The organism is Streptomyces sp. NPDC017520 (assembly GCF_044329855.1).
Classification (GTDB): Bacteria; Actinomycetota; Actinomycetes; order Streptomycetales; family Streptomycetaceae; genus Streptomyces.
The window spans coordinates 1-111,896 of the sequence record NZ_JBIRKB010000014.1 but is presented as its reverse complement, the minus strand read 5'-3'; the positions used below and the strand labels follow the sequence as shown (position 1 = coordinate 111,896).

Here is a 111,896-nt window from a genome sequence, read left to right as displayed (position 1 = left end):
CGACTCGGCGACATCACCACTCGGGAGAGCCGGCTAGCCCACCTTGGTCGGCTGCGCTTCGACTATGCCGCACAACATCACATCACTCCACAGGAGTTCGCTGTGGCCCTGGGTGACGATGCTGACCTCGGTCGATGGCTGCGTCGGGCCCGCATGTCGGTTCGCCTCGGAATCTTTGGCCACTGGTTGCGGAACCGGTGTCTCCGTGCCCTTTCCCCCTTGTCAGTGCCGGTGGCAGGACGTCAGGACTTCGTCAATCTGCTGTCCTTCGTGGAAGCAGAGTTCGCCTGGCGACAGACAAGCGGCGAAGGGGACTCGGCGGTCGACGACGCTGAGCTCCTCGCTGCGCTGCGGGATTCAGATCGCCGGGTCCGCGACTCGGCAGCGGCTATGCTCCGCGCATCAGTTGCCGAGCAGGCGCTGACCGCCCGCGCGGGCATCCACGAGCGTGTCGACGCAGTCAAGTCAAGGTCGCCCCGGGAGTGGTCGACCTTGGACCGGATCCTGCCGCAGGTGTCCGGTTGGGCCGTCACCGCGCGCTCCCCCCGGAGGTTCCGGGACCGCGCAGCCCTCTTCGACCTGGTCATCGTCGATGAGGCGAGTCAGTGCTCCACGCCGGACGTACTGCCTCTGCTCTTCCGAGCACACCGAGCCCTGGTGATCGGTGATCCCATGCAGTTGCAGCACATCACCACCCTTCAGCCCCGGCAGGAGGCCGAGGCGCATCGCAGGGCCGGGCTTCGCGCGAGCTGGCTCGATGAGCACCGACTCGAACACCGCCGTTACTCCTCGTTCCACGCGGCTGCACACGCGGCTGCGGAAACCCTGCTTCTGGACGAGCACTTCCGTTGCCACCCGGACATCGTAGAGATCTCGAACCAGCGGTGCTACGGCGGTCGGTTGACCGTCCTCACCGACCCCCGGTCCCTGCGGCGACTCGGAGGCGTCGACGCGGTTCAGTGGCTCGATGTCACGGGGACGGCGCGTAGGGGCGCGAGCGGGTCGTGGCTGAATCATGAAGAGGCTGATCGCGTTCATATTTCGATCGAGCGGTTGCTCAAACGGCTACCCGAAGGCTCGACGGTAGGGGTGGTCACACCCTTCCGGGCCCAGAAGGACCTGATCGCCGAGCGCTGGAAGCACGAGTCGCGTGTTCGGGTCGGCACGGTCCACACCTTCCAGGGAGGACAGCAGGACGTGATCCTGCTGTCGCTCGTGGCGGGAGCGAGAATGCGCCCGAGCGCAGTCAACTGGCTGAGTCGTGAGATCAATCTGTGGAACGTAGCCATCACCCGTGCCCGCTCGCACCTCATTGTGGTCGGCGACCGTGACTTCTGGTTGGTCCGCGACGGCATGCCACGCGCGCTGTTGGACGCGGCCGAGGCCAAGGCGGGGTTGTCCTCGACCGACGTGAGTTCCGGCTCCCAGGACGAGTTGGTCGGCGATCAGCTTCAGCTCTTGCTGGCGGAGGACATTCCCGGCGTGCAACTGGACCGGAACGTCACCGCCGACGGCCATCCCTATGACTTCGATATTCGCCGGAGCACCGGCGGGACCGCTCAAGTCAGGCTGGATCACGGCGCACCGTCCAATGTAGAGGGCGCGCGTCATTTGAGGCTGGCACTGCTGCGCACGGCCCTGCTGTCCCACGGTGTGAGGCTTCCCGCGTGGCACGTGTGGGCGAGGCGAACAGACCGCGTGACGAACCGGCTCGGTCGCCCATGACCACCGTTCGATGCCGCCGGAGACTTCAGCGAACGGCCGATTGCTCCAAGTTTCATGCCATACACTGCAGTTGGGGAATTTTGATGCTGTGACCTGCACGTGTTGCGACCGTTACCGGTGCGGCGGCAAGCTGCCGTACGAGTCCCACCCGCCACCGTTCATCGCAGTCCGCCAGGAGCCCAACGTGCCGTACACGGCAGAGATCAGCCGCAGCAACCCCACGAGCATCATCTTCCTCGTCGATCAGTCGACCTCCATGGGCGACCCCATCGGCGGTGAAGTGCCACAGCAGAAGGCCGATGTCGTCGCCGACGCCATCAACCGGCTCCTCACTGAACTCTCCATCAAATGTGCCAAGGAGGAAGGCGTACGTGACTACTTCCATGTAGCGGTCATCGGATACGGCGCGAGCGTCGGGTCCGCGTTCGCCGGGGAATTGGCGGGTCGGGACATCGTCCCTCTCAGCGAGGTCGCGGACAATCCGGCCCGGGTCGACGAGCGAAGCAAGAAGGTTTCCGACGGCGCCGGCGGCCTGGTGGAGACCGCCGTGAGTTTCCCGCTGTGGATGGACCCGGTGGCTCACGGCGGAACCCCGATGAACCGCGCTCTCCAGTACGCCGCGAGTCTCGTCGCGGGATGGACCGAGCGCTACCCCGCCAGCTTCCCGCCCATTGTCATCAACCTGACGGACGGCGAGTCCACGGACGGCGACCCCACCGCGGCTGCCGAGGCCGTCACTTCGCACGCCACCGCCGACGGAGCGGCACTGCTGTTCAACCTGCACGTATCCGCCGCAGGCGGAACGCCCACAGCCTTCCCCGACACGGCCGACGGCCTCCCCGACAGCTACGCCCGGACACTGTTCGCGATGTCGAGCCCACTGCCCAGTCACATGCGTTCGTACGCTGCCTCGCAGGGTCAGCGAGTCAGCGAGACCACCCGAGGCTTCGTCTACAACGCGGACATCACCACGGTCGTGCAATTCCTTGACATCGGCACCCGGGCCACTGAACTGCGGTGACGACTCCCACCTCATGCATGTACGTCACGCACCTCGTGGCTCCCAAGAACGGCAGTACGGAGGCGGAATGCGAAGACGCCGTCACCGTGCTGCCCGTTCGTCCGCACGACTACATGCTTCGGGAGCCGCTCACCGCGGGAGTCTGCGACGGGGCGACGGAAAGCGCACTGGCCAAGGACTGGGCCAGTCTGCTCTCCCGTTCCGCGGCCGAACACGCCTTGGCATCGCCGGACCTGTTGGCAGGTGGTACCGCCTTCGAGGAGTTCGCAGCGGAGGCGGTGTCACAGTGGGAACCCTGGCTCGGGCACTACACACAGGCGCGTCATGAGGGAGGACGCCCATTGAAGTGGTACGAGCACACCAAGATCGCAGAAGGTGCCTATGCGACCCTGCTCGCGGTGCGCGTCGACCCGGACGCCGATTCCCCTTCCAGGCCGACTGAACCGAGCTGGCGATGGCGTGCTGCTGCACTCGGTGACAGCTGTCTGTTTCATCTGCGCGACAACCGGCTGGCGCAGGCCTTTCCGGTGGAGTCCGTCGAGGGGTTCGGTACGACCCCCGACCTCTTCGGCAGCCGTAACCACGATGTGGCATTGCTGGCCCGCCGCTCGCGCTTCACCGAAGGCCGGTGCGGGCCCGGCGACCGGCTGTTGCTGATGACGGACGCGCTCGCTGCATGGCTCATGTCCGCTCAAGACCAGGAAGACGCGGTGAAGCAGTTGTTGGAGTTCGCGGGCCCCGAGGACCTGAGGGGGTTCAAGAACTGGCTGAGCGGACTGCGGGAAGGCGGGCAATTGCGCAACGATGATGTGGCGCTCGTACGGATCGATTTCGAGGGGCGATGAACGTAGGCCCGGTCACTGGTCCGCAGCGGCAGTTTCCGAGCGGTGCCCAGTACGCAGAGGCACTGCAACACACACAGCTGTGTTTCCATCATCCCGAACTCGTAGGTGCACGGCCGGAGCTCACCAAACTCGGTCTGCCTCGCGCCATCTCGGGCGCCTTCGCGAGCGTCTTCTCGCTGACTTCTGCGGTCTCCGGCAGACGGTATGCGATCAAGTGCTTCACCCGGAACGTCCCGGACCAGGAACGCCGCTATCAGGCCATCAGCGCGCGGCTCGCTCGACTGGACCAGAGGGAGCTGTCGCAGCCATGGAATCTAGGATTCGAGTATCTTGCCGACGCCATCAGCGTGGGCCGGGATCGCTATCCGGTACTGAAGATGGAATGGGCTGAAGCCGTCACGTTGTCCTCCTGGCTCGACGACAATCATGCTCGCCCCTCCGCCGTCGGCCGTCTGGCCGACCGTTTCGGGGCGCTGACCCGTGATCTCGATGCTCTCGAGATAGCTCACGGTGACCTGCAACACGGCAATCTGCTCGTTGCAAGCGACGAAACGCTGCGCCTGGTCGACTACGACGGCATGTATGTCCCTGAGCTCGCCGGCATGAGTGGCACCGAAAGGGGACACCGCAACTACCAGTCACCTATGCGTGGGAACGATGACTTCGGGGCGGAGCTCGACCGGTTCTCCGCCTGGGTGATCTTCCTGTCGCTCAAAGCGATTGCTTCCGACCCTGCCTTGTGGAATCGCCTTCACGAGCCGAGCGGAGAGTTCCTGCTGCTCACCGAGGACGATTTCAGGAGTCCGGGCGGCTCCATGAGACTGCAGACGCTGCTGGCTCACCCTGATCGGACGGTGAGTGGGCTCGCCGATCAGTTGAGGTCCTTGGCAGCTCAGCCGATGGATGTCCTGCCTCCACTCGCCTTGGCTGTGCCGAAGCAACGCGTCGCCGCGACGATCACGGCCACCGCCAGTACCCCCGTGCCCCCTGCTGCCGGCGGGCTGCCGGATTGGATGATGACCGGGCACGTCTCTCCGGATGCCGCGCCAACGCCTCCCCAGCTCTCGGACGCCGCTCCGGACGGTTTCCGCACCCGGACACTGCTGGATGTTGCCGTGGCCGTGGTCACTCCTCTCATGGTGATCACGACCGTCGTCATGTGCGTCGCGGGTTTCTCGGTGTCGCAGATCGAGGCAGGGATTCCCGGGTTCGTCGCCGTGGCGCTCACCTTGTTCGCCCGGAGCCGCCGTACGGAGAGGACACAACTCCGGGCCACGCTGAGCAAACTGACAGAGGAACTCGCACAGCTCGATGACCCGGTCAAAGCAGCAGACAAGCTGCACAAGGAACGGGCGAAGTTCGACGCGGCGGAAGCCAAGCGGACCTCTGCTCTACCCAGAGCGCAGGACAAACTCACCGCGCGCTACCATGCCGATCTCAAGGACGCCGAAAAGCGCAAGGTCCGCAAGCAGCGCGATATCGACAGGCAGATTGACGGACTCGCGGAAGAGCTCCGCGAAACCCTGGCCCGGGCACTCGCCAACAAGCAGTCCACGTATGTGCGGGACCAGCTCGGCCGACAGCTGATCGCTCAGTCCCCGCCCCCCGGTATCGGGCCGAAGCTCGCCTCGCGTCTGGCGGCCGCGGGCATCCGGACCGCGGCGGACTTCAAGGGTTACCGGCCCGTGCAGAACACGCACTACAACAACACCGGTGCCGTCCTCGTGCTGAGCAGCGGTCGTGTCATCGACGTCAACGGCATTGGCGAGGCCAAGGCCATCGCTCTTGATAGCTGGCGAAAGCGCGTGGTTGCTGCAGTGGAAGCACGGCAACCTACCTCCCTCGCCATGTCGGAGCGTCAACTGATCGAGGAGGACATCACCCGCCGCAGGGTCCAGCTCGTTGATTGGCGCAGGGGCGTGGAGTCGGAGACGGAGGCGCTGCGTGTGAAGGCGCGGAAGCAGAGGGAGGAAGGGCTGGAACGACTCAACCGCGAGAATTCCCTTGCAGGTGATCGGGCCCGGCAGCAGCGTCAGGAGTTCGGACGGCGCGCGACAGCTCTTCAGCAGAACAGCGCGCTCCACGAGGTATTGAGCGACGCGGTCGAGACTGTCAGGCTTCGACAGCGCGGACTGTCGCTCGGATCCTATGTGCGGTTCCTCTACATCGCCCGCTGACATCATGGTCGTGAGCTGCTGCCAGGGATATAGAGGCGCATTCTTGCGGCGCTGCTCCCGGTGATCGCGATGGACCTGAGACGTTGTGTTTGACGCTCGCAGGCGTGAAGCCGCGCTACTTCGAGCAGAGGTGGAGCTCCGACCAGGCAAGTCGCTGGCTACGTTGTGTGTGATGTCATTTCGATGACGCATCACGTGGAGTGGTGGCGATCTTGGAGCCGGGCCGCAAAGGGCTCCTGGCCTGCGATTTTTCCCCTGTGCATTATGTGCGGTGTGGGCGTTACAGGCGATATCTTGACGCTGAGATGACGCTCGTTCTGATGGCGTGTCGGGTGCGCCGGCGGGCTGGCTGGTCAGGCCACTGGAGCAGTGTTGGCGAGCGAGGAGCTCTTCTTTTCGCCACCTCAGCGGCGGTCGTCCGCGCTGATAGAACGTCGTCAGGCTGCGGGCTCGAGGGAAGTCAGTTCCTCAGAGCGTGGACGCCCGAAGTGCTTGCCGAGCTCTACCTTCGAGGCGTGGCCTGGCTGCCCGGAGGAGTCGGACGTTGGCCGTATCGCCAGTGAGGGGCCAGTTTGCCCAGTGCCGTGGGGATATTTCCACGGCACCGTACTTGCCCCTCGCTCGGCTTCCCCGGGCTCCCGTTTCCGGTGGTCGGCCAGATGTGATCAGTCGATGTCCGGATTATCCGACTCTTCGAGGAGTCGGGCCGCGAGGCCGTCGCCCCACTCCACGGCCCAGGCACGAAGAGCGGTGATGGTGGCCTGGTCCAGGCCGTAGGCGGCGAAGGCTTCGTCGTCGGTCCACTCGGATCCGGCGAGGTTTGCCTGCAGGTCTTCGCGCTCGAAGCGGCCGCGGGCGTGGCGACGGCCGAATTCCTCGAGATCGGCAGTGTTCCAACGGCGGGAGGCTGCGAACACGTCGATCAGGCCACGGGGCGCTCCGCGGTCGGCGAGGGCGCGGACCTTGGTCCCGATCACGTCCTCCTCCGCGAGGACGGACCCGTACGGGCTCTGGGCGATCGGCCGCCAGAAGATCTCCTTGAGGATGTCGACCTCGCAGTCCTGCCCGGTGGCCGGGTCGGTCACGGTGAAGCGGGCGGACAGCGGGGCGGTCTCCAGCGCGTGCACCTTCCAGCCGCGGGCTTCCAGGCCGGTGCGGAGCGTGGCCGCGATGTCGGCCATGGGCGCCGGGTTCTCGGTGGCGACATCGAGGTCCTGGCTGGGGCGGTTCACGAGGCGGTGCGCCCGCACGGCATACCCGCCAGTGAGGACCAGAGGATACGGGGAGCCGAGGGCGATCACATCCGCCAGGAGCCGCGCGTGCAGCTCCGGCATGTCTGTCACGCGGCTGCCTGGGTGCGGGAGGCGAGCTGAGCGAAGGCGTCCTCCCATACGGTGCGCACGGTGCGGCCGATGAGAGTGCGCAGCACCGGCCACAGCTGGAGGAGCAGGTCCTGGTTGAGGTAGCGGGGCAGGTCGTCGTGCAGGCCCTCATGCAAGACAGTGCGGTACAGGCCCATGCGCTGGCGCGGCTTGCCCAGGTCGTACGAGGTCATCCCGGACCAGGCCATGTGCAGCGGCAGCTCGACGACCCCCTGGGTCGGGCCGTGCAACTCGTCCAGCGACTCCGGCAGACGGCACCGGAACTTCTCCCGGTACAGCGCGAGGTCCTCGGCGTCCGTGCCCGAGAGGTTCTTCGACGCGGGTGCGGGGTGGTGCGGGCTGGAGGGCATGCCCCCCATTATGGCGGCAGCTTCCCGCTCGCCGAGCAGCTGGACGCGGCCGATCACCGGCCGACATCCACCGGCAGGAAAGTCGGAACGGTCCGCCGCCGCGGCAAACTCGTTGGCGCGGGCGTCTCTGGACATGCGGACGAGGGCAATGCGGACGAGGGCAATGCGGTAGAGGGCTGAGTTGGCTCCGCGATTACCGCTGCGTGGGACGGCAACCAAGGCCCAGATCCGCGCCTTGGTTGCCGGGAAGGAGGCCGGCTGCACCGACGTACTCACCGTGGCCGGGCTCCCTGTCCTGGCCACGGCATGGGACTCGCCGAGGTGGTGGTCGCGCTCGGTCATCGCCTCCCAGACCAGCGGTGTGTGGTCCATGCCCGTCACGCTCCCGACCTCCGAAGACGAACCTGCCACTTGCTCGCACGCGGGTCTCCGGTCTGGCCCGCCTGCGGGCAGCACAGGGCCGCCCGCTCGAAGGCTGACGAGCGACCCAGTCGCTGGGTTGTATGCAGCAGGCGTACAGGCGCATGTGCGCCCTCGTGCATCGCGGGCCTCCGCTTCTGCAGTGGATAACCCAGGCCTTGAGGAGGCTGCTGTGGCAAGGATCGTGGAGGGGAAACACCGGTCGCCGATCGGGGACGACGGGCACCCAGCCGAATCGGCCCGTACCGCCGCCCCCTCCTCCCCCTTTGCTTCCACCGCTCCGCCTGCCTGGTCATCGACGGGAAGGTGGTCGCCTTCGCCGAGGAGGAGCGCTTCTCCCGCCGCAAGCACCACAAGATGGTCGACGGCTCCGGCGAGGCGTCTCCGCCACCCTCGCCCACGGCACCGCCGACGGACTGAAGGTCCTGCGCCAGTTCCCGTTCAGCCAGTCGCTGGGCTGGTTCTACGAGACCGTCGCCGAACACCTCGGACTCGGCAACTGGACCAGCTCCGGCAAGCTCATGGGCCTGGCCGGCTTCGGCAACCCCGACCGCTACACCCTCGACTTCCTCACCGCCCGCGCTGGCGGCTCGTCGAGAAGGGGCTGAGCGATGTCATCGTGACGGCCGCAGTGGCACTTGCCACCATCAACCCGGACCCGGAGAAGGCGCTCGCCGGCCGTGTCCAGGGTCTGCCGGCCCGCCTGAGCCTCGACTGACCCGGGCCGGCCGCCAAGTAGAAGGGCCCGCACAGCTGCTCCTGTGCGGGCCCCCCTTGCGCTCCCGACTTTGCGGGTGCGCACTTCTGACTGCTCGTCTCCCGGTCTCCCGGGTGGGAGACGAGTGGGAGATGATCATGGTGCGGTGCTGCAATCAGGCGCTAGGAAATGCTAGATAGCGCTACCTGTGAGGCCCTGGTTCAGCCGCCGGACTCGCCTGCGTGCGGGCTGAGGACATCGGTCCCGACCAGCACGAACAGCACGATGCCCAGCGCAATCCGATACCACACAAATGGCATGAAGCTCTTGGTCGTGATGAACTTCATGAACCACGCGATGACGGCGTATCCGACGAAGAACGCCACCAGCGTCGCGAAGATCGTCGGGCCCCAGGAGATATGCCCGTCGCCCACGTCCTTGAGCTCGTAGGCGCCCGAGGCGAGCACGGCGGGGATCGCCAGCAGGAACGAGTAGCGGGCGGCCGACTCGCGGGTGTAGCCCATCAGCAGACCACCGCTGATCGTCGCGCCCGACCGGGAGACCCCGGGGACCAGCGCCATCGCCTGGCAGAACCCGAAGATCAGACCGTCTCTGACCCCCAGCTCCTTGAGCGTCTTGCGCTCCTTCACCACACGGTGCTTGCCGCCCGACTCGTCGCGCGCGGCCAGCCGGTCGGCGATGCCCAGCACGATGCCCATGCCGATCAGCGTCGTCGCGATCAGCCGGAGATCGCGGAACGGCCCCTCGATCTGGTCCTTGAGCGTGATGCCCAGTACGCCGATGGGGATCGAGCCGACGATGACCAGCCAGCCCATCTGGGCGTCGTGGTCACCGCGCATCGAACGGTCCGTCAGCGAGCGGAACCACGCCGACAGGATGCGTGCGATGTCCTTGCGGAAGTAGATGAGCACCGCCGCCTCCGTGCCGATCTGACTGATGGCGGTGAAGGCGGCCCCCGGGTCGTGCCAGCCGGCGAACGCGGCGGTCAGCCGCAGATGGGCGCTGGAGGAGATCGGCAGGAACTCGGTCAGTCCCTGAACGAGTCCCAGGACGAATGATTCGAACCAGCTCATGGGGCTTTGGCCATCCCGGAGGTGATCGTGCATCGGCCACGGGCGACTGGGCCCGTCGGCTGCGTGCGGAGTACGGAGCGCGGTCAAGGACAACAAGGACATCGGGGTCGCGGGCAGCGTATCGCCTGAAAGTAAACGTCAGACCTACTGCACCGGTCATCCACGTGCCGCCGTACGTTCAGTCCTCCGGCGTGTCCCGGCCGAGCCGGTGGCGCTTGCGCCAGGCGACCAGCGCCCCGCCGAGGGCGGACAGCACGATGAAGCCCGTGGCGGCCAGGAAGACCGGCGAGGTCGGCGACGCGGCCTCGCTGCCGGCTATCACGTACGCCGCCGTGTTCGGGATCGACCCCAGCCCGGTGGCCAGGAGGAACGGCGGAGCGCTCATCCGGGAGGTCGCCGCGCAGTAGTTGGCGGCGGCGAACGGGATCCCGGGGAAGAGCCGCAGCGCCAGGACGGACCGGAAGCCGTGCCGGCTCAGCACCCCGTCCGCGGCGGTCAGCAGCCTCCCGCGCAACAGGGTCCGCAGCGCGTCCTGGCCCAGCACCCGGCCCAGCATGAACGACACGCCCGCGCCCAGCACCGTCCCCGCAAGCGCCGCCGCGAGGCCCGTCTGCGCGCCGAACAGCGCGCCCGCGGCGATGTTGAGCAGCGGGCGCGGCACGAACGCCACCGTCAGCGCCCCGTACGCCAGCCCGAAGAGCATCGCGGCCGTGCCCCCGGTCAGCTGGGGCGGCCAGCCCGACGCCAGCAGCCGCTGCGGTTCGAACAGCAGCATCGTCGACGCGGCCCCCAGCAGGACCACCACGAGCAGCGAGAACCGGGACCACGGCGACAGCAGCGCCCGGGAGAGGCGCAGGGCGGGACCGGTGGCGGGCCGGGCGGAGGGGACGGGGTCGAACATTCGGGGAGAGTAACCGAAAACGCTGTGTGATCGCCGTAATGTGCCTCGCGTGAACCCCGCCGCCGACGCCCCCGTACCGCCGGACAGCACCCTCGCCGACACCGTCCTGGAGCGGCTCGTCGCCGTCTACGCCCCGGCCGCCGACCCTGTACGGGCCGAGGGAGCCGCCGCGTACATGAAGCACGTCGCCCCCTTCCTCGGGATCCCCACCCCCGAGCGCCGGGCCCTGTCGCGGACCGTGCTGGCGGGCGCCGGGCGGCCGGACGAGGCGGACTGCACGGCGATCGCGCTGCGCTGCTGGCGGCTGCCGGAGCGGGAGTACCAGTACTTCGCCGCCGACTACCTGCGCCGGTACGTGGGCCGCTGCACCTCGGGCTTCCTGCCCGTCCTGCACCACCTCGTGACCACCGTCCCCTGGTGGGACACGGTCGACGTGCTGGCCGCGCATGTCGCGGGACCTCTGGTCGCCGCCGACCCGGCGCTCGCCCGGGAGATGGACCGGTGGATCGACGACCCCAGCCTCTGGGCGGCCAGGACCGCCCTCCTGCACCAGTTGCGCTACCGGGAGGCCACCGACACCGACCGGCTCTTCGGCTACTGCCTGCGCCGCGCGGACCACCCCGACTTCTTCCTCCGCAAGGCGATCGGCTGGGCCCTGCGGGAGTACGCCAAGACCGACCCCACCGCCGTACGCGACTTCGTCCACGGACCCGGGGCCCGCCTGTCGCCGCTCTCCGCGCGCGAGGCGCTCAAGAACCTCTGAGGCGGAGGGAATGCCGCGCGAAGGCCGGGAAATCCATTCGACGGCACCGCCCCGACCGGCCATGATCAGGGGCATGTTCCGGTACGCCTTCCCCGCAGCGCCGTCCGCAGTCGCGGACGCGCCGAAGGCTGCCGCGAACGACGCGGCCCTCGTGGCCGCGCTCTCCGCGGAAGCGGCAGCGGCAGTGTGCACCGCCGCCGCAGCGCCCATCGGCGGCGCCCGAAGCTGACCCTCCCCCGACCGTCCGGCGGACCCCGCAAGGGGAGGGTCGGCGGGGCCCTGGGGTCTTCTCATCTCAGCTTCGAGTTCTCAAAGGAACGAGCCATGTCCAAGACGGCTTACGTGCGCACCAAGCCGCACCTCAACATCGGCACCATGGGCCACGTCGACCACGGCAAGACCACGCTCACCGCCGCCATCACCAAGGTCCTCAGCGAGCGCGGTGGCAGTTCCACCTCCTACGTGGCCTTCGACCGCATCGACCGGGCCCCCGAGGAGGCCCAGCGCGGCATCACCATCAACATCGCGCACGTCGAGTACGAGACCGACACCCGCCACTACGCGCACGTCGACATGCCCGGACACGCCGACTACATCAAGAACATGGTGACCGGAGCGGCGCAGCTCGACGGGGCGATCCTCGTCGTCTCCGCGCTCGACGGGATCATGCCGCAGACCGCCGAGCACGTCCTGCTGGCCCGTCAAGTGGGCGTCGACCACATCGTCGTCGCCCTCAACAAGGCCGACGCGGGCGACCCCGAGCTGACCGACCTGGTCGAGCTGGAGGTCCGCGAGCTGCTCTCCGCGCACGGGTACGGCGGCGACACCGTCCCCGTGGTCCGGGTCTCCGGCCTCAAGGCGCTGGAGGGCGACCCGCGGTGGACGGCGGCGATCGAAGGGCTGCTGGACGCCGTCGACACGTACGTACCGATTCCGGTGCGCTACACCGACGTGCCGTTCCTGCTGTCCGTCGAGAACGTCCTGACCATCACCGGCCGGGGCACTGTCGTCACCGGCGCCGTCGAGCGCGGCACCGTCCGTGTCGGCGACCGGGTCGCGGTGCTCGGCGCGGACGTCGAGACGGTCGTCACCGGCCTGGAGACCTTCGGCAAGCCGATGGAGTCCGCCGAGGCCGGGGACAACGTCGCGCTGCTGCTGCGCGGGGTGGAGCGCGACCGGGTCCGCCGCGGCCATGTCGTGGCCGCGCCCGGCAGCGTGGCGCCGAGCCGCCGGTTCACCGCCCAGGTGTACGTCCTGTCGACGAAGGAGGGCGGCCGGTCGACCCCGGTGACCACCGGCTACCGGCCGCAGTTCTACATCCGTACGGCGGACGTCGTCGGCGACGTCGACCTCGGCGGGACGGCGGTCGCGCGCCCCGGCGACACGGTCACGATGACCGTGGAGCTGGGCCGTGACGTGCCACTGGAGTCCGGTCTCGGCTTCGCGATCCGCGAGGGCGGCCGCACGGTCGGCGCTGGCACGGTCACCGCGCTGCTCTGAGCACACACCCGCTGCCCGTCGCCCCCGGCCCGGGGGTGACGGGCAGCGGGGCGCGGGAGGCGACAATGGAGGCGTGAACGAGCCGATACCCGTCATCCGAGAGGTCGACTGCGGCACCGCCCGGCTGCTGCCCGACGTGGACCGCGACCGGGCCTGGCTGCTCACGGTCGACGACGCGCCCCAGTCCTACGTCGACCTCGACGACCCGTCCTACCTGGAGTTCGAGTACGTACGCAGGCTCGCCCACGTCGTGGACGGCGTGGCCGGACCGGGCGAGCCCCTGGACGTCCTGCACCTGGGTGGCGGGGCGCTGACCCTGCCCCGCTATGTGGCGGCGACCCGCCCCGGATCAGGCCAGGACGTCGTCGACGCGGACCGGGAGCTGCTGCGGATGGTCCAGGAGCACCTGCCGCTGCCCGAGGGCAGTGGCATCTCCCTGCACGCGGCCGACGCCCGGGAGCGGCTGGAGGCGATGGTCCCCGCCTCCGCCGACCTCCTGATCGCGGACGTCTTCGGCGGCTCCCGTGTTCCGGCGCACCTCACGTCCGTCGAGTACGCGCGGGCCGCGGGCCGGGCGCTGCGCGGGGACGGGATCTACGCCGCCAACCTGGCCGACAGCGCGCCGTTCGCCTTCCTCCGCTCCCAGCTGGCGAACTTCGCCGAGGTCTTTCCGGAACTCGCGCTGATCGGGGAACCGGCCGTACTGCGCGGGCGGCGCTTCGGCAACCTCGTCCTGCTCGCCTCGTACGCGCCCCTCGACGTGGCCCCGCTCGTCCGCGCCTGCGCCGCCGACGCCTTCCCCGCACGGGTCACCCACGGTCCCGCGCTGACCCGGTTCATCGGCGGGGCCCGCCCGGTGGCGGACGTGGACGCGGTCGCCTCGCCCGAACCGCCCGACGGAGCCTTCAGCGTCGGCTGAGGCTTCGTCGGGCGGATCGGGGGCGGGAACGGGCGGGGCGCGCGGGTCAGCCGGTGGGCTGACCGGAGAGGCGGACCGTGCTCAGGATCTTCTGGATGGTGGTGTCGGGAAGCTCGTCCTTGACGCCGGCGGCGGCGTAGAGGACCCAGGTCGAGAAGTCGCCCTTGGAGTTCTTGAAGGAGAAGGCGATCGACTTCCCGTCGCTGTCGCACTTCTCCTTGTTGGCCAGGCCCAGCGCGGTGGCCTGCACGACACTGCCGGACAGACCCGACTCGGTGGTGTACGCCTTGGGCTTGCCGACCTTGACCTTGTTCTTGGGGTCCAGCTGGGCGTAGGCGGCCCACACCCAGTTGGCGGCCTCGTTGGTCGCGGCCTCGTCGGTGTTCTTGGCGCCCTGGGCGCCCTTCGTCCCGACGCCGGCCAGCCCGGTGTCCTCCTCGCTGCCGTCCCCGTCGGAGTCGTCGACGCACCACTTGCTCTTGTAGTAGGCGGGTGCGGAGAAACCGGCGACCGGCTTACCGGTGGGCTCCTTGGCGTCCTCGAAGCCGGAGAACATGCCCGAACTGGCGACCTCCCAGTCACCGGGGACGTCGAACTGCGTGCCCCACTTGGGGTTGGTGACGACCTTCCAGCCCGGAACGACCGGCTTGGGGTCGTTCTCGGAGCCCCGCGGGTTCTCCACGGGCGGTGCGGAGCCGGTGGCCGTCTCGCTGGGCTTGGCGCTCGGCGACGCGGACTTCCCGCCGCCGGCGACGGACTTGCCGCCCTCGTCGTCCTTGCCGAGCACGAGGAAACCGGTGACGCCCGCCGCGACCACGACGGCGGTCGCCGCGACGATCGCCACGATCGTCGTCTTCTTCTTGTCGTCGCCGGGCTTCGGCCCGCCGGGCGGACCCGGGACGGCGTACTGCGGCACCGTCGGCTGCTGGTAGGGATTGGGCTGCTGGTACCCCGGCTGCCCGCCGGGCGGGCCCTGCGGGTATCCGTAGCCCGGCTCCGTGGGCTGCCCGGACTGGCCCTGCGGCGGATATCCCGGTTGCTGATAGGGATTCGGCTGCTGGTACCCCGGCTGCTGGTACGGGTTCTGGTTCTGGTCCTGCGGGTTCTGCTCGCCCCCGGGCGGCTGCGTTCCTGGCCACATGGCCAGTAACCATAGATGGGCCGCCCGGCCACTTCTACGGCCGCCCTGTCCCAGAGCCGTCACAAGGGGATGGCCAAACGATACTACTGATGAGTAACCTTCCGGCATGAGCGCTGAACAGATGACCGTGGGCGAGATGCTCGTCGCGACGGTCCCGATGGCCCGGACCCTCAACCTCGACTTCCTGGAGACGACGCCGGAGCGCGCCGTCGTCCGGCTGCCCGACCAGGCGGACTACCACAACCACCTCGGCGGCCCCCACGCCGGAGCGATGTTCACGCTCGCCGAGTCCGCCAGCGGCGCGATCGTCATCGCCGCCTTCGGCGACCAGATGTCGCGCGCCGTGCCGCTCGCTGTGAAGGCCGAGATCGGCTACAAGAAGCTCGCCAAGGGCGAGGTCACCGCGACCGCGACCCTCGGCCGCCCCATAGCCGACGTCGTCGCCGAGCTGGACGCCGGACAGCGGCCGGAATTCCCCGTCGCCATCGAGATCCGGCGCGCCGACGACGCCGTCACCGGCGAGATGACCGTCGTGTGGACCCTGCGCCCCAACAGCTGAGAACCGCCCCGCACACACCCCGGGCCGCCGCCCTGCCCGAACGGGAGGGGCGGCGGCCCGGGGCGCTGTGGCCTACGGTCCGGGCGTCAGCCCCCGTGCGCCTCGCGGTGTGCCTTGGCCAGCTCCACGTACCCCGCCGCGTTGAAGCGGATGCCCTCCAGCTCCTCGGCGGTCAGCGGCCGCTTCACCTTCGCGGGCACCCCCGCGACGAGCGAGCCCGGCGGCACCCGCATCCCCTGCGGCACGAGTGCCTGCGCGGCGACCAGCGAACCCGCCCCGATGTGCGCGCCGTTGAGCACCGTGGCGCCCATTCCCACCAGCACGTCGTCCTCGATCACACAGCCGTGCAGCACCGCGTTGTGGCCGACCGAGACCCGAGCGCCCACGGTGAGCGGGAACCCGGGGTCGGTGTGCACGCTGCAGTTGTCCTGGATGTTGCTGTCGGGGCCGACCGTGATGGGACCGCAGTCGGCCCGCAGCACGGCCTGGTACCAGACGCTGGAGCCCGGGGCGAGCGTCACCTCGCCGATCACCACGGAGGTCGGGGCCACGAACGCGTCCACGTCGATGTCCGGCTCCTTGCCGCCCATGCCCGTGATCAACGCCTGCTCCGCCATCGCCTGCTCCTTCGCGCCGGTGTGGTGCTCCTGGGCCTTCCCGCCGGATCGGTCGGATCCGCCGGGCCCGGCCGCCTCACACGGTAGGGGACGGCCCCCCGCGCACGCCGCCCGGTGGGGTGAACATCACAGGTCGTCGCACGGGTCGTCCCCCGCGCCGCCGACTACCGTGAGCGCGTGCCGAAGAACCGCAACGCGTTCTCCTTCCTCGCCCGCCGGTCCCGCCGTGCCGCCTCCCGCGCGGTCCACCTCGCCTGGGCCTGGGCGCAGCGGGTGGGCGCGGTCACCGCCGAGCACCCCGGGCGGCTGCGGTTCCGCGCGATCGGCACGGGGACCCGGCTCGCCTTCCCGCAGGGGACCGTGTTCGGGGAGCCGTGGATCGAGCTCGGCGCGCACTGCGTCATCGGCGAGCAGGTCACGCTCACGGCCGGGATGATGCCGGGCCTGGACCTCGGCCCCGACACCGTCCTCACGCTGGGCGACGGCGTGGTGCTGGGGCGCGGCAGCCATGTGATCGCGGACACGACGGTGACGATCGGCCCGGACACGTACTGCGGCCCGTACGTCTACATCACCTCGACCAACCACAGCTACGACGACCCGCACGAGCCCGTGGGCAAACAGTGGCCCCGGATGGAGCCGGTGGCGATCGGGCCAGGCTGCTGGATCGGCACCGGCGCGGTGATCCTGCCCGGCGCCCGCCTCGGCCGGAACGTCGTGGTCGCCGCGGGCGCGGTCGTCCGGGGCGAGGTCCCCGACCACGCGGTGGTCGCGGGGGCCCCCGCCCGCGTCGTCCGCAGCTGGGACCCGGAGAAGGGCTGGCAGCCGCCCCTGCGCACCCCGGCGCCCGTGCCGATTCCCGAGGGCATCACGCCCGAACAGCTACTGGCCCTCGCGGAGCTGGACGAGGGCCGCGAAACACCGTAGGGCGTCGGTGGCGGTACAGCCCGCCGGACGCGGGAACGCACCGTAGCGCAGTGCAATATTCTTGACCCCGGCATGCGCCGTACGCGACCCAGCACGCCGCACACCGCACCCACTACGCCGCACTCCGCCACCCGCACTCCGCCATCCACCGCAGGGACGGTACGTGTCCGACCTCGACCAGCTCACCCAGTCGCTGGCCCGCAACCTCAAGCGCTGGCGCGGGGAGCGCGGCTTCACCCTCGACGCCCTCGCGGCCCGCGCCGGGGTCAGCCGCGGGATGATCATCCAGATCGAGCAGGCGCGGACGAACCCGAGCGTCGGCACCACCGTCAAACTGGCCGACGCGCTCGGCGTCAGCATCACCACCCTCCTCGACCACGAGCAGGGCGCCCAGGTCCGGCTGGTCCCGGAGAGCCGGGCCGTCCGCATGTGGTCCACCGAGGCGGGCAGCTCCACCACCCTGCTCGTCGGCGCCGAGGCCCGCGGCCCGCTCGAACTGTGGACCTGCCGGCTGATGGCGGGGGAGGGCACCACCTCCGACCCGCACCCCGAGGGCACCGTCGAACTACTCCATGTGACCGAGGGCGAACTGACGCTCGTCGTCGACGGCCGCACCCATCCCGTCCCCGCCGGCACCTCCGCCACCTTCGAGGCGCACGTGCCGCACGGCTACCGGAACGAGGGCGCCGAACCGGCCGTGTTCACCATGGTCGTCGCCATCCCGCCCGTCCGCTGAGACGCCCGGCCGGTCCCGCCGCCGCCCCTGTTAGCGTGAGCGCCATGCGCGCACCCATCGGCACCTTCGAGGACGCCGCTCCCGCCGCGGAACGGCTCGACCTGCTCCCCGCCCCCGTCGTCACGGCCCTGACCGCCGGCTGGGGCGAGTTCACCGCCGAGCAGATCGTCCACGTCGACAGCGACCCGGCCCTCGCGGACACGGCGGTCTTCGTCGAGCACTACGGCGTGGAACTGCTGGACACCTCGGCCAACTGCGTCGTCGTGGCGGGCAAGCGCGGCCAGGACGTCACCCTCGCCGCCTGCGTGGTGCTCTCCCGCACCCGCGTCGACGTCAACGGGGCGGTCCGCAGACACCTCGGCGCCCGCAAGGCCTCCTTCGCGTCGATGGACACGGCGGTCGGCGAGAGCGGCATGGAGTACGGCGGCATCACCCCGATCGGCCTGCCCGCCGCCTGGCCCCTCCTGCTGGACCCCGCCGTGGTGGACGAGGAGTGGGTCCTGATCGGCAGCGGCAGCCGACGCGGCAAGCTCATCGTCCCCGGCAAGGCGCTCGCCGCCCTCCCGGGCGCCGTCCTCGTCGAGGGCCTCGGCGTCTGACGCCTCCCTCGGGGGCGTCCAACTCCCCTTCGGGCGGCCGGTTCAGCGCCCGGTCGCCCGGTGCTCCGTGAGCCAGTCCGTGGCGAAGTCGACGGCGGGGCGCAGCCGGACGAGCCGGCATCCGGCCGAGCCCACCTGCCCCGCGCGTACGTCACCCTCCGCCGCGACATCCTCGAACGCCGCGCCCAGGGCGGCGAAGTCCCCGTCGTCCAGGGCGACGTCCTCGTACTCCCACCACCGGCGCACCCCCCGCGACGTCACCACACAGCGGTAGCCGCGGCGCGGCGGAGCGGGCATCCGGTACTCGCCCAGGTGGAACGCCGTACACGTGGCGTAGCCGGTGCCGAGCAGCAGAATCCGGGCGTCCGCCTCGTACAGCCGGGCCAGCGGCGAGTCCTCGCCGAGATGGCAGTCGGCCCGGTGCCCGGCGAGCAGGCGTGCCGCTCGCGGACCGAGCGCGGCGAACGAGGTCTGCGGATGCGCGCTGCGCCCGGCCCCCGGAGCCGTCCGTACGGTCTCGGCCAGCGCGCCCATCGACGGCGCGGGGGTCAGCGCCGGGTCGTACGGCTCCATCGAGGCCCGCACGGCGTCGACGGCCCCGGCTTCCAGGCCCCGTACCCGCTCGCGGTAGTGCGGAGAGGTGTCGGAGTTCTCCGGGGTGAAGGAGGGGACCACCAGCGTCCCCTCCGGCCCCACGGCCCGGCGCAGCGCGCCCAGCACACCCCGCGCACCGCCCAAGACCGGTCCGAGCGAGCGCAGCGAGGCGTGCACCAGGAGCACATCGCCTGGCCGTACGCCCAGCCCGGTCAGAGCGGCCGTCGTCCGGGCCCCGTCGAGCACGTCTGCGTCGCGTACGTCGTCCACGGCGGGGATTCTTCCCGTCCCGGGGCGTCCCGCACACCCGGTCCGCTCAGGCGGGCCCGCCCAGCCGCGGGATCTCGATCGCCGGGCACCGGTCCATGACCATGTCCAGCCCCGCCGCGCGCGTCCGCTCGAAGGCGTCCGGGTCCATGACGCCCAGCTGGAACCACACCGCCTTCGCGCCCACCGCCGCCGCCTCGTCCGCGACCCCGCCCGCCAGCTCGCTGTTGACGAACACGTCCACCACGTCGACCGGGAAGGGGATGTCCGCGAGCGAGGCGTACCCCTGCTCCCCGTGCACCGTCTCGGCCTTCGGGTGCACCGGCACCACCCGCTTGCCGAACCGCTGGAGGACCTCCGCCACACCGAAGGCCGCCCGGGAACGGTTGCCGGACAGGCCCACCACCGCCCAGGTGTCGCCCGTGTCCTGGAGAATCCGCCTGATCGTCGCGGGGTCCGCGTACGAGTCCGCCGCGCTGCTGCCGTCTGCGTTCATGCCGGGACAACCGACGGCCCCCACCTTCCCATTCCCGCCGGGGCCCGTCCTCCTGGCGGCGCATAGGGTGGACGGATGCAGGAGCAGTACCGGACCGTCACCCGCGCGGGTGTGCACGAGAGCGAGATCAACCGATCCCGTTTCCTCTGCTCCCTCGCCCCCGCCGCCACCGAACAGGAAGCCCAGGACTTCGTCGCCCGCGTCCGCAAGGAGCACCCGACCGCCTCCCACAACTGCTTCGCGTACGTGATCGGCGCCGACGCCTCCGTACAGAAGGCGAGCGACGACGGCGAACCCGGCGGGACCGCGGGTGTCCCGATGCTCCAGATGCTCATGCGGCGGGAGGTGCGGTACGCCGTGGCGGTCGTCACCCGCTACTACGGCGGGGTCAAACTCGGCGCGGGCGGGCTGATCCGGGCCTACGGGGGAGTGGTCGGCGAAGCCCTCGACGCCCTCGGCACCATCACCCGGCAGCGCTTCCGGCTCGCCACGATCCGGGTCGACCACCAACGGGCGGGAAAGCTGGAGAACGACCTGCGGGCCACCGGGCGGGACGTTCGCGAGGTGCGGTACGCCGAGGCCGTCACCATCGACATCGGGCTGCCGGACGGCGACGTCGAGGCGTTCACCGCCTGGCTCGCCGACGCGACCGCGGGGACCGCCGTGCTGGAGCTGGGCGGCGAGGCGTACGGGGACGCGACCGCGTGAGGTGAGGGCAATCCCACGAGGCCAAAATCATGATCGATGCGGGTTCGGCGGCCCGGCGGCGTTAGCGTGGTCGGTGCCGAGCGGGATCACGGGCCGCCGGTGCGCGGCCCACGGGGTGGAGGACGACGACGATGCAGGCCACAACCGGCGCAATGACGATGCGGCCCGCGACGGGCCGGGCGGCCGGGCAGGTCGGAACCGACGGAGTGACGCTGCGGGCCGCGACCGGCCGAATGGCGGGGCGGGCCGGAACCGGCGGAGTGACGCTGCGGGCCGCGACGGGCCGAGTGGCGGGGCGGGCCGGAACCGGCGGGGCGATGGCGCCGACCGGACCCGCCGGAGTGACGGCGTGAGGATCCTGCACACCTCGGACTGGCACCTGGGCCGGTCCTTCCACCGGGTCTCCCTCCTCGACGCCCAGGCCGCCTACCTCGACCATCTTGTGGCGACCGTCCGGGAACGCGAGGTGGACGTCGTCCTCGTCGCGGGCGACGTCTACGACCGGGCCGTCCCGCCGCTCACCGCCGTCGAACTGTTCGACCGCGCGCTGCACCGGCTCGCCGCCGCCGGCGTCCCCACCGTCATGATCTCCGGCAACCACGACTCGGCCCGCCGGCTCGGCGTCGGCGCCGGCCTCTTCGAGCGGGCCGGGATCCACCTGCGGACCGCCCCGGAGAACTGCGCCACCCCCGTCGTGCTCGCCGACGACCACGGCGAAGTGGCGTTCTACGGGCTGCCCTACCTGGAACCGGCCCTGGTCAAGGACGTCCTCCGGGCGGACAGGGCCGGCCACGAGGCGGTCCTCACCGCCGCCATGGACCGGGTCCGCGCCGACCTCGCCACCCGGCCGAGGGGCACCCGCTCCGTCGTCCTCGCCCACGCCTTCGTGTCGGGCGGGGAGCCCAGCGACAGCGAACGTGACATCACCGTCGGCGGAGTCGCCGCCGTCCCCGCCGGGGTCTTCGACGGCGTCGACTACGCGGCCCTCGGCCACCTCCACGGCTCCCAGCGGGTCACCAGCCGCGTGCGCTACTCCGGCTCCCCGCTCGCCTACTCCTTCTCCGAGGCCGACCACCGCAAGACCATGTGGCTCATCGACCTCGACGCCGACGGGCACATCGCGGCCGGGATACGGATCGACTGCCCCGTGGAGCGGCCCCTCGCCCGGCTCCGCGGCCGGCTCGACACCCTCCTGGAGGACCCCGCCCTGGACCGCCACGAGCAGGCCTGGGTCGAGGCCACCCTCACCGACCCGGTGCGCCCCGCCGAACCCATGGCCCGCCTCGCCCGGCGCTTCCCCCACACTCTCAGCCTGGTCTTCGATCCCGAGCGGCCGCCGGACGACCCGGGGGCGTCCTACGCCCAGCGCCTCCAGGGCCGCGACGACCACCAGATCGCCGAGGACTTCGTCGCCCACGTCCGCGGCGGCAGCGGCCCCAGCGACCTCGAACGCACCGTGCTGCGCGCCGCGTTCGACGACGTACGGGTGGACGAGACCGTGCGCGAGGTGTCCCGGTGAGACTGCACCGCCTGAGCATCACCGCCTTCGGCCCGTTCGGCGCCACCCAGGAAGTCGACTTCGACGCCCTCTCCTCCGCCGGGCTCTTCCTGCTCCACGGACCCACCGGCGCGGGCAAGACCTCCGTCCTGGACGCCGTCTGCTTCGCCCTGTACGGAGCCGTCCCCGGCGCCCGGCAGAGCCCCGGCGCCTCCCTGCGCAGCGACCACGCCCCGGCCGGCCTCCCCACCGAGGTCCAGCTGGAACTGACCGTCGGCGGCCGACGCCTCGAAGTCACCCGCAGCCCCGCCCAGCCCCGCCCGAAGAAGCGCGGCGACGGCTTTACCATGGAGAAGGCCCAGAGCCGGCTGCGCGGCCACGACCCCGAGCGCGGCTGGCAGGCGCTCAGCAAGTCGCACCAGGAGATCGGCGAGGAGCTGACCCAGCTCATCGGCATGAGCCGGGACCAGTTCTGCCAGGTGGTGCTGTTGCCGCAGGGAGATTTCGCCCGCTTTCTGCGCGCGGACGCCGAAGCCCGCGGCAAGCTCCTCGGCCGGCTCTTCGACACCCGCCGCTTCGCCGCCGTCGAGGAACGCCTCGCCGAACTGCGCCGGGGCGCCGAGGCCAGGGTCGCCGCCGCCGACGAGCGGATCCTCGCCCTCGCCCAGCGCATCGCCCAGGCGGCCGGACCCGTCGGAGCCGAGGCCACGCCGATCGCCGCCCGGCCCGGCGAACCCGGTCTCGCCGAAGCCGTCCTGGAGTGGGCCGCCATCGCCCGGTCAACGGCCCGCGAACGGCTCGGCATCGCCCACTGCGTCCTGACCGGGGCCGAGGGCCGGCAGCGCACGGCACGCCACGCCCTGGACACCGAGCGCGAACGCGCCCGCCTCCAGCAGCGGTACGAGGAGACCGTGCGCCGCGCCGCGGCCCTGGAGGAGCGACGGCCCGAACACGACCGCTGCCAGGAGAAGTTGGAGCGCGCCCGCAAGGCCGACCGGGTCGCCCCGGCGCTGGAGCTGCGCGAGGAGGCCGAGCGGGCGTACCTGGCCGCGAGCGAAGGTCGCGACCGGGCCCGGTCGCTGCTGACTCCGGAGCTCTCCGACGCCGGTGCCGACCAACTGGCCGAGCTGGAAAGAAAGTTCCAGCAAGAGCTGTACGCACTCGACGCGGCGCGACAGGCCGAGGAACGCAGTGCACGGATCGACCGGGAGCGCGCCCGGCTGAACCGGGAGGCCCAGGCGGACGACGAGCTGATCCGCGAGGCGGACGCGTGGCTTGCCGACTGGGACACCACCCGCGCGGCCCTCAAGGGACGCATCGACGCCTCGCAGGAGGCCGCCACCCGCGCCGAGCAGCTCGCCGGACTCCTCGCCCCGGCCCGCCGCCGCCTGGACGCGGCGGGCCGCCGTGACGCGCTCGCCACCGACGTGACACAGGCGGAGGAGCGGCTCACCGCCGCACGTGAACAGGAGCTGGACGCCCGCACATCCTGGCTCGACCTGCGCGAACGCCGACTGCGGGGCATCGCGGCCGAGTTGGCCGCAGGTCTCGTCACGGGCGAGCCCTGCACGGTCTGCGGGTCCGCCGAACACCCGGCCCCCGCCAGCCCCGGTGACGGCCATGTCGACCGGGCGACGGAGGAGAGGGCCCTGGCCGCCCAGCGGTCCGCCGAGGAGACCCTCGCCCGTGTGCGACAGCAGCTCGGACTCCTACGCGAACGGCACGCGGCGGCGGAGACGGAGGCTCGGGGGGACGACGCCTCCGCCTCCTCCACCGTGGCCGAACTCAGCGCGCTGGTAGACCGGTTGGCCGACGAACACGCCGAGACCCACCGGCTCGCCGCCGCGACGAACCCGGCGCGTGAGGCCCTCACCACCGCCGAGCGCGAGCACGCCGAGCGGCTGGAACAGCGGCAGGAAGCGCACAGCAGGATCTCCGCTCGCACGGCCGCGCGCGAGGCTCTCGATGCCGAACAGGCCCGCCTGGAGGAGCAGATCGCCGCCGCCCGGGGCGAGTCGCCGTCCGTCGCGGCGCACGCGGAGCGGTTGACCCGCCGCGTGGCACGCCTCGCCGACGCCGCCGAGGCCGTACGCGCCGAGCAGGACGCGGCCCGGCGGCGCAAGGAGGCCGACGACCGGCTCTCCGACGCGGCGTTCCGGGCCGGCTTCGACACCCCGGAGGCCGCCGCCGCGACGCTCCTCGACGCCGCCGCCCAACGCGACCTCCAGCATCGCGTGGACGCCTGGCAGGCCGAGGCCGCCGCGGTCGCCGACCGCCGTGCCGAACGCGACGCCCGCGAGGCCGCCGAGCAGCCGCCCGCTCAACCGTCAGCAGCTCAGGGAGAGTTCGAGACGGCGGAGTGGCTGCTGCGCGAGGCGTCCTCCGCGCTCGCCGCCGCCGACGAGCGCTGCGGCGAGCTGACCCGGCTCTCCCGGCAGGCCGCCGACGAGGTACGCCGGCTGGGGCCCGTGCGCCAGGAGTACGAACGGATCGCCCGGCTCGCGGGTCTCGCCGCGGGCACCTCCGCCGACAACGAACGCAAGATGCGCCTGGAGGCGTACGTCCTGGCCGCCCGCCTGGAGCAGGTGGCCGCCGCCGCCACCGCACGGCTCCAGCGGATGTCCTCGGGCCGCTACACCCTGGTCCATTCCGACGCCCGCACCGGCGGACGCCGCGCCGGACTCGGACTGCACGTGGTCGACGCCTGGACCGGCAGCGAACGCGACACCGCGACGCTCTCCGGCGGGGAGACGTTCTTCGCCTCGCTGGCGCTCGCGCTGGGTCTCGCCGACGTCGTGACCGAGGAGGCCGGCGGCGTACGCCTGGACACCCTCTTCATCGACGAGGGGTTCGGCAGCCTCGACGACCAGACCCTGGACGAGGTGCTCGACGTACTCGACTCCCTGCGGGAGCGGGACCGCAGCGTCGGCATCGTCAGCCATGTGGCCGACCTGCGCCGCCGGATCCCGGTCCGACTGGAGGTGGTGAAGGAGCGTCAGGGCTCCTCCGTCCGCCATCGTCTGTGACGTCCGGTCCGCCCTGGCCCGTGCCCGCCCTGGCCCGTGCCCGCCCTGGCCCGTGCCCGCCCTGGCCCGTGCCCGCCCTGGCCCGTGCCCGCCCTGGCCCGTGCCCGCCCGTGCGCGGGCGCCCCGCCGGGTCAGCGGCCGATCGCCCGGCGGGGGAGCGGCGAGGAGTACACGACGCTGGTGGTGACGGAGCCCAGCGCGCCGATCCGTCCGGTGGTCTCCTCCAGATGCCTCATCGAACGGGCCGTGACCTTGAGGACGAAGCAGTCGTCGCCGGTGACGTGGTGGGCCTCGACGATCTCCGGCGTGGTCTCCAGGAGATCGTGGAAGGGCTTGTAGTTCCCGTTCGGGTACCGCAGGCGCACCAGGGCGAGAAGGGGCAGTCCGAGCCGCTCGGCGTCGACCACCGCCGTGTACCCGCTGATCACCCCCAGCTCCTCCAGTCGGCGCACCCGCTCCGTCACCGCGCTCGGGGACATGGCGACGGCGCGTGCGAGCTCGGCGAAAGTGGCGCGGCCGTCGCGCTGGAGGACGTCGAGGATGCGCCAGTCGGTGGCGTCCGGGGAATAGTCGGTCACTCGACCGAGACAACAGGGAAATCCCCGGCGAATCAAGAGGAGCGCCGGGGAACGCCACTTCCCGGTCCCGATCCGCGGTCATAGATTCATGGTCATGACCTCGCACCCCACGGCCACGGCCGACAACCCCGTCCTGCGCGTCGCGCCCACTTCTCCCGCCGCCGCGGCGGCCTTCTTCGGCGCTTCGCTCGCCTTCCACGCCGACGTCTCCGACGTCGCCTCCACGCTGGCCGCCGACGGCGATCCCGGGTTCGTCGTCCTGGACAGCCGCTCCACCGCTTCCTGGGACCAGGGACACGTGCCCGGCGCGGTGCACCTGCCCACCGCGCTGATCGCCGAGCAGGCGGCGGCCCTGCTGGACCCGGCCGTCCCCGTCATCACGTACTGCTGGGGGCCGGGCTGCGACGGCGCGACCCGCGCGGCCCTGGCCCTCGCCCAACTGGGCTACCAGGTCAAGGAGATGCTCGGCGGATTCGAGTACTGGGTGCGCGAGGGATTCGCCTTCGAGACCCCGGAGGGCGTCGAGCGGCGCGGCGCCGACCCGCTCACCGCGCCGGCCGACGCCGCCGACTGCGGCTGCTGAGACCGGGGCCCGGGCGGAGGTCGGCACGGTTCGACGGTCGCCCGGCCCCGCGGGTATTCGACGGTCGCCCGGCCCCGCGGGTAGGGGTCAGCGCGGTCCGGCGCCCGCCAGCGCTGCGAACAGGGCCCCGGCCTCCGCCCCGGCGGGGAGCCCGCTGACCTGGCCGTCGCCGACCTCCACCACCCGCCATACGCCGTCCTCGCGCAACGCCAGGTCGGTGGTGACCCAGCGCAGCCCGAGGCGGCCCACGGCCTCCCGCGGGAGGGCCGGTCCGGGAACGGACACCGGGCCCGGGGTGTCGGGGTGGGCGGTGACGAGCACCGCCTCTCCGTCCACCCACCACACCCGCGCCTCGCCACCCGCGACGAACGGTTCGAAGGACCGCAGCACCAGACCACCCGAGAGGAAGGAGCCCTGAAGCTCGACGAACCGGGCGACCACGGAGGCCAGTTGCTCCGCGTCCGCCAGCTCCGGTACGTAACACGCCTCATGCCACTCGTGCTTGCGGGACTTGACGAAGTCCTTCACGATGCCGGGCCCCCGCCCCAGGGGCGCCGCGAGCCCGGCCAGCTCGTCGGCGGTGGGCGGCGGCGCTCCCGGAGCCGTGGCGCGCCAGACGCTGCGCGGCGTGAGTCCGGCGAACTCCTCGTACCAGCCGGGGAGTTCGTGTGCCCGCCGGTAGCCGGCGGCGCCCGTGAGCAGGGCGCAGCCCCGGGCGCCGAGCGCGGCCTCCAGCTCCGCGTACCGGGCGGAGGGGATCATCCAGCCCCGGTACCAGTACGGTCCGGAGTCCCGCGCGACCCGGGCCACCGCCCCGGCCGCGTCCCCCGCGAGCAGCGCGTCATGATCGAGCAGCGCGATCCGCCCGCCGGTCGCACGCGTCGCCCCGAGCTCGGCGGCGAACTGCGGATCCGGCCGGGAGAGCCGCAACGGGTCGGCGCAGAAAAGGAATCCGTTCCGCCCGCTCATGCCGTTCATGACGTGCTGCCCTCTTTCCTCGGTCCTCTTTCCTCGGTCGGATCGGCTCGATCAGAGCCGTGACAGCTCGTCCACCAGATCGTCCAGGCCCAGCGACCCCTGGGAGAGCGCCGCCATGTGCCAGGCTTTCAGGTCGAAGCCGTCGCCGTGCGCGGCGCGCGCGTTCTCCCGGCCGAGCAGCCAGGCGCGCTCCCCGAGCTTGTAGCCGATGGCCTGGCCCGGCATCGACAGATAGCGGGTCAGCTCGCTCTCCACGAAGTCGGCGGGACGGCCGCTGTGGTTGCCGAAGAACTCCTGGGCCAGCTCGGGTGTCCAGCGCTCGCCCGGGTGGAAGGGGGAGTCCGCCGGAATCTCCAGCTCCAGGTGCATGCCGATGTCGACGATCACCCGGCAGGCGCGCATCATCTGCGCGTCCAGGTAGCCGAGCCGCCGTTCCGCGTCGGGCAGGAAGCCCAGCTCGTCCATCAGCCGCTCCGCGTACAGGGCCCAGCCCTCGGCGTTGGCGCTGACCATGCCGATCGACGCCTGGTAACGGGAGAGGCTGTCGGCGACGTGCGTCCACTGGGCGATCTGCAGGTGGTGGCCGGGAACGCCCTCGTGGTACCAGGTCGAGACCAGGTCGTACACCGGGAAACGGGTCTCGCCCATGGTGGGCAGCCAGGTGCGCCCCGGGCGGGAGAAGTCCTCGGAGGGACCGGTGTAGTAGGGTGCGGCGGCCCCGCCGGGCGGCGCGATGCGGGACTCCACCTTCCGGACCCGTTCGGCGAGATCGAAGTGCGTGCCGTCCAGCGCCTCGATCGCCTCGTCCATCAGACCCTGGAGCCACTCGCGGACCTCGTCCACGCCCTCGATGTGCTTGCCGTGCACGTCGAGGTGGGCGAGCGCCTCCCAGGGGCCGGCCCCGGGCAGGATCTTCTCGGCCTCGGTCCTCATCTCGGCGAGCAGCCGGTGGTACTCCGACCAGCCGTACGCGTACGCCTCGTCGAGATCCAGGTCGGTGCCGTTGTACAGCCGCGACCAGAGGGCGTAGCGCTCCCGGCCGACCGGGTCCGGGGCCCCCTCGATGCCCGGGGCGTACACGTCGCGCACCCAGTCACGCAGGGAGAGGACCGAGGCGGTCGCCAGCCGTGCGGCCTCGTCCAGCTCCGCCCGCAGCGACGCGGGGCCGGGGGCGACGAACTCCGAGAAGAACGCCGTGCCCTCGCCCTCCCCGCCCCACTCCGTGAGCTGACCGACGAACGTGGCGGTCGCGCGGGGACCGCCGTACAGCTTGCGCTCCAGGCCGAGCGCGAGCGAGGCGCGGTACCCCTCGTGCGCGGCGGGCACCGCGCGCAGCCGGTCCACGACCGCCGCCCAGTCCTCGTCCGTCGCGGTCGGCGTGAGGGTGAAGACCTCGGTGATGCTGTGGGCCGGCGACTGGAGGTTGGAGACCGTCCGCAGTCCCTCCTCGGCCTCGTGCACGGCGAGTTCCGCCGTCAGTCGTTCCCGCAGGAGGCGTCCGCAGCGCCGTTCGGACGCGCTGTCGGCGCCGGGACGCAACTCGGCGGCGTCCAGCTCCCGCAGCGTCGTGCGGACGAGGTCGGCGACCGCGGCCTGACCCGCGGGTGAGAAGTCGGGCAGCCGACGCGAGCTTTCGGACACACCCAGATAGGTGCCCGTGATGGGGTCGAGTTCGATGATGGCGTCGACGTAGGCGTCGGCGACCTGACGGGGCAGCGCGCTGCTCGAAGTGTCTGACATGCGGACATCCTCGTACGACGGTGGCCCCCTCGTCATCATCGGGGCCCCGGGGCGTCCGAAAGACGATCACTTCCAGCGCTTCCGGTGGGCGTCGCGGCGCGTCCCGGGCAGGTCTCCGGTACTCAGCTCCCGGCCGGAGGCAGCAGTGGCCCGCAGTCCCACTGCTGGAAGATCAGCCGGGTGTCCACCCGGGCCACCTCCCGCCGCGAGGTGAACTCGTCCAGCACCAGCCGCTGCAGATCAGCCGCGTCGGCCACCGCGACCTGCACCAGATAGTCGTCGGGGCCGGTGAGGTGGAAGAGCGCACGCGACTCCGGCAGGGACCTGACGCGGTCGACGAACGGCCCGATGAGCTCCCGGCGGTGCGGTCTGACCTGCACCAGGAGCAGCGCCTGGAGACCCCGGCCGAGCTTCGCCGGATCGAGGCGCAGCTGGTCCCCGAGGATCACCCCGGAGCGGCGCAGCCGGGCCACCCGGTCGAGGCAGGTCGAAGCGGCCACGCCGACCTCGGCCGCGAGCTCCCGGTACGTGGTCCGTGCATCGTTCTGCAGCAGCCGCAGAATCTGCAGATCCACCGGATCGAGAGCGACGGAATCGGACATGTGGCGAACGTAGCACGGGGCATGGCCGCTACGAACCGGTAACTGTTCAGAGTGACGGCATGGACAACGAAGTCTCGATGACGCCCCCTGCCCCCACCCCGTCCAGGGCTCTCGCCACCGAAGCCGTGCACGCCGGACGCGACGATCTCGCCTCCCTCGGTCTGCACGCCCCGCCGATCGACCTGTCCACCACCTACCCCTCCTACGACTCGCGCGGCGAGGCGATGCGGATCGACGCCTTCGCCACCACCGGGGCCCGCCCCGACGGCCCGCCCGTCTACGCCCGGCTGGACAACCCCACCACGGGCCGCTTCGAGACGGCGCTCGCCCGGCTGGAGGGCGCCGAGAGCGCGGTCGCCTTCGCCAGCGGGATGGCGGCGCTGACCGCGGTCCTGCTCGCCCGCGCGAGTCAGGGGCTGCGCCATGTCGTCGCGGTTCGCCCGCTCTACGGCTGTAGCGACCATCTGCTCGGCGCCGGGCTGCTGGGCACCGAGGTGACCTGGACCGACCCGGCGGGTGTCGCCGATGCCATCCGCCCGGACACCGGGCTCGTGATGGTCGAGACGCCGGCCAACCCGACGCTGGCCGAGATCGACATCCGGGCCGTCGCCCACGCCTGCGGAACCGTCCCGCTGCTGGTCGACAACACCTTCGCCACCCCCGTCCTGCAACGTCCCGTCGAACACGGCGCGCGGATCGTCCTGCACAGCGCCACCAAGTACCTCGGCGGCCACGGCGACGTCATGGGCGGTGTCGTCGCCTGCGACGAGGAGTTCGCCGCCACGCTGCGCCAGGTGCGGTTCGCCACCGGCGGAGTGCTGCACCCGCTGGCCGGCTACCTCCTGCTGCGCGGCCTGTCCACGCTTCCGGTGCGCGTACGGGCGGCCTCGACGAGCGCGGCCGAACTCGTCCGCAGGCTCACCGCCGACCCGCGCATCGCCCGGGTGCACTACCCGCGGATCGGCGGCGCGATGATCTCCTTCGAGGTGTACGGGGACCCGCATCGGGTGATCTCCGGGGTGCGGCTCATCACGCCCGCCGTCAGCCTCGGCAGTGTGGACTCGCTGATCCAGCACCCGGCCTCCATCAGCCACCGCATCGTGGCGGAGGGAGACCGGCGGGCGTCCGGCGTCGGCGACCGGCTGCTGCGGATGTCGGTCGGTCTGGAGGACGTCGAGGACCTGTGGGCCGACCTGTGCCAGGCGCTCAGCGACGGGCCCCTTCCGTCGGCGCGGCCGGAAGACCGGACCCTTCGGTCGGCAGCCGGTCAGTCGTCAGCCGGTCAGTTGTCAGCCGGTCAGTTGTCAGCCGGGCGGTGATGACGAGCGTGCCCTCCTCGATCTGGTAGTCGAGGGGCAGCTCCAGCGCGCGCATCGCCGCCACCATGCCGGTGTTGTGGGACTGCGTGACGGCGTACACGCTGTCGCAGCCCGCCTCCACGGCGAGGGCCACCAGGCGGCCGAGCAACTCGGAGCCGATGCCCCGGCGCTGCCAGCCGTCCTCGACGAGGAGGGCGACCTCGGTCTCGTCGCCGTCCCAGAGGAGGTGGCCCAGTGCCACCAGCCTGCCCGATGCCGTCTGCACCGCCAGGGTGCGGCCGAAGCGGGGGGACAGCAGGTGGTCGAGATAGCGGTCCGCGTCCGCGACCGGACCGTGGTAGCGCAGGCCCAGGGTGCGCTGTGAGCAGCGGTCGTGCATGGCGCGGGCCGCGGCGAGATCGCCGTGGTCCGCGCGGCGCACGGTGATCTCGTTGCCCTCGGGCAAGGTGAGGACGTCCTCGCCGCGCGGCACCCGCGGGCCGAGCCGGGCGTCGAGCTCGACCAGGGCACGCGCCCGCGCGAACTCGGTGGGGGTGAACGGCAGGTAGGGCCGCTCGACGGAGATCACGCCGCCGGACGGGTCCCGCAGCCGCATCACCGTTTCCTCCAGCACGCCCTCGACCGGGGCGCCCTCCTCGGTCGGGCGGCCGGTGACGGAGACGGCGGGCAGCGAGTGGATGGTGCACCGGCCGAGCAACTGGCGCAGAGCGAGCGGCAGCTCGGCCGCGTCGAGCGCCGTCCGGGTGGCCAGCGACAGCACCCGGGTCGGGATGTCGACCAGGTCGTGGGCGTCCGCCCGCTCGATCCACGTGGACGTGCCGCCGGCGGCCGCGATCTCCCGGGACAGCTCCTGCGCCTGGAGCGAGGACGGGGCCCGCAGCAGGAACTCGTCGACGGTCCCCCGCGCCAGCGGGTGGGTCCCCAGGGTCAGGATGTCCACCCGGAGTCCGGCGAGGGCCACGCACAGTGCGGCCAGACTCCCCGGGGCGTCGCGCACGGTCGTCCGCATCCGCCACAGGGTGGTCTCCTCGGCGCCGGCGATCCTGCCCGCACCGCTGCCCCCGGCCCCGCCCGCCGCCCCGTCCCGTGCCCCGTGCACCGCCGCGTTTACTCCGCCCGGCGCGGAGCCCCCCTCACCGGACGGGGGAGCGTGGCTGTGCCGTCGCGCCCACCAGGTGTGGAACGCCGCCGTGGCCACCAGCGCCACCGCCGACGCGACGAGCAGGTAGGGCCCGTCCGGCTGGTGTCCGATGAGGTTGGCGATGGCGTCCGCCACGGCCACGGCGGTGAACAGGGCGGCCAGTTCGATCAGGTCCCGCCGCCAGTGGTGCGGACGGCGGGCGCTCTTCGCGGAGGTCACATCAGTCATGTCCTCACTGTGAACGAACGGTGTTGCCTGATCACGAACGCCTTGTGACTGATGGGTTACGTGTTGATCTGGTCGCCTATCGTCGTTTTCGGTCAGATTCCGTGGAACCCTCCGCCCCGGCAGGGAACGTCGCGAGCAGTCGGGCGGCCTGACGGGCCGTCTGGGAGGAGCCCTTGCGCTCCGCCGTGGCCGCGAGCTCCGCTATGGACGGGATCCCGCCCGTACCGCAGCGTTCGGCGCACTCGGCCGCCACGCGCAACAGGTCGCCGAGCCCCCGCGGCGTCTTCGCGTACGCCAGGAGACCCGGCAGCATCGAGGCCAGCACGGTCAGCACCGTCCGATACGCGCCGGTGGCGGCCGCCGTGCCGAGCGCGTCGGCCGTGCGGTTCACCTTCACCAGGTCGCGGTCGACCAGGATCGCCAGCTCCCGTCCGAGGGACGCGCCGTCCAGCCGGCCTCCCGCGGCCAGCACGAGCAGGGCGTCCACCGCCGACGTCCGGTCCTCGGGGTGCCGTGCGCCGAGACCGTAGGCCAGCGCGAGACGTGTCGCACCTCCCACCTCGCCCGCACTCTCCGCCAGGGCCGGCAGGAACCCGGCGGCTCCGCGCTGACCCTGGTCGGCGGCGAACAGGAGGTCCGGCATCAACCAGGCGGCGAGCGTCTCGGGATCCTCGGGCAGGGTGGCCGTCCAGTGCGAGGACCGCTCGGGTCCCCAGTGGTAGCACTCCTGAGCCCGGGGGAGCTGCGCCCGGCCCAGCCAGTGGAAGGATTCCGGGAACTCACGTCGGATCACCGGTCGCTCCCGGGTCGCCAACAGCACCTGACGGGCCCCGGTCGTCGTCCGCTGCCACCAATTGCCCGCGGACGGGCGGGAGCCGGAGGTCGCCGGATGCCGGAGCACCGGGGCCACCGGCTCGTCGGCACGGATCCAGGCGGCCAGCCGGTCGCCCTCGCCGGTCCCCAGTGCCTCGGCCGCCGTAGCGACGTCCGCCCCTTCGGGGCCGCAGCCCCGGCGGACCCGCAGCAGGGCCTGGCCGAAGTCGGCGGGGCCGGGACGGGCGCCCAGCTTCCGATACGTTCGCAGCCGTTCCACGAGCTCGGCCGCGTCGATCGCCCCGGTGTGCCAGGTCGGCGTGGCCAGCAGGAACGGAGCCTCCCCGACCGCTATCGCCTCCGCCGCCTCCCACGCCCGGTCGAGCAGCACCCCGTTCAGCGCGGCGTGGGCACAGGCGTCCGGCCCCCTCACGGTCGTCTTCGCCCGCCACGCGGCCCTGTCCCGGTCGGAGACCAGGCCCAGCAGCGAGGCCACCACGACGGAGAGTCCGTGCGAGGTCGAGATGGACCGAGGATCGAGCATGTACGGAGCCAGGCCGTTCTCGACGAAGTGCACACCGGCCAGCGCCTCTCGCAGAGATGCCGTCAGCTCCTCCCGGTCGGTCCGGGCCAGCCGGACGAGGCCGTCGAGTGCCCGCTCGAAGCCGGTGCCCCCGGCCGAGGGATCCATGACGGCCGACGCCGGGATCCAGCGCTCCGAGGCATGCGCCTTCACCCGGGCGGCCACCTCCTCGACGAGTTCCGCCACGGTCCCCGGCGCGGGCTCCTGACGCCGCGGCACCGGCGCGGCCGGCAGGCACTCCTCGTACGCCTCGGGCGCTTCCTCCTCCACCGGACCACCGAACAGGGCACGGACCGTCTCCCGGTGCAAGGGGCCCAACTGTGCGGCGGCGGAAGCCAACTGCTCCCGCACCAGCGGGCCGACGACAGCGGGGAGATACCGCGCGACCAGCTTCAGAGACCGCTCCTGGATGTCGATGCCCTCATGGCCGAACGCCTCGGCGACCGCCGGAAGAAGCTCGTCCGCCGCCGAGGCGTCCCGGCGCAGCGCCTTGCCGAGCAGGGTCAGCTGGGCCCGTACCAGCTTCTTCTCCCGCCGGAAGAGCACGGCGCCCGACACGTCCGCCAGCTCACGGGTGGACAACACGCCCCGCGCGTCGAGCCGTACGAGCACCTGCTGGGCGTACGAGGCGACCGGGGCGATCCCGTCCGTCGCCATCGCCGTCCAGTCCCGCAGATGCCGGTCCTCCTCGTCCTCCGTCGTCCCCAGCCGCAGGAGAACGGCCAGGAAGAACCGCTGATCGACGGATCTGCCACCGCGCATCAGACGGATCACGCACCGCGCCACCAGGTGTGCCCGGTCCAGCGCCCCGTCCTCGACCAGCGCGCACAGAGCTCCGGGCCAGGTGTCCCGTGCATCCGGCGCGTCGTGGAAGTCGACCTGCGGCGGCAGCTCCGGCATCTCGAACAACCGGGCTGCCAGCGCGGGGGAGTACGGATCCTCCCGCAGGATGTCGGTCAGCGGGCGCCGGGTCCGGCCTCGCCAGCGCGCCGCGCTGACCAGCTCGCTCCAGCCCACGACCAGGTTGTCCGTGACGGGGAGGGGGACCTGGGCGATCCGCGCCAGCTCGCCGACGAAGGTGTACTCCGCGTCGGAAAGGGCCGCGCGCTCCGCGAACCGGTGGGCCAGATCGCCCAGCCACACCGGATCGCGGTCCTTCAGCGAAGCGAGGATCAACGGATACGGAGAGCGGGCCCAGCCCCGCAGATCACGGCCCCCGATCCAGGCGGCGCACCCCGCCGCCCCGGTGTGACAGCCCGCGCCGGCCACCAGCAGCGCCTTGCGGATCTTGTCCCGCCGCTGCCACTCCCAGCCCCGTGCCTCCTTGCGCAGCTCCTTCAACCCGGCGAGGGCGGCACGGCGGCCGGGCCGATCCAGACCGAGCACCAGCGGCGGCACTTCGTGGTGGCGTCCCGCCCGTACGGCGGTGAGCAGCTCGTTCATCGCACGCCTCCGGCGACCGTCGCACCCCGGCGGACCATGCGCACCGCGAGCGCGTGTTTGCACGGCCCTCGCCGCCCCCGGTAGTCCGCCCACCACTGACAGGTGCAGCTGACCTCGGAACCGCTCTCGCGCACCTGGTAGCGCCGGTCACCGGAAGCGACCGTCGCCCGCCCGACGTCAAGGGCCACCGCCCCCTCACCGGCCAGCCTGCGGGCGGCCACGAGACGCGGGTTGTGCCGCTCCGCCCGGTCCGCGTCGTACGGCAGTTCCCGGTGGAAGTACGTGGCGTCCGCCAGGTCGTAGCCGACCCGGCCCGCCGTGCCGAGCCGGGTCAGCGCGGCGCGCACCCGCTCCACGCCCACCCCCGCCTGCTCGGCCAGCGCAGCCGGTTCGATCCTGGGTTCCCAGGCGAGCAGCACCGACACCAGCTCGGCATCGGCCGCCGCTTCGTCCGTGGCCAGCGCCTCCAGGACGCCGCCCTCGCCCGAGAACCCCCGGGAGGAGTCGGGGGAGAGCGTCAGCGTGAGCCGCATCCCCGGCAGCACCACCTCCCAGGCACTCGCCGCCGCCGCGCCGTCGGCCACCGGCCCGTACACCCGCAGGGCCGTCGCGTCGCGCAACACCCGCTGCAACGTCACCAGCCGCTCCGGGCCCGGCAGGCACACCGCGCCCGGGACGGGGCGGGTCGTCGGGCGCAGAGACCCTCCCGACGCCACCACCCACCGGCCGCCCCGTGCCGCACGGCCCGAGGACGGGGAGCGGGGCAGCGAACGCAGGAACGCCACCGCCTGCGCCGCCGTCAGCTCGGCCCGCAGGTCGAACGCCGCCGAGGCGACCTGCGCCTCGGCGAAACCGCGCAGCCACCGGTCGGGCAGCGGCACCTTCTTCTCCACGACCGGACCGTCGAGGGTGGTCACGGCCAGCTCCTCCGGGCCCACCCGCAGATGCAGCGGATCGTCCGCCGTGATCCGCGACAGCGCCTCTCGCAGCGGAGGATTCACGTCCACGTTCGTCGTTCCGTGGCCGGTCTCCCGGCCGTCCAGGCCTTCCTGGAGCACGTCGAGGCGTGCGTACACCCCGCAGCAGCCGGAGAACGACTCAAAGCGCAGCCGGTCGCCGTTGCCCGTCACCACCGGGTCCAGGGAGCCGGGCAACGCGCGCTGGTAGTAGCGGGCGGCGGCCACGTCCGCGACCGCCAGCAGCCCGCGTGCCGCTGTCCGCGGGGCGGCGAGGAAGCCCGCGAAGAACCGCGGGTGCGCCTCCGCTCCGCGCGGGGTGAGACCCCCCGCGGTCTCCAGACCGAGGGACGGCCCCACCTGCGATGTCGTCAGGGAGGACGGGCGCGCGTAGGCCAAGGCCTGAACGGATCGGGTCATGGAAAAAAGCGTAGGACCCACCACTGACAACGGGCCTCGCCCCAGCCCTGGTTCACTGCCCGACGCGGCCCGGCCGGAGCACCTTGGTGAACAGCACCGCTCCGCCCTCGGCCCGCAGCCGCACCGTCAGCTCCGCGCTGTCGCCGTCGATCTCCACCTCGCCGAAGTACTGCGGGGACTCCATCGGCGAGACGTTGGCCCGGTCGGGAGCCCGCACGAAGACCCGGTCCGGGCCGAACGTGCCGTCCAGCGCGTTGGCCGGGAAGCCGCCCGCCGCCAGCGGCCCCGACACGAACTCCCAGAACGGCGCGAAGTCCTTGAACGCCGCCCGCTCCGGCGCGTAGTGCTGGGCCGAGGTGTAGTGGACGTCGGCCGTCAGCCACACGGTGCCGGTGATCCTGCGGTGCTTGATGAACCGGAGCAGTTCGGCGATCTGGAGTTCCCGCCCGAGCGGGGCCCCGGGATCGCCCTGCGCCACCGCCTCGAAGTCCGTCGCGCCGTCCGGGACCACGAGGCCGAGCGGCATGTCGGCGGCGATCACCTTCCACTCCGCCCGGGAGGCGGCCAGCGAGCGCTTCAGCCACCGCGCCTGCTCGGCGCCGAGGATGCCCGTCGTGTCGTCGGCCTGCCGGCCCGGGGAGTTGGCGTTGCGGTACGAACGCATGTCGAGCACGAACACGTCGAGCAGCGGCCCGTGGTGCACGACCCGGTACATCCGCGAGCGCCGCCCGGAACTGTACGAGGGCGCGAGGGGAACGTACTCGTGGAAGGCGCGCACGGAGCGTGCCGCGAGGATGTCCACGTTCTTCTCGGTGTAACGCGTGTCGTCGATGATCTGGCCGGGATACCAGTTGTTGCGCACCTCGTGGTCGTCCCACTGCACGACGGAGGGCACCTGGGCGTTGAAGCGGCGGACGTTCCGGTCGAGCAGGTTGTAGCGGAAGTTGCCCCGGTACTCGTCCAGCGTCTCGGCGACCTTCGCCTTCTCCTCGGTCATGACGTTGCGCCAGGTCCGGCCGTCCGGCAGCGTCACGCTCGGCTCCAGCGGACCGTCGGCGTAGATGCTGTCGCCGCTGCACAGGAAGAAGTCCGGGTCCAGCCGGCGCATCTCCTCGTACACGCGGTAGCCGCCGATGTCCGGGTTGATGCCCCAGCCCTGCCCAGCGATGTCGCCCGACCACAGGAACCGCACCCCGGAGCGGCGCCGGGCCGGGGCGGTGCGGAAGGTCCCGTACACCGGTTTGCCGGTACGGCGCGGATCGGCCGGATCGGCGAGGGTCACGGAGAAGTGCACCTGTTCGCCCGGGGGCAGACCGTACAGCGGTGTGGTGCCGGTGAAGTCCGTACCGGGGCCGATCGACGGCCCGTGCCACCTGCGGACCCGCCGGAACGACTCGGTCGCCGAGGTCTCCACCAGCATCCGGGCCGGCCGGTCCGAGCGCACCCACAGGAGCGCCGACGAGGCGGTGACGCTGCCCACCTGCACACCCCACGACGCTTCGGGCCGCCCCGACAGGTGCAGCGCGGGCGCCGCCGAAGCGGTCGCGGGAGAGAGGGCGACCGCCGCCGGGGCGATCAGCGAGCCGCGCAGGACGGCACGCCGGCCGGGCGAGGGAACACGCGGATGGTGCGGACGGAAGGACATCGAAGCGCCTCCAGGGAGGTGGGCGGGCGGTGCGCCGTTCGCGAGAAGACCATGGACCGGCGCAGGTCTCGGCCCATGCCTAATGCCCCGCGGCGGCGGGAGCCCCAACCCCGGGTGAACGGCGCCCGTCAGCCGGGACGGGCCGGCCGGAACGCCACGCGGCCGCCAGCGCGGCGATCCCCCCGGCGATGTCGCCGGGGGCGAGATGGGCGTAGCCCAGGACCAGGGGCAGGGTTCCGTCCGCGGAGCCGGCCGTTCCGCAGTCGCGCAGCGGCCGCAGCGCGACGCCCGCCCCGGCCGCCCGCTCCAGGAAGACGTCCTCGGGGCCGTACCGCGCGGGCAGTCGGGCGATGATGTGAAGGCCCGCCGCGATGCCGCTGACCGTCGCGCCGGGGAAGTGCTCGTCGAGCGCGGCCACCAGGGCGTCCCGGCGTTCCCGGTAGGCCCGCTGGCAGCGCCGCAACTGCCGGTCGTAGCCGCCGCGCGCGATGAAGTCGGCCAGGACGGCCTGGTCGATCACCGGGTTGCCCAGATCCATGGTCCGTTTGCGGGCGACGATCCGTCCGGTGAGCGCGGCGGGGGCGACCAGCCAGCCCAGCCGCAGGCCGGGGGCGAGCGACTTGCTCACGGAACCGGTGTACACGACCCGCTCGGGATCCAGCCCCTGCAAGGCTCCCACCGGCGCCCGGTCGTACCGGAAGTCCCCGTCGTAGTCGTCCTCCATGATCACGGCGTCCGCGTCCCGCGCCCAGTCGAGCAGTTCGCCGCGGCGCTGCGCGGAGTATCCGATTCCGGTGGGGAACTGGTGCGCCGGCGTGGTCACGACGGCGCGCACGCCGGAGCGCTTCAGGGGTGCGAGGGCGAGCCCTTCGTCGTCGAGGGGCAGGGGGACCGTGCCCAGACCGGTCGCCGCGAACAGCGAGGCGTGTTCCGGGCTGCCCGGATCCTCCACCCCGACCGAGGTGACGCCCTCGTCACGGAGGACGAAGCCGAGCAGGGTCGTCGCCTGGGCCACCCCCGAGCAGACCACCAGCCGCTCAGGATCGGCCACCACGCCCCGGCGCCGGACGAGCAGCCCGGCCAGGGCCTCACGCAGTTCCGGCAGCCCGCGCGGATCGGGGTAGCCCAGCGCGCCGTGCGGCAGCCGGCCGAACACCTTCCGCTGGGCGGCGCTCCACGCGCTGCGCGGGAAGAGGGACAGATCGGGGGTGCCCGGCCGGAAGTCCACCAGCGCGCCCTCCGCGCGCGGCGCGCGGTCGCGTACGGGACGCTCCGCCGCGCGTACGCCCTCGCTCACCCACGTACCCGCGCCCTGCCCGCTGCGCAGATAACTCTCCGCGGTGAGCTGCTCGTACGCCTCGGTGACCAGCCCGCGCGACACCCCCAGATCGGCGGCGAGCTCGCGGCTGGAGGGCAGCCTAGTGCCGGCCGCCAGGCGGCCGGAGCGGACGGCTTCCCGCAGCGCGGACCGGAGTGCGCGCCCTCGACCGCGCGCCGGCGCGGAGGCGGCGGGCAGCAGCAACTCCCACGCCGGAGAGCGGGGTTCAGCCGACGGACGATGCGCATTGGTCCCCGAAGACGTCATGGAAGTGGACCTTAAACCGGTCCGCCGCCGACCCTAGCGTCGACCCCATGAACGCAACCTCTCTGCGCGGGGCCCTCCTCGCGGCCCTCGCGTGTGTGCTGGTGGGGGCATCCTTCACGGCCAACAGTGTCCTCGGCGACTACCCGTTCGCGGGTGGCCAGGCGCTCCGTTACGGTCTCGCCGCGCTCCTGCTCGTCCCGTTCCTGCGGCGTGATCCCGATTCCACGACGGCGCGGCTGCGTCGTCTCACCCGCCGCCAATGGGGGCGGATCGGGTTGCTCGCCGCCGTGGGCATGGTCGGGTTCAACCTGGCGGTCCTGGCGGCCGAACAGTCGGCGGAACCAGCTGTTCCGGGTGTCTTCGTGGGCTGTGCGCCGATCGTCGTGGGCGTGCTCGTCCCGCTGCTGGACGGTCGTCGCCCGTCCCGCGTCACGCTGTACGCGGCCGGACTCGTCGCCGTTGGGGCGTTCACCGTTCAGGGCTGGGGGCGCACCGACCTGGCGGGCGTGCTCTTCTCGGTGGGCGCGCTCGCGGGCGAGGTCGGCTTCGCGGTCCTCGCCGTCCCCGTGCTGCGGCCGCTCGGCCCGAAGTTGCTCTCCGCGACGGTCTGCGGTGTCGCGGCCGTCGAGTCGGCGCTGCTCGGCCTGCTGATGGACGGCGGGTCGTTCCTGCGCGTCCCGACGGGCGGCGAGGCGGTGGCCCTGCTGTGGCAGGCCGTCGTCGTCACCGTGATCGGTTTCGTCTGCTGGTACAGCGGGATTCAGCGCATCGGAGCCGAACGCGCCACACTCTTCTCGGGCCTGATCCCGGTCTCCGCCGCCCTGACCGCACCTCTCGTCGGAGCCGGGACGTACGGCATCGCGCAGGGCGTGGGGAGTCTCCTGGTCGGTGCCGGTGTGGCGTACGGCTCCGGCGTCCTCGGGCGGCGAGAGGCGGTCGGTGCGGCGGAAACCCGGCCGGCCGGCTCAGCGGCTGGTGTCCAGGATGACGCGGGCCACGAGCGCGGGGTCGTCGCTCATCGGGACGTGCCCGCAGCCGGGCAGCCGCACGAGGCGGGCGTGGGGGATCACCCTCTTGGCGCGGACCCCCTGCCGGCGCAGCAGTATCCGGTCGCGGGTGCCCCAGGCGACGGAGACGGGGACGCCCTTCACTCCGTCGTCGAAGAACAGGCCCCTACCGGTCTCCAGCGTCTGGTGGAAGCCGGTCGCTCCGCGCAGGGCGAGCGTCTCGGCGACGACGGCCTCCGGTGAACGCCTGCCGGGCCGGGCGTAGATGGTGCTGGTGAGGGCCGCCCGGCCGGCCGAGCTCCGCGACAGGCGCTCGATCAGCCCCACCGGCAGGGACAGCGCGCTCCGGCGCATGGCCCGCAGGGTGCCGAAGGCGTAACGCCGTTCCGCCTCGGTCCAGAAGCCCGCCGGGGACAGCGCGGTCACCGACCGCACCAGCTCGGTGCGCCCCAGTTCCAGCGCGAGCAGGCCGCCCAGTGAGTTCCCGGCCACATGGGGGCGGTGCAGGCCGAGTTCGGCACAGAAGGCTCCGAGCACCCGGCCGACGGTCGCGAGATCGTAGGGGACGCCGACCGGCAGCGCGGGCGAGGTGCCGAAGCCGGGCAGGTCCACGGCTATCACCTCGCGCTCGGCGGCCAGGATCCGTGTCACCGGGTCCCAGGCCCTCAGGTGGTGTCCGATGCCGTGCAGGAGCAGCAACGGTTCGCCCGAGCCGGTCCGTTCGTACGCGACCGAGACCGGGTGGGGGCCGTCGGCCGTCGTGACGGTGAAGGAGACCGTTGTGGTCATGCTGCTGCTCCCTGGAGTGGGTAGACATCGTGTCAACAACAATTACCGTCGGGTAGCTCGTAGTTCAAGGGGCTCGGCGATTCCCGCTGGACAGCGTGTGACCGGTGGGCTGGGATGGGTCGATGACCGTCGACACCGCGACCGAGATCTTCGAAGAACACCGGCCCGTTCTCACCGGTGTCGCCTATCGCATGCTCGGCCGTATCGCCGACGCCGAGGACGTGGTCCAGGAAGCGTGGCTGAGGTGGTCGGCGGCGGCGCGCGAGGACATCCGGGAGCCGCGTGCCTTCCTGGTGCGCATCACCACCCGGCTGGCCATCGACCGGCTCCGGCACCTCCAGTCGCGCCGCGAGTCGTACACGGGGCCCTGGCTGCCGGAGCCGGTGGTCACGGAGTTCGGCCCCGTCCTGCCGGACACCGCCGAGCGCGCCGTCCTCGCCGATTCCGTGTCACTGGCCGTGCTGGTCGTTCTTGAATCGCTTTCGCCGCTGGAGCGCGCGGTGTTCGTGCTCCGGGAGGCCTTCGGGTTCCCGTACGCCGAGATCGCTACCGCCCTGGACCGCACCGAGGAGGCCGTCCGGCAGCTCGCCGGCCGTGCCAGGCGGCATGTGGAGGAGCGCAAGCCGCGTTACGACGTGGACCCGGCCGAGCGCCGCGATCTCACCGAACGCTTCCTGGCCGCCGCCTCCGGAGGCGGCATCGAGCAGCTGCTCGCACTGCTGGCCCCGGACGTCCGGCTGGTCAGCGACAGCGGTGGCAAGGCGAAGGCGCCGCGGCGGATCATCGAGACCGCCGACAAGGTCGGCCGCTTCCTCTTCGCCGTGGCGGGGAGCCTGGGCCCGGGCGGGGAGGTCCGCATCATGGAGCTCAACGGTGGGCCCGCCGCCGTCTACTTCGTCGGAGGGAAGGCTGACACCGTCTTTCAGATCGAAGTCAGCCAAGGTGTCATTCAATGCGCCTATATCATTCGTAATCCGGACAAGCTTTCCGGGCTGCCCGTCGTATAGCCAAAAGCACCACCGGCCCCCTCGGCCCCCGGCGCCCCGCAGGTCCGCCGCGGGCCTGGTCAGAGCCCCGCCATCCGTCGTGATGGCGGGGCTCTGTGCTGCGCTCGCCCCACCGCACCGCGAACGTCGTGTGAACGCTCTGCGCCAGAGTTCCGTTTCGTTCCGTTACGGAATAAGGATTGGTCTTGACCAAGGGGGTATGCCGTCCTAGGGTCTCCACTTAAGGCAGGAACCTTTAATAAATAACGTCGCGGAAAAGACGCCGGGCGATTGCGGAGGATCAGGGTGGGGACCACGCAGCTGGAATCGGTACAGGAGCCGAAGTACTGGCACCTCAAGACCGTGCTCAGTGAGGCACTCGACTCGGACTTTGCGGTGGGGGAGATCCTGCCCAACGAGCGGGACCTCGCGGCGCGGTTCGGTGTCGCGCGAGCCACGCTCCGGCAGGCCCTGGAGCAGCTCGAACTCGAAGGCAGACTGCAGCGCCGCCGTGGTGTCGGGACGACCGTCGCCCCGCCGCGCGTGGGCATCGCCGTCTCCACCGCGCAGCACGAATGGGCGGGCGGCGTCAGCGGCGAGGCCTGGCAGCCGGTCGACAGCGTCATGGACAAGGCGCCTGCGGCGGTGGCCTCCATGCTCGGCACCGACCCCGTCGAACCGGTGCACGTGGTGCGCCGTATCCGTGACACCCAGGGGCAGGCGGTGGCGGCGGAACTCCTCTACATCCCCGCCTCCTCGGTGCCCGACCTCTCCGCCATCGAGGCACCGTCCGGCGCCGTCCGCGCCCGGAGCGTGCTGCGCGAGCTGCACCGGCTCGGCCTGCACGGCCAGGACCGCTCCGTGGAGCTCGGCTCGGCGCGCGCGGCCGATGCCAAGGAGCTGGACCGGCTCCCCGGCGCCCCCGTCCTCGTCGTCACCACCCGCTACTTTACCGCCGACGGTACGGCGGCCGTGTCGGTCGCCACCTACCGTGCGGACACCTGCCGGCTCACCTTCGGGGACTCCGGCGCGCTGGAGATCAGCCACGACGACCAGCCGGAGCGCCAGGCCTCCTGACGCCTCCGACCTGCTCGGCCCCACGCCCGCCGCTTCTCCAGGACGCCAGTCCCCGGGAACCGGCGGGCGCGCGTGTTCCCCGCCCGACCCGGTACAGGGGACAGCGCCGGTGATCCACCCGGCCAGGGAAACACCCGTGCCGCCCCGGCTCCCGGGCAGCGCCCGTAGTCCCCAGGCTCCCGGGCAGCGTCCGCGTCCCGACCCCCGAAGCGCACGCGGTCCTTGGGCCGGCCCTCCTGCGGTGAGCGGCGGGCCGGCCCTCCCGCGGTCAGCGGCGGGCTGTCACGGCCCCCTCGACGGCGAACAGCTGCTCCTCGACGTGGTCCAACGCGAGCCGCAGCGCCCCCGTCGCGACGGCGGCCTCCCCGAGCAGCGACAGGGTCACCCGGGGCGGGCGCAGGCAGTAGCGGGCCAGCTCTCGGCGCAGGGGCTCGAGCACCCCGTCCAGCCCGGCGGCCCAGCCACCGACCACGACCAGCTCCGGGTCGAGCGCCAGGACCAGCGCCGCCACATCGTGCACCAGCCGCTGAAGGAAGCGCTCGACCGCCTCCTGGGCCCCCGCGTCGCCCTCCCGGGCCTTGGCGAACACCGCGGCCACCGCAGGCTCGTCCAACGGGTCCAGTGGCGTGTCCGTCGTCGACAGCAGATGCTCCGGCGTCACGTCCCTGCCCAGCAGGTGCAGAGCGCCGATCTCCCCGGCGGCCCCGCCGAACCCCCGGTGCAGACGGCCGCCGATCAAGGATCCGGCCCCGGGGCTCAGCCCCGCCAGCACGAAGACCACGTCGTCGGACTCGGTGGCCGCGCCCTTCCAGTGCTCGGCGACCGCCGCGGCGTTGGCGTCGTTCTCGACGAGCACGGGGCAGCGGAACGAACGGCGCAGCCGCTCCCCGAGCGCGAGGCCGGTCCAGTCCGGCAACGCCGTACCCAGCCGCACGGTGCCGTCGGCCTCCACGATCCCGGGACTGCCCACGCCGACCGCACGGAGACTGCTCCGGGCCACTCCGGTACGTCGCAGTACGTCCGCGATGACGGCCCGTACCTGGTCGAGCCGGTCGTCTGCGCCGGCGGTCTCCGACACCACGCGGGAGCCCGCCCCGACGATCCGGCCGTCGAGCCCCGAGATGAGTGCCGACACCCGGTGCGGACCGATCTCCACCCCGAGGAGATGCCCCGCCTCGGCCCGGAAACGGAACCTCCGGGCAGGGCGCCCCTGGCGCCGCGCCTCGCCCTCGTCGGGCAGCGCCTCGACCACGAGACCCGCTTCGAACAGCCCCTCGACGACCCCTTCGACCGTCGGCCGGGACAGCCCGGTGATCCGTGTCAGGTCCGTCAGCGTCGGCGCGCCGGCCCCTCTCAGGGCGTGCAGTACTACCGCGGAATTGATCCGTCGCAACAGCGACGGATCCCCACCGGTCAGCCGGCCCACGGTATGTCCTCCCAGCTCGTGCGCATGTCTGCCGGATCGTACTCGCTGGCCGGGAGCCCTGCGACCAGCGAGGGAAGCCGGTATCGAGCCGCAACCTCGGTCACCCCGGAGCGACGAACCCGGACTCGTACGCGGCGATGACCGCCTGGGTACGATCCCTGGCCCCCAGCTTCGCCAGGACCGAGCTGACATGGGACTTCACCGTCTCCGTCCCGACGACGAGGGTGGCCGCGATCTCCGCGTTCGACAGGCCTCGGGCTATCAACCGGAGCACCGCCGCCTCCCGCTCGGTGAGCGCCGCCCGGTCGAGAGCGGCCCGTGCCTTGTCCGTCCCGTACTCGGCGGCGAGCTGCCGGACCGCCGCCGGGAACAGCAGGGACTCCCCCTCGATATCGGGGGGAGACGCGCCGGCGTGAGACCCGGGGGAGAGGCGAGGCCGGAGCTGTTCAGTCGGTCGGGGCGGGGCCGGGGGCCGCCTGGTCGGTCGGGGGCCGGGTGAGGGCGGCGTCCCGGAGGCGGGCGTACTCCTCGGCCATGCTCTGGACCGTCCAGTGGGCGTTGAGGCCGCTGGGGTTGGGCAGAGCCCACACGCGGGCGCCGCCGATCGTGCGGTCCTGGGGGCCGATCCGGGCCCGGGGCTCCCCGAAGGCCGTGCGGTAGGCGGTGATGCCGACCACCGCGAGCCACTCGGGCGCGAGCAGTTCGACCTTCGCCGTCAGAGCGGCCCCGCCCTCCCGGAACTCGTCCGCGCCGATCTCGTCGGCCCGGGCCGTGGCCCGCGCCACCACGTTGGTGATGCCGAGTCCGAGACCGAGCAACTCGGCCTGTTCCGACGGACGCAGCTGCCGGGGCGTGAAACCCGAGCGGTGCAGGACCGGCCAGAACCGGTTCCCGGGGTGAGCGAAATGGTGGCCGGTCACCGCCGTCGTCAGGCTCGGGTTGATGCCGCAGAAGAGCACGCGCAGACCGCCCGCGGCCACATCGGGGACGAGGCGGTCACGGGCGGCGCTCAGCTCTTCGGGGGTCAGGCGGTGAGGGCGGTGCCGGTCAGAGGATCGAGCCGGGGGTGTACTTCGCGGCCTCGGGGTGCTGCTCGGTGATCTTCTCGATCCGGGCGACCAGCGACGAAACCTGGTCGCCGGCGGCACCCGTGAACGAGAGCTTGTCGGCCATCAGCTCGTCCAGCTGCGCGCGGTCCAGCGGGATCCGCTCGTCCGCGGCGAGCTTGTCGAGCAGCTCGTTGCGCTCGGCGCCCTGTTCCCGCATCGCGAGGGCGGAGGCGACCGCGTGCTCCTTGATCGCCTCGTGCGCCACCTCGCGGCCCACTCCGGCCCGGACGGCGCCCATCAGGACCTTGGTGGTGGCCAGGAACGGAAGGTAGCGGTCCAGCTCGCGCGCCACGACGGCGGGGAACGCGCCGAACTCGTCCAGCACCGTCAGGAAGGTCTCCAGGAGGCCGTCGAACGCGAAGAACGCGTCCGGGAGTGCCACCCGGCGGACCACGGAACAGGACACGTCGCCCTCGTTCCACTGGTCGCCCGCCAGCTCGCCGGTCATCGAGGCGTAGCCGCGCAGGATCACCATCAGACCGTTCACCCGCTCGCAGGAGCGCGTGTTCATCTTGTGCGGCATCGCGGACGAGCCGACCTGGCCGGGCTTGAAGCCCTCGGTCACCAGCTCGTGGCCGGCCATCAGGCGGATGGTCTTCGCCACCGAGGAGGGCGCCGCGGCGAGCTGTACCAGAGCGGTGACCACGTCGTAGTCGAGCGATCGGGGGTAGACCTGACCCACCGAGGTGAACGCCTCGGCGAAGCCGAGGTGCCCGGCGACGCGCTGTTCCAGGTCGGCGAGCTTGCCCGCGTCGCCGCCGAGCAGGTCCAGCATGTCCTGTGCCGTGCCGACCGGGCCCTTGATCCCGCGCAGCGGGTAGCGGGAGAGGAGGTCCTCCAGGCGGCCGTGGGCGACCAGCATCTCGTCGGCCGCGGTCGCGAAGCGCTTGCCCAGCGTCGTCGCCTGCGCGGCGACGTTGTGCGAGCGTCCGGCGATGACGAGCTCGCGGTACTCCGCCGCGAGCTTGCCGAGCCGGGCCAGTACGGCCACGGTGCGGTCGCGCATCAGCTCCAGCGAAAGGCGGATCTGAAGCTGCTCGACGTTCTCCGTCAGGTCACGGGAGGTCATGCCCTTGTGGACCTGCTCATGGCCGGCGAGGGCGTTGAACTCCTCGATCCGGGCCTTGACGTCATGCCGCGTGATCTTCTCGCGCTCGGCGATCGAGGCCAGGTCCACCTGGTCCAGCACACGCTCGTAGTCGGCCGGCGCCGCATCGGGGACCTCGATCCCGAGGTCCTTCTGAGCGCGCAGCACCGCCAGCCACAGCTGACGCTCCAGCTTCACCTTCTGCTCGGGGGACCAGAGGACGGCGAGCTCCGCGGAGGCGTAGCGGCCGGCCAGGACATTGGGGATGCGAGGCTTCGCAGACACAGCAGTCACGTGAAGGGATTCTACTGGCGGTTTGTGCAGGCCAGCGACGCGCCCCGGTTTGTGGCTTGCTACGAAGGGGCGGGGGAGACGCCGGCCCGGCCGACCGGTTCAGCCGGTCTCCGCGGTGCCCATCGTCGGGTTGGAGGAGACGGCACGACGCCACCCCGTCACCGGGCCCGGATTCTCCGCGTCCGTCGGCGTGATCCAGAAGGCCCGGCCCGTCGTGGTGTCGAACTGGGCGCCCGAGCGCCCGTCGCCGGAGGAGCGGCCGGTGAGCCGCCGCCCGATCCAGGGGGCCAGATGCTGACGGGCGAAGCGGATGTCCTCCGTCCGCCGGGCCGCCCAGCGCGGCGGCGCGGTCGCGGGCATCCGCGCACGCCAGTCCAGTTCGGCCGGCAGCCCCAGGGTCTGCCAGACGGCCTCGGCGACGCGCCGGTGGCCTTCGGCGGTGAGATGGAGCCGGTCGACGTCCCACATCCGGGGATCGGCGATCGAGGGCGCGGAGTAGAGATCCACCACCGCGGCGCCGTGCTGCCCGGCCAGATCGTCGATCAGGGCGAACAGCGCCTCCATCCGGGGGCGGAACCGGTCGAACACCGGCCCGCTCCGCCCGGGGCTGCGCATCAGCACCAGTTGCTTGCAGGTCGGTGCGAGACGCTCCACGGCCTCTTCGATCCGCCCCCTGACCATTCCCATGTCGCACTTCGGGCGCAGCGTGTCGTTGAGCCCGCCGACGAGGGTGACCACATCGGCCTGGAGCGAGGCCGCCGCCTCCACCTGCTCGTCGACGATCTGGCCGATGAGCTTCCCGCGTACGGCGAGATTGGCATACCGGAAACCGGGGGAACGGACCGCGAGCCGGGCGGCGAGGACGTCGGCCCAGCCCCGGTAGGTGCCGTCGGGGAGCTGGTCGGACATGCCCTCGGTGAACGAGTCGCCGACCGCGACGAAACTGGTGTAGGAGGCATTCAATTCCATGGCCCGATGAGCGTACCGGTCGGTAGGCCAACAGGCCAACAGGCCAACAGGCCAACAGGTCAGCGGGCCAACGGGTCAGCGGGGTCCCGGCCGTCCGACGAGTTCGCGGAGCACGTCCTCCATCGTGACCATGCCGGCCAGCCGGTCGTCCTCGTCGAGAACGGCCGCCAGATGGGTCCGGCTGCGCCGCAGGGCGGTGAGCACGTCGTCCAGCGGAGTCCCCGCCCGGACGCGGGCGATCGGCCGCAACGCCGCCACCGGGAAGGGGACGTCCCGGGGCGTCGCGTCCAGGGCGTCCTTCACATGGAGGTAGCCGAGGATGCGCTGCTCGCTGTCCACCACCGGGAAGCGGGAGAACCCCGACTCGGACGAGAGCCGCTCCAGCTCCTCCGGAGTGGTACCGACCCTGGCGAACAGCACCCGGTCGACGGGCATGACCACGTCCCGTACCGGCCGGCGGCCCAGCTCCAGGGCGTGGTGGAGACGTTGCGCGGAGCGGTCGTCGACCAGACCGGCATCCCCGGCGTCCTGGACCAGCCGGGCCAGTTCGTCGTCCGAGAACGTCGCGGAGACCTCGTCCTTCGTCTCCACCCGCAACAGCTTGAGCAGGGTGTTGGCGAACGCGTTGATCGCGAAGATCACCGGCCGCAGGGCACGGGCCATCGCCACCAGCGGAGGGCCCAGCAGCAGGGCGCTCCGCGCCGGTTCGGCCAGGGCGATGTTCTTCGGCACCATCTCGCCCAGGAGCATGTGCAGATAGGTGGCCACGCCCAGCGCGATGACGAACGACAGCGGGTGGACCAGCCCGTGCGGGACCCCCACCGCGTCGAAGGCCGGCTCCAGCAGATGCGCGATGGCCGGTTCGGCGACGATGCCCAGCACCAGGGTGCAGAGCGTGATGCCGAGCTGGGCGGCGGCGAGCAGCGCGGAGACGTGTTCCAGGCCCCAGATGACACTGCGGGCCCGCCGGTTCCCGGCCTCGGCCTCCGGTTCGATCTGGCTGCGGCGCACGGAGATCAGCGCGAATTCGGCGCCCACGAAGAAGGCGTTGGCCACGAGGGTCAGCAGGCCGATGAAGAGCTGGAGAACGATCACCGCTGGGCCTCCGTCCGGTCCTCGGACCCCGGCAGTGGGGCGTGCAGCAGGACCCGCGCGGCGCGGCGGCCCGAGGCGTCGACCACGTCGATCCGCCATCCCTCCAGCTCGACGCTGTCGTCCACCGTCGGGATCCGTCCGATCTCGGCGGCGATGAGCCCCGCGAGGGTCTCGTAGGGCCCGTCCGGCACCCGCAGACCGATTCTGCGGAGCTGGTCGGTGCGGGCCGCCCCGTCGGCCGACCACAGGGTCCGCCCGTCGGCGTCCTCGCCGGAGGCGGCGAGGTCCGGCGTCTCGTGCGGATCGTGCTCGTCCCGGACCTCGCCGACGACTTCCTCCACGATGTCCTCCAGCGTCGCGACCCCGGCCGTCCCGCCGTACTCGTCGATCACCACGGCCATGGCGAGCCTTCCGGACAACCGGTCCAGCAGCCGGTCCACGGTGAGCGTCTCCGGTACGAGCAGGGGCTCGCGCAGCAGTTCCGAGATCCGCGTGTGGGGCCTCCGGTCGGCGGGGATCGCCAGCACGTCCTTGATGTGGGCCACGCCGACCACGGTGTCCAGGCTGCCCCGGTAGACGGGGAAACGGGACAGACCGGTCGCCCGGGTGGCGTTGGCGACGTCCTCGGCCGTCGCGCGCAGCTCCAGTGCGGTCACCTGCACCCGCGGCGTCATCACGTTCTCCGCGGTCAGCTCCGAGAGGTTCAGCGTGCGGACGAACAGTTCGGCCGTGTCCGCCTCCAGCGCACCCGCCTTCGCGGAGTGCCGGGCCAGCGCCACCAGCTCCTGCGGACTGCGGGCGGAGGCCAGCTCCTCGGTCGGTTCCAGACCGAAGCGGCGCACGATCCGGTTGGCCGTGTTGTTGAGGTGGCTGATGAAGGGACGGAACAGCGCGGTGAACACGCGTTGCGGTGTGGCCACCGACTTGGCCACGGCGAGCGGGGAGGAGATCGCCCAGTTCTTGGGGACCAGTTCGCCCACCACCATCAGGACCACCGTGGACAGCGCCGTACCGAGGACGAGCGCCAGGGTGGACGCGGCGGCGGGAGGCAGCCCCGCCGCCTGGACGGGGCCCCGGATCAGCTTGGCGATGGACGGTTCGGAGAGCATGCCGATCACCAGATTGGTGACGGTGATGCCGAGCTGGGCCCCCGAGAGCTGGAAGGTGAGGCTCCGGACCGCCTTGAGCGCGCTTCCGGCGCCCCGCTCACCCCGCTCGACAGCGCGTTCGAGCTCGCCGCGCTCCACCGTGGTCAGGGAGAACTCCGCCGCGACGAACGCGCCGCAGGCGACACAGAGCAGCAGGGCGACGAGCAGCAGCAGCACTTCGATCATCGGTTCACCTCCGTCCCATGATCGGGCAGGGGCGGGGGGACCGCGCGGTGTCCGTGGTCTCGACTACGGGGAGGCTCGCCCATGGGCGGACGTTCACACCTTTCGGCGGCAGGTGAAGGAGGGCATGTCATCGTAGGCGTCTGCCCAGCAGCACCCCGCCGTACCGCTCAGCCGGTCAGGTGCTTCACCCAGCGGCTCCACTGCGGCTGCGGTTCGTAGCCCGCCGCGCGCCAGGCGTGGTGGGCCGATGTGTTGCGATCGAGGACCATGGCGTCGGCGCGCCGCCCGTCCAGCGCGACGAACCGTTCCTCGGCCGCCGCCAGCAGGGCGGCGCCGACGCCCCGGCGCCGCTGGTCCGGGTGGACCGCGAGCCGGTAGAGATGGCAGCGCCAGCCGTCGAAGCCCACGATGACCGTGCCCACCAGCGCTCCGTCCCGCTCCGCGAGTACCAAGGCGTCGGGGTCGCGTTCCACCAGGCGTGCGACCCCGTCTCCGTCGTCGCTGATGCTGGTGCCCTCGGCGGCCACCTTCCAGAAGGCGAGGACCGCGTCCAGATCGGCCGGGTTCGCGGACCGTATCGAAAGATCGTTCATGACGGCCATCCCACCATCCGCGGCGACGGGCGTCGATCGCGTTCCACAGTCCGGGCGCGGCACCCCGCACCCCGCCCCCCGCACCCCGCCCCCGCGCTCCCCTTGCGGGTGCTAGCACGGCCGCGCTAGCGTGGTCGGGTGCCCAAGACTCAGCTGAACGTTCGAGTGGACGAGGCCACCGCCGAGGCCGCGCGGCAGCGCGCGCTCCAGAGGGGGATGAGCGTGAACCGCTACATAGAGGAACTCGTCCAGCAGGACGCCGGCGAGGTGGGACACACCTTCGTCGAGGCCGCGGCCGACTTCATGAAGCAGTACGAGTCGGTGTTCGCCGAGGAGTTCGGCCCGGAGCGCGAAGGAACCCGTTGAACCTGCGGATCGACCTTTCCTGGTTGCTGATGGTCGCCGAGCACAAGACGCCCGGAGACCCGCAGGTCGTCGACTGGGGTGCGCTCGTCGCCGCCGTCGCACGGCATGACGCGGAGATCTTCGGCAGCGCCGTCTACAGCGACCCGCACGCGCGGGCAGCCGCCCTGTTGCAACTGCTCCTGCACGTGCCCGCACTCGAACACTCCAACGCGATGTTCGCCTCGGCCGTCGCCTACGGCTACCTCGTCGCCTCCGGGCTCAAGGTCATCACCTCGCCCGAGCAGGTCCGCGATCTGGCGCTGCTGGTGAAGCAGGGCAAGGCGGACGTGCGCGCCATCGCCGACGAGCTGCGGCAGTGGAGCGTGTGAGACGGGGCGGAACACGCCACGACACACGCCACGACAGACCGGGGGAGACGCCCCACGATCCGGTCCGGCCCTCAGCCCTCAGCGCTCAACCCTCAGCGCTCAATCCTCGGTGAACGGCTTGCGGGCCACGCCCAGCACACAGGGGGAGGAGGGCACCTGGAGGCCCGTCTCCGGGATCCGCAGCCTGCGGTACGTGCCCATCTCGAAGCCTGCCGCCTCGATCGCTGCCAGCGGGTCCCGGGCCGTGTGGCAGCCGCCGAAGAGCAGCGGCCACAGGGTCCGGTCGGCCACCCGCTGCGCCGTGGCCAGCGCCCGGCCCGGCGCCGTCCCGTGCTCGAAGAACCGCAGCTCGCCGCCCGGCCGCAGGACCCGCCTGATCTCGGCGAGCGCCCGGGGCAGATCCCGTACGGTGCACAGGACCAGGGACGCCACCGCCCCGTCGAAGGCCTCGCTCTTGACCGGCAGCGCCTCGGCCGCCCCCGGCACCACGTCCACCGGCACCTCCGCGTGCAGGGCGGAGCGGGCGGCGAGCTGCCGCAGCGAGCGTTCCGGCTCCAGCGCCACGACCTCCGAGACGGCGCCGGGATAGTGGGCGAAGTTCAGCCCGTTCCCCGCGCCGATCTCGATGACCCGGCCGGAGAGCCCCGCCAGCAGCTCCTCGCGGTACGCGGCGATGCCGCCCTTCAGGTCGGCGGTCACGCTCACCCGTGCGTAGAAGCGGGCGAAGACCGGGTGGTGCACGGCGTCCCGGTGGACCTTCCTGCTGCGCGGCTGCATGAGGGCCTCCGTCGAGGAGTGGTCGTGACGCGTGAGGAGCGGACGTGACGTTCCTCCACGATTCTCCCCCGGGTCGCCCCGGCAGGAATCATCGAGCACCGCCCGACGGGAATCCTTGAGGATCGCCCCGGCGGGAACCATGGAGCACCGCCCCGACGGGAATCCTTGAGGACCACTCCGGCGGGAACCATCGAGCACCGCCAGGACAGGAATCCCCGAAGGCAGTCCGGACGCCCCCGGCGCGCCCGTCAGCGTGGCGCCGCCCAGGTCCCTCCGAGCTCCGGAGCCAGCCAGCCCGGCGCGCGTGCCGCGAAGGCGGCGCCCGACAGCGAACCCGCGCCGGCCGGTACCGCGCCGAGCAGCGGTGCACCCGCCGCCACCGGCAGGTCCTCGATGTTGCAGCGGGACGCGAGGTCCGGCTCCGCCGGCATGCTGCCGATCACGACGCCCCGGCAGTTCAGCCCCCGGTTCCGCAGCGCCTCGGCCGTCAGCGCGGTGGCGTTCAGCGTGCCCAGGCCCGCGGGGGCCACCAGCAGCACCGGCGCGGACAGCAGACGGGCCGCGTCCGCGAGGGTGCCGCCCTCGTCGTCGAACCGGACGAGCAGCCCGCCCGCACCCTCCACCAGCACGAGATCGTGCTCGGTGGCCAGCTTCTCCGCGGCCTCCGCGACCTCGAACGGCCGCACGGCCACGAGCCCCGCCCGCCGGGCGGCCGTGGCCGGAGCCAACGGCTCCGGAAAGCGGGCCAGTTCGACCGCCGTCACATGGCTCCCCGCCAGGCGCGCGACCTCGGCCGCGTCGCCCGGCTCCCCCGGGGCGAGCCCGGTCTGCGCGGGCTTGAGCACCGCGACCCGGCGGCCCCGCGTGGCGGCCGCCACCGCGGCGGTCACCACGGTCTTGCCGATCTCCGTGCCCGTGCCGGACACCACCAGAATCGTCGACATATCGGCTCAGCCCTCCCGTGCCGCCGCGCACACGGCCCGGCAGATCCGCGCCACGTCCTCGTCCTCGGTGACGTACGGCGGCATCGTGTAGACGAGATCGCGGAACGGCCGCAGCCAGACGCCCTCGCGCACGGCCGCGCGGGTCGCCGCGCCCATGTCCACCTCGTGGTCGAGCTGGACGACCCCGATCGCCCCCAGGACGCGTACGTCCACCACCCCGGCGAGGTCCGCGGCGGGAGCGAGCCCTGAGCGCAGGCCCGCGCCGATCCGCGCCACCTCGCCCTCCCAGTCCTGCCCGAGCAGCAGGTCCACCGAGGCCGAAGCCACCGAGGCGGCCAGCGGGTTGCCCATGAACGTCGGTCCGTGCGCCAGCACCGGCACCTCGCCGCTGGAGATGCCCTCGGCCACCCGGGTGGTGCACAGCGTCGCCGCCATCGTGAGATAACCGCCGGTCAGAGCCTTGCCGACGCACATGACATCCGGCGAGATCCCGGCGTGCCCGGCGGCGAACAGCTTGCCCGTACGCCCGAAACCGGTCGCGATCTCGTCGAGGACCAGCAGGACGTCGTGCTCGTCGCAGGCCTCGCGCAGCACCCGCAGATAGGCGGGGGAGTGGAACCGCATCCCACCGGCCCCCTGCACCACCGGCTCCACGATGACCGCCGCGAGCTCGTCGGCGTGCTCGGCGATCAGCTCCCGCAGACGCGTCACGTAGGCGGGGTCCGGCTCCGCGTCGAAACCGTCCGGCGGGGCGTCGGCGAAAACCTGGCGGGGCAGCGACCCCGACCACAGCTCGTGCATCCCGCCCTCCGGGTCGCACACCGACATCGGCTGCCAGGTGTCCCCGTGATAGCCCCCGCGCCAGGTCAGCAGCCGCTGCTTGGCCGGACGCCCGGCCGAACGCCAGTACTGGAGGCACATCTTGACCGCGACCTCCACGGAGACGGACCCCGAGTCGGCGAGGAAGACGTGCTGGAGCGGCCCGGGGGTGATCTCCACCAGCCGGGTCGCCAGCCGGACGGCGGGCTCATGGGTGAGCCCGCCGAACATCACATGGCTCATCCGGTCCAGCTGGCCGCGTGCCGCCTCGTTGAGGACCGGGTGGTTGTAGCCGTGCACCGCCGACCACCAGGACGACATGCCGTCCACCAACTCGCGCCGCCCCTCGACGGGTTCGGCGAGCCGGAGCCGTACGCCGGAGGCCGACTCCACGATCAGCGGCTCCTGGCGGCCGGGCATCGGACCGTACGGATGCCAGACGTGCGCCCGGTCCAGCGCCCGCAGTTCGTCGGGGGCGTACGGCTTCGGCGCGGCGGACAGGGGGAGTGCGGGGGCGTACGGCTCAGGCATTGGGCGCGAGATCCGTTCCCGCACCGCGCCGGCGCACCGCCACCAGATCCGTGCGCGCCGCGCCCTTGGCGTCCGTACGCGCCACCGGGGCGCTCTCCCCGGCGTTGGAGTCGGCGACAGACACCGGCTCCCGCTCCCCGTGTCCACCGCACGGCCCACAGCCCCCGCCGTCACCGTGGGAACCGCAGCCGGCGGCTCCGGAGTCCTCGTGCGATCCGCAGCCGGACCCCGCCGGGGCGTCCCGCGTCCCGCAGCCCCCGCTCAGGGCGTCGGCCCGGTGGCGCGGAAGGGTCGTGGTGCCCGCGCCCTCCACCTCGAAACCGGCGTCCGCGATCATGTCCAGGTCGGTCTGGCCGGCCTGGCCCTCGCTCGTCAGGTAGTCGCCCAGGAAGATGGAGTTGACCAGGTGGAGCGCCAGCGGCTGCATCGAGCGCAGGTGCACCTCACGGCCCCCCGCGAGCCGGACCTCGACGTCGGGGCAGACGAAGCGGACCATCGCCAGAATGCGCAGGCAGCGTTGCGGGGTGAGGTTCCACTCCTTGGCGAGAGGCGTTCCCTCGAACGGGATCAGGAAGTTCACCGGCACCGAGTCGGGGTCCAGACCCCGCAGGGCGAACACGACGTCCACCAGGTCCTTGTCGCTCTCACCCATCCCGGCGATCAGCCCGGAACACGCCGAGAGCCCGGCGGCCTGGGCCTGTTGCACGGTCTCCACCCGGTCCGCGTACGTGTGGGTGGTGGTGATCGCCCCGTACGTCTCCTCGGACGTGTTCAGGTTGTGGTTGTACGCGTCGGCGCCCGCCGAACGCAGCCGGTCGGCCTGTCCGTCGGAGAGGAGGCCCAGGCAGGCGCAGACCTCGATGCCCTCGTTCTCCTCCTTGATCGCCTCGATGGTCTTCGAGACCCGGTCGACGTCCCGGTCCGTCGGGCCGCGCCCGCTCGCGACCAGGCAGACCCGCTTGGCGCCGCCCGCGACTCCGGCGGCGGCGGCCTTGGACGCCTCGTCCGGCTTCAGCCAGGTGTACTTGAGGATCCCGGCCTTCGAACCGAGCCGCTGCGAGCAGTAGGAGCAGTCCTCGGGGCACAGCCCCGATTTGAGGTTGACCAGATAGTTGAGCTTGACGCGCCGCCCGAACCACTGACGGCGCACCTTCCCGGCGGCAGCCACCACGTCGAGCAACTCGTCGTCGGAGGTCGCCAGTACGGCGAGCGCTTCTTCGCGGGTCGGCAGTTCGCGCCGCAGCCCCTTGTCCACCAGCGTGTTCAGCAGGTCCATGAGAGATGATCCTGACGTACGGCACCGTCTCCAGCCAAGGAGGAACCAGACAGGAGACCCGGGTGAGGGTGTGTGTATTGCCACACCCTGACCTGCTGCACCCCCGGCTAGGGTCTGTTGGCTGCCTACAAAGGGACCGTCCGCACCGGCCTCCCGCACCGGGCCGGTCCGACCGGACCGTCCGCGCGGAGCCGCCCGCCGAGGGCCCGCCTACCCAAGGGACCGCCCCATGTCCTTCGCCCCGTTCGACTGGATCGACGCCGAGGCCCGCACCAGGGCCGCCGCCGGACTCGTACGGACCCTGCGTCCGCGCGGCGCCGAGCCGGACCTGCTGGACCTCGCGAGCAACGACTACCTCGGCCTCACCCGGCACCCGGAGGTCACCTCCGCCGCGGCCGGCGCCGCCCAACACTGGGGGGCGGGGGCGACGGGGTCCCGGCTGGTCACCGGCTCCACCGCCCTGCACGCCGAGCTGGAACGGGAACTCGCCGCGTTCTGCGGTTTCGAGGCGGCCCTCGTGCTCTCCTCCGGGTACGCGGCCAACCTCGCCGCGCTGACCGCGCTGACCGGACGCGGCTCCCTCATCGTCTCCGACGCGGGCAACCACGCCTCGATCGTGGATGGCTGCCGGCTCTCCCGCGCCGGGACCGCCGTCGTGCCCCACGCCGACCCGGACGCGTTCGAGAAGTCCCTGCGGGAACACGACGGGCGGGCCCTCGCCGTCACCGACTCGGTCTTCTCCGTCGACGGCGACGCCGCCCCGCTCCCCGCCCTGGCCGAGGTCTGCCGTTCCGCGAACGCCGCCCTGCTGGTAGACGACGCCCACGGCCTCGGAGTGCTGGGCGAGGGCGGCCGCGGCGCGCTCGCCGCGGCCGGGCTGGCGGGCCGCGACGGGATCGTGGCCACACTCACCCTGTCCAAGTCCCTGGGCAGCCAGGGCGGAGCGGTCCTGGGGCCCGCCCGGGTCATCGACCACCTGGTCAACACGGCCCGGACGTTCATCTTCGACACCGGACTCGCCCCGGCGGCGGCCGGCGGCGCGCTAGGCGCCCTCGGGGTCCTGCGGCGGGAGCCCGAACGGGCAACCCGCGCCCGGGAGGTCGCCACCGCGCTGTTCAGCCGGCTCACCGCGGCCGGGCTGAGGGCGGTCCGGCCCGACGCGGCCGTCGTCTCCGTCCGGGCGCCCTCGGCGGACGCGGCCGTGCGCTGGGCGGCCGACTGCCGCGCGGCCGGGATGGCGGTGGGCTGCTTCCGCCCGCCGTCGGTACCGGACGGCGTCTCGCGGCTGCGGCTGACCGCCCGCGCCGACCTGACCGAGGAGCAGATCGCGACCGCGGTGGCCACGGTCCTCGCCACCGCTCCCCGGCAGGCGGACGCTCCGGTCAGTTGAAGCGCCGTGTATTCGCTCCGTGCGGGCCGAGTCCGTCCACGAAAGTGCTCCACGCCGCCGCGGAGAAGCACAGCGGCGCCCGGCGCACGTCCTTGGAGTCGCGTACCCCGAGGAGTGCGCCGCCGCTCAACAGGGCGGTCTCCACACAGTTGTTCATCCCGGTCGAGTGGCTGCTGCGCCGCCACCGCGGGGCGGGCGGCGCGGTGGACGACGGCGGTGCGGCGGACGGTGCGAGACGGTCTGACATGGGGCCCCTCAGCTGCGTCTGATCTCGGTGATGAGGTCCAGCGAGCGTTCTGGTGACAGCGCGTGTGCCTGCAAGGAACGGAAGGCCGAGCTGTACGCGTCGAGGTCTTCTTTCCGCTCCAGATAGAGGCTACTCGTCAAGTGGTCAAGAACGACCACATCCAGATCAGAATTGTTCGGAAAGGAGAAAATAACGAAAGGTCCGGTGAGCCCGACGTAACCGCCGACCGAGAAGGGCAGCAACTGCAGTTGCACATGCGGCAGTTGGGCAACCTGGGTCAGGTGATGCAGCTGGTCCCTCATCACCTCCGGCCCGCCCATCTCGCGGTGGAGAACCGCCTCGTCCAGCACGGCGGTGAAGCGAAGCGGCGGACTCGCGCGCAGCACCCGCTGGCGGGTCAGCCGGACCTCGACCAGCGAGTCGAGCCGGCCGTCGGGTAAGCCGTCCAGCGAGGCGCGGGTCACGGCACGTGCGTAGCCGGCGGTCTGGAGCAGCCCCGGCACCACCGAGGTCTCCAGCGTCCGGACCGTGCCGGCCTGCGACTCCAGGCTGATGAAGTCCCGGTACTGCGGCGGGATCAGCCCCCGGTAGGCATGCCACCAGCCCGAACCGCCGCCGCCCGCCGACCCCGCGAGGACTTCGAGCAGGGAGCGCGACCGGGGGTCGCACACCGCGTAGACGTCCAGCAGCCGTGACACGTCGGCGGGCGTCACCCCGCTCGCGCCCGTCTCGATGCGGCTCACCTTCGACTGGTGCCAGCCGAGCAGCCGCGCCGCGTCCCGGCTGGTCAGCCCGGAGGCGTGGCGCAGACTCCGCAGCTCCTCACCGAGCTTGCGGCGGCGGACGACGGGGCCGTGCAGCATGCCGGTCTCCTTTCTGCTGTCGGGAAGGGCCGGTCCGTCACCGGGGCCGGCCCGCAGAGAGGTCAGTGTGCCGCCCGTCCACACCGTACGGGTCCCGAATTCACCGCTTCGAGCGACAGATATATGCATATCTTGGCCGAACGCCGTTACAGGGAGCTGCATCAATGGCAATCTGGCGCGAAGCACAATCCTGGCCGGCCGCCGGCCGGCCAGGGCGGGAAAGGGACGGCGTCGCCATGGCAGACCATCAGGAAGCAACCGTCACGCTGCCGACCGATCCGGTCTCGGTCTCATCGGCCCGTAGACATGTCGCCAGGACCCTGGCCCAATGGGGCCTGCCCGACGACACCGAGTTCGCCGACACCATCCGGCTGATCATCTCGGAGCTGGCCACCAACGCCGTGCAGCACACGTTCGGCCAGTCGCCCACCTTCACCGTGGACCTGCGCCTCGAACGCGACGAGGAGCTGTATGTCGGCGTCACGGACAGTCACCCCCGCTGGCCCCAGCGGCTGCCCGCCGCCGTACGGCAGGACAACGGCCGGGGCATGGTCATCATCCGGGCACTGGCCAAGGAGCGCGGCGGGCGGCTCCAGGTGACCCCGACCGCCGAGGGCGGCAAGACGGTCTGGATCGCCCTCCCCTGGGTCGTCCCGATCCAGGGCTGACCCGGTGAGGCTCATCGCGCGGGAATCGTGCTCCCGCGGCCGAAGCCGCTGCGTAGCAGCGCGAGCAGCGTCGCTGCCGCCGCGGTCGACCGGTCGCCCCGGTGCACGACCGAGATGGTCCGGCGGAACGAGGCGGGCTCCAGCCGCCGGACCGACAGCGGGGCCGAGGACATCGAGGCGACCATCTCCGGCACCACCGCCACCCCGAGCCCCGCGCTGACCAGCGCGCACACCAGCGCGTAGCCGGGTGACTCACAGACTACGGCCGGGGTCGCCCCGGCCTCGGCGAGCGCGTTCTCGACCCCGCGCCGGGGCGGGTGGGTGGGCGCGCTGCTGATCAGCGGCCGCCCCGCCAGCTCACCGACCGGCAGCCGCCCGGTGCCCTCGGAGAGCCGGTGGCCCACCGAGGCGACCAGCACCAGCTCCTCGACCAGCAGGGGTTCGACGAGAACGCCCGCCGACGAGGGCTCGGCCGCCGCCGGTTCGTAGGCATGGGTCAGGGCGAGATCCACCTCGCCCGCGACCACCGCCGCGATGCCGCCCGGCGGTTCGTACTCGGCGACGGCCAGCTCGACCTCCGGATGGGCCCGCCGGAACGCGCTCAGGACCGGCGGCAGCAGATGGATCCCGGCCGTCGTGAACGTCCCCACCCGCAGCCTGCCGCCCGAGAGCCCGGCCAGCTGAGCCAGCTCGTGCCGCGCCTGCTCCAGCTCGTCCAGGACCCGCCGGGCCCGGCCCGCCAGCAGCTCACCCGCCGCCGTCAGCCGCGCCCCGCGGTGGTGGCGCACCAGCAGCGCCGCCCCGGCCTCCCGCTCCAGTTTGGCCAGCTGCTGGGAGAGCGCGGGCGCGGTGTAGCCGAGGCGGGCGGCGGCCCGGGTGATCGATCCGGCCTCCGCGACGGCCACGAGTGCCGTGAGCCGTGTCGGGTCGTACATGAAAGCGTTCCTTTAGGCAGACCCAGAAGATTGCAAGTACACGCTAAAGGCTCCCCCGGTCCAAGGTGGACCCATGGACGCACAACTGATCGCCTTCACCGGGGTCGCCGCCGGGATGGTCGCGCTGCCCGGCGCCGACTTCACCGTCGTCGTACGCAACGCCCTGGCCTCGCGCACCGCGGGCCTGGCCACCGCGCTCGGCGTCGCCGGAGGGCTGCTGGTGCACACCGCGCTCGCGGTCGCCGGACTGGCCGCGGTGCTGGTGACCATGCCGGTGCTCTTCCGTACCGTCCAGCTGCTCGGCGGCGCGTACGTGCTCTACCTCGGGATCAGCACGCTGTACGCGATCCGCCGCCGGCCCGCGCAGGACAGCTCCGGCTCACCCTCCGGTGCGCGGGAGGACGAGCCGGGGCGGCCCGTGACCGGGGAGTTCGGACGCGCGCTGCGCCAGGGGTTCCTGACCAACGCGCTCAACCCGAAGGCCCCGGTCCTCTTCCTCAGCCTGCTGCCGCAGTTCGTGCCCCACGGTCAGCCGCCACTGCCCAGGACCCTGCTGCTCGCGGCCCTGGTGGTCGTGCTGGCACTGATCTGGTTCCCGGCCGTCGCCCTGCTCGTGGACCGGCTGGGCCGGTGGCTGCGCCGCCCACGTACCGCCCGCGCCATCGAGGGCGGCAGCGGTGTGGCGCTCACCGGTCTGGGACTGGCGCTGGTCACCGGCCCCCTGCTGCGCTGAGGGCGCGGAGGACGTCGCGGGCGGGCCGGGCCGCCCGCACGGAAAGAGCGTCCGGCCGGTGGGTCAGCGGACCCGTCCGTACCAGACGCTCTTGGACCAGATTTTGGCCAGTCTCACCACGTCCCCCGATTTGGGGGAGTGCCAGATCTTCCCGGCCCCGGCGTAGATGCCCACGTGGTAGACGCTGCGCCCCGAATGGAAGAAGACGAGGTCGCCGCGTTTGCGCTGCGACTTCCCGATGTGGCGGGTCTTGTTGTACTGCTGCTGTGCCGTGCGGGGAAGCTTCTTGCCGGCCTTCTTGAACGAATAGACCGTCAGCCCCGAACAGTCGAAGCGGTGGGGACCTGCCGCTCCGTACTTGTAGGGGGACCCCTTCTTCGACGCGGCGACCTTCAGAGCCTTCGTCGAATGGGTGGCGGCCTCGGCATCGCTCACCAGACCGGGCGCCAGCATCGTGGACGTCACGGCCAGGGTGAGTACCGAGGCCGTGCCGACCCGGGCGAACAGGGACGGGACATGAACCTGCGCAGACATGCGCAACCCTTCGTCAGCCGCCTGTGAAGGATGACCTGTCGGGTTCGGGCCGGCGAAGTCGCCCGGCCGCTGTCGCGGCTTCACCCCGAGGGCTTCCCGGTCTCCCGGGCGGCCCGTTGTGCTTGGGTCCTCCACTCCTGCCGATCCACTCCTGTCGACCAGTCATCCGGGCGGCGGCAGGACTCGGCGTCCGCCCGGACCGCCCCGCCGCGGTGGCGGGGGCTTGTCGTCCCAGGGATCTTGACTCACCCGGTGCCGGATTTCCGAGCTGAAACAGCGGTTTGTGAGTCTCCTCACCACTGATCCATTCGGGTGGACAGGTCGGATTCGCGCTCGCCCACGAGCCGGGCGCACACCCTCGTACCAGCGACGAAAGGGCGCATTTCGAGTACGGACCGCGCGTCGAACGCAAATTGAGCCGTCGCTCGGGCGGGTGATCTCCTACGCCGAACGAGCGAGACGAATGGGTCCCGGGGCCGGGCGTGTCGTGCCCGGGGCCGACCGGTCCGCTCCCGTAGCGCGCTCCCCGTGCGCGGGGCCGGTCAGTTCCCGGGCGGCTCCATCGCGACCCGGCCCGCCCGGCGCTCCCCGTCCAGGACCCGCAGGGCCCGCGCCAGCGTGGCGGCGTGGATGCGCGACTCGCCGCGCTCGTGCATCAGGGCCAGGGCGTCGCGCAGTGCGCCCGCCCGGGAGGCCAGGGCCTGGGCGGCCCGCAGCGCGCTGTAGGTGTCGCTGCCACGGGCCGGGTTGATCCGGCCCACCTGGTCGAGCACGGCCAGATAGCAGTCGACGAACTCGCCCTCGGCCCGGGTGAGTGCGGGCAGGGGCGGGAACTCGGGTGGCTCCATCGGCGTTTCACCTCGCGTCGTACGGCGGCCGGGAGAGTCAGCGGTTCTCCACGACGTGGTCGACCAGCCCGTGGGCGAGGGCGGCCTTGGCGTCGAGGATGGTGTCGCGCTCGATGTCCGCGGTGATCTGCTCCGCGGTCCGGCCCGTGTCCCGGACCAGCATGGCCGCGAACATCTCGCGGGTGCGCACCAGTTCGCGCGCGTGGATCTCCAGGTCGGACGGCTGGCCCCGCATCGGCTCCTCCATGGCGGGCTGCTGAATGACTACCCGCGCGCCGGGCAGCGCATGTCGGCGTCCCTTCGCCCCGGCCGCCAGCAGGGCCGCCGCGTAGGAGCCGGCCTGCCCCAGACAGAAGGTCTCCACCTCGCAGGTCAGAAAACGCATGGTGTCGTAGACCGCGGCCATCGCCTGGAACGTGCCGCCGGGGGAGTTGATGTAGAGCGACAGGGGCCGGTCGGGATCGGCGTGCTCCAGATACATGAACTGGGCGATGAGATCGCTCGCGGCGATGTCGTCGATCGGGCTCCCGAGGAAGACGATCCGCTCGGACAGCAGCTTGGAGTACGGGTCCAGCGTCCGGGTTCCGGTTGCGGTGCGCTCGGTGAACTCCGGCAGTACGTAGCGGGCGGCGGGGCGGATCATGACGGTGCCTCTCTCCTGGAGCTGACCATCCGTCTGTCCGTCCGTAAAAAATGTACAGGACGTACAGAAGGTTATGATGGGGACTATGGCCTACGAGATTCCGGTGACGCAAGCACGGGCGGAGCTCGCCGAACTGATCAACCGCGTTGTCTACGGCGGTGAACGCGTGGTGGTGACGCGGCACGGCAAGCCGCTCATCGCCCTGGTTTCCGCCGCTGACCTGCAACGACTTGAAACCGATGAAGCGACTGCCGAGGAGCAGGTGATCAGCTCGGTCTCCTCGATCGGCTCCGCGCCATCCGCTCAGGGCGAACGGCGCAGGTTCGGCATCGCCGCGGAGCACCGCCCCCACGACGGCCGGGACGCCTGAGGCGGCGACTGCCCCGGGACAGCACGGAGCCGGGCACTCCTCCCGTAAGAGGGGTGCCCGGCCCTGTTGACGTGGACCTGGAGCTCAGCCGGCCAGGGCCGGCTCCCGGACAGGTTCGGCCGGTGCGGTCGGCGCCGGCGCCCGGCGGACGAACAGCACCGCCGCCAGACCGGCCAGCGACCACAGCGAGAGCGTCAGCACAGCGCCGCCCGCGGCGCTGCCGTCGAAGAAGGCGACCGAGCGGAGCAGGGAACCCCCCGCGCCCGGCGGAAGCCACTGGCCGATCGCGCCAACGGGCTCGGGCAGCAGCTGCGGTGCGCTGGTGACGCCGGAGAAGGAGTTGCCCAGCAGGACCATCAGCAGCGCGCCGAGCCCGATGCCGCGCGGCCCGAACAGGGTGGCGAGCCCCGCCACCGCCGAACCGATGGCCAGTACAGTGAGCGCGAGCGCTCCCGCCTCCGTCCACCAGTCGCCCGCGAACGCGCCGAGCCAGCTGTGCGCGACCGCGGTGACGGCGATGCCCGCCAGTGCGGCCGACGCGACCAGGGTCAGCGCCGCCCGCGCTCCGCGCAGTCCCATCAGGGTGACGACGGCTCCGGCCGCCATGCCCGCCAGGGCCAGCGGCAGCATGCTCGCCCCGAGCACACTTCCCCGGGGGTCCCAGGGTGGCGCGGCGACCACATCCGTGACCCGGACCGGAGCGTCCTCGGGGGCGGACGCCGCCACGGCCTCGCGCAGCAGCTGGGAGACGACAGGGCTCGCCGCCGAGGCGGTGAGCAGGTGGGGTCCCCGCGGGGTGACGACGACGGCTCCGTATACGGTCCGGTCCTCGATCGCGGTGCGGGCGGCGGCCTCGTCGTCGAAGCGGTGCACGTCGAACGCGCCGTCGCGCTGCTCGAAGCGCTGTTCCAGCTGCTGGGCCGCCGATGCCGGGCCGGCCACCCCGACCGGGAGGTCGCGCGGTGCGATCCGGGCGGCGGGCCACGCGAAGGCCCAGAGGGCGAGCGTCACCACCAGGGGGATCAGCAGGATCACCGCCACCGCGCGGCGGTTGGGTGCGGTGGACATGAGGGGCCTCGATTCGTGCGGCAGAGGAGCATCTGCGTCTGCGTCTACATCTAAGAGAAGGATCGTTCGTTTTACGTCTCCACTGTCGACAACACCGTGCGGGTTTGTCAAGAAGGAACGTTCGTTTTAGATTGATGCCATGGCTCGCGTATCCCAGGAACACCTCGACGCCCGTCGCCGCCAGATCCTCGACGGTGCGGCGCGCTGCTTCGCCCGCAACGGATTCCACGGCACGTCCATGCAGGACATCCTCAAGGAGGTGGGTCTGTCCGCCGGAGCGGTCTACCGCTACTTCCCCGGCAAGGAGGACATCATCGCGGCCATCACGGAGGAGACCTTCGCCGTCATCCGCGGCGCCTTCGAGGAGGCATCCCGCATGACGCCGCCGCCCACCCCGGACGCCCTGCTCGGCCGGGTGCTCGGCGGGGTGCTCGCGGGGGAGGTGCACGGGCTGGAGCGCCGCGTCTTCGCCGCGCTCGTGGTCCAGCTCTGGTCCGAGACGCTGCGCGACGAACGGCTCGCCGCGCTCCTCGACGACGGCTACGCGGCCATGCGCGTCGCCTGGACGAAACTCGTCGACGCCTACCGTTCCGCCGGGATCCTGGCGAGCGACGTGCCCGGCGACGATGTGGCGCGCACGATGATCGCGACGGCGCAGGGCTTCATCGTGCAGGAGGCGCTCTTCGGGGACGTGCGCCCCGAAGTGCTGAAGAACGGGTTGCGCGGACTGATGTCCATGAGCCCGCAAAAGATCAGTTAACGCAATGGAAAAACTTCCGCCCTAACGTGCAATACCTGGTCGCGAGGCCACCGTTCCTCATTCAACGAGTTGTTGAACGGGGGTAGGGTCCCGCTGCGTCCGGAGCCGGAGCCGGACGGAAGACGATGAGGTGGAAGCGTGCAACTGACCCCGCACGAGCAGGAGCGTCTGCTCATCCATGTGGCCGCCGACGTGGCCGAGAAGCGCCGGGCACGCGGACTGCGGCTCAATCACCCCGAGACCGTCGCCCTGATCACCGCCCATCTGCTGGAAGGCGCCCGGGACGGTCGCACGGTCGCCGAACTCATGGCGTCCGGGCGCAGGTTGCTCACCCGGGACGAGGTCATGGAAGGCATCCCGGAGATGCTCCACGACGTCCAGGTCGAGGCCACCTTCCCCGACGGCACGAAGCTCGTCACCGTCCACGACCCGATCGTCTGACGGGGCCGCGCCGATGATTCCCGGAGAGATCCTGTACGGGGACGGGGACATCCCCCTCAACGCGGGGCGTACGGTCACCCGCCTCACCGTCCTCAACGCCGCCGACCGTCCCGTCCAGGTCGGCTCCCACTACCACTTCGCCGAGGCCAACCCCGGACTGCGCTTCGACCGCGCCGCCGCCCACGGGTTGCGGCTGAACATTGCCGCCGGCACGGCGGTCCGCTTCGAACCCGGCATCCCCGCCGACGTCGAACTCGTCCCCCTCACCGGCCGCCGCGTCGTCCCCGGCCTGCGCGGCGAAACCGGAGGTGCCCTCGATGCCTGACCTCAACAGAGCCGTGTACGCCGATCTGTTCGGGCCCACCACCGGCGACCGCATCCGGCTCGCCGACACCGACCTGCTCGTCGAGATCGAGGAGGACCGCTCGGGCGGCCCCGGACACGCGGGCGACGAGGCGGTGTTCGGCGGCGGCAAGGTGATCCGGGAGTCGATGGGCCAGGCCCGCACCACCCGCGCCGAGGGCGCGCCCGACACCGTCATCACCGGGGCCGTCGTCATCGACCACTGGGGAGTCGTCAAGGCCGACATCGGCATCCGGGACGGCCGGATCACCGGCATCGGCAAGGCCGGCAACCCGGACACCATGGACGGCGTCCACCCCGACCTGGTGATCGGCCCGGAGACCGAGATCATCGCGGGCAACGGGAAGCTGCTCACGGCCGGAGCGGTCGACGCCCACGTCCACTTCATCTCACCCACCCTTATCGACCAGGCACTCTCCAGCGGCATCACCACCCTCGTCGGCGGCGGCACCGGCCCCGCCGAGGGCACCAAGGCCACCACCATCACCCCGGGACCCTGGCACCTGGCCCGGATGTTCGAGGCGCTGGAGACCTTCCCGGTCAACATCGGGCTGCTCGGCAAGGGCAACACGATGTCGCAGGAGGCCATGCACTCCCAACTGCGCGGCGGCGCACTGGGATTCAAGATCCACGAGGACTGGGGCGCGACGCCCGCCGTCATCGACGCCTGCCTCACGGTCTGCGAGCGGACGGGCGCGCAGCTCGCCATCCACACGGACACCCTCAACGAGGCCGGGTTCGTCGCCGACACCCTCGCCGCCATCGCCGGCCGGACGATCCACGCCTACCACACCGAGGGGGCCGGGGGCGGGCACGCGCCCGACATCATCAGCGTGGTCTCCGAGCCCTACGTCCTGCCGAGCTCGACCAACCCCACCCGGCCGCACACCGTCAACACGATCGAGGAACACCTCGACATGCTGATGGTCTGCCACCACCTGAACCCCGCCGTCCCCGAGGACCTGGCCTTCGCGGAGTCCCGGATCCGGCCCTCCACCATCGCGGCCGAGGACATCCTGCACGACCTCGGCGGCATCTCGATCATCTCCTCGGACTCCCAGGCCATGGGGCGGATCGGCGAGGTGGTCCTGCGGACCTGGCAGACCGCCCACGTCATGAAGAAGCGGCGCGGAGCCCTGCCCGGGGACGGGCGGGCCGACAACCACCGGGTCCGTCGCTATGTCGCCAAATACACCATCAACCCGGCCGTCGCACAGGGACTGGACCGGGAGATCGGCTCCGTGGAGACCGGCAAGCTCGCCGACCTCGTTCTCTGGGACCCGGCGTTCTTCGGCGTGAAGCCCCAGACGGTCATCAAGGGCGGTCAGATCGCGTACGCGCAGATGGGCGACGCCAACGCCTCCATCCCGACGCCGCAACCGGTGCTGCCCCGGCCGATGTTCGGCGCCCTGGGACGAGCAGCCGCCCAGGGCTCGTTCAACTTCGTCTCCGCCGCCGCGATCGAGGACGGGCTGCCCGAACGGATCGCCCTGCACAAGCGGTTCGTGCCGATCACCAGCACCCGGGGGGTCACGAAGGCGGACATGCGGGAGAACGACGCCCTGCCCCAGGTCAAGGTCGACCCCGACAGCTTCGCCGTCACGATCGACGGCGACCCGGTCGAACCCGCACCGGCGGCGGAACTGCCCATGGCCCAGCGCTACTTCCTCTTCTGAGCGGATCCGGCCATGTCACGCGCAGCGCTCCTCGTCCTCGCCGACGGCCGGTTCCCTGCCGGCGGACACGCCCACTCCGGCGGCGCCGAACCAGCCGTCGCCGAGGGCCGCGTCCTCGACGCCGACTCCCTCGCCGACTTCTGCCGGGGCCGGCTGCACACCACGGGCCTCACCGCCGCCGCCCTCGCCGCGGCGGCGGCCCACGGCCTCGACCCGCTCACCCTGGACGAGGCCGCCGACGCCCGTACGCCCTCGCCCGCCCTGCGCGCCACCGCGCGCAAACTGGGCCGGCAGCTGATGCGGGCCGCCCGCGCCACCTGGCCGAGCCCCGAACTGGACGCGCTCGCGGCGGCCCGGCCGCGCGGCGCCCATCAGCCGGTCGTCCTCGGGCTCACCGCGCGGTCGGCGGGTCTGGACCCCGTGGACGCCGCCCACTGTGTCGCGTACGAGACCGTCAGCGGCCCCGCCACCGCCGTCGTCCGGCTCCTCTCCCTCGACCCCTTCCACGCCACCGCCGTACTCGCCCGGCTCGCCCCCGAGCTGGACCGGGTCGCCGAACAGGCCGCCGAGGCCGCCCGGCAGGGCATCGACGCCCTGCCCGCCGCATCGGCGCCCCTCCTCGACATCACCGCCGAGGCCCACGCCGCCTGGCCGGTCCGCCTCTTCGCCTCGTAACCCGCACCCACAGGAGCCCCCATGCACCTCGGCCACTCCCACGACGGACCCGCCGCCGTCAGCGCCGACGCCACCCGTCCCGACGGCGCCCGGCGCGCCCTGCGCATCGGCCTCGGCGGCCCCGTCGGCTCCGGCAAGACGGCCACCGTCGCCGCCCTCTGCCGCGAACTCCGCGACCGGATCTCCATCGCCGTCGTCACCAACGACATCTACACCCAGGAGGACGCCGCCTTCCTGCTGCGCAACGCGGTCCTGCCGCCCGAGCGGATCCAGGCCGTCGAGACCGGCGCCTGCCCGCACACCGCGATCCGCGACGACATCTCCGCCAACCTCGAAGCCGTCGAGGACCTGGAGGACGCGGTCGGCCCGCTCGACCTGATCCTCGTCGAGTCCGGCGGCGACAACCTCACTGCCACCTTCTCCAAAGGGCTCGTCGACGCGCAGATCTTCGTCATCGACGTCGCGGGCGGCGACGACATCCCGCGCAAGGGCGGCCCCGGCGTCACCACCGCAGACCTCCTCGTCGTCAACAAGACCGACCTCGCCCCCTACGTCGGCTCCGACCTGGAGCGGATGGCCCTCGACGCCAAGAAGCAGCGCGGCGAACTCCCCGTCGCCTTCACCTCGTTGACCTCGGCCGAAGGCGTCGGACCGGTCGCCGACTGGGTGCGGGCACAGCTCGCCGCCTGGGCCGCGTGAGCGTCCGCGCGACGGCCCGGCTCCGGGCCGAGCCCGACGGGCGGGACGGGACCGCCCTGCCCGTCCTGGTCGGCGACGGCCCGCTCGCCCTGCGCCGCACCCGCTCGCCGCGGGCCGCGTACGCCCGGGTCACCGTCGTCGGCGCGATGAGCGCCCCGCTGAACGGCGACCGGCTGGCGATCGAGGCGGACATCGCGGACGGGGCGCGCCTCACCGTGGACGCGGCGGCGGCCACCGTCGCCCTCCCGGGCCCACGGGCGGACACCGGCCCGTCCACGTACGGGGTGGACCTGACCGTGGGGGAGGGGGCCGTGCTGCACTGGCTCCCCGAACAACTCGTCTCCGCCCGCGGCAGCGACCTGCACCAGACCACCCGGGTCCGACTCGCCCCCACCGCCCGCCTGTTGCTGCGCGAGGAACAGATCCTCGGCCGGCACGCCGAGCCCACCGGCGCCCTCACCACCCGGCTCACCGTCCACCGCGCGGGCCGCCCGCTCCTGGACCAGCAACTGGCCTACGGGCCCGGCGCCCCCGGCGGCTGGGACGGCCCGGCCGTCCTCGGCGGCCACCGGGCCGTCGGCCAACTCCTCCTCGCCGACCCGGCCTTCGAGGAAGCCCCGCTCCCCGCACGCCTCTTCGGCCCCACCGCCGCCCTCACCCCGCTCGCCGGCCCCGCCGTGCTGGTGACCGCCGTGGCCGCCGACGCCCGCCTGCTGCGCGGGATCCTGGACGAGGCGATGCGTGAACTGCTGGACGGTCTGAAGGAGGACCACGGCACGGTCTGAAGGAGGACCAGGACACGGGCTTAAGGCGGCCCGGCCGACGGAGTCCGCTCAGCGAACCTTCTTCACCGGTTATGGGTTCGGTAAAGAAACAGGTGTACGCCCTGGCCTCCGGGTGCCCCCAGGCGAAAGGATCCCCGCGACGTACCGATGACCACGCCGCCGGCGGCGGCGGATCGGATGAAGGGGGAGGTTCCACGTGGGACGTATCAAGGTGCTCGGTTCGGCCGGGGCTCTCGTCGCGGGCACGCTCATAGCGGGGGCGATGGCCGCACCCGCCGCCAGTGCCGACGGCAGCCGGCACGGCCGGGGCGACGCGGAGGCGCGCGGGGTAGCCGTCGCGGCGCACCGGGCGGCGAACGCCGGGATCGACTGGGAGGACTGCCCGGAGGACTGGGGGCTGACCGCCCCCATCCAGTGCGGCTGGGTGACCGTGCCGCTCGACTACGCCAGGCCGAACGGCAAGAAGATCAAGCTCGCCGTCGACCGGCACGTCAGCACCGGCACGAAGAGCGAGCGCCAGGGCGCACTGCTCTACAACCCGGGCGGTCCCGGCGGTTCGGGACTGCGCTTCCCCGCCCGGATCACCGCGAAGAACCCGCTCTGGACGAAGACCGCGAAGGCGTACGACTTCGTCGGCTTCGACCCGCGCGGCGTCGGCCACTCGGCCCCCATCTCCTGCGCCGACCCGCAGGAGTTCGTCAAGGCCCCCAAGGCCGACCCGGTCCCCGACAGCGAGGCCGACAAGCGCGCCCAGCGCAAGCTGGCCCGCGAGTACGCCGAAGGATGCGGCGAGCGCAGCGGCGCGATGCTGCCGCACATGACGACACCCAACACCGCACGTGACCTGGACGTCATCCGGGCCGCGCTCGGCGAGAAGAAGCTCAACTTCCTCGGCGTCTCCTACGGCACCTACCTGGGCGCCGTCTACGGCACGCTCTTCCCGACCCACGTCCGGCGCATGGTCGTCGACAGTGTGGTCGACCCGTCCCGGAAGAACATCTGGTACCGGGCGAACCTCAACCAGGACATCGCCTTCCAGACGCGCTGGGACGACTGGAAGGCCTGGGTCGCCGAGCACGACTCCGTCTACGGCATCGGCGACACCCCGCAGAAGGTCGAGAAGGCCTGGCTGGAGCTGCGGGCCACCGCAAAGAAGGAGCCCATCGGGGGCGTCGTCGGGCCCGCCGAGCTCATCGGCTTCTTCCAGGGCGCGCCGTACTACGACTCCGCCTGGGCCCCCACCGCCAAGACCTGGAGCGCCTACCGGGCCGGTGACACCCAGGCCCTGGTCGACGCCGCCGCCCCCGACATGAGCGACCTCGCGGGCAACGCCGCCGCCGAGAACGGCAACGCCGTCTACAACGCCGTCGAATGCGCCGACGCCCAGTGGCCCACCGACTGGCGCACCTGGGACCGGGACAACACCCGGCTGCACGAGAAGTACCCGTTCATGACGTGGGCCAACGCCTGGATGAACCTGCCCTGCGCCACCTGGCCGGCCAAGCAGCAGACCCCGCTGGACGTGAAGACCCGCAAGGGCCTGCCGCCGGTCCTCATCGTGCAGTCCACCCGCGACGCGGCCACCCCCTACCAGGGCGCTGTCGAGCTGCACCAGAGGTTCAAGGGCTCACGGCTCATCACCGAGAAGGACGCCGGCTCCCACGGCGTCACCGGACTGGTCAACCCCTGCGTCAACGAGCGGGTGGACACCTACCTCCTCACCGGGCAGACCGACCGGCGCGATGTGACGTGCGCCCCGCACGCCACACCGAAGCCGTAGCAGATCGCCCAGGGAGCGTACGGCCGTGGACCGCTCACCGCCCCCGGTCGTACGCCTCCAGCCAGGCGTCCTCCGCCGCGTAGTCGAAGAGCCAGGCCCCGTAGTTGGCGAGCATCTTCGGGAACGCCTCCCGCCAGTCGCGCTCCGCGAGCTGCCCGGCGAGCCACTCGACCGTCTCCGGCAGCGACTCCACGTACCCGGTCACCGGGCGGTACCCGAGCTGTTCCTCGGCGGCCGTCATGTCGTAGACCACGGGGTGGGCGCCGCTCCACGGTGTCACCCCGACATGCCCCTCCGGGGAAGGGCCGTCGACCAGCACCGTCTCCGTCTCCCGCCCGAGCACGTCGTCGATGGCCGATGCGATCTCCGCGACCGTGGGAGCCTCGGGGTCCGCCGCGTTCAGCACACGTGATCCCGGCCGCCCGGCGGCCAGCCGGATCAGCTCCGCCGCGTTGGACACATGGACCGGATGGAAGCGGCTCTCCCCGCCGTACGCGAACACCCGCCGCCGGCGCCCGTCCAGCAGCCGCTTCACCACGTACAGCTCGCGCGGGGTGCGGCAGTACGGGCCGTGGACCGCGCCCGCGCGCAGCAGTGTCACCGGCAGCTCCTCGCCCGCCGTCAGCAGCTCCCGCTCCAGCAGGACCTTGCGCGTCGCGTACGAGGCGTCACCCGGTGCCACCGTGCGCCGGCTCTCCGGCAGCGGCACCGGGAAGCGGGGGAAACCGTCGATCGAAGCCTGCGTGTCGAAGCTGCGGCCCCGGTCGTCCTCGTACACCGCCCCGCTGGAGATGACGACGGCCGATCCGATCCGGCCGGCCAGCCCCGTCAGCTGCCGGGCGTGCGCGCCGCCGAACGCCACCATGTCGACCAGTACGTCACAGCCGTCGCCCAGCGCCTTCTCCAGCGCCCCCTCCTCGTCACGGTCGAGCGCCACCGCCCGGACCCCGGCGTCCCATCCCTCGTCCCGGCCGCCACCGCGCGAGGCCGCGGTGACCTCCCAGCCGTCCGCGGCCAGCGCCCGCACCGCGGCCCGCCCGATCTGGCCCGTCGCTCCCAGCACCCATGCGTGTCCCTTGCTCATGGGCCCGACGCTAGGGGAGCCGATCCGCCGGGGCGAGGGCGCTCTGCCGGTGGCGTATTCGCGCTCAGCGTCGCAGCTTGGGGAACTTCCTCGGCGGCGCGGACTCCTGTTCGGCCGCCTTCACCTTGGCCGCGTACTCGTCCACGTACTCCTGGCCGGAGAGTACGAGGATCGCGTACATGATCTCGTCCGTCACGGCCCGGATCGCGGCCTTCTGGTTCTCCATGCCCGCGTAGCGGGAGAAGTCCAGCGGTTCGCCGAAGCGGATCGCGACCCGTTTGATCTTCGGCATGACCTGGCCGGGCGGCTGGATCTCGAAGGTGCCGACCATGGCGCAGGGAATCACCGGCACCTGCGCGGTGATCGCCATCACCGCGACCCCGACCTTGCCCTTGTAGAGCCGGCCGTCGTGCGAGCGGGTGCCCTCCGGGTAGATCCCCAGCAGCTCGCCCTTGCTCAGCACGCCGAGCCCCTCGCGGATGGCCGCCTGCCCGGCGTCCTTGCCGGACCGGTCCACCGGGATCTGGCCCGCGCTGCGGAAGAAGGCCGCGGTGAGGCGGCCCTTGATGCCCGGACCCGTGAAGTACTCGGCCTTCGCCAGGAAGGTGATGCGGCGCTTGATGATGGCCGGCATCAGGAAATGGTCGGAGAAGGAGAGATGGTTGCCCGCGACGATCGCCGCACCGCCCGTAGGGAGGTGCTCCAGGCCCTCGATCCGGGGCCGGAACAGCAGCCGCAGGACGGGCCCCAGCACGACATATTTCAGGACGTAATAGAACACCTTGCGGGTGCACCTCGCTCTGCCGGGTCGGCGTCAGGGCTGTACTGCCGGGTTCAGGGCTGCGTACTACCAGGTCACGGTGGTGCCGGGGCGCTACAGCGTAGACCCGGGCACCACCGTGCGACCGTAGCGAACCGGTCTCCCCGCTCGTACCCGCCTCCGGGCCCGTCAGGCGTCCTCACCCGCTGCCGAGACCGTCCCGCGGGCTCAGGTGTCCTGCGTGGCCAGCATGCCGAGGGTGCACAGACCCAGCACCACCCAGCCGAACCAGAGCCAGCCACTGCTTCCCAGCGCCACCGTGTACGCGGTCACCGCGAACAGGGCCCCGCCGGTCATGTATCCCATGGTCTTCGTCGATCCGGACATGCGCGCACGCTCCTCGTCGGCCGCGCGGCCGTTGTCCCCATGGTCACCCCGTACGCGCCCTCCGCGCTACTGTCCGCGCGCCTGCAATGACGCGAGATAGGCGTTGTACGCCGCCAGCTCCTTGTCACCGTCGCGGTCCGCCGCCCGGTCGGTGCGCCGCGCGGTGCGCTGCTCGGAGCGGTACCACTGGAAGACCAGCGCGATCAGCACCAGCACGGAGGGGATCTCGCTGAACGCCCAGGCGATGCCGCCCGCCCAGTTCTGGTCGCTCAGGGCGTCGATGCCGAGCGAGGCCGGCGGGTTCTCGTACGTCTCCACCATCGGCGTCGACGCCATCATCAGCGCGATCCCGAAGAACGCGTGGAACGGCATCCCCGCGAACAGCTCCAGCATCCGCATCAGATAGCCGGGCCGGTGCGGGCCCGGGTCCACGCCCATGATCGGCCAGAAGAAGACCAGGCCGACCGCGAGGAAGTGCACCATCATCCCGATGTGGCCCGGCTTCGAACTCATCAGGAAGTCGAAGATCGGCGTGAAGTACAGCGCGTAGAGGCTCGCGATGAACAGCGGGATCGTGAAGACCGGATGCGAGATGATCTTCATGTACCGGCTGTGCAGCAGCTTCAGCAGCAGCTCGCGCGGTCCGGTCCGCCCCCGCCCGGCCGGCGGCAGCGCGCGCAGTGCCAGCGTCACCGGGGCGCCCAGCAGCAGGAGGATCGGCGACAGCATGCTGATCACCATGTGCTGCACCATGTGCACGCTGAACATGACCATGCCGTAGTCGTTGAGCTTGGTGCACATCACCAGCGCGATGCTCAGCACGCCCACGGTGAAGAACACGATCCGGTTCACCGGCCAGCCGTCCCCGCGCCGACGCAGCCGCACCACGCCGTACCCGTACAGGGCGAGCGCCAGGACGCAGCCGGTCAGGAAGAACGGGTCGACGGAGAGCTCCAGCCCCCGCCCCAGCGTGAACGGCGGCAGATCCATGTTCATGCCGTGCCCGCTGTGATCCATCTGTTCACTCCCGATGGGGACACGTCCCCGTTTCGTGCCGGTTGTCCGGTCCAGAGTAGAACTGCCCCCGGTCGCGGTTGTGGCCGGGGGCAGTTCTGGGACGACGTGTCCTGACGCGGTGTCCTGACGAGATGGACGAGGTGGGCGAGGTGTTCTAGAGCACGCACTCCGCCTCGGCGTACCGCTCGGCGGGGACCGTCTTCAGCGTCTCGACGGCCTCGCCCAGCGGGACCATCACGATGTCGGTGCCGCGCAGTGCGGTCAGCATTCCGAACTCGCCCCGGTGCGCCGCCTCCACCGCGTGCCAGCCGAACCGGGTCGCCAGGACCCGGTCGTACGCGGTGGGCGTGCCGCCGCGCTGGACGTGGCCGAGGATGACCGGGCGGGCCTCCTTGCCGAGCCGCTGCTCCAGCTCCCCGGAAAGCTGCGTGGCCACCCCGGCGAACCGCTCGTGACCGTAGATGTCCTTGACGCCCTGCTCGAACTGCATGGAGCCCTCGCGGGGCTTGGCGCCCTCGGCGACCACCACGATGGCGAACTTCTTGCCCGCCGAGAAGCGCTTGCCGACCAGCTCGGCCAGCTCGTCGATGTCGAAGGGGCGCTCGGGCACCACGATGGCGTGGGCTCCGGCGGCCATGCCCGAGTGCAGGGCGATCCAGCCGGTGTGACGGCCCATGACCTCGACGATCAGCACCCGCTGGTGCGACTCGGCGGTGGTCTTCAGCCGGTCCAGGGCCTCGGTGGCGACGCCGACGGCGGTGTCGAAGCCGAAGGTGACGTCGGTGGAGGCGATGTCGTTGTCGATGGTCTTGGGGACGCCGACGATCGGGAGACCGGCCTCGGAGAGGAGGTTCGCGGCCTTGAGGGTGCCCTCGCCGCCGATCGGGATGATGGCGTCCAGACCGAGGTTCGCGACATGGCCGCGGGCGCGCTCCACACCGTCCCGCAGATGCGCGGGCTGGACCCGGGAGGAACCGAGGATCGTGCCGCCGCGGGCCAGGATGCCGCCCACCGCGTCAAGATCGAGCTTGCGGTAGTCGCACTCCAGCAGGCCCTTCCAGCCGTCGTGGAAGCCGATGACCTCGTCGCCGTGGTCCACCACCGCGCGGTGCACGACGGAACGGATGACGGCGTTGAGGCCGGGGCAGTCGCCGCCGGAGGTGAGTACGCCAATGCGCATGGCCCGGAAACCTTTGCAACGTTAAGTCGACGACCGGACCACGTCGTCCGGTTGGATCCCCGCCACCCTACCGGCGCGGGGTGGCGGGACCGAACCGGCCGTCCGCCTGCTGGACTCCGCTCAACCGAGCGGAAATCACCTCAGGCGGACACCGCTCAGGCGAGCGGAAAGCGCCTCAGGCGGGCTGGGTCGCCGAGGCGATCCGTTCGGCGCGCAGCGCGTCGTACCAGCGGTCGTCGGTGGGCGGCAGCGCGTTCACGTCGAGGGCCAGCTTCAGCAGCAGATCGGCGATCTGCGGGTTGCGGGCCAGCACGGGGCCGTGCATGTACGTCCCGAAGACCGTGTCGTTGTACGCGCCCTCCGTGCCGTCCCCGGTGCCGTTGCCCCGCCCGAACTGCACCCGGGCCAGCGGCCGTGCCGTCGGGCCGAGATGGGTGACGCCCTGGTGGTTCTCGAACCCGGTCAGCGGCGGCAGCCCGAGGTGCGGGTCGATGTCCGCCAGTACGTCGCCGACGCACCGCGCGCCCTCGCCGCGGGTGGAGACCACATCCAGCAGCCCGAGACCGGCCTCGCGCTCGCCGAGGTCGTTGACGAACTCGTGCCCGAGGATCTGGTAGCCCGCGCAGACCGAGAAGATGATCGCGCCGTTGGACGCGGCCCGGCTCAGCCCGCCGTCGCGGCGCAGCCGCTCGGCCGCCAGGCGCTGGGGCCGGTCCTCACCGCCGCCGATCAGATAGATGTCGCCGGACGTCGGCACCGGCTGGTCGCTGCGCACGTCGACGCGCTGCACGTCCAGACCGCGCTGCCGGGCACGCCGCTCCACGACCAGGGCGTTGCCCTGGTCGCCGTAGGTGCTGAGCAGGTCGGGGTAGACCCAGACCAGACGCAGACCGTTGTTGCTCATGCTTCGTCCTCTCCGGAGGTGGCCGGGGCCGGGGTCAGTTGCCGACACGACGGCGCAGATCCTGGAAGGCGGTGTAGTTGGCGATGACCTCGATGCGGCCGGGCGGTGCGTGACTCACGGCCTCGTCGAGCGTCTCGCAGACCCGGAAGTCGAGACCGGCCACTTCGAGGCGGACCGCGAGGTCCAGCTTCCGGTCGCCGAGCACGAAGATCGGGTGACCCGCCAGCTGCGTGTAGTCCACGTCCCACAGCCAGGAGGTGTCCGTGCCGTCCGCGCCGCGAGCGTTCACCGAGAGGATCACCGGCGTCGGCGGCGGGTCGATCAGCGAGAAGGTCTCCAGCCAGCCGGCCGGGTTCTTCGCCAGCAGCAGACGCAGCTCACGGTTCTGGAAGGTGACGACGTCATAGCGTCCGGCCACCGCCTGCACCTGGTACATCCGCTCCAGCGCGACCTGCGGCGGCACGCCGAAGACGGCGGCGACGGCGGCGGAACTGGTGGCGTTCGCCTTGTTCGCCCGGCCCGGCAGCTGGAGGTGGATCGGCCACGCCGAACCGTGCGGGTCCAGGACGTAGTCGCCGTTGAGCGCCCAGCTCGGGGCGGGGCGGCGGAAACCGCACTGCCCGCAGAACCAGTCGTCGCCCGGGCGCTGCATCACACCGCCGCAGGACGGGCAGGACCAGGCGTCGTCCTTCCACGCCTGGCCGGCCGCCACCCACACCACGTTGGCCGAGGAGGAGGCCGCCCAGACGACCAGCGGGTCGTCCGCGTTCGCGATGACCACGGCCTTCGAGCCGGAGAGGCCCTCGCGCCAGTGCTCGGCCATCATCCGGGTCTCCGCCGCGCGGTCCAGCTGGTCGCGCGAGAGGTTGAGCAGGGCGATCGCCTTGGGCGTGGTGTCGCGCGCGACACCCGCCAGATACTTCTCGTCGACCTCGATCACGCCGAACTTCGCGTCCGAGCCGCCGGCCAGCGCCGAGGTGATGCCCGCGGGCATGTTCGCGCCGAGCGCGTTCGACACGACGGGCCCGGCGGCCCGCAGCGCCTCGGCGATCAGCCGCGTGGTGGTCGTCTTGCCGTTCGTCGCCGACACGAGGATCACGTCCAGGTGCTGCGCCAGCCGCCCCAGCAGGTCGGGGTCGAGTTTGAGCGCCACCCGGCCGCCGATCACCGATCCGCTGCCCCGCCCCGCGGCGCGTGACACCGCCGCCGCGGCCTTGCCCGCCGTCACGGCCAGTTTGGCCCGCGGCGACAACGGCTCCGTGTTGCCTGCCATCGTCCTAGATCCTCCTTGCATCGGTCCGCGCCCAGCCTATCGATGTCCGGCGCGGCGACCGCACCGCGGCACCACGGGAACTCCCCGGCCCCGGCGGAACGTAACCTTGCCGCCATGCGAAACCGCCCGATCCCCGGCAGCTCCGGACTGGTCCGTGAGATGAGTCTGCTCGGCGACCCGTTGCTCCACCGCGCCTGCGAGGACGTCACGGACTTCGGCCCGTCGCTGGCGCGGCTGGTCGAGGACATGTTCGCGACGATGTACGCCGCGCAGGGTGTCGGGCTCGCCGCCAATCAGGTCGGCGTCCCGCTCAAGGTGTTCGTCTACGACTGCCCGGACGACGACGATGTCCGCCATCTGGGACACGTGGTCAATCCCGAACTGGTCGAGGCGGACGGACTCACCGTACGCGGACCGGAGGGCTGTCTGTCACTTCCCGGTCTGGAAGCGGGCACGGACCGCTTCGACCACGCGGTCGTCGAGGGCCTCACGATGACCGGCGAGCCGGTCCGGATCGCCGGGACGGGATGGTTCGCCCGGTGCCTCCAGCACGAGTGCGACCACCTGGAGGGCACGGTCTACACCGACCGGCTGACCGGGCTGCGGCGCACCCGGGCGCTGCGCGCGGCGCGCCGCGCACCGTGGGCGCGCAAGGACTGAAGCCTGCCGGGCTCCGGCGGCCGGAGCGGGTCAGAACCCAGGGCCGCCCTGGAGGTCGCCCGCCTCCGCGAGCCTGCCCCACAGCAGATCGGCGAGGCTGCTCACCAGCCGCTCGCGGGAGCAGGGCCGGTCGCCGAGCCACCAGTCGCCCGCCGCGTGCATCATGCCGACGATCCCGTGCCCCCAGATGCGGGCCATCTGCTCGCTGTCCGGGCCCAGGTCGACGCGCTCGGCGATCACCTGGCCCAGCTCCTCGCCGAGGCGGCGCAGCAGCGGGGCGGAGTGCCGGCCGACGTCGAAGCCCTGCTCGGGGGAGGGGGCGGTGTCGGCGGCAGTACCGTCGGCGGGATGCATCAGGAAGCGGTAGACCTGGGGGCGGGCCTCGATCGCGGCGAGATAGGTGTCGAGCGTCGACTCCACCCGCTCACGCCGGCCGGCGGGCGCGTCCAGGGCGGCCCGCAGGGCGCCGAGCAGTGCGTCGGTGTGGCGCTTGGCGAGGGCGCGGTAGAGGCCGCCCTTGTCCCCGAAGTGGCGGTAGAGGATGGGTTTGGTGATCCCGGCCTCGGCGGCGATGGCGTTCATCGAGGCCTGCGGTCCGTCCCTGAGCACCACCCGGTCCGCCGCTTCCAGCAACTCGCGGCGACGGCGCTCGGCCGCGGTCCGCTGTCGCTCGGCGCTTCGTGCGGTCTCCATGTCGTCTCTTCTCCCACCCCTGGCCACGCGATGCCGTCGCATCGCCTCTGCACGCCCGCGCAACGTAACACTCCGCGGGGCGGGCGCCTGATCGGCTCCGTGGCGGTTGACAGTACCTACTTGCCGGTAACAGACTGTGGTTACCGGAAGTAACACATGATTTTCGCCGCAGTGCCTGGAGGGGAACATGGCCGAGTTCACGCTTGAGCTCAACGACGACCAGAAGCAGGTCAAGGAGTGGCTCCACGGCTTCGCGGCGGATGTCATCCGCCCCGCCGCCTCGGAGTGGGACGAGCGTGAGGAAACGCCCTGGCCCGTCATCCAGGAAGCGGCCAAGATCGGCATCTACTCCCTCGACTTCTACGCCCAGCAGTTCTTCGACCCTACGGGCCTCGGCATCCCCATGGCCATGGAAGAGCTCTTCTGGGGCGACGCGGGCATCGCCCTGTCGATCGTCGGTACGGGCCTGGCGGCCGTCGGCGTCCTCGCCAACGGCACCGAGGAGCAGATCGGCACCTGGATCCCGCAGATGTACGGCGACGCCGACGACGTGAAGGTCGCCGCCTTCTGCTCGTCCGAGCCCGACGCCGGATCGGACGTCGCCTCGATGCGCACCCGGGCCGTCTACGACGAGGCCAAGGACGAGTGGGTCCTCAACGGAACCAAGACCTGGGCGACCAACGGCGGCATAGCCAACGTGCATGTGGTCGTCGCCGTCGTCGACCCCGACATCGGCTCCAAGGGCCACGCCTCCTTCATCGTGCCGCCGAACACCCCCGGCCTCTCCCAGGGCCAGAAGTTCAAGAAGCACGGCATCCGCGCCTCACACACCGCCGAGGTGGTCCTGGAGGACGTCCGCGTCCCCGGACACTGCCTGCTCGGCGGCAAGGAGAAGCTCGACGAGCGCCTCGCCCGCGCCCGGGAACGCGCCGAGTCCGGCGGCGAACGCGTCAAGAACGCGGCGATGGCCACCTTCGAGGCGTCCCGCCCGGCCGTCGGCGCGATGGCCGTGGGCACCGCCCGCGCCGCCTACGAGGTCGCCCTCGACTACGCGAAGACCCGCAGCCAGTTCGGCCGCCCGATCATCGACAACCAGGGCATCGCCTTCCAGCTCGCCGACATGCGCACCCGGATCGACGCCGCCCGGTTGCTGGTCTGGCGCGCCTCCTGGATGGCCACCACCGGCAAGCCGTTCACCTCGGCCGAGGGCTCCATGTCGAAGCTGTACGCGAGCGAGACCGCCCGGGACGTCACCGCGCAGGCGATCCAGATCCTCGGCGGCAACGGCTTCACCCGTGAGTACCCGGTCGAGCGCATGCACCGCGACGCGGCCATCTACACCATCTTCGAGGGCACCAGCGAGATCCAGCGCCTGGTGATCGCCCGCACCCTGTCGGGCATGCCGATCCGCTGACGGCGAGAGGAGGGGGGCGGCCGGGGACACACGAACCGAGCCGCCCCCTTCCCGCGTACTCAGCCGGGCAGCTGTGCCTCGATCCCCGCCACGACCTCCGTGGCCTCGGGCCCGGCGCCCGGCCGGAAGCGGGCGACGGGCTCACCGGCCGGCGAGACGAGGAACTTCTCGAAGTTCCACTGCACGTCCCCGGCCTCCCCGTCCGCGTCCGCCAGCTTCGTCAGCTCCACGTACAGCGGATGCCGGTCCGCGCCGTTGACGTCGATCTTCTCCAGCAGCGGGAAGGTGACCCCGTACGTCGTCGAGCAGAAGCTCTGGATCTCCTCCGCGCTCCCCGGCTCCTGCCCGGCGAACTGGTTGCACGGGACACCGAGCACGGTCAGGCCCCGGTCCCCGTAGTTCTGCTGCAACCGCTCCAGGCCCTCGTACTGCGGGGTGAGCCCGCACTTGGAGGCCACGTTCACCACGAGGACGGCCCGGCCGCTGTACGCGCCCAGCGTGGTCGGCTCGCCCGCGAGGGTGCGCAGCGGAATGTCGTGCAGCGTCATGAAACTCTCCCTGATCATTGCGTGGTGGTGCCCATGGTGCCGCCCACCGCTCACGGAGCGGCGAGCTCCTTGTAGTAGAAGGTGGTCGACTTGAGGCTGCCCGCCGGATCCGCCGCGTATCCCGGCACACTCCCGACCTCCGTCCAGCCCGCCTTGCGGTAGACCTGCTCGGCCAGGCTGCCGCTCTCGGTGTCCAGGACCAGCAGCGTGATGCCCTCGCTCGCCGCGTACGCCTCGACCGCGGCCAGCAGCGCCCCGCCGAGCCCCTGGCCGCGCGCGGAGGGCCGGACCATCAGCTTGGCGACCTCCGCGCGGTGCCGGGCGTTCGGCAGCGGAGCACGGACGAGGGCGATCGTCCCCGAGACCCGCCCGCCCTCACGGGCGATCCAGGTGCCGATCCGCCCCGCCTCCACGTCGGTGGCCCGCTCACGCCACCAGGCGGCGGCCACCTCCCGGTCCAACGGGGCGAGGAAGCCCACCGAGGACCCCTCATCGACGGTCTCGACCAGGAGGCAGGCCAGCTCGTCGGCGTACGTGACCAGCTCGGGGGCGGACACGTGGACGATCTCGGTCATGTGCGGGGTCCTTTCACGGCGGAACGGGTCACTGGCGGCGAGGAGGGGACGGGCGGTAAGGCCGGGGCGGGATGAGCAGGGCGCAGCGGGTCCGCCCGTGGCCCGCGCGGCGGAGGCGGGAGGGTGCGTGCGGCCGGAAGCGGAGGCAGTCCCCCGTGCGCACGGTGTGCGTCATCCCGGCGACCGCCACCTCCATCGTGCCTGTACCCAGCTGCGCTGCTCGATACCGGGCACGGATGCGTCCTCGTGGAGGATCGACGCACCCGGTTCGCCTGCCCATCGCGAAACCCGCGGCCGGCCGCGGCGACGTACTGGCAGGATCGGCGTGTGCAGATTTCCGACGCCCTTCCCGAACCGCTGCCCGGTGCCACCGGAGCCGCCGCCGGGGACCCCGCCGCCGAAGGCGAGCAGCACCGGGGCCGCCCTCTCGTCCGCTGCCGCCTCTGCGGCCGGCCCCTCACCGGGACCGGCTCGCGCCGGGCCGGCCTCGGACCGTCCTGCGACGCCAAGCTGCACCCGGCGCCGCCGGACATCCGCACCCGCCGCCACGAGGTCGACCAGGACCCGCTGCCCGGCACGTGAAGCGTGCTCCGGGCCCTGTCGCCAAAGTGCCGCCTGCCCCGCCGCGTCGTGCACGCACTCTCGCCGCACTCGGAGGCCAACCCCCGATCAGCCCGCGTGAACAACCCGGCGGGACAGCCCTCAGCCGCTCGCCAGCCGCCGGAACAGCCCCTCCTGCACCACCGACACCAGCAGCTGACCCGAACGGTCGTAGATCCGGCCCCGCGCCAGCCCCCGGCCGCCCGTGGCGATCGGCGACTCCTGGTCGTACAGGAACCACTCGTCCGCCCGGAACGGCCGGTGGAACCACATCGCGTGGTCCAGCGAGGCCATGTCGAAGCCGCGCGGCCCCCACAGCGGCTCCACCGGGATGCGGACCGCGTCCAGCAGCGTCATGTCGCTCGCGTACGTCAGCGCGCAGGTGTGCACCAGAGGGTCGTCGCCCAGCGGGCCCACCGCCCGCATCCACACCGCGCTCCGCGGGTCCGCGTCCTTGATCTCGTCCTTCGTCCAGCGCAGCCGGTCGACGTACCGGATGTCGAAGGGCTGCCGCCGGGCCATCCGCTCCAGCGCCTCCGGCAGTACGCCCAGGTGCTCGCGCACCTCCTCGGCCACCGTCGGCAGCTCCTCCGGGTCCGGGACGATCCGGGCCGGCGGCAGCTGGTGCTCGAAGCCCGCCTCCTCGGGGCGGTGGAACGACGCCGTCAGGTTGAAGATCGTCCGGCCCTCCTGGACCGCCGTCACCCGGCGCGTGGTGAACGACCGGCCGTCCCGCACCCGCTCCACCTGGTACACGATCGGCACTCCGGGACGGCCCGGCCGCAGGAAATAGGCGTGCAACGAGTGCACCGGCCGGTCCCCGTCGGTGGTCCGGCCCGCCGCCACCAGCGCCTGGCCCGCGACCTGCCCGCCGAAGACCCGTTGCAGGGACTCCTCGGGGCTGCGCCCGCGGAAGATGTTGACCTCGATCCGCTCCAGGTCGAGAAGGTCGACCAGGCGCTCGGCCGGGTTCGTCATGCCGTACCTCTCCATTCCGGTGTCCGCTCGCTCGCCCGAGGACTCCTCACAGCTGGCCGACCTCGGTGACCCGGACGACCGCCCGGCCCTCCTCGTCGGACGCCGCGAGATCCACCTCGGCCTTGATGCCCCAGTCGTGATCGCCCGCCGGGTCGGCGAACGCCTGCCAGACCCGCCACAGCCCGTGCGCCGGGTCCTCCTCGATCTTCAGCAGCTTCGGACCGCGCGCGTCCGGACCGGTACCGATCTCCTCGTGCGCGTCCCAGTACGCGTCCATCGCCTCACCCCACGCGTCCTCGTCCCACCCGGCGTCGCCGTCCAGCTCGCCCAGGTCCCGGACCCGGTCCAGCGCGGCCAGCTCCACCCGGCGGAACATCGCGTTGCGCACCAGCACCCGGAAGGCGCGGGGGTTGGCCGTGACCGGCTTGACCTCGTCCGCCTTCTCCTGGGCCTGCTCGGCGGTCTCCACCTCGGGGTTGGCCAGCTGCTCCCACTCGTCCAGCAGACTGGAGTCCACCTGGCGCACCATCTCGCCGAGCCAGGAGATCAGGTCCTGGAGGTCCTCCGACTTCACGTCGTCCGGGATCGTGTGCTCCAGCGCCTTGTACGCGCTCGCCAGATACCGCAGCACGATGCCCTCGGTCCGGGCCAGCTCGTAGTGCGAGGTGAACTCCGTGAAGGTCATGGCGCGTTCGTACATGTCCCGGATCACCGACTTCGGCGACACCGGGTGGTCGTTCACCCACGGGTGGCTCGTGCGGTACACGTCGTAGGCATGCCACAGCAGCTCGCTCAGCGGCTTCGGGTACGTGACCTCCTGGAGCCGCTCCATCCGCTCCTCGTACTCGACCCCGTCCGCCTTCATCTGCCCCACGGCCTCGCCGCGCGCCTTGTTCTGCTGGGCGGCCAGGATCTGACGCGGGTCGTCCAGCGTCGACTCGACGACCGAGACCATGTCCAGCGCGTACGAGGGGGATTCGGCGTCCAGCAGGTCGAACGCGGCCAGCGCGAACGTGGAGAGCGGCTGGTTCAGCGCGAAGTCCTGCTGGAGATCGACCGTCAGGCGGACGATCCGGCCCTCGGCGTCCGGCGTCTCCAACTGCTCGACGACTCCGCCGTCCAGCAGCGAGCGGTAGATGGCGATGGCCCGCCGGATGTGCCGCAGCTGCGCCCGGCGCGGCTCGTGGTTGTCCTCCAGCAGATGCCGCATCGCCTCGAACGCGTTGCCCGGGCGGGCGATCACCGCGAGCAGCATGGTGTGCGTGACCCGGAAGCGGGAGTTCAGCGGCTCCGGATCGGACTGGATCAGCTTGTCGAAGGTGGTCTCCGACCAGGCGACGAAGCCCTCCGGGGCCTTCTTGCGCACCACCTTGCGCTTCTTCTTCGGGTCGTCGCCCGCCTTCTTGACGGCCTTCTCGTTCTCGATGACGTGCTCGGGGGCCTGCGCCACGACGAAGCCGGCCGTGTCGAACCCGGCCCGACCGGCCCGGCCCGCGATCTGATGGAACTCCCGCGCGCGCAGGGTCCGCACCCGGGTGCCGTCGTACTTGGTGAGCGCCGTGAACAGCACCGTACGGATGGGCACGTTGACGCCTACGCCCAGCGTGTCCGTCCCGCAGATCACCTTCAGCAGACCCGCCTGGGCCAGCTTCTCCACCAGGCGGCGGTACTTCGGCAGCATCCCCGCGTGGTGCACCCCGATGCCGTGGCGTACGTAACGGGAGAGGTTCTGGCCGAACTTGGTGGTGAAGCGGAAGCCGCCGATCATATCGGCGATCCTCTCCTTCTCCTCCTTCGTGCACATGTTGATGCTCATCAGCGACTGCGCCCGCTCCACGGCCGCCGCCTGCGTGAAGTGCACGATGTAGACCGGCGACTGCCGGGTGTCCAGCAGCTCGGTCAGCGTCTCGGTGATCGGCGTGAAGCGGTATTCGTAGCTGAGTGGCACCGGACGGGTCGCGGAGCGCACCACGGTGGTGGGCCGGCCGGTACGCCGGGTCAGGTCCTTCTCGAACATCGCGACGTCGCCGAGCGTCGCCGACATCAGCACGAACTGGGCCTGCGGAAGCTCCAGCAGCGGGATCTGCCAGGCCCAGCCCCGGTCCGGCTCGGCGTAGAAGTGGAACTCGTCCATCACGACCTGACCGATGTCGGCGTACTTGCCGTCGCGCAGCGCGATGGAGGCCAGCACCTCGGCCGTACAGCAGATCACCGGGGCGTCCGCGTTGACCGAGGCGTCGCCGGTGAGCATGCCGACGTTCTCGGTGCCGAAGAGCTTGCACAGGTCGAAGAACTTCTCCGACACCAGCGCCTTGATCGGCGCCGTGTAGAAGGTGACCTTGTCCTGCGCCAGCGCCGTGAAGTGCGCGGCCGCCGCCACCAGGCTCTTCCCGGAGCCGGTCGGGGTGGAAAGGATCACGTTCGCCCCGGAGACCACCTCGATCAGCGCCTCCTCCTGAGCCGGATAAAGCGTGATGCCCTGGCTCTCGGTCCATGAGGAGAAGGCCTCGAAGAGGGCGTCCGGGTCGGGTGTCTTGGGCAGCTGGTCGATGAGGGTCACGCCCCCATCTTGCCTGTCTTCGGCCCGGATGAGGGAACCGGCGGACGGCACGAAGATCACTGACGATACGCTGCGGTCTCAACCTGCCCGCGCCCCAACGGTGATGGGCGTACGAAGCACTGGGGCGGGAAAAGACCATGATGGGACCGGCACACTCTCTGTCAGGAGCAGCGGCCTGGCTGGGGGTGGGCGCGGCGGCCGCCGCCGCGGGCCACACGATGCCCTGGCCCGTCCTCGTCGTCGGGGCGCTGATCTGCGCGGGAGCCGCGCTCGCCCCCGACCTCGACCACAAGTCCGCGACCATCTCGCGCGCCTTCGGACCCGTCTCCAAGACCCTCTGCGAGATCGTCGACAAGCTCTCCTTCGCCGTCTACAAGGCCACCAGGAGCACCGCCGACCCCCGCCGCACCGGCGGCCACCGGACGCTGACCCACACCTGGCTGTGGGCCGTCCTCGTCGGCGGCGGCTGTTCCGCCGCGGCGATCTTCGGCGGGCGCTGGGCCGTTCTCGCGATCCTCTTCGTCCACCTGGTGCTGGCGGTCGAGGGCCTGCTGTGGCGGGCCGCCCGGGTCTCCAGCGATGTCCTCGTCTGGCTGCTCGGCGCCACCAGCGCCTGGATCCTCGCCGGCGTCCTGGACCAGCCGGGCAACGGGGCCGGCTGGCTCTTCGACGCCCCCGGCCAGGAGTATCTGTGGCTCGGCCTGCCCATCGTGCTCGGCGCCCTGGTCCACGACATCGGCGACGCGCTGACCGTCTCGGGCTGCCCGATCCTGTGGCCCATCCCGATCGGCCGCAAACGCTGGTACCCGCTCGGCCCTCCCAAGTTCATGCGCTTCCGGGCCGGCAGCTGGGTGGAGATGAAGGTACTGATGCCGGCCTTCATGGTCCTCGGGGGAGTCGGCGGGGCCGCGGCCCTGAACTACATATGACGCCCCTCGCGGCGTCCGGGCCGCCTCCGGGGGCGTCCGGGCCGGTCCCGCGCGAGCGGGCGACGCGCGCCGCCCCGTAGCACCATGGCAGCATGCTGCTCGCCGAGCTCGCCCAGGTCTCCCTGGAGGTCGCCGCCACCTCCGCCCGGTCCCGCAAGACGGCGCTCCTCGCCGGCCTCTTCCGGGACGCCGCACCCGAGGACGTCCCCGTCGTCATCCCCTACCTCGCCGGACGGCTGCCCCAGGGCCGCATCGGCGTCGGCTGGCGGAGCCTCGGGGACCCCGTGGAACCGGCCGCCGAGCCCACGCTCACCGTCACCGGTGTCGACGCCGAGCTGACCGCCCTGGCCGCCACCTCCGGCCCCGGCTCCCAGGCCCTGCGCCAAAGGCGCCTGCGCGCCCTGTTCGCCGCCGCCACCGCCGGGGAGCAGCGCTTCCTGCGGGCCCTGCTCACCGGCGAGGTACGCCAGGGGGCCCTGGACGCCGTCGCCGCCGACGCCCTGGCCCACGCCGCCGGAGCACCGCCCGCCGACGTCCGGCGGGCGGTGATGCTCGCCGGGTCCCTCCAGGAGGTCGCCAAGGTCCTCCTCGCCGACGGACCCGGAGCGCTCGCCGGCTTCCGCCTCACCGTCGGGCGGCCCGTCCAGCCGATGCTCGCGCGGAGCGCCGCCTCGGTGGGCGAGGCCCTCGACAAGCTGGGCCCGTGCGCGGCGGTCGAGGAGAAGCTCGACGGGATCCGGGTGCAGGTCCACCGGGACGGCGACCGGATCCGCGCGTACACCCGGACCCTCGACGACATCACCGACCGGCTGCCCGAACTGGTCACCGCCGTCGCCGCGCTCGACGCGCGCCGCTTCGTCCTCGACGGCGAGCTGATCGCGCTGGGGGAGGACGGCAGGCCCCGGCCGTTCCAGGAGACCGCCTCCCGGGTGGGATCACGGCGGGACGTGGCCGGGGCCGCGGCGCACGTGCCCATCGTTCCCGTCTTCTTCGACGTCCTTCTCGTGGATGACGAGGACCTGCTCGACCGGCCCTTCGCCGACCGCCACGCTGCCCTGGCCCGGCTGCTCCCCGAGAGCCTTCGGGTCCGGCGCACCCTCGTCGCCGACCCGGACGACCCCGAGGCCCGCGCCGCGGCCGACGCGTTCCTGGCGGACACCCTGGAGCGCGGTCACGAGGGAGTCGTCGTCAAGGATCTGGCCGCCGTCTACAGCGCGGGCCGCCGCGGCGCGTCCTGGCTGAAGGTGAAGCCGGTGCACACCCTGGACCTGGTGGTCCTGGCCGTCGAGCGGGGCAGCGGCCGGCGCACCGGCAAGCTCTCCAACCTGCACCTGGGCGCCCGCCGGCCCGACGGCACGTTCGCGATGCTCGGCAAGACCTTCAAGGGGCTCACGGACGCCCTGCTGGACTGGCAGACCGAGCGGCTGGGGGAGCTGGCGACCGACGACGACGGCCATGTCGTCACCGTACGCCCGGAACTCGTCGTGGAGATCGCCTACGACGGACTCCAGCGCTCCACCCGCTACCCCGCCGGGGTCACCCTCCGGTTCGCCCGCGTCCTGCGCTACCGGGAGGACAAGACCGCACAGGAGGCGGACACCGTGGAGACGGTCCTGTCCCGGCACCCGTGAGCGCGCCCCGGGGAACCCGGGACGCGCTCGGACGTGTGTGACGGCTCAGTGCTTGATGACCGTCGCCGCCGTGTGCTCCTTGATCTGCTCGGGCGTCAGATAGACGTCCGTGTACTCGAAGTCCCGCAGCGTCGCCGGTTTCCGGGACTGGAACCCGGTCCGTACGAAGTCGTCACCGGCGACCGCGTTCAGCATCCAGTTCGTCATCACCCGGGTCTTCGCGACGTTCGTCCGCAGCGCCGACCAGTGGTAGCCGCGCGCCACCGCCTGCGCGGGCAGACCACGCAGCTCGATGCCCAGCGGCTTGGACACGGCGTCCTTGCCGCCGAGGTCCACGACGAGTCCCAGATCCTTGTGCACGTAGTCCTTGAGCGGCTGGTGACGCAGCGAGGCGACCAGGTTGTCCGCCAGGACCTTGCCCTGCCGCATCGCGTGCTGCGCGGTGGGCGGGCAGACCGCCCCGTCGCCCTTCGCGAGGTCGGGCACCGCCGCGGCGTCGCCGAGCGAGAACACCCCGTCCGCGCCCGGCAGGTTCAGCTGCGGGGTCACCGCGAGCCGGCCGCGTACGGTCTCCGCGCCGAGCGTGGCGATCAGCGGGCTGGCGGCCACTCCGGCGGTCCAGATCAGGGTCCGGCAGGGCAGCACCCGGCCGTCGGTGAACGTGACCTCCTCCGGCCCCGCCTTCGCGATCGAGACCCCGAGCGACACCTCGATGTTGCGCCTGCGGAGCACCTCCAGGGCGGCCTGCCCCAGCTTGTCGCCCAGCTCCGGCATCAGCTTGGGCGCGATGTCGATCAGATGCCACTTGATCAGCCGCGGGTCCAGCCGCGGATAGTGCCGGACCGCGCTGGTGGTCAGGCGCTGGAGGCAGGCGGCCGTCTCGGTGCCCGCGTAACCGCCGCCGACCACCACGAACTGGAGCCGGGAAGCCCGCTCGGCCTCGTCGTCACTGGCGTCCGCCAGATCCAGCTGGGCGATGACGTGGTCCCGGACGTAGGCGGCCTCGGCCAGCGTCTTCATCCCCCGGGCGTTGTCCAGCAGCCCCGGGATGTCGAAGGTCCGGGTGACGCTGCCCGCCGCCAGCACGATGTAGTCGTACGGCTCGTTGACGATCTCGTCCGTGATCTTCCGGATCACGCAGACCTTCGCCTGCGTGTCCACGCCGATCGCCCCGCCCGGCACGATCCTCGTCCGGTGGCGGCTGCTGCGGCGCAGCGAGACCGCGACGGACTGCGGTGTGAGCACCCCGGATGCCACCTGGGGGAGCAAGGGCAGATAGAGCTGGTAGGAGAACGGTGTGACGAGCGTGATCTGGGCCTCTCCCGGAGCGAGCCTGCGCTCCAGGCGGCGTACGCACTCGACGCCTGCGAAGCCGGCGCCGACGACGAGAATCCTGGGTGGTGCCACGGTCTTCGTCCCTTCTCGGGCTTGCGTGGTTCTGCGCTCGCCTGCCCCGTTTACCGGGTGATTCACCTCTCATCCTTAACCGGGCGCCCCGGCATCCGCCTCCTGACAGGGGTGAACGGGGGCCGCTCACAGGGGCGGGGCGACCGACAGCTCGCGCAGCCAGTACGCGGCCTCGGCGCCCCCTGGCACAGCGCCACCCGGCCGTACGGGGAACATCCGCCCCCACGAGGCGGCCCGGCCGAGCGGCGCCAGCCGCCAGGCCAGGCTCACCGCACGCCGCAGCCCGGCCGTCGTGACGCCCCCGCCGGTCCACGGCTCCAGATAGGCGTCCCGCAGCCGGGGCAGCACCCCGGGGCCGCAGCGCTCACGGGCCGCGAGGGCGGGCACCAGCAGGCTGGAGAACGGATGCCCGACCAGCGCGTCGCCCCAGTCGAAGAACGCGTACCGGCCGCCCACGGGCGCGAAGAGCTGCTTCTCGTGCAGATCGGCGTGGTCCAGCGAGTCCGCCACCCCCGACGACGCCAGCTCCTCGCACCAGTCCGCCATCCGGGGCCGCAGCGCCCCCAGGGCCGCCCGGTCCTCCCGGGTCAGCGCGGCGTTCTCCGCGACCAGCCGGTCGAACAGCGCAGGCAGCGAGCGCGGCCGGGCCGCCGGCACACCGAGCGCCTCGATCGCGTCCGCGTACGGGGTCAGCGCCCGCTGCATCGAGGCGTACTGGCGCAGCGGCTCCTCCCAGTACCGGAGGTCGACGGCGCCTCCTTCGAGTCCTTCCAGCACGTCCCGCAGCACCGGGCCGCCGTCCGGAGTGAGCAGCCAGCCGCGTGGAGCCTCGACGGGGGTCAGCACCCGCTCCGGGACCCAGTGCGCCAGGGCCTCGGATAGCCCCGCCTCGAACGCCGCGGCGGGGAGCGGCCCTGAACCACACGGGTGTCGGCCCCGCGACGGTCAGCCGTACCAGCACCGACCAGGGGCGCGGGCGCACCGTTCGCGGCCCGGTCTCCCGCAGCCCGTGGGCGGCGAGGCCCCCGGTCACCCAGGCGAGGGCCTCCGCCCGCCAGGCCGGGTCCTCCCAGGGGCTCACGGCGTCCGGGAAGCGCCCCCGGTCCACGGTCGTGGGCATGTCGGCCGTGGTTTCCTCGGCCGTGGTTCCGTCGGCCGTGGCTTTCTCGGCCGCGGTTCCGTCGGTTGTGGTCTTCTCGGCCGTGGTTCCGTCGGTTGTGGTTCCGTCATCTCCGCGCACCGGATCATGGGACCACCGGCCCCGGAGCGTGCGCACCAAGAATTTCCGGGAACACCTGTTCCCGTCCCGCGCGACCGGTGGCCCCGCCCTCTCCATCCCCTCTCCGTCCCCTGGAACAGCGGGAGTTCGGCTGCCGCGCCCCGTGCGAGGATGCTGCGGTGACCACCTCGCCCCCTTCGCCCGTGGCCGACGACCCACCCTCGGCGGACGCCCCGCCCCACGATCACGGCCTGGGACCCCGCGCCGCCGCGATCCTCGTGTTCGGATCATCGGCCGCGGTCCTGGTGGTCGAGATCGTCGCCCTTCGGCTGCTGGCCCCGTACCTCGGCCTCACCCTGGAAACCAGCACGATGGTGATCGGCATCGCCCTCACCGCCATCGCGCTGGGCTCCTGGCTGGGCGGGCGCGTCGCGGACCAGGTCGACCCGCTCCGGCTCATCGCGCCTGCGCTCGGGGTGTCGGGCGTGGTCGTCGCGCTCACCCCGCTCCTCCTGCGCACCACCGCCCAGTGGTCGCCGGCGCTGCTCCTGCTGGTCGCATCGGCGACGCTCCTGGTGCCCGGCGCGCTGCTCTCCGCGGTGACCCCGTTCGTGACGAAGCTGCGGCTCACCAGCCTCGCCGAGACCGGCACGGTCGTCGGGCGGCTGTCGGGCGTGGGAACCTTCGGCGCCATCGTCGGCACCGTCCTCACCGGATTCGTCCTGGTCTCGCGGCTGCCCGTCAGCTCCATCCTGATCGGCCTCGGCACACTGCTGGTGCTCGGCGCCGCACTGGTCGGATGGCGGGCCCACCGCCGGCGACGCGCCGCGGCCGTCGCCCTCGCCACCGTCGTCGCGGGCTCCCTCGCCACCGCGTTCGCCCCCGGCGGCTGCGACGCGGAGACCCGCTACCACTGCGCCCAGATCGTCACGGACCCCGACCGGGACAGCGGCCGCACCCTCGTCCTCGACGGCCTGAGCCACTCCTACGTCGACGTCGAGGACCCGACGCACCTGAAGTTCGCTTACGTGCGCGCCATCGCCTCGGTGGTCGACACCGCCTTCCCCCGGGGTGAGCCGCTGACCGCCCACCACATCGGGGGCGGCGGCCTCACCTTCCCCCGCTACCTCGCGGCCGTACGCCCCGGGACCCGCAGCACCGTCTCCGAGATCGACGGCGGAGTCGTGCGCATCGACCGTGACCGGTTCGGCCTGGGGTCATCGACCGCCACCGGCATCGACGTGAAAGTGGAGGACGGCCGACTGGGCCTGCGCGGGCTGGAGGCGGGCAGCCACGACGTGGTGGTGGGCGATGCCTTCGGGGGCGTCAGCGTGCCGTGGCACCTCACGACGTCGCAGGCGCTGGGAGACGTCCGCCGGGCGCTCGACGAGGACGGCCTGTACGTCGTCAACCTCATCGACCACGGCGAGCTGGCCTTCGCCCGCGCCGAGGCCGCCACCCTCGCCGCGACCTTCGAGCACGTCGCCCTTCTCGGGAAGCCCGCGGACATCGGGCTGGACCCGACCGCGTCCACCGTGGGCGGCAACCTGGTGGTGGTCGCCTCCGGCCGGCCCGTCGACGCCCCCGCGATCCAGGAAGCCCTGGACGCCCGGGACGTCGGCTGGAAGATCACCACCGGCGACGACCTCGCCACCTGGACCGGGGACGCCCGGATCCTCACCGACGACCACGCGCCCGTCGACCAGCTCCTTCAGCCCGACCGCACGCGGACGGCCCGGTGATCCCCGGTCCGCCCGCGGGGGGATCACCCGTGCCAGGACCGCCACAGGGACGCGTACGCGCCGTCCGCCGCCACCAGCTCGTCGTGGCTGCCCAGCTCGCTGATCCGGCCGTCCTCCACGACCGCGATCACATCCGCGTCGTGCGCGGTGTGCAGCCGGTGCGCGATCGCCACCACCGTGCGGCCCTCCAGCACCCGGGCCAGCGAACGCTCCAGATGGCGGGCGGCCCGCGGGTCCAGCAGCGAGGTCGCCTCGTCCAGCACCAGCGTGTGCGGATCGGCCAGCACGAGCCGGGCCAGCGCGATCTGCTGGGCCTGCGCCGGGGTCAGCGCGAACCCGCCCGAGCCGACCTCGGTGTCCAGCCCCTTCTCCAGGGCCTTCGCCCAGCCGTCCGCGTCGACCGCGGCCAGCGACGCCCACAGCTCAGCGTCCTTCGCCCCGTCGCGAGCCAGCAGGAGGTTGTCCCGGAGCGAGCCGACGAACACGTGGTGCTCCTGGTTGACCAGGGCCACATGCTCGCGGACCCGCTCGGCCGTCATCCGCGACAGCTCCGCCCCGCCGAGCGTCACCTCACCGGTGCGCGGCGCGTAGATTCCCGCCAGCAGCCGGCCCAGCGTCGACTTGCCCGCGCCGGAGGGGCCGACCAGGGCGATCCGGGTGCCCGGAGCCACGTCGAGCGACACCTTGTGCAGCACGTCGACGCCCTCCCGGTACCCGAAGCGGACATCGTTCGCCCGCACGTCCCGGCCGTCCGGACCGACCCCGGCGTCGCCCGCGTCCGGCTCGATCTCCCGGACACCGACCAGCCGGGCCAGCGACACCTGGGCCACCTGGAGCTCGTCGTACCAGCGCAGGATCAGACCGATCGGGTCGACCATCATCTGGGCCAGCAGCGCGCCCGTCGTCAGCTGCCCGATCGTGATCCAGCCCTCCAGCACGAACCAGCCGCCGAGCAGCAGTACCGCGCCGAGGATCGTCACGTACGTCGCGTTGATGACGGGGAACAGCACCGAACGCAGGAACAGCGTGTACCGCTCCCAGGCCGTCCACTCCGTGATCCGCCGGTCCGACAGCGCCACCCGGCGGTCGCCGAGACGGTGCGCCTCCACCGTCCGCCCCGCGTCGATGGTCTCCGCGAGGACCCCGGCGACGGCCGCGTAACCGGCGGCCTCCGAGCGGTACGCCGAGGGGGCGCGGCGGAAGTACCAGCGGCAGCCCACGATCAGCACCGGCAGCGCGACCAGCACGGCCAGCGCCAGCGGGGGAGCGGTCACCGTCATCGCACCGATCAGCAGACCGGCCCAGACGACGCCGATCGCCAACTGCGGCACGGCCTCGCGCATCGCGTTCGCCAGCCGGTCGATGTCCGTGGTGATCCGGGCCAGCAGATCGCCGGTCCCGGCCCGCTCCAGGACCCCGGGCGGCAGCCCGACGGACCGTACGAGGAAGTCCTCGCGCAGGTCGGCGAGCATCTCCTCGCCCAGCATCGCCCCGCGCAGCCGCATGCTGCGCGTGAACAGGACCTGGATGACCAGCGCGACCGCGAAGATCGCGGCGGTGCGCTCCAGACGCAGGTCGGTGACGCCGTTGGACAGGTCCTCCACCAGCCCGCCCAGCAGATACGGTCCGGTGATCGAGGCGATCACCGCCACCGCGTTGACCGTGATCAGGACGGCGAACGCCCTGCGGTGCCTGCGCAGCAGACTCCGTACGTAACTCCGCACGGTCGTCGGCGTGCCCACGGGCAGCGTCGTCGCCGACTCCGGGGCCGCCGGGTCGTACGCCGGGGGTGCGACGCCGATCATGCCCTCTCCTCGATTTCCTGGGTGCTCTTCATGGCGGGGACTTCGGCGACGCTATTCAGCGCGCTCGCGGCGGCCGCCTCGTCGTCGGTCTCCCGGGTGACGACCGCCCGGTAGCGGGGTTCGGTGCGCAGCAGGTCGCGGTGGGTTCCCACGGCGACCACCGTGCCCTCGTGGACGAGCACCACCCGGTCGGCCGCGTCGAGCAGCAGTGGGGAGGAGGCGAACGCCACCGTCGTACGGCCCCGACGCAGCTTCGCGATCCCGGCGGCGACCCGCGCCTCGGTGTGCGAGTCGACCGCGGAGGTCGGCTCGTCCAGCACCAGCGCCTCCGGGTCGGTGACCAGCGACCGGGCCAGCGCGAGGCGCTGGCGCTGACCGCCGGACAGGGACCGGCCGCGCTCGGTGATCCGGGTCCGCATCGGGTCCCCGTCGTTGTCGGGGGAGGCTTGTGCCAGGGCGCTCAGCACGTCACCGCACTGGGCCGCCTCCAACGCCGCCTCGGCAGTGACCAGGCCCGAGGCCGGGATGTCCAGCAGCTCCTGGAGCGTGCCGGACAGCAGCACCGGGTCCTTGTCCTGGACCAGCACCGCGATCCGTGCGGCGTCCAGCGGGATCTCGTCCAGGGCGACCGCGCCGAGCAGCACCGACGGAGTCGTCGCCGAAGCCTCCCCGCCTTCCGCCCCCTCCTCCTCGCCGGTCTCCGCGTGCCCGCCGAGCCGTTCGGCCAGCCGGCCCGCCTCGTCCGGGTCGCCGCAGACGACGGCGGTGAACTGCCCCCGGGGGGCCATCAGCCCGGTCGCCGGGTCGTACAGATCACCGGAGGGCGTCACCCCCTCGACGGTGGCCTCCCGCGCACTGCGGCGCAGCGACAGCACGCGCACCGCACGCTGGGCGGACGGCCGGGAGAAGGAGTACGCCATCGCGATCTCCTCGAAGTGACGGAGCGGGAACAGCATCAGGGTGGCCGCGCTGTAGACGGTGACCAGCTGGCCGACGTCGATGCGGCCGTCCCGGGCCAGCGTCGCCCCGTACCAGACCAGGGAGATCAGCAGGATGCCCGGCAGCAGCACCTGCACCGCCGAGATCAGCGCCCACATCCGGGCCGAGCGCACCGCCGCCCGGCGGACCTCCTGGGAGGCGCGGCGGTAGCGGCCGAGGAACAGCTCCTCGCCGCCGATACCGCGCAGCACACGCAGGCCGGCGACCGTGTCCGAGGCCAGCTCGGTGGCCTTGCCCGCCTTCTCGCGCTGCTCGTCGGCGCGCCGGGTGGCGCGCGGCAGCAACGGCAGCACGGCCAGGGCGAGCACCGGCATGGCGAGCGCCACCATCAGGCCGAGGGAGGGGAGGTAGAACGCCAGCCCCACACAGATCACCACGAGGGCGGTGGCGGCGGCCGCGAAGCGGGAGAGCGCCTCGACGAACCAGCCGATCTTCTCCACGTCGCCGGTCGAGACGGCGACGACCTCACCGGCCGCGACCCGGCGTGTCAGCGCCGAGCCCAGCTCGGCGGTCTTGCGGGCGAGCAGTTGCTGGACCCGGGCTGCGGCGGTGATCCAGTTGGTCACGGCGGTCCGGTGGAGCATGGTGTCGCCGACGGCGATCAGGACGCCGAGGGCGACGATGAGGCCGCCGGCCAGGGCGAGCCGCCCCCCGGAGCGGTCGATGACGGCCTGGACGGCGAGTCCCACGGTGACGGGGAGACCGGCGATGCCCAGTTGGTGCAGCAGCCCCCAGGAGAGGGCCTTCAGCTGCCCCGCGAGCTGGTTGCGCCCGAGCCAGTAGAGGAATCGAGGGCCTGAGCGGACATCGGGGTCGCCGGGATCCGAATACGGAAGGTCGCGAATCTGCATGACGTCCCAGGGCTTGTGAAACGGAGATCCGGACGGACCTCGAAGAACGGGGTGACGTGCAAGGTTCCCTGTTCGTCCCGGTCCGGGGCAACCGGTTTTCCGGCCCCCTCCGCCACCCTGCGGGGTCCCGGGCCCCTGCGGCCCCGGGACCCCGGGACGTCACTCCGCCGGCTTCTCGGAGTCCATGCCCGACCGTGCCTTCTTCCACTCGCCCCTGGTGAAGTCCGGGATCGGCAGCGGCGCGCCCTTGGCCTTGATGGAGAGATGGCTCAGCGGTACGGGCGCCGTCCAGACCGCCGCGTCGTACACGTCGAAGTCGGGGACCAGGCCGAGCCGCATGCACTGCATCAGCCGGAAGACCATCATGTAGTCCATGCCGCCGTGCCCGCCCGGCGGGTTCGCGTGCTCCTTCCAGAGCCAGTGGTCCCACTCGGCGTACTTCTTGAAGTCGTCCCACTGGTGGTTCGTGTTCGCGGGCTCCAGGTAGATGCGCTCCGGGTAGTCCTCGAACACGCCCCGCGTACCGCCGAGGCTGTTGATACGGGAGTAGGGGTGCGGGGACGACACGTCGTGCTCCAGCCGGATCACCCGGCCCTTGGCCGTCTGTACGAGACTGATCGTCCGGTCGGCCCCGATGTACGACTCCTTCCAGCTGGGGTCGCCGGCCGGCATGTGCTCCTTCCGGTACTCGGCGAGCGACAGGGCGGGCGTGCCGATGCTCGTGATGCTCACCGCCCGGTCGCCCCGGTTGACGTCCATGTAGTTGGCGACCGGGCCGAACCCGTGGTTGGGGTAGAGGTCACCGCGGAGCCGGGTGTGCCACAGCCGGCGCCAGGGGCCCTCGTAGTAGTCGGGGTCGAACATCAGCTCGCGCAGATCGTGGTTGTAGGCGCCCGCCCCGTGCAGCAGATCGCCGAAGAGACCCGCGTGCGCCATGCGCAGCACCCGCATCTCGTTCTTGCCGTAGCAGCAGTTCTCCAGCTGCATGCAGTGCCGCCGGGTGCGCTCGGAGAGGTCCACCAGCTGCCAGAGCTCTTCCAGCCGCATGGCGATCGGGCACTCGACGCCGACGTGCTTCCCGTTCAGCATCGCCGTCTTCGCCATCGGGAAGTGGAGCTCCCAGGGCGTCGCCACATAGACGAAGTCGAGGTCCCCGCGCCTGCAGAGGTTCTCGTAGTCGTCCTCGCCCTTGGCGTAGACGGTGGGTGCGGGCTGACCGGCGGCCGTCACCTTGGCCGCGGCCTTCTCCGCCTTGTCCCGGACCGGGTCGCAGACCGCCTTCACCTGGACGCCCGGTACGGCGAGGAACAGGTCGATCATGCTGCCGCCGCGGTTGCCGAGGCCCACGATGCCGACCCGGATCGTGGAGCGCCCCTCGAAGCGGACGCCCGCCATGGTGCGGCCCTGCCGGGCGGGAGCGGCGGCGGCCGCTTCCGCGGCGGAGAGGGCTTGCGGGGCGGTCGCCTCGGCGGCCGACGCGCTCCCCGTGCCCAGTGCGCCGAGGCCGAGTCCGGCGCCGGCCACACCCGCCGTGGTCCACAGCACCGAACGGCGGCTGGGATCCTGCCGCGCTGCCTCGTCGGCCGCGCCGCCGTGCGGGGGCATGTCCTGCGGTTCCGGTGCGGGCCGGGCGTCGTCGTTCATCGAGCCTCCAGGTGGGGTTGGGGGTTCAGACGGTGCGCGAGCGCGTCCGGTCCCCGTACGGATGACGAGCGCGGGGGCCGGGTCTCGGTAAGGACCCTGGAGGGTGAGGCTGACGGTGCGCAAGAGAAGTATTTGGACTCTCGTCCTCAAACCATGGACTTTCTTCACGGCACGCCGAAGCCCCGACTGGTGCAACCAATCGGGGCCCGGGAACGCTCATATGTGCACGTCGGGAGGGGCGTTGGCGCCCGACGTCGGGTGCTCAGCGGAGGGTCGGCCGGGTGGCGTGCTCCAGCTCGATCAGCGCCGAGCGGTAGGGCTTTCCGGTGGCCCGTTCCATGCCGATCTCGCACATCCGGTTCGCCGACAGATAGGTGTCGTAGGCGCGGAGGCCGACCTCGGCCGCCTCCTCGGCCGTCGCCGCATCCGTCAACTCCTTGTGCAGCATCCCCCGGTCGCCCGCGAACGCGCAGCATCCCGCGTCGTCCGGCACCACGACCTCGTCCGCGCATGCCTCGGCCAGCGCGCGCAACTGCCCCACGTCACCCAGGTGTTCCATCGAACAGGTCGGATGCACGACGGCCGAATCGGCGGTGCGGAAGACCGTCAGCTCCGGCAGCAGTTCGTCGGCCGCCCACACCAGCGAGTCCACGACGGTCAGTTCACGGTGCAGCGCCCGGTTGTCCTCGCTGAGGTAGGGCACCACCTCCTCGGCGATGCCGAGCGTGCAGGAGGACGCGTCCACGACCAGCGGCAGCGCCCCGCCCGCCGTCCAGCCCCAGGCGGCTTCCACGATGCGGTTCGCCATGATCCTGTTGCCCGCGTCGTACCCCTTGGAGTGCCAGATCGTCGCGCAGCACGTCCCCGCGACGTCCTCGGGGATCCACACCGGCTTCCCGGCCCGCCCCGACACGGCGACCACCGCCTCGGCCAGGGAGAGGCCGGGGCGGCCGTCCGGCCCGGCGAAGATGCGGTTGACGCAGGCCGGGTAGTAGACCGCGCTCGCCCCGACCCGGTCCGTACGCGGCAGCCGCCGGGCCGCCGCCCCCGGCATCCGGGGCAGCCACTCCGGTACGAGGTCGGGGCTGACGGCCTTGCGGGCGAGCCGCGTCACGGCCCCGAGCGGACCGTCGCCCACCCGCTCGCCGACCGCGTCGGCCACCGCCACGGCCAGCCGCGCCGAGGCCTCCACCACGCGGAAGTTCTTCGCGGTCAGCGCGGCGATCCGCTCCTCGCGCGGGGTGTGCCTGCGGTGCCGGAAGCCCTTCATCATCGCCCCGGTGTCGATGCCGACCGGACAGGCGAGCTTGCAGGTGGAGTCCCCGGCGCAGGTGTCCACGGCGTCGTACCCATAGGCGTCCAGCAGACCGGCCTCGACCGGTGAGCCGTCCACCTGGCGCATCATCTCCCGGCGCAGCACGATCCGCTGGCGCGGAGTGGTCGTCAGATCCTCGCTGGGGCAGGTCGGTTCGCAGAAGCCGCACTCGATGCACGGGTCGGCGACCGCCTCCACCTTCGGAATGGTCTTCAGACCCCGCAGATGGGCCCGCGGATCCCGGTCCAGGACGATGCGCGGAGCGAGCACCCCGGCCGGATCGATGACCTGCTTCGTCCGCCACATCAACTCGGTGGCGCGCGGCCCCCACTCCCGCTCCAGGAAGGGCGCGATATTGCGTCCGGTGGCGTGCTCCGCCTTGAGCGATCCGTCGAAACGGTCCACCACCAGCGCGCAGAACTCCTGCATGAAAGCGTCGTACCGCTCGACGTCGGCGGGCTTCGCCGCGTCGAACGCGAGCAGGAAGTGCAGATTGCCGTGCGCGGCGTGGCCGGCCACGGCGGCGTCGAAACCGTGCCGGGACTGGAGCCCCAGCAGCGCCCCGCAGGCATCCGCCAGCCGGGCGGGGGGCACCGCGAAGTCCTCCGTGATCAGGGTGGTGCCGGAGGGCCGGGACCCGCCGACCGCCGTGACGAACGCCTTGCGGGCCTTCCAGTACCCGGCGATCGTCCCGGCGTCCCGGGTGAAGGCGTTGGTCACCGACACCGCGGGGACGACCAGGTCCAGGCCGGCGACGACGGCGTCGGCCGCCCGCTCGAACGCCTCCTGGCCCGCCTCGTCGGCGGCCCGGAACTCCACCAGCAGCGCGGTCGTCTCCCGGGGCAGCGCGGCCCAGTCCGCCGGAACGCCCGGCACGCTGACGGAGGCGCGCAGGGTGTTGCCGTCCATCAGCTCCACGGCGATGGCCCCCGCCTCGTTGAACCGGGGCACGGCGGCCGCGGCGGCGGTGAGGGAGGGGAAGAACAGCAGGGCGCTGGAGATCCGCCGGTCGAGCGGCAGGGTGTCGAAGACGACCTCGGAGATGAAGCCGAACGTGCCCTCGGAGCCGACCATCAGCCCCCGCAGGATCCCCACCGGCGTCGCCCCGTCGAGGAAGGCGTCCAGGCGGTAGCCGTTGGTGTTCTTGATCGTGTACTTGGCGCGGATGCGGGCGGTCAGCCCCTCGTCCGCCTCGATCTCCGCCTTCAGCTCCATCAGCCCCGCGCACAGCTCCGGTTCGGCGCGGGCCAGCTCCTCGTCGGCGGCCGGATCGGCGGTGTCGACGACGGTGCCGCCCGGCAGGACGAAGGTGAGCGAGGCGAGCGTCCGGTAGCTGTTGCGGGTGGTGCCCGCGGTCATGCCCGAGGCGTTGTTGGCGACGACCCCGCCGACGGTGCAGGCGATGGCGCTGGCCGGATCGGGGCCCAGCAGCCTGCCGTACCGGGCGAGGGCGATGTTGGCCCGCAGCACGGTCGTCCCCGGCCCGATCCGGGCCCGCGCCCCGTCGTCCAGTACCTCGACGCCGGTCCAGTGGCGGCGTACGTCGACGAGGATGTCCTCGCCCTGCGCCTGGCCGTTGAGGCTCGTGCCCGCGGCCCGGAAGACCACGTGACGGCCCTTGCCGTGGGCGTACGACAGGATCGCGGAGACGTCGTCGAGGTCCTCGGGGACCAGCACGACCCGGGGGAGGAAGCGATAGGGGCTGGCGTCGGAGGCGTACCGCACGAGGTCGGAGATCTTCCAGAGCACCTTGTCGGCGCCGAGCAGGGCCGTCAGCTCGCGGCGCAGCGGCTCCGGGGTGCCGCCCGCACTGCGGTCGGTGACACGGTCGGGGGCGGGTTCCCGTGCGGTTCCGGGGCGCAGGGCTTCCGGGTCGGGCTCCAGCAGCGGCATGTCGGCCATCTCCTCGGCGGCTCAGGGGTGTCCCGCAGGCGCGGTGTTCAGCAGTGGCGTTCCGGCATGCCGTCGACCAGGGCGGACAGCAGCCCGCCGAGGACCTCGCGCTGATCGGCGGTCAATGGGGCCAGGATCTCCTCTGCGGCGGCCCGGCGCGCGCTGCGCAGGGACCGCAGCGTGGCGCGCCCCTCGTCCGTGATCTCGACGCGGACCACCCGGCGGCTGTCGGGATCCGGTGCGCGGCGCACGCGGCCGCTCGCCTCCAGGGCGTCGACCAGCGTCGTCACGGCGCGCGGAACGACGTCCAGGCGCTGGGCGAGATCCGCCATCCGGGGGGCCGCCTCGTAGCCCGCGACCGTCCGCAGCAGCCGGAACTGGGCCGGAGTGATGCCGATCGGCTCCAGCTGGCGGCTCTGGATGCGGTGCAGCCGGCGGGTGAGCCGCAGCAACTGCTCGGCCAGCATGCCGTCGGTGTCGGGGGAGCCGGTCGAGCCGGTCGAGCCGGTCGAGCCGGTCGGGCGGGAGGAGCCGAGCGGACCGGGGGAATCGGGGGCGTCCATACGGGAACAATATCAGGACCTTGTTCATTGTGAGTATAGGTAACAATGAGCTAAGCTCTCCATGTGCGAGGGCCGGGTCCGCCCGGTCACGCCTCATGCCCGACGAAGGAGCCCATGAAGCCCGACGAGCCCACGTGGGCGCCCCCACCCGATGCCCGCACCGCCGCCACCGACCGGCCGCCCGCCGAGGTGCGCCGCATCCTCCGCCTCTTCCACCCCTACCGCGGCCGGCTGGCCGTCGTCGGCCTGCTGGTCGGCGCGTCCTCCCTGGTGTCGGTGGCCTCCCCGTTCCTACTGCGCGAGATCCTGGACACCGCGATCCCGCAGGGGCGCACGGGCCTGCTGACCCTGCTGGCGCTCGGCATGGTCCTCACCGCCGTGATGACCAGCGTCTTCGGCGTGCTCCAGACCCTGATCTCGACCACCGTCGGCCAGCGCGTCATGCATGACCTGCGCACCGCCGTCTACACCCAGCTCCAGCGGATGCCGCTCGCCTTCTTCACCCGCACCCGCACGGGCGAGGTCCAGTCCCGCATCGCCAACGACATCGGCGGTATGCAGGCGACGGTCACCTCCACCGCGACCTCGCTGGTCTCCAACCTCACGGCCGTCATCGCGACCGTCGTCGCCATGCTCGCCCTCGACTGGCGGCTCACCGTCGTCTCGCTGCTCCTGCTGCCGGTCTTCGTCGCGATCAGCCGGCGCGTCGGCCGGGAGCGGAAGAGGATCACCACCCAGCGCCAGAAACAGATGGCCGCGATGGCCGCCACGGTCACCGAGTCCCTCTCGGTCAGCGGCATCCTCCTCGGCCGCACGATGGGCCGCTCCGACTCCCTCACCCGGGGCTTCGCCGAGGAGTCCGAGCGCCTGGTCGACCTCGAAGTGCGCTCCAGCATGGCCGGCCGCTGGCGGATGTCGACGATCGGCATCGTGATGGCCGCCATGCCCGCCGTCATCTACTGGGCGGCAGGTCTCACCTTCGCGTCCGGAGCGGCCGCCGTCTCCATCGGTACGCTGGTCGCCTTCGTCACGCTCCAGCAAGGGCTGTTCCGCCCGGCGGTCAGCCTGCTCTCCACCGGTGTGCAGATGCAGACCTCCCTCGCCCTCTTCCAGCGCATCTTCGAGTACCTCGACCTCACGGTGGACATCACCGAACCGGAGAAGCCGGTTCGGCTGGAGAAGATCCGCGGCGAGATCGCCTTCGAGGACGTCGACTTCAGCTACGACGAGAAGAACGGCCCGACGCTGACCGGCATCGACGTCACCGTTCCCGCCGGCGGCAGCCTCGCGGTCGTCGGATCCACCGGTTCCGGCAAGTCCACTCTGAGCTACCTCGTGCCCCGGCTGTACGACGTCACCGGCGGCCGGGTCACGCTCGACGGGGTAGACGTTCGCGATCTGGACTTCGACACCCTCGCCCGAGCGGTCGGTGTCGTCTCCCAGGAGACCTACCTCTTCCACGCATCGGTCGCCGACAACCTGCGCTTCGCCAAACCGGACGCCACCGAGGCGGAGATCGAGGCCGCGGCCCGCGCGGCGCAGATCCACGACCACATCGTCTCCCTGCCCGACGGCTACGACACCCTGGTCGGCGAGCGCGGCTACCGCTTCTCGGGCGGTGAGAAGCAGCGCCTCGCCATCGCCCGCACGATCCTGCGCGACCCGCCGGTGCTGATCCTCGACGAGGCGACCAGCGCGCTCGACACCCGTACGGAACAGGCCGTGCAGCAGGCGATCGACGCCCTCTCCGCCGGACGGACCACGCTCACCATCGCGCACCGCCTCTCCACCGTCCGCGACGCGGACCAGATCGTCGTCCTGGAGAACGGCCGGGCCGTCGAGCGTGGAACGCACGAGGAACTGCTCGACCGCGACGGCCGCTACGCCGCCCTGATCCGCCGAGACACCCAGCCGGCCCCGGCTCCGGCCCCCTGACCGGCCGGCAGGTCCGCGGGCCCCGGCGCCAGGGTGATGAGACAGCCCTGAGGTCACCGGCGCGACGCGCGTACGGCATGATCGCCGCGCATGAGAGCTCTCCTCGGGGTGGAACTCCCCGGCTACCGGACCGTGGATACCGACACCTGGCTGAACGACCACGGTGATGTGCTGTCACTGCACTTCTTCGACCTGCCGCCGGATCTGCCCGCCGCGCTGGACGACGGCCCCGCCCTGCGCCACGGTCTGACCCACTTCACCGCCCGGGCCGGCGGCGGACTCATCGAGGCGTCGGTGAAGCGGCTGGGTAAGCTGCCCGCCCTGCGCCAGATACTCAAACTGCCGCTGCCGGGACAGCGCAGCGGACAGGCGTTCATCGGCAGTTTCACCGTGCCGCGTGCCGGGTGCAGCACCGTGGTGAAGATCCAGGCGGCGGAGCGCGGCATGACGGGCATGCGTGAAGCCGTGGTGATGGCCAGGCTCGGCCCCGACCAGTACTTCCGGCCGCATCCCTACGCCCCCGAGGTCCAGGGCGGGCTGCCCTTCCACGCGGCGGACCACGCCCAGTGGGACGCGGAATTCCCGGACCACCCGCTCACCCGGGTCCGCCGGACGCTCGACACCCTCGCGACGGCGGTGACCGTGGATCCCGGGTTCACCGCACTGCCGCCCTTCACCGGACCGGCGGCTGCGAACGGCTGAAGCGGCCGACGCCGCACACGCGGCGGCGCCGCCGCTCCCGTGGGACGGGGAGCGGCGGCGCCGGGCGGAGCAATGGTCAGACGAGCCAACCCACGAAGTGGACGACGCCGGCAAGCAGGTTGGTCAGGAAGTTCATCTGGTCTTTCTCCTTGTACGTGGTGCATCTGTGGGACTGCGCAGTAGCGGTCTGCAGCCCGTTGACTGCGCTCTGCAATCATCACCCCCCGGACGGGTGAACAGCAACGAATCCACTGACGATCACACGTTCCAGCGAACACCCGATTCCCTGTTCGCGTGTTCCGTATGCCGTGTGTTTTGTATGTCGTACGTTCTGGCCGGCCCGGTACGGCGTTCGTGTCGCCGGAGCCGACGCCGTGGCCGAGCTACCGGCCGAGGCCGACGCCCCGGGTTACCGTGCCCGCATGGTGAACGAGTCCCCGGACGCCCGGCCCCGTCGCAGACTCCGCCCGACCCGTCGCGGAAAGGTCGTCCTGGCCGCCGTCGCCCTGCTCGTCGTGTCGGCCGCCGTCCTGATCCCTCTGGCCCTGACCGGATCGGACGGGGGCGGGCCCGAGAAGGCGCGCCCGCAGGGCACCCTGATGATCCCCGAGGGCCGTCGCGCCTCGCAGGTGTACGAGGCCGTCGACCAGGCGCTCGGCCTGAAGCCCGGCAGCACGCGGAAGGCCGCGACGACGGTGGACCTCGCTCTGCCGGCCCAGGCCGAGGGCAACCCCGAGGGATACCTCTTCCCGGCCACCTATCCGCTCGACGCCGCGACCGAGCCCGCGGGCCTGCTGCGTTACATGGCGGACACCGCCCGCAAGCACTTCGGAGCGGACCATGTCACGGCGGGAGCCCAGCGCAACAACGTCTCCGTCTACGACACGATCACGATCGCCAGCATCGTCCAGGCCGAGGCCGACACCGCGTCCGACATGGGCAAGGTGGCCCGGGTCGTCTACAACCGGCTGCTCAAGGACATGCCGTTGCAGATGGACTCCACCATCAACTACGTCCTGAAGCGCTCCACCCTGGACACGACGACCGCCGACACCCAGCTGGACAGCCCGTACAACAGCTACCTGGCCAAGGGGCTGCCGCCGACGCCCATCGGCAACCCGGGGGAGGAGGCGCTGCGCGCGGCCGTGAGCCCCACGCCCGGACCCTGGCTGTACTTCGTCACGGTCGGCCCCGGCGACACCCGTTTCACCGACAGCTACGACGAGCAGCAGAAGAACGTCGAGGAGTTCAACCGCGCCCGCGCGTCCGCCGCCACGAGCTGACGGGCCTCCGCCCGCGGTGCGCTCAGCTCCCGGAGACCGGGACGGCGACGACCGCCCCGGTCCCCCGGTCCGTCCGCCCGCCGTCGGCCTCCCGGTGCGCCCGCTCCTCGCCGCGCTCCTCGCCCGTCTCCTTCAGCAGCCGCATGACCGACCGGACCGCCGCGCGGCCCGCGCGGTTCGCGCCGATGGTGCTGGCGGACGGACCGTATCCGACGAGATGGACACGCCTGTCGCGTACGGCGCGGGTGTCCTCGGCCCGGATGCCGCCGCCCGGCTCGCGCAGCTTCAGCGGTGCCAGGTGGTCCACGGCGGGCCGGAACCCGGTGGCCCACAGGATCACATCGGCCTCGACTGCCCGACCGTCGTCCCAGGCCACGCCGCTCGGCGTGATCCGGTCGAACATCGGCAGCCGGTCCAGCACCCCCTGCTCCCGGGCCCGCCGCACCGCATCGGTCATCGGCAGCCCGGTCACGCTGACCACGCTCCGCGGCGGCAGCCCCCTGCGCACCCGCTCCTCCACCATCGCCACGGCCGCCCGCCCCCACTCCTCGGTGAACGGCCCCTCACGGAAGACCGGTTCGCTCCGGGTCACCCAGAAGGTGTTGGCCGCGTGCCCGGCGATCTCCATCAGATGCTGCGTACCGGAGGCGCCGCCCCCCACGACGATGACGCGCTGCCCCGCGAACTCCTCCGGCCCCGGGTAGTTCGCCGTGTGCAACTGCCGCCCCCGGAACGTCTCCTGACCCGGGTAGCGTGGCCAGAAGGGCCGGTCCCAGGTGCCGGTCGCGTTGATCAGGGCCCGCGGGGCGTACGTCCCCTCGGACGTCTCCACCAGCAGCCGCCCGCCGCTCCCCTCCCGTACGGCGCTCACCTCCACCGGGCGGTGCACCCGCAGCCCGAAGCGCTCCTCGTACGCGGCGAAATACGCGCCGATCACCTCCGACGAGGGCCGGTCGGGGTCGGCTCCGGTCAGCTCCATGCCCGGCAGCGCGTGCATCCCGTGGACCTTGCCGTACGTCAGCGAGGGCCAGCGGAACTGCCACGCGCCGCCCGGCCGGGGCGCGTGGTCCAGGACGACGAAGCCGACGTCCGGCTCCAGTCCGACGCGGCGCAGGTGGTGGGCGGCGGACAGCCCCGCCTGACCCGCGCCGATCACGACCACGTCCAGCTCACGCACCCCAGAAATGTTCACGCTTCTACTAACTCGTCGGGGGTCCGGGATCTTCCCGGGCCCCCGACAAGCGGCACCGCGAGGCTCAGCGCCCCTTGCGACCAGCAGGGGCGCTCCACCCGGAGCCATGGTGGGCCGGGGCCCGGTGCCGTTCGCACCCGGCAGCGGGGACGCGGGCACGGTCGGCAGGAGCCCGTGCCGGGCCGGCTCGGGGGCGACCCCCTCGCCGAACCAGTACGCCTCCTCCGGATGCGGATACCCGGAGAGCACGAAGTGCTCCACGCCCAGCGCGTGGTACTCCTCGATCTGGTCCGCGACCCCGGCATGGCCGCCCACCAGCGCGGTCCCGGCCCCGCCGCGCACCAGACCGCCACCCGCCCAGAGATTCGGCGCGATCTCCAGCATGCCGGGGCACTCCGAACTCACGCGCCCTCACCTACCGGAGGGCGGCGGCGGAAGGCGGGAGAGGTCGCGGAGTGCTCAGCGGTCGCCGTGCGGCACGGGCCCGGACGCGGCCATGCGCCTACGCGACCATGCGCCTACGCGACTAGGAAGAGCGAGCGACGGAGTGCCGCAGGCGTACAGCCATGCGGTAGAAGACTCTCCAGAAGCCGCCGAGAGAACGTCAGCAGCCGCGACGACACGCGGCGGAAGCCACTCGCAGCAGGTCGATGTGACCGCGAGAGGTGAGCAGGGCCGATCGGAACATGGCGCTCAATGTAGTCATCCGGTCGAGACACGGTCATGGGTGTCTCGGGGCATGGACGCGTCATCTCACGCCTGTGGGGCGAAGATGGAGGCATGTCCGATTCCTTCACCACCACGGTCCTGAACATCACCACGGGTACGTCCGAGAGCATCACGGATCTGACACGCGCCTGCGAGGAGTTCCTCACCCGCACCGCGCCCGGCCGCGACGGGCTGCTCAACGTCTTCGTCCCCCATGCCACGGCCGGCATCGCCGTACTGGAGACAGGCGCGGGCAGTGACGACGACCTGCTGGCCACCCTCCACCGCCTGCTGCCCGCCGACGACCGCTGGCAACACCGCCACGGCAGCCCCGGCCACGGCCGCGACCACGTGCTCCCCGCCCTGGTCCCGCCCCACGCCACGCTGCCGGTGATCGGCGGCAGGCTGGAGCTGGGCACCTGGCAGTCGGTCTGCCTGGTGGACACGAACGTTTCTAAAGACAACCGTCAGGTTCGTCTGAGCTTCCTCAGCTGACCAAGATCGTTCAGCGGGGGCGTGGCCGCCGATTCTCCGTACGATGCGCGCTCGAACGGAGAGAAGAAATGCGCGGTACGGACCTCAACACGATCGAACGGCCCTACGACGGATGCGGCAAGTGCCTGCTCGGAGTGCGGCGACTGTCGCGCGTGAAGCTGGCGACGTCTTCGCCTGAGCGCCAGCGCGAGAACGTGCTCACTGCCGCCGCCTCCGTCGGGGCCCACATCATCGGCTGGGCGGACGACTGGGAGGTCTCCGGCGCCACGGATCCCGTGACCCGTCCCAGTCTGGGGCCGTGGCTCCGTGACGAGAGGGGACCGTACGACGGCCTGGTAGCGGCAGCGGTGGACCGGCTCGGCCGCAACGTCGTCGACTGCCTGAACACCGGCTACAAGATGCGGGACGAGAAGAAGATGCTCGTCACGTACGGGCACGACGGTGCCTGGAACCTCGACGACCCCGCCGACGAGAACCGTTTCACCATGGAAGCCTGGGGTGCGCAGATGGAACTGCGCGCGATCCAGCGCAGGAACCGTGACGCCACCGTCAAGACCCGCGCCGCCGGCCGCCCGAAAGGCAAGCCGTCGTACGGCTGCCAGTACGTCCGGAAGGTGATGGGAGGGAAGATCGACCAGGTCGAACTGCATCCGCATGCCTCGGAAGTACTGCGGAACGTCGCCCGCCGCATCCTGGCCGATCCTGACAACGTCACCTGCAGTAGCGAGGCCGCGCGTCTCAATCGCGCCGGGGAACTCTCACCTGCGGATCACCTGGCCGTGATGTACGGCAAGCCGGCGGGGGGCCGTCCGTGGTCTCCCCAGAGCCTGAAGAACATCCTTCTGTCAGAGGCGACCCTCGGGTACCTGATGCACCGCAACAAGCCCGTCCTGGGGAGGGAGGACGGTCACCCCGTACGGCTCTGCGAGGGGCTGTGGGACCGGGCCACACACGAGGCGCTCAGGAGCGCCATCCTGTCCCGAAAGGCTCCCTGGATCCGCCGATCCAACCGCGAATACCTGTTGACCACGGTCGCCCTGTGCGGGCAGTGCCATACGCGTCTCTACACCCAGACGTCGAAGGACGCCCCACCGCGCTACACATGTACGGCGCGGAACAAGGGCTGGCTTCAGGCGCAGCACTGCCGCCCCGCACCGCTCATCAACGCTCATCTTCTTGACGCCTACGTCGAGGACTGGTTCCTCCGAGAGTTGGGTGACGGCATGATCTACGAGACGGTGTACGACCCGGGCAATGGCATCGCGGAGCGCGTGGTCGAGACCCGAGCCAGCCGTGAACGGCTGCGAGCCGACCGTGAAGCCGGGCTGTACGACGCCCCGGACGACGCCGCGTGGTTCCGGGACCGGTATGCCGCGCTGGGGCGGGAGCTGGCCGCTCTGGAGGCTGAGCCGCGGCGGGCGCCTGGCATGGTCCGGCGGCCGACCGGCGAGACGGTCGCCGACCGTTGGTTCCGTGCTGCGGATGTACAGGCGCGAAAGGAAATCCTGATCGACTTCGGCGTACGGGTGACGCTCTTCCCGGCCAGTGCTCCCGTTCGCTGGGCGCCCGGTTTCCTCCACGGTCCCGAACAGGACCCGATGGCCCTGCTTTAGGGAAGGCGCGCCTGGGTGGCGCTGAGCGCGCTGTCCGGGGGAGTCATCGTCGGGCTGTCGGCGGTCGATCAGCGACATGCATCCATACAGGCTGATGTCGGCCGGTGCAAGCCGACCTAATCCGGGATTCTCTCGGCGTGATGTACAGCGACGAGGTGAGTGATGTGACTCAAACGGGGGAGCGGTGGATGCGAGACAAGGCAGTGGCAGAACTGAAGGTCGAGAAGACCACCTCCGGTGTGCAGTGGTTGATCAAGTCCTGCGATCGGCAGATTGACCGAGCGATCGCAGAGGCATTGCCGACGGAACGATGTCTCGGTGCTGTCGAATCGGGCGAGTTGGGACGGACTCTCTTGGTCGACGAGGTAATGGTGCGAATCACAGACGCAGATGCCGTGCTTATCGGCCGAGCGGGAATCGAGGAGGGAGTGGGTGAGTCGTGTCCTTGTCGAAGTGGCGGAGACGCTGGATCGAGCGAGCGGTACGGATGCGTCTGCGGCTGCCACTTCGGCGGTATCTGCCGTAAGTCGATCATGCATATCAGCCGAGGAGAGGCTCCGCAGGCGGCGTTCCTGTTCAGCCTTCAGGCCGTGCCGGAGATCGGACCTGTTTTCATGCGGTCGACATCCTGGGCGCTGAGTCTTTGGCTTCGAGATCTTGTTCGCAGCGGTGCTTGGCGGGATGGGGTGGTGGGGGCACAGGTTCAGCTTCGTCGGGCGGACGTCCGCACGCGGTCAGGCGTTGAGGTGGCTCTTGCTCAACCAGTAGGGCAACGCCTCTTTTGGGGAGACACCGCAGCGCTATTCGACTTGGCCGCATAGCGCGAGCCTCGCAGACTTGAGGGAAGGGCGTAGAGCCTCCTCTGCTCCAAGCGTGACAATCGTCCGACCAGATGAGACAGCGGACAGTCTGACTTCAAAGGATTCCCTTCCACGACCACGGTCGCGGGCCGGATCGACCGCGGAGACAGTCGATCCGGTACTGCGCCTAGTGTCCTGAGTCGTTAATTCGTGTGCAGTATGCGGCGAGGGTGTCGAGGATTTCGTCGGCGGGTTTCGTCCACACGAACGGCTTGGGGTTCTTGTTCCACTCGTTGATCCAGCCGCGGATGTCGCGTTCGAGTTCGACGACGCTGCGGTGGGCCGAACGCCGGAGTTTGCGGCTGGTCAGCTCGGCGAACCAGCGCTCGACGAGGTTGAGCCAGGACGCGGAGGTGGGGGTGAAGTGCAGGTGGAAGCGAGGGTGTCGAAGCAGCCACTTCTTGACCGGCTCGGTCTTGTGGGTGGCGTAGTTGTCCAGGACCAGGTGGAGTTCGAGGTGCTGGGGGACGGCGGCGTCGACGACCTTCAGGAAGCGGAGGAACTCCTGGTGGCGGTGGCGGCGGTAGTGCTGGGCGATCACCGAGCCGGAGGCGATGTCCAGGGCGGCGAACAGGC

The 111,896-nt window shown here is 71.8% G+C and carries 103 protein-coding genes, 3 pseudogenes and 1 riboswitch (1 of these 107 running past the window's edge); of the genes and pseudogenes, 47 read left to right on the top strand and 59 right to left on the bottom strand.

The features are described from left to right. From ACH4KB_RS28645 to ACH4KB_RS28630, 4 genes are all read left to right on the top strand, one after another. On the top strand, window positions 1-1,725 hold the 3' portion of the coding sequence (locus ACH4KB_RS28645) for an AAA domain-containing protein (RefSeq protein ID WP_398068738.1). Its footprint begins 1,977 nt before the window's first position; the window shows 1,725 of its 3,702 coding nt (coding positions 1,978-3,702); the start codon falls outside the window, past its left edge; it ends in the stop codon at window positions 1,723-1,725. Window positions 1,726-1,909: 184 nt separating this feature from the next. Further along, on the top strand, window positions 1,910-2,746 hold the full coding sequence (locus ACH4KB_RS28640) for a vWA domain-containing protein (protein ID WP_398068737.1): 837 nt from the start codon (window positions 1,910-1,912) through the stop codon (window positions 2,744-2,746). A 17-nt stretch (window positions 2,747-2,763) separates the two neighbouring features. Continuing rightward, window positions 2,764-3,591 carry a hypothetical protein gene (locus ACH4KB_RS28635; RefSeq protein WP_398068736.1) on the top strand — a complete coding sequence of 276 codons (828 nt, stop codon included), beginning with the start codon at window positions 2,764-2,766 and terminating at the stop codon, window positions 3,589-3,591. Beyond that, the gene (locus ACH4KB_RS28630; protein WP_398068735.1) at window positions 3,588-5,768 is read left to right on the top strand and encodes a hypothetical protein; all 2,181 of its coding nucleotides are present in this window, start codon (window positions 3,588-3,590) and stop codon (window positions 5,766-5,768) included. The genes ACH4KB_RS28635 and ACH4KB_RS28630 overlap by 4 nt, the downstream gene beginning before the upstream one ends. Window positions 5,769-6,433: 665 nt before the next feature. On the opposite strand, the gene ACH4KB_RS28625 is transcribed toward ACH4KB_RS28630, so the two are convergent. Then, entirely contained in the window at window positions 6,434-7,102 is a 669-nt protein-coding gene (locus ACH4KB_RS28625; protein ID WP_398068814.1) for a nucleotidyl transferase AbiEii/AbiGii toxin family protein, read from the bottom strand. Window positions 7,103-7,107: 5 nt separating this feature from the next. Further along, entirely contained in the window at window positions 7,108-7,500 is a 393-nt protein-coding gene (locus tag ACH4KB_RS28620; RefSeq protein WP_398068813.1) for a hypothetical protein, read from the bottom strand. 686 nt (window positions 7,501-8,186) lie between these two features. Between ACH4KB_RS28620 and ACH4KB_RS28615 the strand changes: the two genes are divergently transcribed. After that, complete coding sequence (locus ACH4KB_RS28615) at window positions 8,187-8,528, top strand: carbamoyltransferase N-terminal domain-containing protein (RefSeq protein WP_398068734.1); 342 nt, start codon at window positions 8,187-8,189, stop codon at window positions 8,526-8,528. A 310-nt stretch (window positions 8,529-8,838) separates the two neighbouring features. On the opposite strand, the gene ACH4KB_RS28610 is transcribed toward ACH4KB_RS28615, so the two are convergent. Both ACH4KB_RS28610 and ACH4KB_RS28605 read right to left on the bottom strand, forming a co-directional pair. Next, on the bottom strand, window positions 8,839-9,711 hold the full coding sequence (locus tag ACH4KB_RS28610; RefSeq protein ID WP_398068733.1) for an undecaprenyl-diphosphate phosphatase: 873 nt from the start codon (window positions 9,709-9,711) through the stop codon (window positions 8,839-8,841). A 178-nt stretch (window positions 9,712-9,889) separates the two neighbouring features. Further along, window positions 9,890-10,612, bottom strand: a complete 723-nt coding sequence (locus ACH4KB_RS28605) for a TVP38/TMEM64 family protein (protein ID WP_398068732.1) — start codon at window positions 10,610-10,612, stop codon at window positions 9,890-9,892. Between the two features lie 49 nt (window positions 10,613-10,661). Between ACH4KB_RS28605 and ACH4KB_RS28600 the strand changes: the two genes are divergently transcribed. From ACH4KB_RS28600 to ACH4KB_RS28585, 4 genes are all read left to right on the top strand, one after another. Continuing rightward, entirely contained in the window at window positions 10,662-11,375 is a 714-nt protein-coding gene (locus ACH4KB_RS28600; RefSeq protein ID WP_398068731.1) for a DNA alkylation repair protein, read from the top strand. A gap of 73 nt (window positions 11,376-11,448) precedes the next feature. Further along, window positions 11,449-11,604 (top strand): hypothetical protein, encoded by a 156-nt coding sequence (locus ACH4KB_RS28595; protein WP_398068730.1) that lies wholly within the window; start codon window positions 11,449-11,451, stop codon window positions 11,602-11,604. A gap of 95 nt (window positions 11,605-11,699) precedes the next feature. Beyond that, entirely contained in the window at window positions 11,700-12,875 is a 1,176-nt protein-coding gene (gene tuf / locus ACH4KB_RS28590; RefSeq protein WP_398068729.1) for an elongation factor Tu, read from the top strand. Between the two features lie 73 nt (window positions 12,876-12,948). Next, window positions 12,949-13,794, top strand: coding sequence for a spermidine synthase (locus tag ACH4KB_RS28585; protein ID WP_398068728.1), 846 nt, complete (start codon window positions 12,949-12,951; stop codon window positions 13,792-13,794). 46 nt (window positions 13,795-13,840) lie between these two features. On the opposite strand, the gene ACH4KB_RS28580 is transcribed toward ACH4KB_RS28585, so the two are convergent. After that, window positions 13,841-14,935, bottom strand: a complete 1,095-nt coding sequence (locus ACH4KB_RS28580; RefSeq protein WP_398068727.1) for a hypothetical protein — start codon at window positions 14,933-14,935, stop codon at window positions 13,841-13,843. 121 nt (window positions 14,936-15,056) lie between these two features. Here ACH4KB_RS28580 and ACH4KB_RS28575 point away from each other — a divergent pair, with 121 nt between their 5' ends. After that, a complete protein-coding gene (locus tag ACH4KB_RS28575) occupies window positions 15,057-15,494 on the top strand; it encodes a DUF4442 domain-containing protein (RefSeq protein WP_398068812.1) in 438 nt (145 codons plus the stop codon). 86 nt (window positions 15,495-15,580) lie between these two features. Here ACH4KB_RS28575 and ACH4KB_RS28570 read toward each other — a convergent pair whose 3' ends face one another. Continuing rightward, window positions 15,581-16,111, bottom strand: a complete 531-nt coding sequence (locus ACH4KB_RS28570) for a gamma carbonic anhydrase family protein (protein WP_398068726.1) — start codon at window positions 16,109-16,111, stop codon at window positions 15,581-15,583. A 177-nt stretch (window positions 16,112-16,288) separates the two neighbouring features. On the opposite strand from ACH4KB_RS28570, the gene ACH4KB_RS28565 reads away from it, so the two are divergent. The 3 genes from ACH4KB_RS28565 to ACH4KB_RS28555 all read left to right on the top strand — a co-directional run bounded on the left by ACH4KB_RS28565 (window position 16,289) and on the right by ACH4KB_RS28555 (window position 18,373). After that, the gene (locus ACH4KB_RS28565; RefSeq protein ID WP_398068725.1) at window positions 16,289-17,038 is read left to right on the top strand and encodes an acyltransferase; all 750 of its coding nucleotides are present in this window, start codon (window positions 16,289-16,291) and stop codon (window positions 17,036-17,038) included. Window positions 17,039-17,201: 163 nt separating this feature from the next. After that, window positions 17,202-17,774, top strand: coding sequence for a helix-turn-helix domain-containing protein (locus ACH4KB_RS28560; protein ID WP_398068724.1), 573 nt, complete (start codon window positions 17,202-17,204; stop codon window positions 17,772-17,774). 44 nt (window positions 17,775-17,818) lie between these two features. After that, window positions 17,819-18,373 (top strand): YbaK/EbsC family protein, encoded by a 555-nt coding sequence (locus tag ACH4KB_RS28555; protein WP_398068723.1) that lies wholly within the window; start codon window positions 17,819-17,821, stop codon window positions 18,371-18,373. Between the two features lie 42 nt (window positions 18,374-18,415). Here ACH4KB_RS28555 and ACH4KB_RS28550 read toward each other — a convergent pair whose 3' ends face one another. Next, window positions 18,416-19,237, bottom strand: a complete 822-nt coding sequence (locus ACH4KB_RS28550; RefSeq protein ID WP_398068722.1) for an aminoglycoside N(3)-acetyltransferase — start codon at window positions 19,235-19,237, stop codon at window positions 18,416-18,418. 46 nt (window positions 19,238-19,283) lie between these two features. Next, window positions 19,284-19,730, bottom strand: coding sequence for a CoA-binding protein (locus ACH4KB_RS28545; RefSeq protein WP_398068721.1), 447 nt, complete (start codon window positions 19,728-19,730; stop codon window positions 19,284-19,286). A 75-nt stretch (window positions 19,731-19,805) separates the two neighbouring features. On the opposite strand from ACH4KB_RS28545, the gene ACH4KB_RS28540 reads away from it, so the two are divergent. From ACH4KB_RS28540 to ACH4KB_RS28525, 4 genes are all read left to right on the top strand, one after another. Next, a complete protein-coding gene (locus tag ACH4KB_RS28540; RefSeq protein ID WP_398068720.1) occupies window positions 19,806-20,438 on the top strand; it encodes a YigZ family protein in 633 nt (210 codons plus the stop codon). A 131-nt stretch (window positions 20,439-20,569) separates the two neighbouring features. Further along, entirely contained in the window at window positions 20,570-20,791 is a 222-nt protein-coding gene (locus ACH4KB_RS28535) for a hypothetical protein (RefSeq protein ID WP_398068719.1), read from the top strand. Next, window positions 20,788-21,957: an exonuclease SbcCD subunit D gene (locus tag ACH4KB_RS28530; RefSeq protein ID WP_398068718.1), complete on the top strand. Its 1,170-nt coding sequence runs from the start codon at window positions 20,788-20,790 to the stop codon at window positions 21,955-21,957. The genes ACH4KB_RS28535 and ACH4KB_RS28530 overlap by 4 nt, the downstream gene beginning before the upstream one ends. Continuing rightward, window positions 21,954-24,962 (top strand): AAA family ATPase, encoded by a 3,009-nt coding sequence (locus ACH4KB_RS28525; protein ID WP_398068717.1) that lies wholly within the window; start codon window positions 21,954-21,956, stop codon window positions 24,960-24,962. The genes ACH4KB_RS28530 and ACH4KB_RS28525 overlap by 4 nt, the downstream gene beginning before the upstream one ends. A gap of 131 nt (window positions 24,963-25,093) precedes the next feature. On the opposite strand, the gene ACH4KB_RS28520 is transcribed toward ACH4KB_RS28525, so the two are convergent. Beyond that, window positions 25,094-25,540, bottom strand: a complete 447-nt coding sequence (locus ACH4KB_RS28520; RefSeq protein ID WP_359616799.1) for an Lrp/AsnC family transcriptional regulator — start codon at window positions 25,538-25,540, stop codon at window positions 25,094-25,096. An 88-nt stretch (window positions 25,541-25,628) separates the two neighbouring features. On the opposite strand from ACH4KB_RS28520, the gene ACH4KB_RS28515 reads away from it, so the two are divergent. Next, entirely contained in the window at window positions 25,629-26,123 is a 495-nt protein-coding gene (locus tag ACH4KB_RS28515; protein WP_398068716.1) for a rhodanese-like domain-containing protein, read from the top strand. An 87-nt stretch (window positions 26,124-26,210) separates the two neighbouring features. Here the strand turns inward: ACH4KB_RS28515 and ACH4KB_RS28510 are convergent, their stop codons facing one another. The 3 genes from ACH4KB_RS28510 to ACH4KB_RS28500 form a co-directional block, all read right to left on the bottom strand. Further along, the gene (locus ACH4KB_RS28510; RefSeq protein WP_398068811.1) at window positions 26,211-27,092 is read right to left on the bottom strand and encodes an ATP-grasp domain-containing protein; all 882 of its coding nucleotides are present in this window, start codon (window positions 27,090-27,092) and stop codon (window positions 26,211-26,213) included. A gap of 60 nt (window positions 27,093-27,152) precedes the next feature. Beyond that, the gene (locus ACH4KB_RS28505; protein WP_398068715.1) at window positions 27,153-28,841 is read right to left on the bottom strand and encodes a DUF885 domain-containing protein; all 1,689 of its coding nucleotides are present in this window, start codon (window positions 28,839-28,841) and stop codon (window positions 27,153-27,155) included. Between the two features lie 122 nt (window positions 28,842-28,963). After that, window positions 28,964-29,443 (bottom strand): Lrp/AsnC family transcriptional regulator, encoded by a 480-nt coding sequence (locus tag ACH4KB_RS28500; RefSeq protein ID WP_018957866.1) that lies wholly within the window; start codon window positions 29,441-29,443, stop codon window positions 28,964-28,966. Between the two features lie 59 nt (window positions 29,444-29,502). Between ACH4KB_RS28500 and ACH4KB_RS28495 the strand changes: the two genes are divergently transcribed. Continuing rightward, window positions 29,503-30,762, top strand: a complete 1,260-nt coding sequence (locus ACH4KB_RS28495) for a trans-sulfuration enzyme family protein (RefSeq protein ID WP_398068714.1) — start codon at window positions 29,503-29,505, stop codon at window positions 30,760-30,762. Here the strand turns inward: ACH4KB_RS28495 and ACH4KB_RS28490 are convergent. From ACH4KB_RS28490 to ACH4KB_RS28470, 5 genes are all read right to left on the bottom strand, one after another. Then, on the bottom strand, window positions 30,650-32,122 hold the full coding sequence (locus ACH4KB_RS28490; RefSeq protein WP_398068810.1) for a GNAT family N-acetyltransferase: 1,473 nt from the start codon (window positions 32,120-32,122) through the stop codon (window positions 30,650-30,652). The genes ACH4KB_RS28495 and ACH4KB_RS28490 overlap by 113 nt on opposite strands. 85 nt (window positions 32,123-32,207) lie before the next feature. Continuing rightward, a complete protein-coding gene (locus ACH4KB_RS28485) occupies window positions 32,208-34,970 on the bottom strand; it encodes a DUF6493 family protein (RefSeq protein ID WP_398068713.1) in 2,763 nt (920 codons plus the stop codon). After that, entirely contained in the window at window positions 34,967-36,346 is a 1,380-nt protein-coding gene (locus tag ACH4KB_RS28480) for an SWIM zinc finger family protein (RefSeq protein WP_398068712.1), read from the bottom strand. The genes ACH4KB_RS28485 and ACH4KB_RS28480 overlap by 4 nt, the downstream gene beginning before the upstream one ends. Window positions 36,347-36,398: 52 nt before the next feature. After that, window positions 36,399-37,991 (bottom strand): alkaline phosphatase D family protein, encoded by a 1,593-nt coding sequence (locus ACH4KB_RS28475; RefSeq protein ID WP_398068711.1) that lies wholly within the window; start codon window positions 37,989-37,991, stop codon window positions 36,399-36,401. Between the two features lie 79 nt (window positions 37,992-38,070). After that, a complete protein-coding gene (locus ACH4KB_RS28470) occupies window positions 38,071-39,576 on the bottom strand; it encodes a PLP-dependent aminotransferase family protein (protein ID WP_398068710.1) in 1,506 nt (501 codons plus the stop codon). 47 nt (window positions 39,577-39,623) lie between these two features. Between ACH4KB_RS28470 and ACH4KB_RS28465 the strand changes: the two are divergent. Then, window positions 39,624-40,466, top strand: a pseudogene (locus ACH4KB_RS28465) (DMT family transporter); the annotation flags it as partial. A 75-nt stretch (window positions 40,467-40,541) separates the two neighbouring features. Here ACH4KB_RS28465 and ACH4KB_RS28460 read toward each other — a convergent pair. After that, the gene (locus ACH4KB_RS28460) at window positions 40,542-41,372 is read right to left on the bottom strand and encodes an alpha/beta fold hydrolase (RefSeq protein WP_398068709.1); all 831 of its coding nucleotides are present in this window, start codon (window positions 41,370-41,372) and stop codon (window positions 40,542-40,544) included. 122 nt (window positions 41,373-41,494) lie between these two features. Here ACH4KB_RS28460 and sigJ point away from each other — a divergent pair, with 122 nt between their 5' ends. Next, the gene (gene sigJ / locus ACH4KB_RS28455; protein ID WP_398068708.1) at window positions 41,495-42,379 is read left to right on the top strand and encodes an RNA polymerase sigma factor SigJ; all 885 of its coding nucleotides are present in this window, start codon (window positions 41,495-41,497) and stop codon (window positions 42,377-42,379) included. Between the two features lie 285 nt (window positions 42,380-42,664). Next, complete coding sequence (locus ACH4KB_RS28450) at window positions 42,665-43,435, top strand: GntR family transcriptional regulator (protein WP_398068707.1); 771 nt, start codon at window positions 42,665-42,667, stop codon at window positions 43,433-43,435. 268 nt (window positions 43,436-43,703) lie between these two features. On the opposite strand, the gene ACH4KB_RS28445 is transcribed toward ACH4KB_RS28450, so the two are convergent. The 8 genes and pseudogenes from ACH4KB_RS28445 to ACH4KB_RS28410 form a co-directional block, all read right to left on the bottom strand. Then, window positions 43,704-44,861 carry an ROK family transcriptional regulator gene (locus tag ACH4KB_RS28445; RefSeq protein WP_398068706.1) on the bottom strand — a complete coding sequence of 386 codons (1,158 nt, stop codon included), beginning with the start codon at window positions 44,859-44,861 and terminating at the stop codon, window positions 43,704-43,706. Window positions 44,862-44,961: 100 nt separating this feature from the next. Next, window positions 44,962-45,249, bottom strand: a pseudogene (locus ACH4KB_RS28440) (response regulator transcription factor); the annotation flags it as partial. Between the two features lie 58 nt (window positions 45,250-45,307). Next, complete coding sequence (gene mug / locus ACH4KB_RS28435; protein ID WP_398068809.1) at window positions 45,308-45,889, bottom strand: G/U mismatch-specific DNA glycosylase; 582 nt, start codon at window positions 45,887-45,889, stop codon at window positions 45,308-45,310. Window positions 45,890-45,908: 19 nt separating this feature from the next. Further along, window positions 45,909-47,351, bottom strand: a complete 1,443-nt coding sequence (gene purB / locus ACH4KB_RS28430) for an adenylosuccinate lyase (RefSeq protein ID WP_398068705.1) — start codon at window positions 47,349-47,351, stop codon at window positions 45,909-45,911. A 99-nt stretch (window positions 47,352-47,450) separates the two neighbouring features. After that, a complete protein-coding gene (locus tag ACH4KB_RS28425) occupies window positions 47,451-48,320 on the bottom strand; it encodes an SGNH/GDSL hydrolase family protein (protein ID WP_398068704.1) in 870 nt (289 codons plus the stop codon). A gap of 75 nt (window positions 48,321-48,395) precedes the next feature. Next, window positions 48,396-49,415, bottom strand: coding sequence for a hemolysin family protein (locus ACH4KB_RS28420; protein ID WP_398068703.1), 1,020 nt, complete (start codon window positions 49,413-49,415; stop codon window positions 48,396-48,398). Continuing rightward, window positions 49,412-50,749, bottom strand: coding sequence for a hemolysin family protein (locus ACH4KB_RS28415; RefSeq protein WP_398068702.1), 1,338 nt, complete (start codon window positions 50,747-50,749; stop codon window positions 49,412-49,414). The genes ACH4KB_RS28420 and ACH4KB_RS28415 overlap by 4 nt, the downstream gene beginning before the upstream one ends. A 167-nt stretch (window positions 50,750-50,916) precedes the next feature. Next, on the bottom strand, window positions 50,917-51,351 hold the full coding sequence (locus tag ACH4KB_RS28410; protein ID WP_398068701.1) for a GNAT family N-acetyltransferase: 435 nt from the start codon (window positions 51,349-51,351) through the stop codon (window positions 50,917-50,919). Between the two features lie 129 nt (window positions 51,352-51,480). On the opposite strand from ACH4KB_RS28410, the gene ACH4KB_RS28405 reads away from it, so the two are divergent. After that, on the top strand, window positions 51,481-51,708 hold the full coding sequence (locus ACH4KB_RS28405; protein WP_010062312.1) for a hypothetical protein: 228 nt from the start codon (window positions 51,481-51,483) through the stop codon (window positions 51,706-51,708). Next, complete coding sequence (locus tag ACH4KB_RS28400) at window positions 51,705-52,076, top strand: hypothetical protein (RefSeq protein ID WP_018957883.1); 372 nt, start codon at window positions 51,705-51,707, stop codon at window positions 52,074-52,076. Before ACH4KB_RS28405 ends, ACH4KB_RS28400 begins: the two co-directional genes overlap by 4 nt. A gap of 99 nt (window positions 52,077-52,175) precedes the next feature. Here the strand turns inward: ACH4KB_RS28400 and ACH4KB_RS28395 are convergent, their stop codons facing one another. From ACH4KB_RS28395 to bioB, 4 genes are all read right to left on the bottom strand, one after another. Then, complete coding sequence (locus ACH4KB_RS28395; protein ID WP_398068700.1) at window positions 52,176-52,853, bottom strand: class I SAM-dependent methyltransferase; 678 nt, start codon at window positions 52,851-52,853, stop codon at window positions 52,176-52,178. A gap of 248 nt (window positions 52,854-53,101) precedes the next feature. Continuing rightward, window positions 53,102-53,797 carry a dethiobiotin synthase gene (gene bioD / locus ACH4KB_RS28390; RefSeq protein ID WP_398068699.1) on the bottom strand — a complete coding sequence of 232 codons (696 nt, stop codon included), beginning with the start codon at window positions 53,795-53,797 and terminating at the stop codon, window positions 53,102-53,104. 6 nt (window positions 53,798-53,803) lie between these two features. Further along, the gene (locus tag ACH4KB_RS28385; RefSeq protein WP_398068698.1) at window positions 53,804-55,147 is read right to left on the bottom strand and encodes an adenosylmethionine--8-amino-7-oxononanoate transaminase; all 1,344 of its coding nucleotides are present in this window, start codon (window positions 55,145-55,147) and stop codon (window positions 53,804-53,806) included. Then, window positions 55,140-56,423 (bottom strand): biotin synthase BioB, encoded by a 1,284-nt coding sequence (gene bioB, locus ACH4KB_RS28380; protein WP_398068697.1) that lies wholly within the window; start codon window positions 56,421-56,423, stop codon window positions 55,140-55,142. Before bioB ends, ACH4KB_RS28385 begins: the two co-directional genes overlap by 8 nt. A 229-nt stretch (window positions 56,424-56,652) precedes the next feature. Here bioB and ACH4KB_RS28375 point away from each other — a divergent pair, with 229 nt between their 5' ends. Continuing rightward, complete coding sequence (locus tag ACH4KB_RS28375; RefSeq protein WP_398068696.1) at window positions 56,653-57,813, top strand: 8-amino-7-oxononanoate synthase; 1,161 nt, start codon at window positions 56,653-56,655, stop codon at window positions 57,811-57,813. Here the strand turns inward: ACH4KB_RS28375 and ACH4KB_RS28370 are convergent. Further along, window positions 57,806-58,060, bottom strand: a complete 255-nt coding sequence (locus tag ACH4KB_RS28370) for a DUF397 domain-containing protein (protein WP_398068695.1) — start codon at window positions 58,058-58,060, stop codon at window positions 57,806-57,808. The two genes, ACH4KB_RS28375 and ACH4KB_RS28370, sit on opposite strands and share 8 nt — an antisense overlap. A gap of 8 nt (window positions 58,061-58,068) precedes the next feature. After that, window positions 58,069-58,923 carry a helix-turn-helix domain-containing protein gene (locus ACH4KB_RS28365; RefSeq protein WP_398068694.1) on the bottom strand — a complete coding sequence of 285 codons (855 nt, stop codon included), beginning with the start codon at window positions 58,921-58,923 and terminating at the stop codon, window positions 58,069-58,071. 236 nt (window positions 58,924-59,159) lie between these two features. On the opposite strand from ACH4KB_RS28365, the gene ACH4KB_RS28360 reads away from it, so the two are divergent. Then, the gene (locus tag ACH4KB_RS28360; RefSeq protein WP_398068693.1) at window positions 59,160-59,591 is read left to right on the top strand and encodes an ATP-binding protein; all 432 of its coding nucleotides are present in this window, start codon (window positions 59,160-59,162) and stop codon (window positions 59,589-59,591) included. Window positions 59,592-59,602: 11 nt separating this feature from the next. Here the strand turns inward: ACH4KB_RS28360 and ACH4KB_RS28355 are convergent, their stop codons facing one another. Continuing rightward, window positions 59,603-60,526, bottom strand: a complete 924-nt coding sequence (locus tag ACH4KB_RS28355) for a LysR family transcriptional regulator (protein WP_398068692.1) — start codon at window positions 60,524-60,526, stop codon at window positions 59,603-59,605. A gap of 73 nt (window positions 60,527-60,599) precedes the next feature. Between ACH4KB_RS28355 and ACH4KB_RS28350 the strand changes: the two genes are divergently transcribed. Then, window positions 60,600-61,259, top strand: a complete 660-nt coding sequence (locus tag ACH4KB_RS28350) for a LysE family translocator (RefSeq protein ID WP_398068691.1) — start codon at window positions 60,600-60,602, stop codon at window positions 61,257-61,259. A gap of 63 nt (window positions 61,260-61,322) precedes the next feature. Here ACH4KB_RS28350 and ACH4KB_RS28345 read toward each other — a convergent pair whose 3' ends face one another. From ACH4KB_RS28345 to ACH4KB_RS28335, 3 genes are all read right to left on the bottom strand, one after another. Next, on the bottom strand, window positions 61,323-61,793 hold the full coding sequence (locus ACH4KB_RS28345; RefSeq protein WP_398068690.1) for a C40 family peptidase: 471 nt from the start codon (window positions 61,791-61,793) through the stop codon (window positions 61,323-61,325). Window positions 61,794-61,821: 28 nt separating this feature from the next. Then, a riboswitch (cyclic di-AMP (ydaO/yuaA leader) is annotated at window positions 61,822-61,898 on the bottom strand. A gap of 437 nt (window positions 61,899-62,335) precedes the next feature. Continuing rightward, complete coding sequence (locus ACH4KB_RS28340) at window positions 62,336-62,641, bottom strand: hypothetical protein (RefSeq protein ID WP_398068689.1); 306 nt, start codon at window positions 62,639-62,641, stop codon at window positions 62,336-62,338. Window positions 62,642-62,678: 37 nt separating this feature from the next. Further along, window positions 62,679-63,284 carry an ATP-dependent Clp protease proteolytic subunit gene (locus ACH4KB_RS28335; protein WP_097870799.1) on the bottom strand — a complete coding sequence of 202 codons (606 nt, stop codon included), beginning with the start codon at window positions 63,282-63,284 and terminating at the stop codon, window positions 62,679-62,681. A gap of 85 nt (window positions 63,285-63,369) precedes the next feature. Between ACH4KB_RS28335 and ACH4KB_RS28330 the strand changes: the two genes are divergently transcribed. Then, window positions 63,370-63,654 (top strand): type II toxin-antitoxin system Phd/YefM family antitoxin, encoded by a 285-nt coding sequence (locus tag ACH4KB_RS28330; protein ID WP_398068688.1) that lies wholly within the window; start codon window positions 63,370-63,372, stop codon window positions 63,652-63,654. Window positions 63,655-63,738: 84 nt separating this feature from the next. Here ACH4KB_RS28330 and ACH4KB_RS28325 read toward each other — a convergent pair whose 3' ends face one another. Beyond that, window positions 63,739-64,722, bottom strand: a complete 984-nt coding sequence (locus ACH4KB_RS28325; protein ID WP_398068687.1) for an ABC transporter permease — start codon at window positions 64,720-64,722, stop codon at window positions 63,739-63,741. A gap of 139 nt (window positions 64,723-64,861) precedes the next feature. On the opposite strand from ACH4KB_RS28325, the gene ACH4KB_RS28320 reads away from it, so the two are divergent. From ACH4KB_RS28320 to ACH4KB_RS28285, 8 genes are all read left to right on the top strand, one after another. Further along, window positions 64,862-65,482 (top strand): TetR/AcrR family transcriptional regulator, encoded by a 621-nt coding sequence (locus ACH4KB_RS28320; RefSeq protein WP_398068686.1) that lies wholly within the window; start codon window positions 64,862-64,864, stop codon window positions 65,480-65,482. Window positions 65,483-65,620: 138 nt separating this feature from the next. After that, window positions 65,621-65,923 carry an urease subunit gamma gene (locus ACH4KB_RS28315; protein ID WP_398068685.1) on the top strand — a complete coding sequence of 101 codons (303 nt, stop codon included), beginning with the start codon at window positions 65,621-65,623 and terminating at the stop codon, window positions 65,921-65,923. 13 nt (window positions 65,924-65,936) lie between these two features. Further along, window positions 65,937-66,248, top strand: a complete 312-nt coding sequence (locus ACH4KB_RS28310; RefSeq protein WP_398068684.1) for an urease subunit beta — start codon at window positions 65,937-65,939, stop codon at window positions 66,246-66,248. Next, complete coding sequence (locus ACH4KB_RS28305; protein ID WP_398068683.1) at window positions 66,241-67,962, top strand: urease subunit alpha; 1,722 nt, start codon at window positions 66,241-66,243, stop codon at window positions 67,960-67,962. Before ACH4KB_RS28310 ends, ACH4KB_RS28305 begins: the two co-directional genes overlap by 8 nt. A gap of 12 nt (window positions 67,963-67,974) precedes the next feature. Further along, on the top strand, window positions 67,975-68,637 hold the full coding sequence (locus tag ACH4KB_RS28300) for an urease accessory protein UreF (protein WP_398068682.1): 663 nt from the start codon (window positions 67,975-67,977) through the stop codon (window positions 68,635-68,637). A gap of 21 nt (window positions 68,638-68,658) precedes the next feature. Then, entirely contained in the window at window positions 68,659-69,336 is a 678-nt protein-coding gene (gene ureG / locus ACH4KB_RS28295; protein ID WP_398068681.1) for an urease accessory protein UreG, read from the top strand. Then, the gene (locus tag ACH4KB_RS28290; RefSeq protein ID WP_398068680.1) at window positions 69,333-70,121 is read left to right on the top strand and encodes an urease accessory protein UreD; all 789 of its coding nucleotides are present in this window, start codon (window positions 69,333-69,335) and stop codon (window positions 70,119-70,121) included. Before ureG ends, ACH4KB_RS28290 begins: the two co-directional genes overlap by 4 nt. A gap of 262 nt (window positions 70,122-70,383) precedes the next feature. Beyond that, window positions 70,384-71,901, top strand: a complete 1,518-nt coding sequence (locus ACH4KB_RS28285; RefSeq protein ID WP_398068808.1) for an alpha/beta hydrolase — start codon at window positions 70,384-70,386, stop codon at window positions 71,899-71,901. 34 nt (window positions 71,902-71,935) lie between these two features. Here ACH4KB_RS28285 and ACH4KB_RS28280 read toward each other — a convergent pair whose 3' ends face one another. The 7 genes from ACH4KB_RS28280 to ACH4KB_RS28250 all read right to left on the bottom strand — a co-directional run bounded on the left by ACH4KB_RS28280 (window position 71,936) and on the right by ACH4KB_RS28250 (window position 78,506). Continuing rightward, window positions 71,936-72,964 carry an NAD-dependent epimerase/dehydratase family protein gene (locus ACH4KB_RS28280; protein ID WP_398068807.1) on the bottom strand — a complete coding sequence of 343 codons (1,029 nt, stop codon included), beginning with the start codon at window positions 72,962-72,964 and terminating at the stop codon, window positions 71,936-71,938. Window positions 72,965-73,049: 85 nt separating this feature from the next. Next, on the bottom strand, window positions 73,050-73,766 hold the full coding sequence (locus ACH4KB_RS28275) for a lysophospholipid acyltransferase family protein (RefSeq protein ID WP_398068679.1): 717 nt from the start codon (window positions 73,764-73,766) through the stop codon (window positions 73,050-73,052). Between the two features lie 207 nt (window positions 73,767-73,973). Further along, a complete protein-coding gene (locus ACH4KB_RS28270; RefSeq protein ID WP_398068678.1) occupies window positions 73,974-74,132 on the bottom strand; it encodes a hypothetical protein in 159 nt (52 codons plus the stop codon). Between the two features lie 66 nt (window positions 74,133-74,198). Then, complete coding sequence (locus tag ACH4KB_RS28265) at window positions 74,199-75,149, bottom strand: cytochrome c oxidase assembly protein (protein ID WP_018957916.1); 951 nt, start codon at window positions 75,147-75,149, stop codon at window positions 74,199-74,201. Between the two features lie 154 nt (window positions 75,150-75,303). Further along, window positions 75,304-76,329: a 6-phosphofructokinase gene (locus ACH4KB_RS28260; RefSeq protein WP_398068677.1), complete on the bottom strand. Its 1,026-nt coding sequence runs from the start codon at window positions 76,327-76,329 to the stop codon at window positions 75,304-75,306. A 175-nt stretch (window positions 76,330-76,504) separates the two neighbouring features. Beyond that, on the bottom strand, window positions 76,505-77,233 hold the full coding sequence (locus ACH4KB_RS28255; protein WP_398068676.1) for a type 1 glutamine amidotransferase: 729 nt from the start codon (window positions 77,231-77,233) through the stop codon (window positions 76,505-76,507). 34 nt (window positions 77,234-77,267) lie between these two features. Continuing rightward, window positions 77,268-78,506 carry a MurT ligase domain-containing protein gene (locus tag ACH4KB_RS28250; protein ID WP_398068675.1) on the bottom strand — a complete coding sequence of 413 codons (1,239 nt, stop codon included), beginning with the start codon at window positions 78,504-78,506 and terminating at the stop codon, window positions 77,268-77,270. A 114-nt stretch (window positions 78,507-78,620) separates the two neighbouring features. Here ACH4KB_RS28250 and def point away from each other — a divergent pair, with 114 nt between their 5' ends. Then, window positions 78,621-79,166 carry a peptide deformylase gene (def, locus tag ACH4KB_RS28245; RefSeq protein ID WP_381752144.1) on the top strand — a complete coding sequence of 182 codons (546 nt, stop codon included), beginning with the start codon at window positions 78,621-78,623 and terminating at the stop codon, window positions 79,164-79,166. A 30-nt stretch (window positions 79,167-79,196) separates the two neighbouring features. On the opposite strand, the gene ACH4KB_RS28240 is transcribed toward def, so the two are convergent. Next, the gene (locus ACH4KB_RS28240) at window positions 79,197-79,859 is read right to left on the bottom strand and encodes a TetR family transcriptional regulator (protein WP_398068674.1); all 663 of its coding nucleotides are present in this window, start codon (window positions 79,857-79,859) and stop codon (window positions 79,197-79,199) included. Between the two features lie 187 nt (window positions 79,860-80,046). On the opposite strand from ACH4KB_RS28240, the gene ACH4KB_RS28235 reads away from it, so the two are divergent. After that, on the top strand, window positions 80,047-81,273 hold the full coding sequence (locus tag ACH4KB_RS28235; RefSeq protein ID WP_398068673.1) for an acyl-CoA dehydrogenase family protein: 1,227 nt from the start codon (window positions 80,047-80,049) through the stop codon (window positions 81,271-81,273). Window positions 81,274-81,332: 59 nt separating this feature from the next. Here ACH4KB_RS28235 and ACH4KB_RS28230 read toward each other — a convergent pair whose 3' ends face one another. After that, entirely contained in the window at window positions 81,333-81,821 is a 489-nt protein-coding gene (locus tag ACH4KB_RS28230) for a glutathione peroxidase (RefSeq protein WP_398068672.1), read from the bottom strand. A 50-nt stretch (window positions 81,822-81,871) separates the two neighbouring features. Continuing rightward, the gene (locus ACH4KB_RS28225) at window positions 81,872-82,396 is read right to left on the bottom strand and encodes a GNAT family N-acetyltransferase (RefSeq protein ID WP_398068671.1); all 525 of its coding nucleotides are present in this window, start codon (window positions 82,394-82,396) and stop codon (window positions 81,872-81,874) included. 327 nt (window positions 82,397-82,723) lie between these two features. On the opposite strand from ACH4KB_RS28225, the gene ACH4KB_RS28220 reads away from it, so the two are divergent. Beyond that, window positions 82,724-82,978 carry a DUF6011 domain-containing protein gene (locus tag ACH4KB_RS28220; protein WP_398068670.1) on the top strand — a complete coding sequence of 85 codons (255 nt, stop codon included), beginning with the start codon at window positions 82,724-82,726 and terminating at the stop codon, window positions 82,976-82,978. A gap of 120 nt (window positions 82,979-83,098) precedes the next feature. Here ACH4KB_RS28220 and ACH4KB_RS28215 read toward each other — a convergent pair whose 3' ends face one another. Together ACH4KB_RS28215 and ACH4KB_RS28210 are read right to left on the bottom strand one after the other, a co-directional pair. Then, a complete protein-coding gene (locus tag ACH4KB_RS28215; RefSeq protein WP_398068669.1) occupies window positions 83,099-83,974 on the bottom strand; it encodes an acyl-CoA thioesterase in 876 nt (291 codons plus the stop codon). Between the two features lie 46 nt (window positions 83,975-84,020). Then, complete coding sequence (locus ACH4KB_RS28210; protein WP_398068668.1) at window positions 84,021-86,534, bottom strand: DEAD/DEAH box helicase; 2,514 nt, start codon at window positions 86,532-86,534, stop codon at window positions 84,021-84,023. A 137-nt stretch (window positions 86,535-86,671) separates the two neighbouring features. On the opposite strand from ACH4KB_RS28210, the gene ACH4KB_RS28205 reads away from it, so the two are divergent. Continuing rightward, window positions 86,672-87,463: a metal-dependent hydrolase gene (locus ACH4KB_RS28205; RefSeq protein ID WP_398068667.1), complete on the top strand. Its 792-nt coding sequence runs from the start codon at window positions 86,672-86,674 to the stop codon at window positions 87,461-87,463. Between the two features lie 92 nt (window positions 87,464-87,555). Continuing rightward, window positions 87,556-89,094, top strand: a complete 1,539-nt coding sequence (locus ACH4KB_RS28200) for an ATP-dependent DNA ligase (protein WP_398068666.1) — start codon at window positions 87,556-87,558, stop codon at window positions 89,092-89,094. A 45-nt stretch (window positions 89,095-89,139) separates the two neighbouring features. On the opposite strand, the gene ACH4KB_RS28195 is transcribed toward ACH4KB_RS28200, so the two are convergent. Further along, a complete protein-coding gene (locus ACH4KB_RS28195) occupies window positions 89,140-90,501 on the bottom strand; it encodes an NAD(P)/FAD-dependent oxidoreductase (protein WP_398068665.1) in 1,362 nt (453 codons plus the stop codon). 126 nt (window positions 90,502-90,627) lie between these two features. Next, window positions 90,628-91,621 (bottom strand): annotated as a pseudogene (locus tag ACH4KB_RS28190) (aminoglycoside phosphotransferase family protein). Between the two features lie 278 nt (window positions 91,622-91,899). On the opposite strand from ACH4KB_RS28190, the gene ACH4KB_RS28185 reads away from it, so the two are divergent. Beyond that, a complete protein-coding gene (locus ACH4KB_RS28185) occupies window positions 91,900-93,462 on the top strand; it encodes a fused MFS/spermidine synthase (protein ID WP_398068664.1) in 1,563 nt (520 codons plus the stop codon). Between the two features lie 23 nt (window positions 93,463-93,485). Here the strand turns inward: ACH4KB_RS28185 and ACH4KB_RS28180 are convergent, their stop codons facing one another. From ACH4KB_RS28180 to ACH4KB_RS28160, 5 genes are all read right to left on the bottom strand, one after another. Beyond that, complete coding sequence (locus tag ACH4KB_RS28180; protein ID WP_398068663.1) at window positions 93,486-95,267, bottom strand: ABC transporter ATP-binding protein; 1,782 nt, start codon at window positions 95,265-95,267, stop codon at window positions 93,486-93,488. Next, window positions 95,264-97,117, bottom strand: coding sequence for an ABC transporter transmembrane domain-containing protein (locus tag ACH4KB_RS28175; protein ID WP_398068662.1), 1,854 nt, complete (start codon window positions 97,115-97,117; stop codon window positions 95,264-95,266). The genes ACH4KB_RS28180 and ACH4KB_RS28175 overlap by 4 nt, the downstream gene beginning before the upstream one ends. A 159-nt stretch (window positions 97,118-97,276) precedes the next feature. Further along, complete coding sequence (locus ACH4KB_RS28170; protein WP_398068661.1) at window positions 97,277-98,761, bottom strand: Gfo/Idh/MocA family protein; 1,485 nt, start codon at window positions 98,759-98,761, stop codon at window positions 97,277-97,279. Between the two features lie 262 nt (window positions 98,762-99,023). Continuing rightward, window positions 99,024-101,969: an FAD-binding and (Fe-S)-binding domain-containing protein gene (locus ACH4KB_RS28165; RefSeq protein ID WP_398068660.1), complete on the bottom strand. Its 2,946-nt coding sequence runs from the start codon at window positions 101,967-101,969 to the stop codon at window positions 99,024-99,026. Window positions 101,970-102,016: 47 nt separating this feature from the next. Further along, window positions 102,017-102,532 carry a MarR family winged helix-turn-helix transcriptional regulator gene (locus ACH4KB_RS28160; RefSeq protein WP_398068659.1) on the bottom strand — a complete coding sequence of 172 codons (516 nt, stop codon included), beginning with the start codon at window positions 102,530-102,532 and terminating at the stop codon, window positions 102,017-102,019. 114 nt (window positions 102,533-102,646) lie between these two features. Between ACH4KB_RS28160 and ACH4KB_RS28155 the strand changes: the two genes are divergently transcribed. The 3 genes from ACH4KB_RS28155 to mltG all read left to right on the top strand — a co-directional run bounded on the left by ACH4KB_RS28155 (window position 102,647) and on the right by mltG (window position 106,452). Further along, the gene (locus ACH4KB_RS28155) at window positions 102,647-104,467 is read left to right on the top strand and encodes an ABC transporter ATP-binding protein (protein WP_398068658.1); all 1,821 of its coding nucleotides are present in this window, start codon (window positions 102,647-102,649) and stop codon (window positions 104,465-104,467) included. A gap of 90 nt (window positions 104,468-104,557) precedes the next feature. Next, entirely contained in the window at window positions 104,558-105,169 is a 612-nt protein-coding gene (locus tag ACH4KB_RS28150; RefSeq protein WP_398068657.1) for a hypothetical protein, read from the top strand. 422 nt (window positions 105,170-105,591) lie between these two features. Further along, window positions 105,592-106,452 (top strand): endolytic transglycosylase MltG, encoded by an 861-nt coding sequence (mltG, locus tag ACH4KB_RS28145; protein WP_398068656.1) that lies wholly within the window; start codon window positions 105,592-105,594, stop codon window positions 106,450-106,452. 22 nt (window positions 106,453-106,474) lie between these two features. Here the strand turns inward: mltG and ACH4KB_RS28140 are convergent, their stop codons facing one another. Together ACH4KB_RS28140 and ACH4KB_RS28135 are read right to left on the bottom strand one after the other, a co-directional pair. After that, entirely contained in the window at window positions 106,475-107,644 is a 1,170-nt protein-coding gene (locus ACH4KB_RS28140; protein WP_398068806.1) for an NAD(P)-binding domain-containing protein, read from the bottom strand. A 604-nt stretch (window positions 107,645-108,248) separates the two neighbouring features. Beyond that, complete coding sequence (locus ACH4KB_RS28135) at window positions 108,249-108,332, bottom strand: putative leader peptide (RefSeq protein WP_350692898.1); 84 nt, start codon at window positions 108,330-108,332, stop codon at window positions 108,249-108,251. A gap of 92 nt (window positions 108,333-108,424) precedes the next feature. Between ACH4KB_RS28135 and ACH4KB_RS28130 the strand changes: the two genes are divergently transcribed. Together ACH4KB_RS28130 and ACH4KB_RS28125 are read left to right on the top strand one after the other, a co-directional pair. Further along, window positions 108,425-108,847 carry a secondary thiamine-phosphate synthase enzyme YjbQ gene (locus tag ACH4KB_RS28130; RefSeq protein ID WP_398068655.1) on the top strand — a complete coding sequence of 141 codons (423 nt, stop codon included), beginning with the start codon at window positions 108,425-108,427 and terminating at the stop codon, window positions 108,845-108,847. A 68-nt stretch (window positions 108,848-108,915) separates the two neighbouring features. After that, window positions 108,916-110,460: a recombinase family protein gene (locus ACH4KB_RS28125; RefSeq protein WP_398068654.1), complete on the top strand. Its 1,545-nt coding sequence runs from the start codon at window positions 108,916-108,918 to the stop codon at window positions 110,458-110,460. A 987-nt stretch (window positions 110,461-111,447) separates the two neighbouring features. Here the strand turns inward: ACH4KB_RS28125 and ACH4KB_RS28120 are convergent. Continuing rightward, window positions 111,448-111,896 (bottom strand): IS630 family transposase (locus tag ACH4KB_RS28120; protein WP_398068653.1); only part of this gene is annotated, 449 nt, incomplete at its 5' end.

Coding starts and splice junctions, on each gene's coding strand:
- ACH4KB_RS28635 (WP_398068736.1), top strand. CDS start 2,764: ATGTACGTCACGCACCTCGTGGCTCCCAAGAACGGCAGTACGGAGGCG.
- ACH4KB_RS28630 (WP_398068735.1), top strand. CDS start 3,588: ATGAACGTAGGCCCGGTCACTGGTCCGCAGCGGCAGTTTCCGAGCGGT.
- ACH4KB_RS28625 (WP_398068814.1), bottom strand. CDS start 7,102: ATGCCGGAGCTGCACGCGCGGCTCCTGGCGGATGTGATCGCCCTCGGC.
- ACH4KB_RS28620 (WP_398068813.1), bottom strand. CDS start 7,500: ATGCCCTCCAGCCCGCACCACCCCGCACCCGCGTCGAAGAACCTCTCG.
- ACH4KB_RS28610 (WP_398068733.1), bottom strand. CDS start 9,711: ATGAGCTGGTTCGAATCATTCGTCCTGGGACTCGTTCAGGGACTGACC.
- ACH4KB_RS28605 (WP_398068732.1), bottom strand. CDS start 10,612: ATGTTCGACCCCGTCCCCTCCGCCCGGCCCGCCACCGGTCCCGCCCTG.
- ACH4KB_RS28595 (WP_398068730.1), top strand. CDS start 11,449: ATGTTCCGGTACGCCTTCCCCGCAGCGCCGTCCGCAGTCGCGGACGCG.
- tuf (WP_398068729.1), top strand. CDS start 11,700: ATGTCCAAGACGGCTTACGTGCGCACCAAGCCGCACCTCAACATCGGC.
- ACH4KB_RS28580 (WP_398068727.1), bottom strand. CDS start 14,935: ATGTGGCCAGGAACGCAGCCGCCCGGGGGCGAGCAGAACCCGCAGGAC.
- ACH4KB_RS28575 (WP_398068812.1), top strand. CDS start 15,057: ATGACCGTGGGCGAGATGCTCGTCGCGACGGTCCCGATGGCCCGGACC.
- ACH4KB_RS28570 (WP_398068726.1), bottom strand. CDS start 16,111: ATGGCGGAGCAGGCGTTGATCACGGGCATGGGCGGCAAGGAGCCGGAC.
- ACH4KB_RS28555 (WP_398068723.1), top strand. CDS start 17,819: ATGCGCGCACCCATCGGCACCTTCGAGGACGCCGCTCCCGCCGCGGAA.
- ACH4KB_RS28545 (WP_398068721.1), bottom strand. CDS start 19,730: ATGAACGCAGACGGCAGCAGCGCGGCGGACTCGTACGCGGACCCCGCG.
- ACH4KB_RS28540 (WP_398068720.1), top strand. CDS start 19,806: ATGCAGGAGCAGTACCGGACCGTCACCCGCGCGGGTGTGCACGAGAGC.
- ACH4KB_RS28535 (WP_398068719.1), top strand. CDS start 20,570: ATGCAGGCCACAACCGGCGCAATGACGATGCGGCCCGCGACGGGCCGG.
- ACH4KB_RS28515 (WP_398068716.1), top strand. CDS start 25,629: ATGGTCATGACCTCGCACCCCACGGCCACGGCCGACAACCCCGTCCTG.
- ACH4KB_RS28510 (WP_398068811.1), bottom strand. CDS start 27,092: ATGAGCGGGCGGAACGGATTCCTTTTCTGCGCCGACCCGTTGCGGCTC.
- ACH4KB_RS28505 (WP_398068715.1), bottom strand. CDS start 28,841: ATGTCAGACACTTCGAGCAGCGCGCTGCCCCGTCAGGTCGCCGACGCC.
- ACH4KB_RS28500 (WP_018957866.1), bottom strand. CDS start 29,443: ATGTCCGATTCCGTCGCTCTCGATCCGGTGGATCTGCAGATTCTGCGG.
- ACH4KB_RS28495 (WP_398068714.1), top strand. CDS start 29,503: ATGGACAACGAAGTCTCGATGACGCCCCCTGCCCCCACCCCGTCCAGG.
- ACH4KB_RS28485 (WP_398068713.1), bottom strand. CDS start 34,970: ATGAACGAGCTGCTCACCGCCGTACGGGCGGGACGCCACCACGAAGTG.
- ACH4KB_RS28480 (WP_398068712.1), bottom strand. CDS start 36,346: ATGACCCGATCCGTTCAGGCCTTGGCCTACGCGCGCCCGTCCTCCCTG.
- ACH4KB_RS28475 (WP_398068711.1), bottom strand. CDS start 37,991: ATGTCCTTCCGTCCGCACCATCCGCGTGTTCCCTCGCCCGGCCGGCGT.
- ACH4KB_RS28470 (WP_398068710.1), bottom strand. CDS start 39,576: ATGACGTCTTCGGGGACCAATGCGCATCGTCCGTCGGCTGAACCCCGC.
- ACH4KB_RS28460 (WP_398068709.1), bottom strand. CDS start 41,372: ATGACCACAACGGTCTCCTTCACCGTCACGACGGCCGACGGCCCCCAC.
- sigJ (WP_398068708.1), top strand. CDS start 41,495: ATGACCGTCGACACCGCGACCGAGATCTTCGAAGAACACCGGCCCGTT.
- ACH4KB_RS28425 (WP_398068704.1), bottom strand. CDS start 48,320: ATGGAATTGAATGCCTCCTACACCAGTTTCGTCGCGGTCGGCGACTCG.
- ACH4KB_RS28415 (WP_398068702.1), bottom strand. CDS start 50,749: ATGATCGAAGTGCTGCTGCTGCTCGTCGCCCTGCTGCTCTGTGTCGCC.
- ACH4KB_RS28410 (WP_398068701.1), bottom strand. CDS start 51,351: ATGGCCGTCATGAACGATCTTTCGATACGGTCCGCGAACCCGGCCGAT.
- ACH4KB_RS28395 (WP_398068700.1), bottom strand. CDS start 52,853: ATGCAGCCGCGCAGCAGGAAGGTCCACCGGGACGCCGTGCACCACCCG.
- bioD (WP_398068699.1), bottom strand. CDS start 53,797: ATGTCGACGATTCTGGTGGTGTCCGGCACGGGCACGGAGATCGGCAAG.
- ACH4KB_RS28385 (WP_398068698.1), bottom strand. CDS start 55,147: ATGCCTGAGCCGTACGCCCCCGCACTCCCCCTGTCCGCCGCGCCGAAG.
- bioB (WP_398068697.1), bottom strand. CDS start 56,423: ATGGACCTGCTGAACACGCTGGTGGACAAGGGGCTGCGGCGCGAACTG.
- ACH4KB_RS28375 (WP_398068696.1), top strand. CDS start 56,653: ATGTCCTTCGCCCCGTTCGACTGGATCGACGCCGAGGCCCGCACCAGG.
- ACH4KB_RS28370 (WP_398068695.1), bottom strand. CDS start 58,060: ATGTCAGACCGTCTCGCACCGTCCGCCGCACCGCCGTCGTCCACCGCG.
- ACH4KB_RS28365 (WP_398068694.1), bottom strand. CDS start 58,923: ATGCTGCACGGCCCCGTCGTCCGCCGCCGCAAGCTCGGTGAGGAGCTG.
- ACH4KB_RS28360 (WP_398068693.1), top strand. CDS start 59,160: ATGGCAGACCATCAGGAAGCAACCGTCACGCTGCCGACCGATCCGGTC.
- ACH4KB_RS28355 (WP_398068692.1), bottom strand. CDS start 60,526: ATGTACGACCCGACACGGCTCACGGCACTCGTGGCCGTCGCGGAGGCC.
- ACH4KB_RS28350 (WP_398068691.1), top strand. CDS start 60,600: ATGGACGCACAACTGATCGCCTTCACCGGGGTCGCCGCCGGGATGGTC.
- ACH4KB_RS28345 (WP_398068690.1), bottom strand. CDS start 61,793: ATGTCTGCGCAGGTTCATGTCCCGTCCCTGTTCGCCCGGGTCGGCACG.
- ACH4KB_RS28340 (WP_398068689.1), bottom strand. CDS start 62,641: ATGGAGCCACCCGAGTTCCCGCCCCTGCCCGCACTCACCCGGGCCGAG.
- ACH4KB_RS28335 (WP_097870799.1), bottom strand. CDS start 63,284: ATGATCCGCCCCGCCGCCCGCTACGTACTGCCGGAGTTCACCGAGCGC.
- ACH4KB_RS28330 (WP_398068688.1), top strand. CDS start 63,370: ATGGCCTACGAGATTCCGGTGACGCAAGCACGGGCGGAGCTCGCCGAA.
- ACH4KB_RS28325 (WP_398068687.1), bottom strand. CDS start 64,722: ATGTCCACCGCACCCAACCGCCGCGCGGTGGCGGTGATCCTGCTGATC.
- ACH4KB_RS28320 (WP_398068686.1), top strand. CDS start 64,862: ATGGCTCGCGTATCCCAGGAACACCTCGACGCCCGTCGCCGCCAGATC.
- ACH4KB_RS28310 (WP_398068684.1), top strand. CDS start 65,937: ATGATTCCCGGAGAGATCCTGTACGGGGACGGGGACATCCCCCTCAAC.
- ACH4KB_RS28305 (WP_398068683.1), top strand. CDS start 66,241: ATGCCTGACCTCAACAGAGCCGTGTACGCCGATCTGTTCGGGCCCACC.
- ACH4KB_RS28300 (WP_398068682.1), top strand. CDS start 67,975: ATGTCACGCGCAGCGCTCCTCGTCCTCGCCGACGGCCGGTTCCCTGCC.
- ureG (WP_398068681.1), top strand. CDS start 68,659: ATGCACCTCGGCCACTCCCACGACGGACCCGCCGCCGTCAGCGCCGAC.
- ACH4KB_RS28285 (WP_398068808.1), top strand. CDS start 70,384: ATGGCCGCACCCGCCGCCAGTGCCGACGGCAGCCGGCACGGCCGGGGC.
- ACH4KB_RS28270 (WP_398068678.1), bottom strand. CDS start 74,132: ATGTCCGGATCGACGAAGACCATGGGATACATGACCGGCGGGGCCCTG.
- ACH4KB_RS28265 (WP_018957916.1), bottom strand. CDS start 75,149: ATGGATCACAGCGGGCACGGCATGAACATGGATCTGCCGCCGTTCACG.
- ACH4KB_RS28260 (WP_398068677.1), bottom strand. CDS start 76,329: ATGCGCATTGGCGTACTCACCTCCGGCGGCGACTGCCCCGGCCTCAAC.
- ACH4KB_RS28255 (WP_398068676.1), bottom strand. CDS start 77,233: ATGAGCAACAACGGTCTGCGTCTGGTCTGGGTCTACCCCGACCTGCTC.
- ACH4KB_RS28250 (WP_398068675.1), bottom strand. CDS start 78,506: ATGGCAGGCAACACGGAGCCGTTGTCGCCGCGGGCCAAACTGGCCGTG.
- def (WP_381752144.1), top strand. CDS start 78,621: ATGCGAAACCGCCCGATCCCCGGCAGCTCCGGACTGGTCCGTGAGATG.
- ACH4KB_RS28240 (WP_398068674.1), bottom strand. CDS start 79,859: ATGGAGACCGCACGAAGCGCCGAGCGACAGCGGACCGCGGCCGAGCGC.
- ACH4KB_RS28235 (WP_398068673.1), top strand. CDS start 80,047: ATGGCCGAGTTCACGCTTGAGCTCAACGACGACCAGAAGCAGGTCAAG.
- ACH4KB_RS28230 (WP_398068672.1), bottom strand. CDS start 81,821: ATGACGCTGCACGACATTCCGCTGCGCACCCTCGCGGGCGAGCCGACC.
- ACH4KB_RS28225 (WP_398068671.1), bottom strand. CDS start 82,396: ATGACCGAGATCGTCCACGTGTCCGCCCCCGAGCTGGTCACGTACGCC.
- ACH4KB_RS28215 (WP_398068669.1), bottom strand. CDS start 83,974: ATGACGAACCCGGCCGAGCGCCTGGTCGACCTTCTCGACCTGGAGCGG.
- ACH4KB_RS28205 (WP_398068667.1), top strand. CDS start 86,672: ATGATGGGACCGGCACACTCTCTGTCAGGAGCAGCGGCCTGGCTGGGG.
- ACH4KB_RS28200 (WP_398068666.1), top strand. CDS start 87,556: ATGCTGCTCGCCGAGCTCGCCCAGGTCTCCCTGGAGGTCGCCGCCACC.
- ACH4KB_RS28180 (WP_398068663.1), bottom strand. CDS start 95,267: ATGATCGGCGTCGCACCCCCGGCGTACGACCCGGCGGCCCCGGAGTCG.
- ACH4KB_RS28175 (WP_398068662.1), bottom strand. CDS start 97,117: ATGCAGATTCGCGACCTTCCGTATTCGGATCCCGGCGACCCCGATGTC.
- ACH4KB_RS28170 (WP_398068661.1), bottom strand. CDS start 98,761: ATGAACGACGACGCCCGGCCCGCACCGGAACCGCAGGACATGCCCCCG.
- ACH4KB_RS28165 (WP_398068660.1), bottom strand. CDS start 101,969: ATGCCGCTGCTGGAGCCCGACCCGGAAGCCCTGCGCCCCGGAACCGCA.
- ACH4KB_RS28160 (WP_398068659.1), bottom strand. CDS start 102,532: ATGGACGCCCCCGATTCCCCCGGTCCGCTCGGCTCCTCCCGCCCGACC.
- ACH4KB_RS28155 (WP_398068658.1), top strand. CDS start 102,647: ATGAAGCCCGACGAGCCCACGTGGGCGCCCCCACCCGATGCCCGCACC.
- ACH4KB_RS28150 (WP_398068657.1), top strand. CDS start 104,558: ATGAGAGCTCTCCTCGGGGTGGAACTCCCCGGCTACCGGACCGTGGAT.
- mltG (WP_398068656.1), top strand. CDS start 105,592: ATGGTGAACGAGTCCCCGGACGCCCGGCCCCGTCGCAGACTCCGCCCG.
- ACH4KB_RS28135 (WP_350692898.1), bottom strand. CDS start 108,332: ATGTTCCGATCGGCCCTGCTCACCTCTCGCGGTCACATCGACCTGCTG.
- ACH4KB_RS28130 (WP_398068655.1), top strand. CDS start 108,425: ATGTCCGATTCCTTCACCACCACGGTCCTGAACATCACCACGGGTACG.
- ACH4KB_RS28125 (WP_398068654.1), top strand. CDS start 108,916: ATGCGCGGTACGGACCTCAACACGATCGAACGGCCCTACGACGGATGC.